This is a genomic window from Desulfovibrio sp. Huiquan2017, from assembly GCF_017351175.1.
In the GTDB taxonomy this organism is placed as follows: domain Bacteria; phylum Desulfobacterota; class Desulfovibrionia; order Desulfovibrionales; family Desulfovibrionaceae; genus Pseudodesulfovibrio.
On sequence record NZ_JAFMPN010000020.1, the window covers coordinates 1 to 87,316 of the forward strand.

The window sequence follows — 87,316 nt, forward strand, 5'->3', positions numbered from 1 at the left end:
CTCCGGGCCACTGAGCTGACGGCCCTGTCTTTGTTTGCGGAGAGCGTACCACGGGTTTTTCGGCCCAAATGGGCGAAACACGGAGTTGTCGTTCAACAACGACTTCATGTCGGCAAAATGCAGACAGCCGTCGCCCAAAAACAGGCTAGGTGCGGTCGATTGTGCTTGACAGGTTTTCAGGCGTGTATTTAGCCGCGCTGGCTAGCGTTCAAAGTAAACTCATAATCGACCATCCGTTACCCGAAGCAAATCCGAGCTGTTTGAAATAACTTTCTATGAGATTGAATATGGCGAAATGCGTGTTGCCGTGGCCCATACGATTAACATTAGATGTGGGCCAGCTTTCGGGGGGGGGGGCAGGTCAATGCCTCTTCACTCTTGCGAGTAAGCCGTTCATGTTGAGTCATGGCTGTTCTGACTTCTTTCTTCACGGATTGTTTGGGGCAGGTGTTGATTGATTGTAAGCACGGTTCACCTCTGTCAAAAGAGAAGGGGAAGCGTAAGCTTTATGTCTGCCTGCTGAGGAAACTCAGAAAACGAAAAATGCCGATCATTGCTGATCGGCACTTTTGTTAACGATTGGCGGAAGCGTACAGGACCCTGTAGCCGTAGTGTGCTGGAGGTCTGCTTATCGCTTCGCCATCATTGACGATTTGTCCTGTTCTCTGTTCGTGTCGTCGTGGTCATCATGACTCGGGATCGTCCGCTTTTCAAGTGAGGATATGGATTCTGGACGATGTCCTGGAACCATGGCTCTTGATTCTTGCCTTTGTGCACCTGCGCAGCCCAAGAGCCGTGCCCCTTTTCCGGAAAAATACAGGTCGCCGAAATCGTCCAGCTTCTGCCAGACTCTCGCTGTGCCACTGCGGAAGCCATGGCCCATGCGCTATTCTCGCAAAAAAGCGAACCGGCGAAATCCGTAGGTGAATCGTCGGTAGTTTGCCGGTGTCAGCCTAGGCTACAGCAGCCCCGCCGCCTTCCTGTCTTCGAGATATTCCTTGATTGCCTCGACATGATCTGCGTCGAGGATGCCGAACCAGTCTTGCAGGTGGGTGATCTTGTTCTTGAGCTCCTGCTTGTCGGACAGACTTTTCTTCATCTTGTTGATGTCCTTGAACGATGTCGTGGGGCTGGAGCTTGCCAGCTTATCACGCAGCGCGTTCATCTGGCTGTCGATACTGCCGAGGACCAACTCCTTGGCTCCTGCCAGTGTCTCAGGGCCGACCTCGTAGTCAATCACTGGAGCCAACGGCGCATGATTGCGGCCCAAGATGCCCCATCGGTTAGTGAGCTTCATCCATGCCTCCCGGAACCCGTGGTAGCTGCCGGAACTCTCTTCCTTGCTCATGTAGCGGGAGAGCTTCTCCATGTCCTTCGAGATCGCTTTCACCGTCGTCGCGAACTGGGCATTCTTGGGATCGACGCCAACAACTCGACACCATGTGGGGTGGAGCCAGTTCCAGAAGTCCTCGCAAGTTGTCTGATCGCCCAGCGAGCCGACTAGATGGAAGTGTGGCTTCCCTGTCTGCTCTTGTGGCTCGATCCTCCATACCCACCAGCATTGCGGGTGCTTGCGGCTCATTTCTCGGCGAAGGTTGTCGAGGTGCCGTTTCCATGTCTCAGGCTGTTCGCTGACAGAGTCCGTGTAGGTGAGCGTCACCAGCAGTTCCGGCTGGGCGGTGAGATCATTGATCGCCTTGATGAGCTTGTTCCGGCTCCTCTTCTTGAACCCTCCCATCTGCTTGGAGGGAGCTGTAGGGGGTTGTGTGCTGGTGGTGGGATTCCCCGTCTTCGTGCGGCGTTGTCGAGGGGTGACACCTGTCACGCTCCGGAATCCAAGGCGCAAGATGAAGGGGGAAGAGGTGGGGAGATTCGTGTTCGATGTGGGCTTGTTGCCTCTCAGGCGTTGGTGTCAGTGGGTTGCCGATATACAGCACATATACCTAGACAAGGGGGAAGTTTGTAGCGCACCCGAGGACGATGAGCAATATCCGATCACTACAGATGCTCGCTTTCCTGTGCCTCAGGGGGTGACAGAACAGGTCAGAATTTCACGGAAAAGTGAGCCTCTCAAAATTTTTGCATAGCTCCCTGAGAGGGTCACTTACAGGTTACTTCGCGGAGGGGGAGTCGATGGTCTTCGGCTAGGACTTCGAAGGCCGCTTGTGGGCTTTGTGGAGTTGCGGCATTCGAGTCTTGAGAAACGACGTCAGTGTCGGAGGCGTGACCTCGAAGTAACGGGCAAGAGCAGCCCTCGTCATCCCCTTGCCGAGGAGCTCTTCGATTTCCTTCTCCTTGCCGTCCAGCTTGGACTTGCCGAGGGAGCCTGCGGGCCTGCCCAGCGTCTTCCCATCGGCCTTCGCAGCCTCAAGCCCCATCTTGGTGCGTTCGCTGATCAGGTCTCGCTCAATCTCGGCAAGGACACCGAACATCGCGATCTGAATCTTGGCTGTGGTGTCGTGATTGCCGTTGAACTTCATGCCGTTCTTGATGGCGATGAAGGTCACATCCTTTTCCCTCAAGGCATCGATGGTCAACACGATCTGGGAGAGAGAGCGGCCAAGCCGAGACAGTTCGGAGACAATGAGCGTGTCTCCGGATTCGAGCTCTTCGAGGAGCTCGTCTAGTCTGCGTTCTTTCGTCGACTTGCGGCTACTGGCTTCGAGACGGAACCAGTGGTCAATCTTGATGCCTTCCTTGTCGGCGTAACGGCGGATTTCCAACTCCTGATTCTGGTGATCCTGCTTGGCGGTGGAGACTCGAATGTAGGCGAAGACATGGGGCATATGGACCTCGGCAGTGAAGGTGAAGACGGAAACGTCACGGAGTGATTTTTCTTGACCATTTACGAAGAAATAAGTCAACCGTTTTCTACTTCATTATATGATGAGAAAAACGATCGTTTTCTTCTCCCGTTGTGATGTCCTTTTTACTCCCTATTTGCTTGACAGATGGCGTCAGTCCGGCAATATGTCACACAAATAAAGGAGCACACGATGGCTGCTTTCCCTGAGATACTGTTTGACTTTGCATTCTTTCCCCGATTCGACGAGAACATAGATCAACTTTCGGAATTGGCCGAAACGGAGGATTGGGGTTATCAGAACACAGAGTCTGATTACGCCTTGCCAGTGCTGAGGAACTATGTCCGGTTCACCTATGCCCGGCTTGCGGAAGAGGGCAAGATTGAAATTACAGATGATGGTGCGAAGGCTGTATTCAATTCTGGTCTCGTTACAGAGACTCAGGAGCCGATATACGCCATGTTTGTACCCAATGAAATTGAGGGGCGACAGCCGTGGTTTTTCTCAGGATGGTATAGAAGAGGCGAGTACGATCTGACGGATTTTGCCAAGCTTCCCGACATGGCGAATTACTACGATAATCCTCATCTGTTAGTTATGGATGTTCAAAAAGAGCTCCGCCCCAACCTCGAGCATATAATCGCAGACAACAAAGAGCGTTTCCCAGCCCCATTTAATGCTATGGACAACTACATGCTTCAAACCTTTTTGAAAGGGGCAATCGATAACGCAATCGAAAGGGTCCGCCGAAACTACAAAGCCGCAATCCCTCAATTCCATAGAGGACAGGTTCAACTGCTGTTGCCGCTGTGTATTTCTGAGCCCTCCAGAGCTGATCTGGCCTTAGTGGTAAATGATCATGGTGATTTCTACCGGGCTGCGACCTGCCTAACTTTGGACATGGCATACAATAACGCCCGACAGCTTGCGCGTCCGGACAGAGACTGGTTGCAACCGTAAAAATGGCGGTGGCCCCTCGAATCATGATCAGTGTTTTTTGACCTGCAAAGAACGTGTCAGGTGCTTTATGTCGAGGTCGAATTCCACCTTCAACATCAGCTCCTCGTACCTGATCCTCTCCGTGTAGTGGCTGGCGTAGTAGTCGCCCGACATCGACTGCGGACGGTTGCCCAAGCTGTTGGCGTGGCCGACAGTCTCTTCGATCATGCCGATATCCACTCGGGCTTGCTTCGCGGCATCGATGAACGTGTTGCGGAAGCTGTGGAAGTCCTTCTTGAATCCGGCCCTCGGCGGCTGGATATCCAGTTTTCCCTTGAACCTGTCGTTGAACCACTGTGAGACGACCTTCCCGTATTTTCCCTGCCTCGGCTTGATTTCAGGGAAGACTCGGTCGTGTCCTGCCTTGTGCACTCGCTCGACGAAGGCTGGGAAGTCCAGTTCATCCGTCAACACTGGATGCAGGGGAACAGTTCTGATCGCGTTGGCGTTTTTTACCCGTGATGAGTCGTCCTCGTCATCAGGCCTGATTCGGATGCACCAGAGGTCGTCGGCCTTGTAGAGGTCGTCGCATCGCAGTTGGGCCAACTCGGACTGTCTCGCGCCGGTGTAGAGTGCCAGCGGGACCATCCAGAACTGGTACGGCGAGCGGAAGGAGTCGTTCACATACTGCGGGGCGGCGAACATCTTGCGCAAATCCTCGATGGTGTATGCCTCGTGTGTGGAGTGCTGCGGCTTTCCCTTAGGAAGGCGTTTGCCGTCTGCGAAGTTGGTCGTCATATATCCTTGGTTGATGGCCCACCGGAAGAAACGGCCCATGACGCCGATCTTGTCGTTGACGGTGCGGGCTGACACGGCTTTCTCGTGGTCAAGTTTGGCTACTTCCACGGCGGACATATCGGGATGCCGCTTTGTGTAGTTGGGCGGAAGCGATTTCAGAACATCAATATAGTCCCGCATGCAACGGTGGTCGATTTCGTGAACGGTTTCTACGTCCGCGATCTCTATGAACTCTCTGATCGTGAAGTCGTACTTTATCTTCGTTTCACGCGTGATATCGGTCGCGTTGATAAAGTCGTCGATGAGGTCTGTGACAGGGGCGGTATCGATCTGCGCCGCTGCTGTAAATGCTGGGGCAGGGGGTGAAACCACTGGAGTCATCTGAGATGGGGGGGCGTGAAAGGTGGACTCAGGAAAAAGTCTGCCGAGATATTCCTGTTCCGCAATGACATCGCCCTCGGCTCGGAGTTTGCCGACATGGGCGAACTGGACCAGCACCTTGTGCATTTGTCGGGCCACGAGATTGTATTCGAGTGAGTCCACCGGGAGCGGTTCCAAGCCGCACATGGATCGATATTCATCGACGAAGCACTGGATACCCTTGTTGTCCGCTGCCTGCATGGACTGCGTGACCTTATCGAGGAAGAATCGAGCCAGCTCGGCCTCGGCGATGGCCGGTCCAGCCGTGGGAGGGAGAAGCGAGTCTTCAGGGGGTGTCGGTTTGGATGACGCCGGAGCGGCTCTGAGCGCATCATCCATGTCGATGAGATATTTCAGGTAGGTGCGCAGAGTCTGCTGCAATGCCTGCGGGTCCATTACGTCGCTCTCCTTTGCCTTGTGAAGGAAGTTCCGGGTCGCAGAGGCTAACTGCCCTGCCTTACGCTTGGCAAGGCGTTTACGGCCCGTTTTCAGGCTGATTTTGATGATCTTCTTCCCGATGGTCGGTTGCAGCGGTTCCGGGATGAAGTAGCGAAAGTGGTAGGTCGTTCCTTGGAGCGTCAGGTAGTCGCTCATGATGGCCTCGCACTAGGTCGATTTGACGTCGGATCGTCCTAAAACCGTCCTAGTTTGTGTCGCGAGAACAGGGTGTTAGGTGGCCTGAAAGGGAAAAGGCCTGCATAACAGGCCCTTGTGATCGATTGGCGGAAGCGTACAGGAGTCGAACCTGCCCGTGACATCACTGCCACACATTGGTTTTGAAGACCAAGCGACACACCGGTGCCGAAACGCTTCCGTGAGTTTTTCGCGTAGGCACGCCGTCTGCTTCGTTGCTGCGGCGATTTCAGATCCGTGCGTATTTGGAATACGCGGCGGCCCTGAAATCCCTTTGCGCCTCGCATCCGACGCGCCTACGCGAAAAAATCGCTCTTGCGCGTCGTTTGCTGTGACGCCAGGGGGAGCGGGGCCTTTGCGTATCGGGATACGCGGCAGTCGCTTCCCCCTCTGCGGGCGGCTCGGAGGGCACTCGGTTGCGCCCCGTCTCCGGGCCGGACAGACGGATGCCTACCGGAACCAGACCCCTATCAAGTTTGGTCCAGGTGGACAAGGGACTTGTGTTTGGGCGGGGTCTTACACCGGCTCAGGGAAACGGCGGCGGAGGGGGCGGCGGCAGGCGGAAGATGCCGAAGGGCTTTTCGCGGTTGCGCTTGATCAACTCGTCGAGTTCCTCCTGCTGGCCTTCGGTCAGGTGCCGCTTCACCTGTTCGATGCCCTCGGCAACGATCACCTCGGCCTTGGGCCGGAGTTCGGCGTGTACGGTTTCGAGCCGATCCAGGGTGGCGGCCACCTCGGCGCGCACGGCCCGGGTCGCCTCGTCGGTCAGGTGCAGCTCGGCCGACAGGGTGGAGGTCAGCCGTTCGGTGACTTCCGCCCTGAACGCCTCGCGGTTTGGGGGCGGAGCCAAACGGTGCCTGATAAACAGTCCGGTTCCGGCCACGCCGGACAAGGCCCCCGCCAGGAACACCGTCAGGAACGCGGTCCAGATCTTCCATCGTGTCATGGTCCGCTCCTTATATGCCGAGGCCGGGCATGCCGAAATGGAGCGCCTGGCTGCTCAGGACCGACAAGATTTGCGAGGGCAGGTCATGGAGAACCCAGAAGGCGGTCAGCAGGCTTACCCCGGACACGGCAGCGGCCGCCAGGGTGAAGCGGGGAGCCAGCCGGTCCAGGTTCACCTTCATGGCCGAGGCGTGCAGACGGGCCCCGTCGCGCAGCACCGCGTCGTGCCAGGATTGATCCGGCCGCCAGGCCGGGCGGGCCGCGTGGACGCGGCAGAGCAGGGTGTGAAAGGTCTCGGTGGTGGTTTTACGCTTCATGCTCCTCTCCTTGGATGCCGTAGCGTTTGAGAAAGCCCTTGAGTTTCCGTTTGGCCCGGAAGGCGCGCACCTTGACGTTGGGTACGCTGATGCCGAGCATCTCCGCCGTCTCCCTGACCGGCCGTTCCTCCAGATAACTCAAGGTCAAAACCATGCGGTCGAGCGGCGAGAGCCGGTTCAGGACCGCATCCAGTATTTCGCCCAGTTCCCGCCGCCGGGCCAGGGTTTCGAACGCCTCGGTGGAGGATGTGGCCAGGGCCATGTCCAGCCAGCGTTGTCCGTCCTCGCTCAGGTCGCACACCGGAGCTTCCCTGTTCCGGTATTCCCTGCGCCAGTAATCCTTGCAGCAGCGCAGGGTCACGGTGGTCAGCCAGTTGCGGAACGGCTTGATCGGCCGGTACCCCGGCAGCCCCTTGTAAGCCCGGATGAACGCCTCGTGGGCCACCTCGGCCACCTGGGCGGGGGGCACATGCGCGGCCACCAGCCGCGAGACGTGGCCCTCGTGCCGCCTGAGCAGGAGCGCGAAGGCGTCCCGGTCGCCATCGAGAATGCGCTCGATGACCTTTGCGTCGTCCTGGTGTACGGGCATTCGACTCTTTTATCGTTGAGATGCCATCAATGTCCGCAGCATGCCTTATGCGGCGCATCGCCACAAGTGGACCGCGCCCGGGGTTCCGTTACGGGCCGCGCACAAGTGCGGCCCCCGGTGAATTGATACTGCCTGGGGCGGCCCCCGGTGCCTCGTGCCTTCGGGATCGGCGGATCGGAACAGCGAGGTTCCCGGCCAGGGGAAGGCGCTCTGTGTCGGCGTCGGCCCGCCTGAAAACCCATGCGGCGGGAAACGCGCCGCCCACAGTGGTAACATCGCGGTCCGCCCGGTGGCGGTTACATGAATTTTTGCGGACCCGAAAAATGCGCTCCCAGCGGGTTGCCCGCCCGGCGGGGCTGGGCTACCCTGGCCTTCCGCCGGAGAGTGGTCCCGGTGCAACCAAGGAGTTCCGATATGGCAAAGACCTACGTGACGGCTGTGATCATGGCCCGGGAAGGGTGCGAGACGAGGCTGGAAGAGGAACTGCGCAAGGTGGTGGACGCGGTTCGCGCCGAGCCCGGCTGCCTGCGCTACGACCTGCACCGTTCGGGGTATGGCAACGCCTTCCTCTTCTACGAAATATGGGAGAGCCCCGCGCATCTGGAGGCCCATGGCCGCACCCCGCACATGGCCGCCATGCACGAGGCTACCGCCGACCTGACGGCCTGTCCGGCCGAGGTCAACCTCTGGGAAGCTGTCGATGCGGGATAAGTCCGTCTTGTTTGGATAGAGTATGCCTATGCGATCTTGCTGATGAATACTGTATAACAATTTATCGGCATTCCCCTATTGCTATAGGATTCCGGTATTGGTGGAAAAGTCCTGCATGAACCTCAAGGAGCTGGAGTACGGCATGCGCACACTGAAATTCGCGGGCGTCTTGGCGGCCTTGGCCGTCGCGGTCTGCCTGGCGGCGGGCTCGGCCCGGGCCGAGGAGAAAAAACTGACCATGTACGTGGCCTACGGCGGGCCCGAGATCATCGCCCAACAGTTCGAGGCGGCCACCGGGATCAAGGTGGAGTTTTTGACCATGTCGTCGGGCGAGGTGCTCACCCGGCTGCGGGCCGAGAAGGCCAACCCCGGCGCGGACGTCTGGTTCGGCGGCGGGTCCGACGCCTTCATTCAGGCCAAGAAGGAAGGGCTGACCGCGCCGTTCAAGGCCCCCAACGCGAGCCGGGTGGACAACGCCTTCAAGGACCCGGATGGCTACTGGACCGGCGTTTCTCTTGTGGTGGTCGGCTTTCTGGCCAACAAGGACCGGCTGGCGGGCAAGGGGCTCGCGGTGCCCGCGACCTGGGATGAACTGGCTTCACCCGACTATCGCGACGAGGTCTCGGCCTCCAATCTGAACACCTCGGGCACGGCCTACACCACGGTCTCGGGCATTCTCCAGATCAAGGGGGAAAAGGCCGGCTGGCCATTCCTGGACAAGCTCTACGCCAATATTCCCTTCCTGACCAAGAGCGGCTCGGCCCCGGGCAAGATGGCTCTTTCCGGCGAATTCGCCGTGGGCATCGCTCCGGATCCGCACATTTTGGCCAACAAGAACCCCGGCGCGCCGCTGGCCGTGATCTATCCGTCCGACGGCGTCTTGGCCTGGCCGTCGCCGGTGTCGATCATCGCGGGCGCCAAGCACCCGGAAAACGCCCGGAAGTTTGTGGACTGGTGCCTGAGCCCCGAGGGCCAGAAGGTCCTCATGCAGGCCTCGCCCCGTGTGCCGACCACGGATGTGGAGCCTCTGCCCGGCGTGCCCCGGCTGTCCGACCTCAATCTGGTGGCCTACGACATCCTCCATTGGGGTAACGAACGCGAACGGGTGGTCGCCGAGTTCAACAAGCGGTTTCCCAAATACCAATAGCCCGGCATGACGGGCCTTCGGCGATCCGCCGGGGGCCCGTCTTCGCCGTTGTGGAGGGTTGACCCGGGCATGCCCGCGCTGAGCGCCGTTTTTCCCCGCAACAGGGGATACCTGATCTCCTGCGCGGTCTTTGCCGCGCTCCTTCTGCTGGTGGGCTATCCTGCCTTGGCCGTGCTGGTCGAGAGCGTGCGCCCGGGCGGGGAGTGGGGGCTTTCCGCTTATGCCCGGCTGTGGACCGGCCCGCGCCTGGGGGCCCTCGTGGGATCGAGCTTGGGCGTGGCCCTGGCCGGGTCGCTGCTCGCCTCGCTCATGGGCGGGGCGCTGGCCGTGGTGGCGTCCAAGACCAACGCGCCGTTCAGGAAATTCATGGGGGCGACGGCATTGTTGCCCATCATCCTGCCCGGCTTCGTCACCTCCATCGCCTACATCTTTCTCTTTGGACGCAACGGGCTGGTCACGTATCGTTGGCTGCACATATCCTGGGACGTGTACAGTTGGAAGAGCGTGTTGGCGCTTCAGACCGTGGATCAGACCACCACGGCCTTTCTCTTGTCCCTGGCGGCCCTGCGCCATATCGACCCCACCCTGGAGGAAGCCGCCGCCAACCTGGGGGCAGGGCCGTGGCGCGTGCTGCGGACCATCACCCTCGCCCTGGCCTCGCCGCTGGGCGCGGCCGCCTTCCTGCTCAACTTCATGCACTCCATGTCCGATTTCGGCACCCCGCTGGTGGTCGGCGGTCCCTTCGACACCCTGGCCTCGGCTTCCTATACCCAGCTTATCGGGCGCTACGACGCGGCCTCGGCCTCGGCCTTGAACGTGATTTTGCTGGGATTCTGCCTGCTGGCCTACTCGGGCTACGGCGCGCTCGAATCGCGTTTCGGCCGTGATCGGGTCATGGACCAGTCCCGGCCTGTGGTCAAACTCGATCTGGGCTGGCCGGGCTGGGCGGTCTGGTTCGTCTGCCTGCTCTTTTCCCTGTTCATGCTGGCCCTGCTCGGGGCTGTGCTTTTGGCCGCCTTCACCCGCAATGCCGGGAGCGGCTTCGCGCCCACCCTCATGTATTTCGAGACCGTGTTCACGCGCGGCTTCACCAGCGCCCGGAACACCCTGGTCTTTTCCCTGGCCGTGGGGGCGCTGTCCGCCCTGGGCGGGCAGGTGCTCGCCTACCTGATAAAAAGGGTGCGCATTCCCGGTGCGCGCACGCTGGACGTCCTGGCCACCCTGCCTTTCGCCGTGCCCGGCACCTTCATCGGCGTGGGCTACGCCCTGGCCTTCAACCGGCCGCCGTTCATCCTGACCGGCACCTGGGCCATCGTGGTCCTCAACCTGGTGGTTCGCAAGCTGCCCATGGGGCTGCGCGCCGGGGCCTCGGTCCTGGCCCGCCAGGACCGCGCCCAGGAGGAGGCCTCCCTCTGCCTGGGGGCGTCACGCACGCGGACCTTTCTCCGGGTGGTCCTGCCTTCGGTGCGCGGGGCCATGCTGGCGGGCGGCCTGTACGCCTTCGTCACCTCGGTCCAGGCCTTGGGGTCCATCATCTTCATCATCACTCCGGGCACGCGGCTGTTGTCCGTGGACGTGTTCGAAGCCGTGGTCCGGGGCGAAGTGGGACAAGCGGCCGCCTTTTCCACCATCATGCTGGCCATGGCGGGCGCGGGTGCGGCGCTCATCGTCCTGGCCTCAACCCGAAACAGGAAACGCCATGCGCTTGACGACCGACTCCCGTTCCCCGGCCGGGGCTGACATTGAACTGGCCGGAGTGACCAAGGCCTATGCCGGGACCCCGGCGGTGGCCGACCTGACCGTGCGCCTCGCGTCCGGCGAACTGTGCTGCCTGCTTGGCCCGTCCGGGTGCGGCAAATCCACCGCTCTGCGCCTTATCGCCGGACTGGAGCGGCCGGACGGCGGGACCGTGCGCATCAACGGGCGCGACATGCGTGGTTTGCCTCCGCAAAAACGCAACATCGGCTTCGTTTTTCAGAGCTACGCCCTGTTCCCGCACATGGATGTGTTCGACAATGTGGCCTACGGGCTGCGCAGCCGGGGCGGCATGGACGGGACGGCGGTCCGTGGGGCGGCCCTGGACGCCTTGTCCATGGTCCGCCTGGACGGCCATGCGGGTCGCCGGGTGCATGAGCTTTCAGGCGGGGAGCAGCAGCGGGTGGCCCTGGCCCGCGCCCTGGTCACCGGGCCGGGCGCGCTCCTGCTCGACGAGCCCTTTTCCAACCTGGACGCCCGGCTGCGCGAGGCCATGCGTTTTGAACTGGCCGAATTGCGGCGCAGGCTCGGCATCACCACGGTCTTCGTCACCCACGACAAGGAGGAGGCCTTCGCCCTGGCCGACCGCATCGTGCTCATGCGCGACGGGCGGCTGGAGCAGGAGGGCGCTCCCGAGGAGCTTTACCGGCACCCGGCCTCGGCTTTCGCCGCCAGATTCCTGGGCAGCGCCAACTGCTTTGTCGGGGACGGGGAAATCCGGCGTATGGAGCGGGTGTTCGGCCCTCTGGATAGGGACGCGAGCCGCTCCCTGGTGGTCCTGCGCCCGGAGCGGGTCCGACCGGAACCGGATGGGAACGGCCCTTTCGAGGTGGCCGAAGCCCTGTTCATGGGCTCCTACGTGCGCTATCTCCTGCGCTTTGCCGAGGACCCGGAGGTCCCGCTCGTGGAGGCCCATTGTCCGGCCTTCGAACCGCGCCTTAGACCGGGTGCGCGGGGGGGCGTGCGCCTGCTTCCGGAAACGCCCTGATCCGGTCCGGGATAACGCCCGCCTTTGCAACGATTGGGTGACGGTCCGCGCCATTGCTTCAGCCTCGGCGTTGATCACCTGTGAATTGGGGCTGTTGCCATGCAGCGGCCGGAACCAGTTCGACACACTCTCCTCACGGCCTGTCCCTTTCCCAAAACGAACCACATGTGCTATGGTTGCCGGTATCAGTATTGTTTCGCCCGTGGGATCGCGGACGGACGCCGACGTGGTCCGCAACCGGATCGACAGGCAATACAACCCGGCCCGCATGGCAGGCGTTTCAAGCGGAGGACAAGAAGATGGGCACACAGAATACGAACACGAACGAACCGGACTATCAACGCCCCGAAGAGGTTTTCGAGGCCCTGCATAGCGGCCCGCAGGGGCTGGACGCCGCCGAGGCCGCCAGGCGACTGGCGAAATTCGGCCCCAATGCCCTGGAGGAGCACAGGGTCAGCCCCCTGATGCAATTCCTCGGCTATTTCTGGGGACCCATTCCCTGGATGATCGAGGTGGCCGCCATCCTCTCTCTGGCCGTGCGCCATTGGGCGGATTTTGTCATTATTCTGGCCCTGCTGGTCTTCAACGCGGTGGTCGGTTTCTGGCAGGAGTATCAGGCGGGCAACGCCGTGGACGCCCTCAGGAGCAAGCTGGCCCTCAAGGGGCGGGTGCTGCGCGATGGCGAATGGCGGAGCGTGGATGCCCGCGATCTCGTGCCCGGCGACGTCATCCGCCTGCGCATGGGCGACATCATCCCGGCCGACTGCCGTTTGGTGGACGGCGATTTTCTCAGCGTGGACCAGTCCGCCCTGACCGGCGAGTCCCTGCCCGTGCAAAAGGGCGTGGGCAACCTGGCCTATTCCGGGGCCGTGGCCCGGCAAGGCGAGATGGAGGCCGTTGTCACGGCCACGGGCGGGGAGACCTTTTTCGGCAAGACCGCCCGGCTGGTGTCCGACGCCAAGGCGGTCTCGCATTTCCAGAAAGCGGTCATCCGCATCGGCGACTACCTGATCTTTCTCAGCCTGGCCCTGGTGGCCGTGCTCATCGTGGTTCAGCTCTTTCGGGGTACCCCGTTTCTCGAACTGGTCCAGTTCGCCCTGATCCTGACCGTGGCCTCCATCCCGGTGGCCATGCCCGCCGTGCTCTCCGTGACCATGGCTGTGGGCGCCCTGGCCCTGTCCAGGGACAAGGCCATCGTCTCCCGCCTGGAGTCCATCGAGGAGATGGCGGGCATGGATATCCTCTGTTCGGACAAGACCGGGACCCTGACCCAGAACAAGCTCAAGCTCGGCGAGCCCGTGGTCTTCGCGGCCGAGGACAAGGCCGATCTCATCCTGGCCGGAAGCCTGGCGTCCAAGGCCGAGAACGAGGACGCCATCGACATCGCGGTCATGGACGGGCTCGGGGACAAGGCCGTCCTGTCCGGCTATGTCCAGGATAAGTTCGTGCCCTTCGACCCGGTGGGCAAGCGTACCGAAGCCGAGATCAAGGGGCCGGACGGCAGAGAATTCAAGGTCAGCAAGGGCGCGCTCCAGGTCATCCTGGATCTGTCCTGGGTGGACGACGCCATCCGTTCCCGGGCCGAGGAAGCCTCCGAGGAATTTGCGGCCAAGGGGTACCGGACCATTGGCGTGGCCCGCAGCGACGAGGACGGGCAGTGGCGCTTTTTGGGCATCCTGCCGTTGTTCGATCCGCCGCGCGAGGATTCGCGGGAGACCATCGAACAAGCCGGGAAACACGGCATCGAGGTCAAGATGGTCACCGGCGACAATCTGGCCATCGCCAGGGAGATTTCGGGCCAGTTGAACCTGGGCAAGAATATCTCCGTGGCCGGGCAGTGGCTCAAAGCCGACGGGAATGCGGACGGCGCGGACAAGAATGCCGCCGCGGAAGTGGAGAAGGCCGACGGTTTCGCCCAGGTCTTCCCGGAGCACAAGTACAACATCGTCAAGCTGCTGCAGTCGCACGATCACATCGTGGGCATGACCGGCGACGGGGTCAACGACGCGCCCGCCCTGAAGCAGGCCGACATGGGCATCGCCGTGAGCGGCGCCACGGACGCCGCGCGCATGGCCGCCGACCTGGTTCTGACCGCGCCGGGTATCTCGGTGATCATTCACGCGGTGGAGGAGGCCCGGCGTATCTTCGAGCGCATGGACAGCTACGCCATCTATCGCATCACCGAGACTATCCGCATCATGATCTTCGTGGTCCTGGCCATGATCGCCTTCAATTTCTACCCCATCACGGCCATCATGATCATCTTGCTGGCCTTTTTGAACGACGTGCCGATCATCACCATCGCCTACGACCGCACCTGGCTCGATCCCAATCCGGTCCGCTGGGACATGCACCGGGTCCTGTCCGTCTCGCTGGCCATGGGTCTGACCGGGGTCTTCGGCAGCTTCCTGATGCTCTACCTCGGACTGAGTTGGCTGCACCTGTCCATCGCCGAGGTTCAGACCTACATCTTCCTGAAGATGGCCGTATCCGGTCACCTGACCCTGTTCGTCTCGCGCAGCCGAGGGCACTTCTGGAAGCCGCCGTATCCCGCGCCGGTGATGGTCTGGTCCGCCGTGGGCACCAAGCTTTTGGGGACCTTCCTGGCCGCCTGGGGCTTCGGCCTCATCGCCCCCATCGGTTGGGGAGCCATCGGCCTGGTTTGGGCCTATTCCCTGGTCTGGGCTTTCCTGACCGACTACGTCAAGGTGTTCATCTACCGCCACACGGGCGAGGGTTCGGCGCGAAACCGGACCTTCCTCTGCCGGGTGCGCGAGTCCCTGCATCCGGGGTCGTGCCGGGGCGGCGTCCGCTGAGCCGCGACGAATCAAAGTGAGCATCGCTGGCGGGCGGCGGTTGGACTATGGACATGGTGCGGATGTACTGCACGCCCGCGGTGTGCCGGGGCGGATGATGTGGATGTGCCGGAGAATTCAAGGGGGAAGCAACGCGCCGCGACAGGTTAAGGCGGCGTCTATCTCCGCATTCCGTGGAGCGCGTTGTTCAATGCGCGAGAGGATGGAAGGGGCCCGCAGGATGCGCCTGCGGGCCCCTTCGCTTTATTGGCGTTGGAAGTGGGTTACTTGGCCTGGCCGCTGACGTCTTCGTAAGGACCGAAGCCGCGATCCAAGGGAATGGTGAGGTTCTTGCCGCCGCCCAGGGACAGCTTGTTGAAATGGACGACCTTGTAGTTCTGGTTCTCATAGGTGCGCATGTACAGGGCCTTGCGCGCCAGATCGTAGACGGTGGTCCATTGGGTGTAGTCGAATTCCGGCTTCCCATCGGCGCCTATGCCCCGGGAGATACCTTTGGAGATGGCGAAGCCGGCGATGAGGTTCATGCCCAGGGATACGGCCTCGTCGGCGTTGGCCGGCTGATTCACGGCGTTGACCAGATAGGCCGCGCGGACGAAGCGGGACGGCGGAGTGAAGTCGCCGGGGAGCCCGAGCATGCCCGTTCCCTCTCCCAGAGGGCTCAGCGAATAATCGCCGAGCTTGGTGGAAGCCACGTTGTCCGGGTGCAAGTTGATGAACTGGCGCAGATGCGTCAGATGCCAGTCGAAGGAGGGCGAGTTGGTGAGGACGCCCACCGGGTTGTCCTGGATGGTTACCTTGCCGTTGATGGACTCGATGACGACGCCTTTGCCTGTGGCGTCCATGACGTACCAATGGGCCAGGGGGGTCGTGTGAAGAGCCGCGACTTCCACGCCTGCGACCGCGATCTTGGGCAGGGCGGCCTTGACCTCGTCCACGGTGGAGAAATTCGTCAACAGCCATGCCACCATGTACGTTTGGGCCACGGTATGGGGATATTCAGCGGCCTTCACGTCGGGGAAACGGGTCTCTCCCGTGACCATCCAGAATCCGCCCGCATACAGGCCCTGTTCGTTCATGCCCTCGATGGGGAGCGGCATATTCCAGGCGGTAGGGCCGACAAAGCCGTATTTGGCGGTCCAGCGCAAGCCTTTGTTTTGGCCGGGGGCGTCCGAAACCCACTTCATTCCATGCGGGGAAACTATCAGCGATGACTGGATGTCGCTGCCGAACTCCATGGAGCGGGTCCAAATTACGGAACCGTCCTCGGCGATCACGCGCATGCCCGTGCAGGCGGACGCCAAAGCCGGAAGGGCGAACAGCCCTGCGGTGAAGAAAAGGAAAAGATAAAGAAGTTTACTGTGAAAGGACATTGGTGACCTCCGGTAGTGTGTTGCGTGCTGGTGTGGTCATAATTCTACTTGTTAGCTATTCTACTCGCAGGGGGGAGTCTGTCAACGGGAGTGTCCTTTAGAGGACGCTCCAATCAACTGTTCGATTCGTCAAGCCCCCCGGTCGTGGACACAGCGAGCACGCCGCCAAAACTCATTCGGACGATGCGCCAAGGAAGCATGGCGGCAAGTGATGAATCGGGAATGCCCGGATTTCGGCTTTGCTTAAAAATATTTAATGAATCAAAAGTGTTGTCAATACACATGCCGTTCCATCCTGTCGTGCCGTCGAAATGGATACCAATCGTTAACCGCTTCTTAACCTCCCGTGCTGTTATAGGTGTCCATTGAGAACACCGCCAAGGATCCACCGGTCTTTCGCGCCGCATAATCAAACAATTTAGGGAGAAGACAAAACGATGCGCATCAAGACCTCTTGGTTGTCGCTGATTTTGGCCTTGACCGCCCTGTTCGCCTTTTCCGGGTGCAACAACGATGAACAGGTCCAGGCCCATACGGCACAGCCGCATATGCCCAAGGTTGATATCCTCACTGTGAAGGCTACTCCGTTCAATAAAATAATGCAGCTGCCCGGCCGCATATCCGCAGTCAGAAATGCCGAGGTCAGAGCCCGCGTGGCCGGCATCCTGATCAGCCGAGACTTCGAGGAAGGCAGCTTCGTCAAGAAGGGGCAGGTCCTCTTCCACATAGATCCGGCCTCGTTCCTGGCGAACCAGGCCCAGGCCAAAGCCGATCTGGCCAAGGCGGAAGCCAATCTGGCCGACTACGAGGCCACCTTGAACCGCTACGCCCCCTTGCTCACAGCCAAGGTCATCAGCCAGCAGGACTATGATACCGCCGCCGCCAACTACAAGGTCGCCAAGGCGGAAAAGGAAGCCGCCGAGGCGGCAGTCAGGACCTCCAGCCTGGACCTGAGCTACGCCACCGTGGAAGCGCCTATCTCCGGGAAAATCGGCGCCGCCTTTGTCACGGAAGGTGCCCTGGTCGGCAAGAACGAGGCCACCGCCCTGGCCAAGATTCAACAGCTCGATCCCATTTACGCCGACATCAACCAGCCCGTGGCCCAGTATCTCCAGGTCCGGGCGGCCATGAATGCGAACAAGGGCGCAGGCAAGGAGCCCGAGGTTTCGGTGCTCATCGACAACGTGGACTACACCGAAAAGGGCCGTCTGCTTTTCTCGGACGTGTCCGTGGATGAAAAGACCGGTCAGGTCTCCCTGCGGTGCGAATTCCCCAACAGTGACGGCATGCTTTTACCCGGATTGTTCGTCCGCATACAGATCAAGCTGCCTGAGGATGGAACGACCATCTATATTCCCCAGCGCGCGGTATCCATGTCCCAGGTCGGCGGTTCCACCGTCTTCGTGCTGGATGAGAAGAATACGGTCCAGTTGCGCTCGATCAAGACCGGCGAAATGCGGGGCGACCTCTGGCAGATCCTCGACGGCCTGGAGCCGGGCGAACGCGTGATCGTCAACGGGGCCAATAAGGTCAAACCGGGCATGACTCTTGATCCGGGCCAGGGCGCTGCGGACAAGGTCGCCGCGCAGTAGACGGCTCGTTTCCGCCCCTAACACCAATCAGGTATCATACATGTCAGAATTTTTTATTAACAGACCCAACTTTGCTTGGGTCGTGGCCATATTCATCTCCCTGGCCGGCCTTCTGGCCCTGCCGTCTATGTCCATGGAGAAATTCCCGGCCGTCGCGCCGCCGCAAATCGCCATCAAACTGGTCTACCCGGGCGCCTCGGCAACGACCCTCAATGACACGGTCGTCAGTCAGATCGAGGAGGAGTTGAACGGTGCCAAGGGTATGCTGTACTACGAGTCGGTCAGCTACTCCAACGGCACGGCCGAGATCACGGTCACCTTCAAGCCCGGGACCGATCCCGACTTCGCCCAGGTCGATGTGCAGAACCGGCTTTCCAACGCCGAATCGAGCCTGCCCGATGCCGTTCTGGATCAAGGTATCGAGGTCGAGCAGACCAGCGCGGGTTTTTTGATGGTCTACGCCATGGTCTACGACGAGGCCAAAGGTCAGGATCCGCAGGTCCTGGCCGATCTCATGGCCCGCAACGTCAACAATGAGGTTCGCCGTATCGAGGGCGTGGGCAAGGTCCAGTTCTTTGCCGCGGAAAGCGCCATGCGCGTCTGGGTGAATCCTCAGAAGCTGCTCAGCTACGACCTGTCCATCAGCGACGTGAACCAGGCCATCCGGGCCCAGAACGTCCAGGTCCCGGCGGGCAGTTTCGGCTCCAGGCCCGGCAATGCGGATCAGGAGCTGGCGGCCACCCTGCTTGTCCAGGGAATGCTGCAGACCCCGGAGGAGTTCGGCCGTATCGTGTTGCGCGCCGACGTGGACGGCTCCGTTGTCCATCTGTCCGACGTGGCCCGCATTGAAGTCGGTCCGGAATCCTATAATACCCAGGCTCGTATCAACGGCATGGAAACCGCAGCGGCGGCCGTTCAGTTGGCCCCGGGCGGGAACGCCCTGGGGACGGTGGAGCGTGTACGGGCAAAGCTCGATGAAATCCAGCAGACCCTCCCCGAGGGGGTCAAGCTGATCGTGCCGCTGGACACGGCCAAGTTCGTGGATGTGGCCATTGAGAAGGTGGTCCATACGCTGTTCGAGGCCATGATCCTGGTCTTCCTGGTCATGTTTCTGTTTTTGCAGAACTTCCGCTATACGCTGGTTCCGTCCATTGTCGTGCCCGTCTGCCTGCTGGGCACCTTCGGGGTCATGTACGCCCTGGGCTTTTCCATCAACATGATGACTATGTTCGGCATGGTGCTGGCCATCGGCATCCTGGTCGACGACGCCATCGTGGTGGTGGAAAACGTGGAGCGCATCATGTCGACGGAGGGACTGTCTCCCAAGGAAGCCACCAGCAAGGCCATGAAGCAGATTTCCGGGGCCGTTGTCGGCATCACCCTGGTGTTGTCCGCCGTGTTCTTTCCCCTGGGCTTTATGAGCGGATCGGTCGGCGTCATCTATCGTCAGTTTGCTGTTTCCGTGGCCGTCTCCATTCTCATTTCCGGGTTCCTGGCCCTGACCATGACCCCGGCCCTGTGCGCCACGCTGCTCAAGCCCGTGGCCAAGGGAAGCCATGAAACCAAAGAGGGATTTTTCGGCTGGTTCAATCGCCGTTTCGACAGGCTCGGCAAGGCGTATCAGGGCCTGACCGGTCGCCTTGTGGCCCGAACCGGGCGCGTGATGCTCATCTATCTGGTTATTCTGGCAGGCCTTGGCTACACGTATATGCGCCTGCCGTCCGGCTTCGTCCCGGAAGAGGATCAAGGATACATGGTTTGCAGCATGCAACTTCCCCCCGGCGCCACCTATCCCCGGACCCTGACCCAGATCAAGAAGGTGGAGCAGTTCTTCAAGGACACACCTGCCGTGGAGTACGGTTTTACCGTTCTGGGATTCAGTTTCTCCGGGCAAGGGCAGAATGCGGCAGCCGCCTTCCCCATGTTCAGGGACTGGTCCGAGCGCGGCGACGGCGAATCCGCAACGGATCTCATTCTCAAGGCGAACATGGCCTTTTCCGGTCTGGACGACGGCTTCGCCTTCGCCGTGAACCCGGCCCCCATCGACGGCCTGGGCAATACCGGCGGCTTCTCCCTCCGTCTGGAGGACAGGGGCGGCGTGGGCAGGGCTGTGCTGGGGCAGGCTGCGGGCATGATCCTGCAACAGGCCAACGCCTCGCCAATTTTGGCCTACGCCCGATTGGACGGCCTGCCCGACGCGCCCCAGCTGCGCGTGGACATCGACCGGGAAAAGGCCGAGACGCTGGGCGTCAGTTTCAGCGACATCAAAACGGTTCTGGCCAGTGCCTTCGGCTCCAGTACGATCAACGATTTCGCCAATAGGAGCCGGATGCAGAGCGTCGTGGTCCAGGCCGACGCCAAATACCGGCGCAGCCCGGAGAGCCTCAATGAACTCTACGTCCCCAACTCCGCAGGCGATCAGGTGCCTCTGACTTCGGTGATCAACACCAAGTGGGAACCCGGTCCGGTGCAGATGGTCCGCTACAACGGCTATGAGAGCTTCAGGCTCACCGGCGACGCGGCTCCGGGACACAGTTCCGGCGAAGTCATGGCCGAGATGGAGCGCATCATGCGGCAACTGCCTAAAGGGGTCGGTTACGAGTGGACCGAGTTGTCTTATCAGGAACAGCAATCCGGCTCCCAGGCCCCGATGCTCTTCTCCCTGGCCTTGCTTGTGGTCTTCCTGCTGCTGGTGGCCCTGTACGAGAGTTGGGCCATTCCGCTGTCGGTCATGCTTATCGTGCCCATCGGCGCCCTGGGCTCCGTGCTTATGGTTACCGTGCTGGGCATGAGCAACGACGTCTACTTCAAGGTGGGTCTGATCACGATCATCGGCCTGGCGGCCAAGAACGCGATCCTGATCGTGGAGTTCGCCAAGGATCTCCACGCCACGGGAGTCGGACTCATGGATTCCGCCATCCAGGCGGCGGGATTACGCTTCCGTCCGATCCTCATGACTTCCATGGCCTTTATCCTGGGCGTCATTCCGTTGGCCGTCGCCACCGGGGCGGGAGCCGCTAGCCAGAGGGCCATCGGCACGGGTGTTATCGGCGGCATGCTGAGCGCCTCGGTGCTCGGCATCGTGTTCGCACCGGTTTTCTTTGTGGGGGTCTTGTCCCTGGTCGGACGGCTCCGCGGCAAGAAGACGCAGACACCGACCAACGGGCCGTCCGAATAGGTTTGTCAAACCGGCTTCGGCGGGATATTGTCCCGCCGGAGCCATATGATGTCGCGCTACCGAGAGAGACGCCATGAACATATATGCCTTGTTGGTGGAAGACGATCTTGATCTTGCCGCCTCGCTCATAGAATACCTTGAACTGGAAGGCGTCACCTGCGACCATGCCGCCAACGGGACCCATGGCCTCCAGCTCGCACGGGAATACAAATACGACGTCATCATGCTCGATCGCATGCTTCCCAAGCTCGACGGCCTGAGCCTGTGCGCCCGCCTGAGGCGAGACGGGCTGGATGTGCCCGTGCTGATGGTCACCGCCAGGGATACCCTGGATGACAAGATCGAGGGCTTTGAAGCCGGGTCGGACGATTACCTGGTCAAGCCCTTTGCCCTCAAGGAGTTGCTGCTCCGCGTCCAGGCCTTGGCAAAACGCCGGAGCAGCCAACCCAGACGGTACGTGGTCGGCGATCTGATTGTGGATACGGAACAACACCATGCCACCCGGGCCGGTGTGCGATTGGCTCTTTCGCCCAAGGAATGGGCCTTGCTCGAATACATGGCCAAGATGAGCCCGAATATCGTCTTGCGGGACGAGATGCAGCGGGCCGTTTGGGGCGAAGCCCTGCCCGAGAGCAACAGCCTCAAGGTGCATATGCACAAGTTGCGGCTAAAGGTGGATAAGCCCTTTTCCTATCCCCTCATCAAGACCATCCCGGGCGTGGGATTCGTCCTGAAGGAACCGAGTGCAGTGTAAGCGGAGTTTCAAGAAATCGATCACAGCCTACTTTGTGATCACCTGCGCGGTGTTGGTGGTCGGGTACACTTTTTTCCTGAGCCAGTACCTGACCCGCGGCTTCTCTCTCTTCGTGGAGTTTCGTCTGGAGGAAGTAGCCGGGAATTATCTGCACACGCTTGCCGAGGCCCCCGACACGCCGCTGCCGGTTGAAGGACCTATCAAAGGCTATGGGGGGTACGACGACCTGCCCGCCGACATCCGTGCGGCCTTGACCCTTGAGCAGCTCATGAAAGAGCGCTTCTTCTACGTTCACCAAGGCAACATGCATTACAAAACCCTCACGGTCGAAAGGCCGGACGGGAAATACGTCTACCTGGTTTTCGCCACCACCGAAAGCCAGATCAGCGTGGAGTGGGCGCGCCGTTTCGATTTCTATTACTTCTACACTCCGGTCGTGGCCGGTCTGCTGTCCATCGCGGCGGTCCTGTTCCTGGCTTTTCGCATGTTCAAGGTCATCGCCCGGCCGGTGGAGGAACTGCACGAATGGGCCATCGGCCTGTCGCCGGACAATCTGGACAAGGGGCCGTTGCGATTCAAATATGACGAATTGAACAATCTTGCCGAGCTGATTCTCGACACATCCCGGCGGTTGGTTGCCGGGGTGGAGCGGGAAAAACGATTCCAGAAATACACCAGCCATGAGCTGCGTACCCCCATCGCCATCATCCAAAACAATCTGGAACTGCAGGAGAGGCTGGGCATAGCCGAGGACAACCGCTATCGCACCTCGCACGCCCGCATGGTCAAGGCCGTGCGCAATATGCGCAACCTGACCACCTCCCTGCTGTGGCTCTCGCGAGATTCGGATAGTCCCTTGCCCGTCGAGGACATCAAGATTGACGAATTCATCCGTGAGATCATCGAAGAGAACGTGTATTTGCTGGAAGGGAAGGACATCTCCCTGAAAATCGATCTCACCCCGGTGTCGATCCGATGCCCCCGGACGCTCGCCCATATCATCCTGGTCAATCTCGTCCGCAACGCCTTCCAGCATGCCTCCGAAGGCGTCATTGAGATCAGGGCGGATTCGTCACAGTTCGAAGTTTCCAATCAGGTCAACACGCCGGAATCGCCAGCCGACGACGGCATTAACGGCTATGGCCTGGGACTTCAACTATGTGTCCAGTTGGTGAAGAAGATAGGTTGGAGCATCGAGGTCATGGAGGAGGGCAGGCGTTTTGTTGTGCGCGGGGACACCCGTGGGTAGAGGCCCGGACGCCCCCCCGCCGTATCCGGTTTGAACTTCCGTAGGCATTTCAGGCCACCAATTGATGTCGATAGCGGCACAATGAGCAACAAGGTGTATCGTCCTTGTCCTATGTCTCCTCGTAAACGGCGAGGAATACCATTCTCTTTTCATGGTCGGACGTTCGGCTTTGGGAACAGCAGGTCCTGTGTTGAAGACGATGATATCCCGACTGCTTTTCTGGAGAGTGCCGGAACTCGAAACCGCCATCCCTCTCGCCGCCGCCTGCATGATCGCGGCGCAAGCAAAATCGTCGGGGCAAGACGCTTTTCCCATGAACGGCTCCATCAGACACAATCGCCTGCACGGCTTCCTGCATGACATACGGCGATACTCGGGATGGACATCCTGTTTTGCGTCATTTTTGCCGGTATTTTTCGGCCGTTGACCGCTCAGCATGAATCCATATGACCTTTCGACGGGGTCGGCCTCCGTGCGCAAGACTTCGGCACTCAACCTAGTTTGCTTCAGACTGGCGAAGCCCCCCGCATCTGCATCCTCCTCTAGTCGTGTTTCTGCCGCTGCCCACCGCGGGCGATGGCCAAGGTCCGCTTTCAACCAAAAGCCGCCCGAGCGGTTTTTCGCAGCAGTTTAGGCGTCGGTGGCCCCGGCTCCGGGCATGCGCAGCGGGTCGGGGTGATCAGGAGTCGTGGAGCGAGACGGATATTACGTGAGTGGCTAATCGGAAACGGTATGGCCGAGACGGGCGGACAGTCGTCTCGCGGACTCTGTAAGCAGTTTGACGGCATCGTCAGGCCGGGTGCCCCGTTCGTTTTCGAAACCGATCAGAAGGACGGCGGCGACGATCATGTTCCGCCCGTCGAAAACCGGGCAAGCCAGAGCTTTGGCCCCGGGAATGGCCTGGTTTTGCTCGGAGCGGACCGCGACCCCCTGTTCGGCGACATCGCGCAACTTGTCCTCGAAGCTTCGACGCGCGTCGGCGTCGTCTCCCAATTCCTTTCGCACCAGGTGCGCATAAGCGGTCTCGGGCAGGTGGGCGGCGAAGCATTTGCCCGCCGCGCTGGAGGTGATCGGCGCGTAGAACCCCACGCGCATGGCCACGGCCACCGGCCGGGGGTTTTCGAGGAAACGCACAATGAGCGGCCCCTGCGCCGTCCACAGGGCAAGGGCGGCCGCTTCGCCGCTTTCAACGCGCAGCCGGTGCAGTTCGGACTCGCAAAAAGCCACTAAATCCATGTGCCCGAGTATCCCCAAGCCCAGCTCCAACAGCTTCGGGCCGGAGCTGTAGCAGCCGGAAGCGTCCTGTTCGATCACTCCCAGGCGGACGAAGCTCGTCAGGTATTTGTGCAGCTTGCTTTTCCCAATCCCCAAGCTTTCCGCCGCCTCTCCCAAGGGGACGGGCCTGCCGATCTTTAGAAACGCCTCAAGCAGTTCGAACGCGAACTCCACGGATTGGATGCCCTGAGATTTTTTATCCATAATTACAGCCTGTTATTTGTGCTGGTACAATGCGTTGTCAACAAGGAATACCTGTTTTCCTTTGACGCGGCAAGACACCAATGAGGAATCTCATTTAAATTTGAGAAACACCTTGACAGAAAATAATCCACATTGATAAACGTGATTCACTAATTTGAAACATGAGGCCTTTCACCCCACAACCTTTTCAAGGAGTCCGTCATGCCATCGCAATTGCTCCTAGCCGGTTTGGCGCTGTTGCCGATAGCGATCATCGCCGTCTTTCTCGTCGGCCTTCGCTGGCCCGCAAGGCGCGTCATGCCCCTTGCGTTCATCTCCGTCGCATTGTCCGCAGCGTTTGTCTGGAAGATCCCCTGGCTTCTGCTCGCCGCGCAGACCGTGGATGGCGTCTTCACGGCGGTCGGCATATTGTACATAGTTTTCGGAGCCCTCGTCCTTCTCAATACGCTGAAGGAGGATGGGGCGCTGAGCGTTATCCGATCCACGTTCACTAACGTTTCCACGGACAGGCGCATCCAAGCCATCATCATCTTGTGGCTCTTCGGCGCTTTCTTGGAGGGGGCGGCAGGTTTCGGCTCCACCGGAGCGGTCATCGGGCCGCTTTTTCTCGGCATCGGCTTCCCGCCCATGGCCGCTGCGATGCTCTGCATGATCTTTCAGAGCACATCCGTTTCCTTCGGGGCGGTGGGAACGCCCATCCTGATCGGTATTTCGGTCGGTCTCGGGCAGGGCCATCTTCCCGATATCGCGACCAATGGTCTGTCGTGGTCCGCCTACATCAATGGTCTCGGCCTGCGTGTGGCGGCCATCCACGGTGTGATCTCCGTGTTCGTTCCGTTGATCATGGTTTCGATGATGACCCGGTTTTTCGGCAGCGAACGGTCCTTTCTGCCCGGACTCCGCGCATGGAAATTCGCTTTGTTCGGCGGCGTCTGCCTGGCCGTTCCCTATTATTTGACCGCCCGCTTCCTCGGCCCCGAGTTCCCGGACGTCCTGGGCGGCATGCTCGGACTTATCCCGGCCACCATCGCGGCCAGGAAGGGTTGGTTCCTGCCCTCGGACGGTGGATGGGATTTCCCCGACCGTTCGACCTGGGACGCCCGATGGGAAGGCACCATGAAGGTGGACGAGGAGATCCCTTCCAGCTCGATGTCCCCGTTCAGGGCTTGGCTTCCCTACGTGGTCATGGCGGCGATCCTCTTCCTCAGCCGGGTCGATGCCTTGCCCCTCAAGCAGTGGCTGCTCGTCCTGACCGTGAAGACCGCCCCGTTGTTCGGGACCAAGGTGGCCTCGGCTCTCCAGCTCGGCTATCTGCCGGGGACCATCTTCATTCTGGCCGCATTCATTGCGCTGTTCGTTCACAGAGCGCCTCTGCGCGCGGTCGGCGTCGCGTCGAAATCCGCCTTCTCCATTGTCGTGGGAGCGTCCACCGCGCTGCTGGTCGCCGTCCCGATGGTGAAGATATTCATCGGCAGCGGGGCCGGGCTTGAAAGCCTTCCGGCCATGCCCAACGTCCTGGCCCAGGTCTTTGCGGACAGCCTCGGCTCCATCTGGCCGGTCATGTCCGCCGTCATCGGCGCCATGGGCGCGTTCATCGGGGGAAGCAACACCCTCAGCAACATGATGTTCAGCCTGTTCCAATACAAGGTTGCCGTAATCAGCCACCTCAACCCGGAATGGATCGTCGCGGTTCAGGGCGTCGGCGCTGCGGCGGGCAACATGATCTGTGTGCACAACGTCATCATGGCCTCGGCGGCCGTCGGCCTGCTGGGCCGGGAGGGGGACATTATCCGGAAGACCATCTTTCCGGCCGTCTACTACATCCTTGGAGCGGGAGCCGCAGGCTACATCATGACGCAGGGCTGGGGATTCAATTTCGGCACCATCTACGTCCTGGCGGTCGCGGCGGCCGTCCTCTCGGCCATATACGCGGCGGGCAAGGCGCAACGAATCCATGAAAAACGCTAAAGGAAAGAAAATGAGTAAAACAAAAATGCGATACCTAGGCTGGTCCAACATCCTCATTCAGGGCGAGGGGGGCGACCTCGTTTTCGACCCCTTTTTCCGGAAGATGTACGGAGCCAACTGGGCCGATCTTAACGATTACGACAAGGTCCGGGTCATATGCATCTCGCATGGGCACCATGAGCATTACCTGGATTCGCCCATCATTGCGAAAAAAACGGGGGCGAAGATCGTCTCCAGCGCGGAGGTCTGCGATCACCTGCGCAAGCACCACGGCATCCCGAACGAGCAACTCGTTCCGGTCCTGCCCTTTGAAGAGGTTGAACTGAGCGGGTTCCGCATCGTGCCGTTCGACTGGCACCACCGCCCGATTAACTACATGAACTTCTTTAAGGGGAGCGTGACCGCCGCGTTCAACTTCGTTTCCAACAACCTTCTGCGCTCCCCCTGGCGGGCCAGGTACTACGGCTTCGTGGTCAAGACGCCGCAGGGCGAGAGCCTGCTCAACCTGACCGAGGGGATGAATCCGCTTTTCTCCGACGGCGAGATCGATGTGCTCAAGCAGCGCTTCGCCCCCGATGTCCTCATTGGGGGACACCAGTTGGTCTACGAAGGGGATGTGGCCCGCTGCGTCCAGAAAAGCGGGGTCGGGCGATGCGTCCTGTATCACCCCCACGAGAAACTCTTCGGTCAGATGAAAATCCCGTCAACCCCCGTCGGAAAGGTCGAGGAAGTCGTCAGGGCAGCCGCTCCGGACGTCGAGATCAAGTTCCCGGCCCCGATGGAATCCTTTGAAATCTAAACGCAGGAGACAACAGAAATGAAGACCCAGATCACCACCGGCAACGCACCTTCGGCCATCGGTCCCTTTTCCCAGGGCATTCGGGCGGGAGAAACCGTCTACATCTCCGGTCAGCTGCCCATCTCTCCCGAAACCGGGAGCATGTGCGAAGGCTCGATCGGCGATTGTACCCGCCAATGCCTGAAGAACCTCGAAGGCATCGTCACGGAGGCGGGCGGCACGCTTGCGGACGTCGTCAAGGTTACCGTCTTTCTGACGGACATGGCCGATTTCGGCGCTGTCAACGAAGTCTACGCCGAGTTCTTTCCCTCGCCGGCTCCCGCGCGCAGCGCCTTTGCCGTTGCGAAGCTGCCGCTGAACGGGCGGATCGAGATCGAAGCCATCGCCCTGATCCCCCGGAAATAGGCATTCCCACCCCCAACTTGCGGCCCGTATGCCTCCACGGGCCGCACCCCTTCCTCCCCCCGGCGTTTTCGAAGCGCCGAAAAAGCCGCCTCCGGGCGGCCCTTTTGCGTGTGGCGTACGGTCCGTCCGTTGGAGGAATTATTGATAGTTGACCGTAAAGGTGATGAGGACTGGCCCTGGAAAAGGAGCGAGAGTTCGATTGCCCCGCCCCGGGCTCGATCGCCTGCCGGGCGTTCGCGCTGTTCCTCGACGCGGTTGATTTGGCCCCACATTCCATGGAACCGATGCGCCAGGAAGCTGGTCCCGGAAAAACGACATTTTCGGGTGACACATGAAAAGAAAAGGCCTTACGCGGCGTGCGTAAGGCCTTGTATTTCCTTGGCGTCCCCAAGGGGATTTGAACCCCTGTTAACGGCGTGAAAGGCCGTAAACAATCAACCGGAAGGTCGCTTACTTCCGTTATTTCAATGGGTTGAAAACGCCATATTTACCACAAAAACCATAGTTGCCGCTGAAAATGACACTTGGGTGACACGCAAAATTTGCCGGAAGGAGAAGCGGGAGGAATTGGTGCTCGCCCAATCGTTCGGTGTTCGACTCAGAAATAGTACACGCACCGGAGTTCGCCCCTGGCTGCGTTGAGCTTGTTGCCGAACTCGGTGTCGGAGGAACCGAGCGGCAGGATGAGCCGGGGCCTCAATTCGAAGTTGGACGTGAGCATGTAGGACGCTTCGGGGTTGAGGGAGAGGCTTCGGTCCCCGAGGTTCATGATGACGGTCGCCGTTGTCGTCAGATAGAGGATGTTGAAAGGCTCCTTTTGGGAGACTCGGAAATACAGGTAGTCCTGCCCGACGCTGCTCCGGTTGTAATCGGACGATACCTTTTTGCTTTTGTTCAGGTCGGCGGCGTTCCCCGTGGCCTGATAGGTGTCGTAGGCCGTGTGCACGTAATCGTAGTAGGTTTTCAGTTGCGAGGCGGTATACCCCTCTCCGTTGTGATAGTATTCAAGGAGATAGGTCGTCTCGTCCTCGGTCAGGTAGCGTGCGCCCAGGAGGAAGCTCCAGGCGTCGTGTTCGTGGATGCTGCTGGTCCCGTCACTATTGAAAACAGTCTGCTCATGGCCCAACCGGACCGCCGTTTCGCCGTGGATGGCGAAATTGTCGGTGATATTCGTGGCGAAGTCGATGCCGAGGGACGTATCGTAATGGTCGCCGCCCATGGCCATGACGTCTAGGTCCACATCGGCCAGCAGGAAGTAGAGTTTGCTCCCGTAGAGAACGCTTTCGTCCGTTGCCAGCCCCGTGTTCACCCGCTCCCATACGGGGACGACCACCGGGGTGAACGCCAATGTCTGCAACGGGCCGTCGAAGCTGAAGATCGCATCGGCGACGCCCATGACGTAGCCCTCGCGGCTCTGGTCCGGGTCGTCCACATCCTTCGGACGGCTGGCGAAGCTCACGGGGTTCCAAGCATATCCCTTGCCCCATTTGAGGACCTTTTTCCCGGCCTCCAGCGTGAACCGGGGGTCCGGCCTCCAGGAGGCCACGCCTTCCTCGAGCATGACTTGACCGGCCCAATGCTTGTCTTCCTTGAAAAAGCGTTCCGACGGCTCGTCAGGCTCGCTGGCCGCCGACAGGGGCAACTGGCTCCACCCGACGTCGGCACGTGGACGGGCATAGAATCCGAACGTCTCGTATTTCAGGGACATTTCGGGCTTGATCTGGAACAGCATGTCCGCCTGGAGTTCGTCCTTCGGGGAATCGAAGAAGCGTTGCTCGTACACCGCAGAATTCCTATTCATAAGACGTTCGTACATCCGAAGCTCGGCCTGCCCCCAGAACTCGAAGAGCTTTTCTTCCATCGCGGGAATATCAAAATCCGCATCGTACAGGGGCTCATCCTGGGCAAGGGCCGAAGCCGAGGCAGCCAGGATGAGCGCCAAGCAGAAGAACGGCCCGAGCCATGTACCGGCTTTCATCATTCTGCTTCCCGCCATCACTGACGAAGGGTTTCTATCCGCGGCAGGTAGTTGAGGGTGAAGACTTCATCCGAGAAGTCCCTGGCCTTCATCCGGGCGAAGATCATCACCGAGAGGTACCCCTTGTGGAGCGGGCTGTCCGTCTCGACAATGGCCGGGCGGACGAATCCGTCGCCGAAGTCGGTCATCTTCTTGAAATGCAGGGTTTTGATCAGCATCCCGGACGCCGCGAGACACTTGATCTCCGTCGGAACCAACCGGTCCTTGGCCACCAGCATCTCCAGCCTGTCATAGGCAACCTCGTTGGTCTTCGCCTTCAGGCGAAGCAAATAGGCGTCACCGCTTTCCTCCAAGGATTCGGGCGTATATTCGGCACTATAGTCTAGGCGCATGATATCGGCATTGTTGAAGATGCCACCCGTCACCGATTGGAGGCTGGTTATCCTGACCGGTTTGGCCACGCTCGGAATGTGGAGCCACATGTTGTCGCCTAGGCGCAAGGTCCCGCGCCCCTTGTCGCTGGAAGGCTCCAGGAAGACGGAGGCCACCATGTCCTGGCCTTTCTTGATGGTGTAGAGGACATATTCCCTTTTGCTCCCGTCCGGCTCGATGTTGATGAGCTTGCGGTAGGATTCGTAGCTGACCGGGGCCAGGTTGCGGTCCACGGCCAGGAGCACTTCCCCTGCATCCATGGCGGAAGCCTGATTGCCGCCGCCAAAAACAAGGCAGACGGCAGCAACGAACAGGACATATTTCAAAGAGTACATGTGCGGTATCCTCATGCGGTTATACGTGGCCGAGCGCATCGACGGGTTCCATCCGGCTTGCCTTCCACGCGGGTTGCAGCGCCGCCAGGGCGGAGGCCACCAGGACGATGGCCGACAGGAAGAGCATTTCGCCGGGGTTGATGTCCGGACGCACGATTAGGTTATCCATCCGCCCGAAGGAGAAGGCCACTCCAGCCGCCTTGAAGGCCAGCAGACCGCCCACGCCCAGGATCAGGCCGAGCGCCGTCCCCAGCACGCCCAGGAGCACGCCCTCGGCCACGAAAAGCGACATGATCGTTCCGGGGGAGGTTCCCATGGCGGCGATGGTCCCGATTTCCCGCACACGCTCGAAGACCGACATCAGCATCACGTTGAGCACGCTGATGAGGACGATGGCGACCATGACGATCTTCACCGTGACCAGCATCAGGTCGATCATGTTCGCGATATTGGAGAACGGCGACAGCTTGTCCCAGGTGTGCAGCTCGAAGGCGGGCTGCCCCTTCTTGTTCGTGAATCCGCCAAGCGTTGCCGTGAGCGACCCGGCGATGGACTTCAGCTTGTTGAAGCTGGAAACCCTGACCACGATCTCGGTGACCTCGCCCGGTTCGGTGCGCAGGAGGCTGCGGGCGTCCTCGATGTGCATGTAGGCGTCTTTTCCGCCCGGTCCCATGAGGTCTTCGATGATTCCGGCAAGCTGAAATTCCATGCCGTTTACCGAGCCGTCCTTGTTGGTGGCGACCAGCACCACGGAGTCGCCGGGCTTCATCCCCAGGCTCTTGGCCACCTTTTCGGGAATGACGACCTGACCCTTTTCGAGCAGGTCTTCGCCGGAGCCGGGGGCTCCCTGCTTCATCCTGCCGGCCAATGCCGTGCAGACGGCCATTTCCCGTTTCGGGTCGATGGCCGAAAGCCTGACGTTGGTGCTTTCCATATAGTTGCTGAGGACCGCGCCGAGCTTCAGCCTGGGCGCATACGCCTCCACGCCGGGGGTGGCGTCGAGGGTTTCCGCGATTTTCTTGTACGCCTGCCCCTTCATGTTCAGGTTGAGGGGCATGGTGTCGATGGATGAAAAATAGCCTTTGCGATGGATTTGCATGTGCCCGATAACCGAATCCGTGATGATGCCGATCATCATGGACTTGAACGATCCGGCGAGGCCCGAGAACATGACCACCATGCACACGCCGATGACGATGAGCAGGGAAGTGAGGGCGGTACGCCGTTTGTAGCGCGCCAGATTGCGCAGGGCGATCTTGAATATGTTAAGCATGGTCGTTGCCTCCCTGGATAAGCGGATTTCCGGCAAGCAGCCTGCCGTCCTCAATGCCGTGCACCACATCGGCGTGTTCGACGATGCGCGGGTCGTGGGTGGAGAAGACGAAGGTGGTCCCGTAGGTGTCCCGCATCTTTTTCATCAGATCGATGATCTTGTGGGCCGTATCATGGTCGAGGTTGGCGGTGGGCTCATCCGCCAGCACCACCTCCGGGTTGGTCACCAGCGCCCGGGCCACGGCCACGCGCTGTTTCTGTCCGCCCGAAATCTGGTCCGGCCGCTTGTCCTTCTGGTCCGTCATGCCGACGGCCTCCAGAACGGCCATCACGCGTTCCCGCCGTTCGCTCGCCGAAGTCCTGGTGATCATGAGCAGAGGGTACTCTATGTTCTCATACACGCTCAGGACCGGGATGAGATTGAACGACTGGAAGATGAAGCCGAGATGCTTGCCGCGAAAATTCGCCGCCTCCTTCTTGCCCAGTGTGTCCACCCTGGCGCCGGTCACCCGGACCTCCCCGGACGACGGCTTGTCCATGCAGCCGATGATGTTCAGCAGCGTGGTCTTGCCGCTGCCCGAAGGCCCGACGAACGTGACGAGTTTCCCTTTCTCGATAGAGACGGTGACCTGTTTCAGGGCTTCGGTTTCGACCTCCCCCGTCAGGTATTTTTTCGAAATGCCGTTCAGTTCGATCAGCGACATGGTTTTCTCCTGTATGCATGGCCCAAGGGCATTCCCCGGCCATGCCGTTAATCCCGTTCCGGTTTTCCTCCGGTCATTATCCCAAATCCGGGCCTGCGGCCTCCGTAATCCCGAATCGCCTGGATCAACCCGGAAAACTGATCCGGCCGCAACACGCTTTTCTCATGGAGCAGGAGACGAAGAACCTCGTCTTTCATGTCGCCCTGGTTCGCAAGAATCTTTTGCTGAATGACTCGGATCACCTCTTCATCGGCAACGGGTTTGTCCAGCAACTCAAGCAACTGCTTTCGCAACTGCATCGTTTCCCGGCGGATGCGGTCGGTGTTGGTCTTGAAGGCCAAGGCATAGGGCTCCAGTGCCTTCCATTGTTCGGGAGTCACCTGCACGCCTTCATACCTCGCTGCAAAAAACTGGTCACCAGAAGGGCGGGACTTTTCCAGCGGTGTCTGATTCTGCCCGGAAAAATGCTGCATCCCCCAGAACAGGATGAAAGCGACGTTCAATCCTACCGACAGGGCCAGCAAAGACCGCTTCAAATAATGCATGGTTTACAACCTCCCCCCGTCGCTGAATCCGGCCAGCACTGCGGCTTCGATCGACCCGCCGGGAGCGGCGCTCAGGGACGCGAAGACCGTTTTCTCCGTCTGCATCATAGTCCGTTCCGAAACCGGATTGCCGTGGCTGTTCCACCCGAGCAGGCCGCCCAGAAGCAGGCCTGCCGCCAAGGCTGACGCCGTGGCCGTCGACCCCAGCCACCTGCGGGCGATCACCCGGAAGCCTCCCTTTTTCGGGGTGTCGAAATACTCCCGCGAAGCCCGGGCCATGATCCGGTATCCCAGATCGCCCGGCATCTCCGGAATGCTCAGGGAAGCAAGAGGCGCATCCAATGCCTCCAACCCGGCAAGACGCTCCCGGCATGACGCACACCCGTCCAGATGACGTTCCATATCCCGCATCTCCCGTTCGGGCAGTTCCCCGTCCAGGTAGGCGGAAAGACGTGTATGGCAATTTCGGCAATGCATGTGTGTCGACCTCATTTCCATTAAACGATCCAAGTCCGGAAAACCCCCGGCTTAGACCGAAAAAAGTTCATCGTGATCCCAGTTTATCCCGCAAGGCCTCGCGTCCCCTGGACAGCAGCCGCTCGACGCCCTTCCGTGACGTTTCAAGAACAACGGCCATTTCATCATAACCGAGCCCTTCATAGTACCGAAGCACGACGGCCATGCGAGGCCTGGGAGGGAGAGCGTCCAATGCCCGGCGCACGCGGGCCGCGTTCTGGTTCATTATCAACGCCTCCTCCTGCCCGGGAGACGAATCGGCCAATTCCGGATAGTCGTCCGCCTGTTCCGTTTTTTTTCTTTTGGCATGATCCAGGCAGAGCCGGGAGATGATGACGTGGAAGAAGGTCTTGAAACGCGCGGTACGGCGATAGCGGCCAGACGCGCCGAGCAGCCTGATGAAGGCGGCCTGGACGATGTCTTCGGCATCGTTCCCGGAGCCGAGAAAACGGCAGGCAACGCCCCAGGCCCAGGACTGGTGGCGTCGGACGAGTTCCCCGAAGGCCTGCCGGTCCCCGTTGCCCGAGGCCTCCAACAGGACTTCGTCCGGGAGTTGCGATCGGGACCTATCAGGCAATCCACCGCCTCCGGATGTTTCGAAGGCTCGCCCAGAACAGCGCCGCACAGAACAGGCCGAGTACAGGCAAGTCCAGATACCATGGCAGAATGTGGCCGCCATGGACAGCACCATGCAGGACGTCGGCCCCGTAAGTCAGGGGCAGTACGTAGGACACGGGCTGGAGCAGGGCGGGCAGCCTCTCGATGGGGAAGAAGAGCCCGCACAGGAAGATCATGGGAAAACGGAAGAAGTTGGAAAAGGTCTGCGCCTCGAACACCTCGCTGACGGCCACCGCGATGAACAGTCCCTGGAACGTGGAGGCCACCGCGATGAGGATCACTGCGGGGATGAACTGCGCCCAGGCGATCTGGGCGAGGTCGGTCAGGAACAGGGCCATGATCACGGGTACAAAGGCGTTGCACACGCCGAAAAAGATCGCCCCGCTCGTCTTGGCAAGCATCAGGAGCTCAAATGACATGGGTGCCAGCAACAGCCGTTCGAAGGAGCGGTTTTTCTTCTCGAAGGTCACCGTGACCGCGAGCATGGAGGTGGTGCCGAACAGGATGGAGATGGCCACCACGCCGGGGAGTAGCTGCGGAATGCTTTCCAGCCCGCTCCCGGAGCGGATGAAGAACATGGCTGTCCACGCCAGGGGGAAGATGATGCCCCAGCTCACGTTCGGCGGTTTCAGATAGTAGGTGCGCATGTCTTTTGCCAAGATATTCCAGAAGGCGATCAGCTTGTTCATTTCTTTCCCCCCTTCATCTCCTTCTCGTGATGCATGGCACCGGATTCTATGCCCGTTATCTGCACGAAAACATCCTCAAGCGAGAGGCGTATCCGACGCGCTTCCGTGACCGTGAATCCCTGTTCCTCGATTCGGCGCACCAACGGCCCCACATGCACGGGGGAGTCCGATTCCACACGGATCGACTGTTGCTCGGGGGGCGAGATAACCAGCGAGGGGAAGGCCTGGCTCAACCCTTCACGAACCTTTTCCGTCAAGGCCTCCTGGCAGGTGATTTCGAGGACATGCCGTCCTTGCAGGGGCTGGATCAGGTGTTCCACCGAGTCAACGCCGACGATGCGCCCGGCAACGATGAAGGCGATGCGGTCGCAGAGCCGTTCGGCCTCCTCGATGTAGTGGGTGGTCAGGAAGATGGTCGTCCCGGCCTGATGCAGGTCGGCCACGAGCTGGCGTATCTGGCGTCCGCTGGCCACGTCGATGCCCGTGGTGGGTTCGTCGAGGAACAGGATGTCCGGCCGGTGGATGATGCCCGCCGCGATGGTGAGCTTCCGCTTCATCCCCTTGGAGTACCCGCCGAACTTTCGGTCGGCAGCCTTGACGAGATCGAAATCGCGCAACAGCGCCTTTGCCCGTTCCCGGCGCTCGTCCTTCCGGATGCCATACAGCGATGCGCAGAAACACAGGTTCTCGAACCCGGTCAGCTCGGGGTAGAGGTTGCTCTCGTCGGGAACCACGCCGATCAGGTGCTGGGCGACCCTCGGGCTTTGGGTGCAATCGACGCCGCACAGTCGAATGTTCCCGGAATCCGGGCGGGCCAATCCGGTGAGCATGTTGATGGTCGTGGTCTTTCCAGCCCCGTTCGGCCCGAGAAATCCGAACAGCTCTCCCCGCTCCACGGCGAAGGATACGCCGTCCACGGCCTGCACTCCTTCAAACCGCTTGCTCAGGCCTTCGACCGCTATTGCTTCGTTCATCATCAGGATGGACCTCCCGAACCGATTCTTGTTTTGATCTGTTTCGGCGTATTCATCAAACCCCATAAAAACCCTGATGCAACAGCTTGGCGCACAATCCGAACAGGAGCAGGCTGAACAGGAGCCTGACCGTCCGGCCCGTCAGCCTGGTACTCATCAGCCTCGCTCCGGCCTGACCGCCGAGAAAGGCGACCACCGCCGCAGGTAACAGGAAATACCAATCGACCTCCCCCATGGATGCGTATCCCAGGAATCCGGTGAGCGAGGAGAAGCAGACGATGAAGGTGGATGAAGCTGCAGCCGTCTTGGTCGGAATTTTCAAGAAGAAGATAAGCAAGGGGACGATGAAGACCCCGCCTCCGATTCCCAGCAACCCGGCCATCAGGCCGATGACCGCGCCGATAATCGCCCCGCCGATAATTTTGGTTGTTCTTGCCCGCTCCACCGTCCGGTCGTCGCCCTTGGGCGAAAACAGCATGCGCACCGCCGCCAGAAAGAGAATGACGGCCACGATCATCAGGAACGGTTTCGTTTCGATCCGGGTGTTCAGGTAAGCGCCGATCGGCGCGGCCGCTGCGGAAAACAGGATCAGCGGGATCGAAAGGGAGAAATCGACCATCCCCTTTCGCGAATAGGCGTACGCCGCCGATCCCGCAGCCGTGAGGTTCAGGAACAGGGATGCGGCGGCCGCCTCGCCCTTCGCCATGCCCAGAAGCACGAACAGCGGCGAGAAGACAAGCCCGCCGCCGAGACCGACCATGGTCAGCAGGAGTGAGATGAAAAATACGCCTGCAAGCAAGACAACGGGTAGGCTCATATGCGGTCCTTGACGATGTGTTCAGGCGATTGTTCGCAGCTGGCCGGGGACTCCGAGCGCCCACCCTGGCTGGTGTATCGCTTCAATCTGTTGATCGGGAAAAGTCGAGTCGCGCCGGCTTCGGAATATCTGCGGGTCCCGAACGAATTGCTTCCCAGGCAATCTTTCGGCACGAGTTGCGGGTTTCTCCACAGGCTGTCTATTCATACCATTTCACAACAAATTTGGCATGCTGAACACCCCGTTCGCGAGGGACCGCAATTCCGTCATGGTCTGCCGGTTAATCCCGTAATGCACGAAATAGCCCTGCTTGTCCGCAACAACGAGGTCCGCATCCCTCAGGATGCGCAGGTTCTGGGATACGGCTGAAGGAGTGACGCCCAGCCTCTTCGCCAAGGCGTTTACGCACAAAGGGCCGCCTTTCAGCAGCTCCAGTATCCGTATGCGAGTGCCGACCGAGAGGACTTTGAACATACTGGCTTGTTTTTCAAAATTGACCATTGGTTCCTCGATGTGATAAAGAATCTATGCATATACTTATTTAAAAATGGTGTAAAGTCCACCATTCCCAACAATGGTCTCGCCGAGGTTTTTGTTCAACTTGGAATGGAAATAATCTATACTTAGGCAATGTCAAATAGAAGGAGTCTCTATACAAGTCTTGATCATTCTTTCCAGCAACGACCCGGAAGTGAAATGGAACACTGTCCGTTTCGGCAACTTCCTGTTGAATGAGGGCGAGGACGTCACGTTGTTCCTGAACGCCAGCGCCGTTGATTTGTATGCGGGCGATTCGGATACATTCCCGATCGCCGAACAGGCGAAGATGTTCGCCCTGAGTGAGGGCGTGCTGGTAGCCTGAGGGAAGTGCCTGAGCATCCACGGTGTGGATGAAAGCGAATACGTCAAGTTGTCCAGCCTGAAATTCCTGTATGCGGAAATGATAAAGGCAGACAGGATTCTCAACTACTAGATGAAATATAGAAGGAGCCTTGAAAAAGGCGTCGCCATGTTTCAGAAAATTCAGTTCCCTCACATTTTAAATGTGGTGGGCACTTAATTGCATCGTGTTCTACCGCAACAGGTTATACTACTTTTTGTTTGTCATCGCATAGATGTAATTCTTAAGCTCAATCTGAAAACTTAGATGACAACGGCAATCCGACTTTTGACCATCCTGGCACAGATGGTTCTCCGGGCATTTGTTGCATGCATTAATTTCTTCAAGAAGCCGCCGAATGTGATCGGGATCGTGGCTTTCGCCAATTTGCTTGAGAATGTCGTCAGCGTTTCTCTTTGTACACATAGCATCGCCTCCCGGGGAGAAACGGATTGCCGGTTTATATTGGTCAATATCCAAAAAAGTTTAGAATGTATTTGATCGCAGTAAACACCATGACGCCAGACAGCATCCACTTGATGGCCTTGGCTGGCACAAACTTTTGGCATCGAGCCCCAAGATACATCCCCGCCATTCCTCCCGCTCCGAACAGTATTCCCAACAGCCAGTCGGGAGCCACGGAAAGGTTTGGGTAGAAAGGTGCGATGGCTTGGTAAAAAGCGACGCCTGCAACCGATGTGACAAAGGTTCCCATCAGTGCGGCACCTGCGACGATATAGACTGGAAGCTCGAAAAAAGTAATAAAGAACGGGGCGATTATTGATCCCCCTCCTATCCCGTAAATCCCCCCCACTATGCCGACAATGAAACTGAGAAGAAAAATTCCCCAGAATGAAACGTCATAGGCTTCCCCGTAGAACGTGAACCCGAGTCGCTTTAGATTGAAACAAGTGACTGTCGTGGCGGGCGCGGGCGCCGCCCCCTTCGGACTAGTGTTTCGTTTGACCATTTCCCGAAAGCGTGCTTCGCTTTCCCTCTTGGCCCCGCCATTTGAGTTCCCCAGCACGTCCCTCACCATTTTAAACCCGATATATAGGAGCACACAGGCGGTAAACAGCTTGAAATGCTTCGGGTCCGGCAAATAATGCACCCTGACCATGGCGCCGATAAAGACACCTGGCAGCGTGCCGAGGACGACGATCCATGTCAGCGGCCACACCATTCGCCCCTCGCGCCAGTAACGATATACTCCGCTTGGGATGGCAACGACATTGAACACCTGGTTGGTGGCGCTGACGGATGGATTCGTATACCCGATGAAGGACATCTGAAACGGCAAGAGCAGAAAGGCACCGGAAACGCCGCCCATTGAGGTGAAAAAAGAAATGACGAACGCCACAAAAGGTGGAATCCAGAGCGCGACTTCGATATCAGCAGTTTGGAAGTACATGGAATCGACCGCCTTTTTGTGATAACATTTGTCAACAGTCACGGAAGTGTCTATATTCGTGACAGTAAAGTTTCGGCAAGTCAATACCAATGTGAGCGAGGTCGAATGATTATCGTCGGGCTTTCTTCAAGCTGCCATGGTATTTTCAGGGGCAAGCAGCAACTCTCAGCAATCAAAGGCTCTTAGTAATGACAGGTTTCAACCGAAGTGATGATGGACGGATTCTTTCCATTGCGGAAGGAGAGGAGTGCCTGAGCCACTCCCAACTGAATCGATTGGAGGATTCTTTCCGGGAGTGGGCTGGAAAATCAAAACGCGACGATGTTCGTTTGTCCAGACTAAGCGTTTTGCTCATTTTCCTTCTGGTCAGGTATACGGGCGCAAAGTTGAGCGAAGTATTATCGATCAACATACATACCGATCTCGATTGGGCTCGCCATCTGGTGATTTTTCGTTCGAATGGGAATGAGAGAGCGGAACCGAGGGAAGTTCATATTTCACGATCTCTTGCCGACGAGATCAGGGGGAAGATCGAAACCTTGAAATCTCACAAGGAGTCAGAAAGACTGCTTGATTTGGACCCTGGTTTTGTTCGGCGCAAATTTTATGAACGGGCTTTGGAATGTGGGTTTCCAAAGCGGCTGGGCGGTCCGGAAGCCATCCGCAAGGCGAGAGGCGTGGAGTTGATGCAAAGCAACATCCCCTTGCCCGCTGTGCAGATGATGCTGGGGCACTCCACCCCCAATCTCACCTCGTCCTATGTCGCGTTCTCCAAGGATGAAATTCAAGCTGTTGCTCAGCGTTTTCTGGAAAAGGAATCCGGCCGCAAAACAAGCGCACGAAATAGTTTTTTTGGAAAAGTGTCAGAAATCTTGAGGGGCGACATACAAACACGCGTCGTTATGGAAACCCTAGAAGGGAACTCCATCATCACCGTAATCACGAATGACAGTTTGGAGCGGCTTGGCTTGAGCTTAGGCAGATTGATCACAGCCGAGGTAAAGGCTCCGCTGGTAATCTTGCATGGCGGTGAAGCATCTCCGAAATGCAGCACGGAAAACAGACTCAGGGGAGTGGTGACCAGAATAACCAATGGAGAGGTCAACACGGAATATATCGTCAAGATTTCTGAAACAACTGAAATATGCGCCCTTGTCACTTCCTCCCCAAGCTCACCCTTTGAATTAAATGTTGGAGACTGTGCATGGGCATTGTTTAATTGTTCCGCCGTGGTGCTTCACGTTGACTGATGACCTCCTGCCGATGGTTTCCTCGATTTGTATTATACAAGACTACAAGGGCTTTTCTGGGAGCCACCCCTTGAAGTCTGCTTAAAATAAACTGGACTCTTAAGAGACGTTGCGCCGCACGTTGAATTGGCATTTGCGGGTAAAGACAAAAGGGACTCACTCTTCCCCTAGAATCCTGTCCCATGCCGCAATGTGGTTTCGGAAGCCGTACTCGACCATCTCGAATTTTCTGCCCAAATTTTTGGCTGCGACCCCAAGCGTCCCGGTGCCGGCAAAGGGATCAAGAATGGTGTCGCCTTCTTTGCTCAATGCGGTAACCAGAGTCTCAATTACCGACAATTTTTTTTGCGTTGGGTGAAGGGTCTTTTCGCCCTTCTTGGTTGACCATTCCTCATCGGGGTCAGGCATCATCCGTTCGTTCCCTGATGTTTTTCCAGCGACCACATAATTTTTATAGCGGCCTTCCTTGTCGAAATATGAATTTTCTGAGCACACATGCAGCCCGAGTTCGAAGCTCTCCTGAAACATCCCCTTGTTGGTGCCTCGTGAATCCGGTTTGCACCAGGCATATTTGCGCAACTTGGTAAAATAGCGGGAAAGCTCTCGATACCAATCGCCGAATTGGAAATCCGAGCAGAACACAAAGACATTGCCGCCAGGTTTCAGAACGCGATGGAATTGGTAGGCTAGAACGTCGATCCGAAGCTTTTTGCAATCCCAATCCTTGCCGGCGATACCGATCTCGAAAGGCGGGTCGGTGATTATGGCCTCGTACCGGTGGGAAGGACAATTCTCCAAAAAAAGGAACGCATCATCGTTGTGGATGTCGCCGTCTTCGGACGACGAGGTTACCCCCAGATGGTCTTGTTTCCGTAAATCAATCACGAATCACCTGCCACCGGCTTTCCATACGTCGGCTTTTGGTTTTCCAAGATGAATTCCCGCATTCGTTGAAGCGATTTTGAACTCAGCCCAGGGTTGAGAGCTTTGCGCCGCTTGGCTCGTTCTTTGGGATTTGCAATCGTGTGGCAACTGTTGGCGGCATTAGCCATTTCCGGGTCATTCTCCAGTATGCTCATCAGCGCTCTATACGTGTCGTTGTGCATGGTGACGAGAACGATTCGAACGAACTCCGGAACAGGAAGGTCATAGGCAAGGGAGAAGTCGAGTACCCGATCCAGTGGAATCGAAGCGTCCCCCTTTTCGATCTGGGATATGAACGAGCTGGAGCACCCCAATTTCTGGGCGACCCATCTGAGGGGCTTGTGCCGATTCTCCCGGACAATCTTCAGATAAAGCCCGACTTCTTCTTTCAACAATTGTTCCGGGGTCTTCACAGGGGTGAGGTCAACGTCGTCATCTTCGGCCATGGTTAATCAACCACCTTGTTAACAGTGTTAAGCAACTAGTTGTTTAACACTGTTAATAAATAAGTTGATAATCAGTAGCAAGGGATTTGTTGCTTTTTTGGGGTGGATGCGTGAGCAGGGACCTGAGGATATCCCTTGAGCCAGAGTCGAACCCGCCATCCCTCTCGCCGTCGCCTACGGTAATCACGACGCAAGCAAAGCCGTCGGGGCAAGGCCGCCCGGCTCGCCGGGTGCCCGAAGGGCCTGGCCTTGCTCCGGCGGCTGCTTGCGTCACGCTCGTGGAAAATCGGCGGGAGGGAAAGAAATCGTGCCGCCGGAGCTTGCGCGAAGGTTTCGTGGCGTCATATGGTAGGGCATATCCACCGGATAAATTGGTCACTAAAAGGAGGTATGACGCACCTAAGGCGCGTTCATAAGTTTTGACGAAGTCTAAACTGATGAACGCTTAAGTAGGCACTAACACGCCGTAACATCTAACACTTCGCTGCCGTTCATTTCCAAACGGCACACTTTCACATCCTAACGCCAGGCTGAAACACAGCACCCCGCCGGACAAACGACAGGTATCTAGAAATCTGCCGTTGTCGTAATTCCCCCACGGCCATCGCTTATGCGCAGGACAAATGAGCTTGCGTGGTGGCACCCCTTATTGAATGGATTCTCAGGATTTTTCCTTCTGTGGGAAATGGACATTGATTTGTTCCGTGTCGGTTGTTGTGTGGCGCATTCGCGCCATAGGCAGGTCATTTCCCGGCAAGCGGGGAAGGTCCGATCTGCTTTGTCCCGGGGCGCTGCCCCGAACTTCAGGAAGGAGATCCATATGAAATCCATCAGTCTGGTACTGGGCGCGAACAGGGCAACCCTGTCCGGCCCGCGCTCGAAACAGCACAGAATCCGGCAGAATGCCAAAGCCTTCGCAGGCCGGTTGCGTGAAGCCGGGTTTGGAGTCCGCAAATGGACCAACATTTCCAACAAGCATTTTGCGGCCGTGGCCGCCAAGATGAAAGAACAGGGCGTGGGTGACGGGCGCATAGCTGAAATTTTTTCGGCAGCCCGTCACCTGTGCGAAACTTACGGCAACACCCGCATCAGCCCGACCAACGACGTGTTCGGCGTGAAACGCGGGACCATTGCCAACGCCAACAGCAAGGCGGTTGCCCCTGAATTTGTCTTGGGGGCAATCGCCAAACTGGAAGCTGAATCCTCATATGAGCACGGTCCCCGGTGTGCCGCTCAGATCCGACTTCAGTACGAACTGGGGCTCCGACGAGAAGAATCGGCGAAAGTCGATCTGATCAACGATTGGGACAAGGAAGCCCGCACTCTTCACATCCAGTATGGCTCGAAGGGTGGGCGCCCTAGGACGCTGCACAATCTCTCCGATCGGCAGCAGGATGCTCTTGAGAGAGCTCTGCCATACGTCAGTCAATCCGACAGGCCGGGGATTCATAATCTCATGCCGAGCGGGATGGGCGACAAATGGCAGGAAAAGCTGTCCTACGCGGCTAGGCTTTGCGGCTTCACCAAGAAGGAAAGCGGGTGGACGCTGCACAGCAACCGTCATGAGCGGTTTCATCGCATGTACGTCGAGCACACGGGTTTCCAGCCGCCCAACCAGCACGAATCCGTGGAAGCCTTCCAAAAGACCGCGCGGGACACGGCTGGGGACGAATGGCCCCGGCTCGACGCCGAAGCCCGTGACGACATCGAAGTCACTGCAGGCCATTCCCCTGGCCGCCGTGACGTATCCGATGCCTACCTTGGCAGTTCCCGTTAGAAGAAGCCCCGCCCTTTTCGGTGGGGCTTCCCTTTTTGGGCGTGAGGTTACCTGAAGATGAATCGCCTGAGCGATTCATCTTCAGGTAACCGTCCTCCCCGCCCGTCGGCTTGTGGCCGATGGGCGGGGAGGACTTTCGCCCCTCATGAGCGACTCATCGAAAAAAGTGAAAATACCCTATCTCGATTCCTTGAGGTCAAAGGTGCCGGTGTGATCAGACTTAAGGGTTGGCTGGGAGTCCCGCAGCGGGACAGGTGTTTAACCCTTTGGTTTAGGTCGCATGTCGAACGCATTGAAGGTCAAGGATGTCGCCCGAATTCTGAATTGTTCGGAAAGCCTGGTCAGGACTCCGGCCATGCTTGCCGCGCTGGGGGCTTTTCGGATCGGTAAACGGGGCATCCGATTTCACCATGAGCTGCTCAAGGCGTACATCGCCAGGGGACAGCTCGGCCATGCAGAAAAGGCGCCAATCTCGGACGAAGGCGGAAGCCGGTCCGATTTGACGGATCGTCATGGCATTTGGTAACTTCAATGATGGTAAGCGACCTTTCCTGCAGGAGAAAATATGCCCTACAAGGAAGGAAAACGGTGGAGGGGTGTGGTGCGTTTCACCCCGACACATGGTCCGATCATCAGGCGCACGAAGTTCTTTGAAACCAAGAGACAGGCAGGGGATTGGGAAGGCGAAACCGTCAAGGCATTGAAGGTGGCCGACCAGAGAAACCCTGCCAAGGCCGATGTGATTGGCCGGGCTCTGACCGTGACGGAATGGGCGAATCGTTACCTCGATCACGTCGAGGCCACGATGTGCCGGAAGACCTACAACGAAAAACGGTTGGCTTTCCAGCGGCTGGGGGCTTTCCTCAGGGACGACCGGTCGCTGGTTGGGCGAATCAGTCTTCACGTGGCTCTGGAGCATCTGGCCATGGTCTCCAGGACGGTAACCGGGAATTCGGCGAACAAGGATCGCAAGAATCTCGCCGCTGCCTGGGTGTGGGGAATCAAGTACCTCAATCTGGACAGGGACAATCCCTTCCAGCATGTGGACAGGTTCCCCGAGGATCGCCACCCGCGCTACGTCCCGCCGCTGGACGATTTCCGCAAGGTGGTGCACCTGGCGGGACCTCGTCGTAGGCAACTGCTGTTGCTGGCCTTCCATACCGCGCCGCGCAGGAGCGAGCTTTGGAAACTCAAGTGGAGCGAGGTCGACTTCGGATCAGGGCTTGTCGGCTACTGGACAAGGAAGCGGCGAAGCGGAAACGCGGAATTCGATGAGCTCCCCATGTCCGCAGGGCTTCGAGCCAAGCTGGCCGAATGGAAGCTGGTGTCCGGCGCCGAGGATCTGGTCTTCGGCAATCGGTTCAACGGTCTTCTGGACCCGAACAATCGGTGGCTGAAGCGGTTGTGCGCCGAAGCCGGGGTGAAGCCGTTCGGCTTTCATGGCATCCGTCACCTGGCGGCCCGAGTGGCTATCGACAACGGTGCGACCATCATGGAAGTGAAGCATCTGCTTCGGCACAAGTCCATCGCCACGACCCAGCGCTACATCCTCCGGACGAAGAAGACCACCGGTGCCGTGGATGCCCTGGATGCAGCATTGGTCGATGCGGTCGGAGGCCGAGTCCGGAAAAATGACACTTGCGGGTGACACGTGGAAAGGAAAAGGCCTTACGCGGTGTGCGTAAGGCCTTGTATTTCCTTGGCGTCCCCAAGGGGATTTGAACCCCTGTTAACGGCGTGAAAGGCCGTCGTCCTGGACCAGGCTAGACGATGGGGACAGTGGGACGTGAGGTCCGTTTCGGCCGGGCGGACGCCCGGATGGCCGGTTTGTTCCTCTCGTGGAGTGGGCCTTCTGGCATAAATCGCCGCAGGGGGCAAGTCTTTTTGCGTAGACCGTCCGGCAGCGGAGGGGACAGACATTGGGATCTGGTGAATGCTACTTTTTTCACAAGAAAATCGGTTCGGCCAGGTGGTATTTTTGAATATCGACGAATATAATGTGAAATATGGAACGTTGTTAATATCATACCACTTCTTCGGTTATGAGTGCATGAAATGGTGTTACGCTTGCCGGAGTAAGCTCAGCCTTGGCTGCCGGGCTTTTCTGATATTAAATAGCGGGTAGCCGAACCTGGAAGAAGGCTGCCCAATTATCTGGAGAGCATAGACGATGAGCATCAAGTACAAAATCCTGTTGCCGACCCTCCCGCTGATTTTGTTGATCGGATGTGTTGGCTTTTTCCTGTTGACCGACAGGTTCGATGAAGTGCGGACCTCCTTTGCCGGTATGTTGGTGAGCAATGCCGCCAAGACCTTGGAGCAGAACACCGAGGAAGCCGCAGTCCGGGCCGAGGAGGAAGCGGCCTTGTTCAGCCGTCTGCCTGTGGTCGTCCGGGCTTTTTCCCTGGCGCATCAGGGAAACATGGCCGACGAGAGCGACCCTGTGGTGCAGAACGCCCGCGAGGCCCTGCGCACCGAACTCGCGCCTGCCCTGGAGGGCTACCGGGAGACGCTCGGTGAAAAGCTTCGTCTGCATTTCCATCTACCCAACGGGCGCAGCCTGGCGCGCATGTGGCGCGACAAGCAGGCCAAGCGCAACGGCAAATGGATGGACGTGTCCGACGACATCTCCAGCTTCCGCAAGACCGTCCTGGACGTGAACCGTGACGGCAAGCCCCGCCGGGGCATCGAGCCCGGACGCGGCGGCTTCGCCATTCGGGGAGTGGTGGCCGTCAAGGACGCGACGGGACGTCAGCTCGGCTCGGTGGAAGTGCTCAAGAGCTATGACGACGTTTTCAAGCTCTTCAAGGACGAGACGGGTAGCTTTTACACCCTGTTCATGAACGCCGATCTGCTTCCGACCACCACCAACCTCCAGGACTCCAAGAAGTACCCTCTGGTCGGCAAAGCGTTCGTCCGCGTGGCGGGCAAGGAAAATGCCGAACTGGCGGGCCGGATCACGGCCGATCGGCTGAGCAAGGCCGTGGACGGCCAATATGTGACCATCGAAGGGGATTACGCCGTGGCCTATCTGCCGGTCAAGGATTACCAGGGCAAGCCCATCGGCGTGATCACCCTGGCCCGCGATATCGCCGTGCAGAATGCGATCATCGATGGCGCGGTGGCCCTGGTCCTCATCCTTTTCGTCCTGGCCGTGCTCGTGCCGCTGCTATCCCTGTTCGGGGTCATGCGCTACGCCGTGTTCCGGCCCCTGGAGCGCATCCGCGACCTGGCCGAACAGGTCGCGCGTGGCAACCTGACCCAAAACGAGCCCGCGACCAGCCGTGACGAGATCGGCGCCATCCATCGCTCGGTCAGCCGCATTCCGGTCCATCTCTCCGCGCTCATCGACGATTGCGAGACCACTGCCCGCGAAGTCGCCCGGGGTGCGGTCCGGGCGCGCGGCGACGCCGCCAAGTACGAAGGGGCGTATGCGCAGCTCATCCAGAGCATGAACCGGGTGGCCGACACCTACACCGCCACCTTCGATTCCTTCCCGTTCCCGCTCTTCACCGTGGATCGGGGACACAGACTGCTCTTCGTCAACGAGCATGCCCGCAAGGCCGCCGACCGCAGCGAAGCCGAGTTGTTGGGTTCGAGGTGTAGCACCATGTTCAACACCAACATCTGCACGACCGAGAACTGCGTCTGCACCCGGGCCATGCAGGCCATGGAACGAGCCATGGGGTCGGCCCAGGGGACACTCGGTGAGTCCGGAGTGGACATACAGGGCTACGCCTGCCCGTTGTTCGACGAGCATCACCAGGTAGTGGGTGCCCTTGAAGTCATCGTGGACCAGACCGACATCCTGGGCTCGCAGCGCAAGATGCAGCTCGTGGCCGACAGGGCGGGTGAATTGTCCGAACGCATGACCTCCGCTTCCCGGCAACTCGCCGAGCGCGTGGAGGAATCCCGCACCGGGGCCGAGGAACAGAGTACCCGCGCCACGGAGACGGCTACGGCCATGGAGGAGATGAACGCCACCGTGCTCGAAGTGGCCCGCAATGCCAACGAGGCAGCCTTGAACGCGGAGCAGGCCGAGAGCCAGGCCCAGGGCGGGCACGAAGTGGTGGGCAAGGTGGTCGCCTCGGTCAACGAGGTCCGGGAGCTTGCGTCCCTGCTCCGGGACAACATGGGCGAGTTGGGAGCCCAGGCCGACGACATCGGCCGGGTCATGACCGTCATCAACGACATCGCCGACCAGACCAACTTGTTGGCGCTCAACGCGGCCATCGAGGCCGCCCGGGCGGGCGATGCCGGGCGCGGCTTCGCCGTGGTCGCCGACGAGGTCCGCAAGTTGGCCGAAAAAACCATGGTCGCCACCACCGAGGTGGGCAGCGCCATCGGGGCCATCCAGACCATGGCCCAGCGCAACGTCAGCGAGACCGACAAGGTCGCCCTCGTGGTTGAGACCTGCACTTCCCTGGCCGAGGACGCGGGCAAATCCCTGGCGGGAATCGTGGACTTCTCGCGAGACTCCGTGCGCCAGATCCAGGGCATCGCCGCTGCGGCCGAAGAACAGTCCGCCACCTCGGAGCAGATTACCCAGGCCACCGAGGACATGCACCGTATCTCCCAGAACACCAGCCGGGCCATGACCCAATCCGCCCAGGCCTGCCAGGAGTTGAGCACCATCGCCCACGACCTCGACAGCCTCATCAACGAACTCGCCTCCGCCTAGCCGAGGCCGGGGGGAGAGGGAAGGGGAAGCCCGTTATGGGGAACGTCCCTTTCCCTCTTCCCGGCCTCGGTTTCATACTTGATTTTCTTCAAGCCGGTTCAAGGGGCGCTGGTCCGCGTGACGGGTCTTGCGCGTGTACTCTCCAAGCTTCCTGTGGTATGAGCTGGCATATCGGAATCTTGCGAGGTCGGCACCATGGCATTGCGCGTTATAGAAGTCGTCACGCCCCGTTCGGATAAGGACGAGGTCAAGAAGTCTCTGGAAGAGCATCAGCCCGATGCGGGATACGTGTTCTGGGCTTCACCGCTGGATGACGAGGAATTCTTGTCCTTCCGCGTGATTCTGGATGTGGCCGAGACCGGCAACGTCCTGGACGAGTTGGAGGAACTCTTCGCCTGGACGGACAAGTACCGCATCGTGGTTTATCCTGCCGAGGCCACGCTGCCACGGTTGGACAAACTGACCCAGGAAGAGACGCGGGAGCACACCGCTTTTTCCGGGGAAGGTACGGATGGCGGCGGCTCCATCAGCCGCGAGGAACTTTACAACGACGTCCTGGACACGAGCCTGCTCTCCAAGCATTACGTCATGCTCGTGCTTTTTTCTTCTCTCGTGGGCATCATCGGACTGCTGCGCGGCAACGTGGCCATCATCATAGGGGCCATGGTCCTGGCTCCGCTGCTCGGGCCCAACGTGGGGCTGAGCCTGGCCACCACCCTGGGCGACGCCCGCCTCAGCCGCGAGGCCCTCAAGACCCTGGCCGTGGGCGTGGGGCTATGCTTCGCCCTGTCCGTCGGGGCCGGGCTGTTGCTGGGCGTGCCTGAGATGAACCGCGAGCTGGCCGCCCGCAGCGTGACCGCCTACTCCGACATCGTTCTGGCCATGGTCTCTGGTGCGGCGGGAATCATCACCGTCACCCTGGGCGTCCCCACTTCCCTGGTCGGGGTCATGGTCGCCCTGTCCCTGCTCCCCCCGCTCATCGCCTGCGGCCTGTTTCTGGGCGCGGAGCGTTTTTCTGAAGCGGGCGGTGCGAGTCTGCTTTTCGCCGTCAATATCATCTGCCTCAATCTGGCCGGAGTCGGCACCTTTCTGGTCCAGGGCATCCGCCCCTTGTCCTGGTGGGACAAGGAGAGGGCCAGGAAGGCCACCCTGCGCGCGGCCCTGGTCTGGACCCTGCTCCTGGCCGTGCTCGTCGGCCTGATGTTCCTCAGGGCGCATTAGGCCCCGAATGCCTTCAGGCGCTTTTCGGCTGGCGCCGATCAATTCTTCCGCATTTTGACATGGGCCGGCGGGCGGCCTATCGTCCCTCGCGCAAGTTGCATCCCGCAACCCAGCGATAACGCGGCTGAGAACCCCTCGGCCGTCTGAAGTGGAGGAAAACGGCATGAGTCTCCCGCTGTTCCCCCGGTCCGGGGACGCCCAAACGTGTCATCTCGCGGAGGCGATCACCAAGCCGAATATCGAGGTGGGGGAATACACCTATTATCACGACTTTGACGATCCTTCGCGGTTCCAGGACAGGAACGTGCTCTATCACTACCCCGTGAACGGGGATAAGCTGATCATCGGGAAGTTCTGCTCCATAGCCCACGGCGCCAAATTCCTGTTCAACGGCGGCAACCACAAGCAGGCCGCGTGCGTCAACTATCCCTTCGCCATCTTCGGTGAGTTGTGGGAGCACGCATTGCCCGTTACCGACAGTTGGGACAACAAGGGCGACATTGTTGTCGGAAACGATGTCTGGATAGGATTCGAAGCGCTGATCATGGCGGGGGTCACCATCGGCGACGGTGCGCGGATTGGCTCCCGGGCCATCGTGACGCGCGACGTGCCGCCCTATGCGGTAGTGGTCGGCGCGCCCGCAAGGCAGGTCAGGAAGCGGTTTCCGGATGAGGACATCGCGTTGCTGGAGAAGATTCGTTGGTGGGATTGGCCCACAGAACGCATACGGCGCGATATGGACCTGCTGATGGGCGATGTGACGGCATTGCGGCGGGCGCTTGGCGAGTACGAGTAGCGCCTTCACGATCCACCGGATGCGCCGCGGCGTGTCCCTTGCCCCGGGTGCGGGGACTCTTCGAGAGGAACCGGCGGGCACGGGTTGAATTCTCCGGTGCGGTCACGGGCCTGGACATGTCCGTTATCGCCTTCCTGTCCGGGATAGGGAAGGCGGCTGGATCTGTTGCGCAGGTGAGCGACCATTTTCGACCAAAGGCAAGGCGGCCAAAGTAGAGTTTTACGGTTCGAAACGACCGGGAAAAAGGCGGATCGGCATACTTGCCTCGTCGTCATCGAAGAATGCGACGCTCTCCCCTGAGAAGACATCGGACATGGCGTTGAACGCACAGGCGAATCCCATGCTTTCCAACGGGTTTCTCCGGACGGGAGGTTATGCGTGGCCCAACAAATTCCTCAGTACCTTGAGGATGTTCTTGGGTTGCAAGAGGATGCGAACGCCGCTTTTGGGCGTGCAGCGGACAATCTCCCGGACGTAGGCGAAGTAGCCCGCGTTGGACCGGTTGTTTTTGAGGATCTTGTAGGCGTTGTCCTTGCCCTTGCGGAAGGTATAGCGGGCGACCCAGTCCCGGACAAAGCTCTTGTCCACCTTGGCCTCCATCGCGCTCCCGGCGCGTAGCGGCGCGGAAAAGGTGATCGTGTCGTCCAGGAAGTCCGGAACGCTGATGGCGCTGCTGACGTTGCCGCCGTGTCGCCTGCGGACCATGGCCTCGCACGGGAGCGAGGCCGCGTGCCCGGTCAGCATCAGGCGCAGGAGGGATTCGAGGTCTGCGGAGATAATGTCGTGCTGGTAGAACCCGATGCGCACGGCGGTCTCGCGCCTGTACAGGGTTGAGCCGTGGAAGGGGAAATAGCCGCCTTCCAGCATGGCCTCGAAGGCCTCGGCGGCGGAATAGATCCGCTCCGGCCCGCTGTTCGCCTTGCTGGGCTTGAGCCGGTCTTCGGGCGAGCGGTCCACGAATACCCCGGAGATCATGACCACTTCAGGGTGCGCCTGCGCCAGCCGCACTGCCTGCTCGATGAAGGTCGGGTCCACGAAATAGTCGTCACCGTCCAGGTTGAGGACCCATTCCCCCCGTGCACGCTCGTAGAGCGTCTTCTGGTAATTGGCCACGCGCCCGAGGTTGGTCTCGTTGCGGCACACCCGGACCCTGGGAGTGTCCGCATAAGCGGCCAGGACCTCCCGGCAGGCTTCGTCGGTGGAGCGGTCGTCGGCGATGATGATTTCCAGGTTCGGATAAGTTTGCGCCAGGGCGGAATCCACGGCCTCGGGCAGGAAGTCCGGTTGGTTGTAGGTCGGAATCATGATGCTGACGAGGGGGCGTTCGTTGTTCATGGCTGTGGGAGGGTGCAGGGTTGCTGCCGTTTGCGTGGGGCTACTCGGTTGTCGGGGAAGTCTCGAGCCGTCCGAGCCGGGTGTTGATACGTTGCACGGCCGGTTTCAGCACATCTTCGGGCATGAGCCTGAGTAGACACTCGTGCGTCCACGCTCCGCCGTAGTTGGCAGGTCAGGGTGCGCTTGGGGCGGATGGACGAGGAGATGTTCTGCATCGGATTGCATGGTTCGGGCCGCGCTGTGCGCGGTCCGGAAACGGCTTCATGGTTGACCCGTCAGCGCGGGGCGGAGCGCCGTCCCAGAGCGGCCGCGCCGGTGTTCCAGAGCACGCGCCACGCCGGATACCGCCGTAGACGGTGGTTGTAATGTCGCAGGAATCGGGTGGCGTCGGGTTCTTCACCCGCCAGGAGCAGGGACCGCATGGTCCGCGATTCGTCGTCCTCCAGTTTGAGATGCTCGATTTCCGGTCGGTTCAGGATTTCTCTGGCGGTTTCCTGGAACCGTTGCCGGTCCTCGGGGCTCCCCCAGGTCGCGGCCCAGGCACACGCCCCGGCAATGGTCGGGAAGTCCCAACGGGGAAAGCGGTAGGCCAGGATATCGTGGTGCCCGGTATCGTACAGGCAGCGCATAATGGCCGCATGTGCCTGCATGTCGTGGAACATCTCCCTCAGGTTGCGCCGTCCCTGCAGGGAACCGCGGTGCCGCCGGTATTTGATCAGTGGTGCGGTGCCCACGGTAATTCGTTTCGAATGGGCCAGGGCGTACAGCAGGAAGACTTTGTCGTCATGGCCGATGAACGGCTCGAAGCGCAGCCCCGCGTCCTCGACGAGCGCCCGGCTGAACGCCCAAGAGGCGAAGTGCTGTCCGCACCAGAGTTCCCGCGTTTGCGCGAAGACGGCGTCTTCAAGCGGCGGATCGGGAAGAAACTCGTTCATGACCTTTTCGCGGCCGTTCTTGAGGGAGATGCGCAGACCACGGACCATGTCGGCGTTGCCCGAGGTGTTCGTCGCGGCCAGCTTTTCCAGGCCGCCCGGGATGAGCAGGTCGTCCTGGTCCAGAAAGACGAGGTAGTCGCCCGAGGCGTGGTCGAGCGCCGTGTTGCGCGCGGCGAACGGGCCGCCGTGGCTGGTTTTGTGGCGGAAGAGGCGGATGCGGGAGTCCGCCTGCATATGGCGTTCGACGATTCGGGCGGATCCGTCCGTGGAGCAGTCGTCCACGACGAGGATTTCCAGGTCCCGGCACGATTGATCCAGGGCGGACCTTAGGGTCGCATCCAGGAACCCGGCCCCGTTGAAGACCGGAATGATGATGGAAAACAGGGGGGCCAACATAAGGTGAGTATATTATCCTCTACAACTGGGGATGTAAACAAATCGGACTGCGTGAATAAATCCCGTGATCCCAGATTGTCGTCCTGCTCTGCGCCGGAGCTGGATGCCGTGCCGCGTCTACTCTTCCGAGGCGATCAGGCGCGCTTCGCCTTCGGACAGGGCCTCGCTGAACTGCATGTTGTACAGCCGCTGGTACAGGGCGCAACTCTCCAAGAGTTCCCGATGGTTGCCCATGCCGACGATCTCGCCCTTCTGCATGACCACGATCCGGTCCGCGTTGAGCACGGTGGACAGGCGGTGCGCGATGACGATGCTGGTTCGCCCCTGCATCAGGTTTTCCAAGGCCTTCTGTACGATGCGCTCGGCCTGGGTGTCCAGGGCGCTGGTGGCTTCGTCGAGAATCAGCAGGGCCGGGTTCTTGATCAGGGCCCGGGCGATGGTGATGCGCTGCTTCTGCCCCCCGGAGAGCTTGATGCCGCGTTCGCCGCAGTTGGTGTCGTACCCGTCCGGCAGCCCCTCGATGAAATCGTGGGCAAAGGCCGCCTTGGCCGCCTCGACGATCTGTTCGTCGCTCACGTCGTCGAAGCCGTACCCGATGTTCTCCCGAATGGTCAGGTTGAACAAGGTGGGCTCTTGGGAGACGATGCCTATGGAGCGGCGCAGCATGCCCAGATCGTATTCCTGGATGGGCACGCCGTTGAACCGAATCTGGCCGCTGTCCACGTCATAGAAGCGGGGCAGCAGGTTGGCCATGGTGGTCTTGCCCGAGCCACTGGGGCCGACCAAGGCAATGCGTTCGTTTTGGCGGATGGTCAGTTGCAGCTTCTTGATCGCGGGTTCGTTGCCCGTGGGGTAGGTGAAGACGATATCGTCCAACTCGATGGCCTTCAGGGGCAGGGTCAGCTCTCGGTCGCCGCCACTCTCCGGGATGACCTCCGGGGAGTCCAGCAAGCCGAAGACGCGCTCGGCACTGGCCAGGGATCCCTGCATGGTCTTGTTGGCCTCGTTCAGCTTCTTGATCGGTTCATAGAGCATGATCATGGCCGTGACAAAGGAGAAGAAGGTGCCGGGCGTGGATATGCCCTTGAGCACCTGCAGGCCGCCGTACCAGAGCACGCCGCTGATGGCCACGCCTCCGGCCAACTCCATGATGCGAGTGGATATTTCGCTGGCCAGGACTTGTTTCTTGGAGAGGCGGACGATGCCGTGGCTTTCCTTTTGGAACTGCTTGTATTCCTTGTCTTCCGTGTGGAAGGCCTTGATCAGCTTTACGCAACTCAGGCATTGCTGGACCACGGAGTTGATGTCCGCGCCCTGGACTTGCAGGCGGCGTCCGAGCTTGCGCAGGCGCTTGCCAAAGCGGATTACGGGTACGATGCAAACGGGCAGAACCACCAGGGCGATGAGCGCGAGCTTCCAATCCTGATACAGGACCACGCCTGCCAGCGAGACGCAAGTGATCAGTTCGCGCACGCCCATGACAATGGTTGGCACGCTTTCGCGGATGCCTGCCACGTCGCCCAGGATGCGTGACATAAGCATGCCCACCTGGCTTTCCTCGAAAAAGCGCATGGGCAGCAGCAGGATTCGTTCGAACATCTCGTTGCGCAGGCGTTCGAGCACCAACAGGCCGGTGATGTTCATCAGATAGACCTGTAGGAAACGGAAGACCGATTTGATGACGATGACGCCCAGGAAAGCCAGGGGGACGAGTATCAGGGCGACCTCGTCCTTCTGAACGAAAATATTGTCCATGGCGGGCTTGACCAGGTAGGCGGTGGCCGCGTTGGTGCTGGACACGACCACGGCGGAGAGCATCCCGATGGCCACCTTCCATTTATGCGGGGTGAAATAGGAAAAACAGCGTTTTATCAGGTGGCGGTTGCTGATTTTCGGAATTATCTTGAGATTGTATTGCGACAAAAAATGCTCCTAAATAACTGTCGTTGCAACTCGGGGAGACGGTTTCGTGTGGAGGCGGGCCGCTTTAGTCCCGACGAACCGGGCCGGACGTATTTGTGCTTCCGTAAAACGACCGAGCGGATAATACCCGTTTCTCCATCCGCCGTCACCTGTGTGTGGGCTGATGATTTTCCCGTGGGTACGGCCTGGCTGTGGGGTTGTCAAATCAAACGGCATATTTTCCGCGTACCCTATACGGAGCGGCCGATGGTCTCGGACGGTGCGCGACGCCAAGGCGGCGCTTCTAGCCGTTAAGGCGTTGGTGGGCACTTCCTCCAAAACACCCAACGTTGCAGCAAATAGCTGACGGGGGCGACGATTGCGGCAGTGAGCAGCGGGGCGGCAATGGACGTTATTTCCAGATGATCGCAGAGGGTCCCAATGCCGTAGCTGATGGCCGCACCTATGCTCGAGACGAAGAGAAAGTGCGCGTATTGCCGCAGGGAATGGGTTCGGACCTTGAAAACAAAATACGAAGCCACGAAGAATGAAAAGATGTTGGCGGCGAGAAAGGCCAGCACATTGGAAAGCGCGATGGGGAGAAAACGGACGAGCAGGGAGAAGACCACGATGTGAACGGCCGTGTTGGCGAGGCCTGCAACGAGAAAGCGCAGGAACTGTTGCTTGTCTTTGGTGAGGGAACGCATCTGCACGGAACGATGGATGGCTATTCTTCCATGTTGTCGTGAATCTCGGAGATGATATAGAGAGGCCGACGTTTGGATTCGATGTAAATTCTACCGATGTATTCGCCCAACGTGCCCAGGGCCAGCAACTGCATCCCTGCGAAAAAGGCGATGGCGGTCATCAGGGAGGCGTAACCCTGAACCGGGTCGCCGAGGAGCAGATACCGGATGACGACGTATATGGCGAAGAAGAAGGCCAGTGTCGAGACTACTCCCCCGCAGATGGTCGCTATGCGCAGGGGGAGGTTGGAAAAGGAGATCAGGCCGCCGACGGCCAGGCCGAGCAGTTTGAGGGGAGTCCACTTGCTGCCCCCGGCGTGGCGTTCCGGGCGGTCGAAATATATCTCGGTCGTGGAGAAACCGGGCCACGTAAGCAACCCTTTCATGAATCGGTTGCGTTCGGGCATCCTGCGGATGACATCAACCACCGCTTTGTCCATGAGCCGGAAGTCGCCGGAGTTTTCCGGAATCTTGGATTCGCTGATCAGGTTGAAGACCTTGTAGAACAAGCCCGCAGTGATTCGTTTGCTTTTGGTGTCGTGCTCGCGGTTTTTGCGTACGGCAAAGACCACGTCAAAGCCCTTGCGCCATTCCGCGAGCATCTGGACGATCAGTGTCGGAGGCTCCTGCAGGTCGGCATCGACCGGGATGACGACGTCGCCGGTGCACATATCCAGGCCCGCCGAAAGGGCCACTTCCTTGCCGAAGTTGCGGGAGAATTTGAATGCCCGGATATAGGGTTCCTCCCGTTGGCAGAGGGCATCGAAAGTCCCGTCCGAACTCCCGTCGTCTATGCAGACGACCTCCAGGGGGGATGCGATGTCCTTTTGGATTTTGGAAATTTCCTGGAACAGAGCGTCCAGCCCGTCGCGTTCGTTGAACATGGGGATGACCAGACTGACCAATCCTGGTTGTCGGCGGTTCCGGGGAGGGGTGCAGATCACGCCTACCATAGTTGATGCGGTCATACGATTGTCTCGTTTCATGTTGTTCGGGCATTGTCGGCGCCGACTGCGGAGGGAGTCCTTGCGGCTCCCCGTCCGCACGGGGGCGTTGCGGCCGGGATGAGGGCACAGGTCTTTACTTTTATATATTTCAATGGGCTCGTCTACAACAAGATTCGTCTCATCGGCTTTGGCTGTTTCGTTGTTTGTATATTGGCCAAGGCACACGCGGAACGGAAACCCCAGGCGTGGGGAATGGTCATCAATTCGCGTACGTGGTGGCCCGGCCATAAAGATTTTGCATATGAAACATGATGCTGCTACGACGTGCTGGACGAGGGGCGTGTGCAGGTCGCGCACAACGGCGGATTCAAGGCAAACAGAGCGGGCATGCCGGAAAAATGAACAAAAGAATACTCGGGGTGAACATCCTCTTGTTCGCCTATTTTCTGGTGCTCAATTTCTTCCAGCCCTTGGTGTCGGACGACCTCTGCCGGGGCGCGGCGGCTGCGCTCTGGAACCATACCATCTGGGAGCATCTCGTTAGTGATTACATGAACTGGACAGGCCGCATGACGGCCCAGCTGTTGGCATATGTCTTCCTGAACGCGCCGCTGGAGGGCTACCTCATTCCGTTGTTTAACGTCGTCAACAGTTTCGCCCTGGCGGTATTCATATTCAAGACGTTCAGGATTTCTACGATCAACAGTCCGAAACTGTCCGCCAGTCCCCGGTTCTACGTGTTTTATGCCGCCGTGATGCTCCTGGCTCTCTATGCGACGAGGTTCTTGGCCAGCGCCCTGTGGAAGACGGGCGGGTTGCAGTATCTATGGGGACTTTCGATACTGGTCAGCGTTGCGTACAGCCTGTTGCGGGCAAGGAGCGAGAGCAACGGCAAGGCTGTATTGTTCTTCGCTGTTGGCCTGTTCATAGGCAATTACAACGAAATATATTTTTCCTCCATACTCATCGTTGCCTTCGCATACGCATTGTACGCCACGCTGTCCGGAACCGCCCGAAATGCCCTGTCCAAGTCAGTGTATTCGTTCCTTTTTGGAGACCTCATCGGCGGCTGTGTACTGATCGCTGCGCCGGGTAATTACGTCCGGCTTGGAACGGTCGCCCATGGCGGGGTTTCCTTTTGGGAGAAGACGGTAATGCTGGGCAGGAATCTTTCGCACAATCAATACCTGATCTATCTATTCGTTGTGTTTGTCCTCTTTTGCGTCTTGAGCTTGCGTTGCTGCGGAGGGGAAAGGAAGAAGACGCAATTGGCCGCTGCCATTGGCGCCGCAACGCTTGTTCTTCTGTATGTACAGCTTCTTCCCATCGCGCATTATGATTTCGACAACCGCATGTTCATGTTCTGGACGACCGTGGCGATCGCGCTTATCGTCTCAACGTGCGTGCAGACCGGCAGAATCGAAGCGTTTTTCACCCGGTACGGGAATGCCGTCTTGTGCGTGTCTATCGGGCTGATTGTTCCTTTCGTATTGTCCACTGTGCATAATTATCATGATGAATCCGTATATAGCGCGAAAAATATGGAGATAATCAATGCAGCCAGGGAGCGGGGTGCCGGAACAGTGATTCTCCCGAGGCGCGGGGAGCGTGACGCCATGTTCCGCCACGGCTATTTTGGCGGGTTGTCCCAGGACAAGAATTTCTGGGCCAACAAATGCGCCGCCTCCTATTTCGGAGTTGGGGCAATAGCCATAGCCGATGATGATCGGCGTTGATTCGGTTCGATGGGGGGAGATCCCTCGAGGGATACCGTGGTCGATTCTCGGGTGGTCACGGCCATTTGTCTTTTGCTCTCCCGCAGTGTACCTGGCCTTTCCTGTCGAGATAATCTGACGGATATGGAATCGACTGGAAGCGATTCGCATCGCCGAAATCGCTTTCGCTCCTCCTGTCTTTCCTGACAACTCTGGCGGTCACGTTCGTGGTCGCTGTCAGATGGCCCCGGCTGGCGAATTTATTCGGCCAGACCCGGCTGCCTCTCCATCGTTTTTTTGCGGTCTTCGCCGTGACCTCGTTCGTCAGTTTCATTTTGCCCAAGGACTGGGGGGATGTCGGTGGGCGACTGGTCTGGTCGAAACAGCGGGCCGATCACAGCTATGCGGCGGCCGGGACAGCACTGTTTTGGGACAAAGTCATGGACGCCACCGTGCTTTTCCCTATTCTGCCGGCCTGTCTCGTCTATTTTTCCCTATGGACAGGTCTTGACCGCAAGCCTAGTGGTGGCAATTGTCTCCTGGGGGGGGCGGCCATATTCTGGTTCGCTTCGGCAAGAGCTGTTCAGGTCATGCCGTACACGCTCAATTGGGGCCTTGGACTCGCCTCGAAGCTGCCGTTTCTGAGAAATCGCGTCCGGCCCGTGGACCTGCCTTCCCTAGATCGGACCGCATGCGTCAAGTTGTTCGGCATGACTTGTCTGAAGCCTGTTATCCTGGCGGTTCAATATCTCGGATTCGCCTATGCCCCGGGACTGCATTTCTCGGTGACCACCATATTCTTCGCCACGCCAGTTTCCCAGTTGGCCTTCGTGTTTTCCTTTACTGCTGGTGGGTTGGGGGTGTTGGAAGCCGGTTGGTTTGCGGCCCTTTCGCTGGCGGGCGTCAGTAATCCCGATATAGGTCTGTTTCTCCTGGGCCAGCGGGTTTATTCCATCGCATGCATGGGTGTCTTGGCAGCGGCTACCCTTCTCTGTTCCCTTGCCTGGAAGGCTTTGAAAGAGGGGCACAGGTAGTGAATATCTGTCCGTTGTGATGACAGCGGTGTATTCTGGCTTAGCCTTGCAAGCGTCCACAAAAAAATAAATGATAATTGATGGTGTGCCTGGTGGGAAGTGGTGCGAACGGGTTCAGCGCAAGCATCTGCTCACGCTGGTGATGCTCTATGCGGCCGTCGCCTTTTGGGGGAGGCTCCTGAAAGGCGTATACGACAATTCGGACATTTGCGACTACATGCGGATCGGGCTGAATTTTTAGGATGTCGGCTTCAAGGCTTTTACCGCATTCTGGCTGGAGGAATTGTCAAAATTACAGGCATCCATGAGCCACACATCATTTCGCTCATGCTGAGTTTGCCGTGTCTGTTCGGCATCACGCTATTCTTTCCCATGATCGTCGAACACTACACAGACAGTGTTTGGGCTACGTTCGTGAGCTTGTTCCTGTGTGCCACGTCTGCCTTTGCCGGAGCTTTAGTCCGTCCACTGTCCGAGGCACCGTTTTGTCTTCTGGTGACCGCTGCTGTTTGTTTGACCGTCGTCAGAAAAGTCCGTCCGTTGTATGTGGGCCTCTTTCTTGGCGCGATTTTCTGGTTTCGAAACCAGATTCTCGTCTTTTTACCCCTTTGGTCGTTGCTGTTTGAGAGCTCAAGGAGGCTGAAACGGTATATTCGAAACGGCTTCCTACTGGGTATCGGTTTCATCGTCGGGCCGTTGGTCTATATTTTTGCGCAAGGTTGGTTTTATTTTTCTATACATAAAAAAGACAATCTGGCCCAATTTGATTGGCTTGCAGTCTTTTCCGATCAATTGTTGGTACTCAGCGAACAGAATGCCATTGCCATCTATCTGCTGGCAATTGCGTCCATCGCCTGTAAATCTGTTCGTTGCAACGCGGCCCGGAGCCTATGTCGTCTTTTTCTTTCTCAGTGTCTGTCTGCTGACCATCGTTGTGAGAAATGAAATATTGCCATGACTGAAAAGACATGGCCGCAAGGGTGTGGTGGGTCCCATTCTTCTTGTTCTTGCTGTTTTTCTGGTCAGGAACGCCGCGTTGAATCGTATCGCAAAGTATGTGGTGATGCCTTCGCAGATCGAGAGGAAGTTGTCCCGGTGGAAGCTTGATCGTCGGTATGTCTTTGACAAGATCGAACCTGATGCTAGCGACGGCATGCCCTTGCCGCCCGACCAGGGCACTGCGCCGCAAGCTTTACAGTCCTAGACCTGGATGGTAGCTTATTTTGTTTAGGTAAGAACTATCAAAAGCAATCGACAGGCGGCGTTTGATGTCGGCATGACCTATTCTGGCGGCTTCGCCCGAAAAAGGCTTGGTCGGCGCTGTGCCTGAGGGGGGAGGGGGCATTCCCGCTGCATATTGGGAAACACGTTATGCCGAAGACGGGACGTCCGGCCTTGGATCGTATGGGGATTTGGCGGATTTCAAAGCTTGGGTACTAAATGATTTCATTCGCGAAAACGGGATCAAAACCGTTGGCGAATTCGGGTGTGGCGACGGGAACCAGGCGAGCCTTTTTAGAGTCCCCCAATATTGTGGTTATGACATTAACAAATCAGCCATCAAGGTGTGCAGGCAAAGAGACACGGCGTCCAACACGATTTTCAAGCACATTGGAAAGCACCGGGGTGAAATTTATTGACTTTTCCTTTCCCTTGACGTGCTCTAGCATTTGGTGGAGGACAGTGCTTTTGCGGAGTACATGGCTCAGCTGTTTCCCTCGTTGAGTCGGTTTATCTGTATTTATTCAAGTGAGTTCGACTCAGTAGATGAAACCCCGCAGGTCAATCACCACTGTTTTTTCGTTGGGTAGCCGAACACGCGCCGGGGGGGACATTGACCGCGATCGTCCCCAATGAATACAAGGAAATTTCGTTTGCGAATTTCTTTTTTTATGAAAAGACGAGTTGATGGAAACGGCCCGGTTGAGAATGAAAAAACGGTCTGAGGGCGACGAGTGAAACGATCCGTATTGGTTTTTGTGGGGACACGGCCGGAGGCCGTGAAGATGGCTCCGGTGGTATTTGCCCTGCGCGAGCGGGGGGAGCGGTTCAGGACATTGCTCGTCTCCACGGGGCAGCATCGGGAGATGCTCACGCAGACCCTTGGCGATTTCGGGCTGGCCCCGGATATAGACCTCGACCTGATGGTTCGGAATCAGAGCCTGGCACAGCTTTCCTCCAATCTCTTTCGGGCGGTCGATGAGGTCTTGGAACGGGAGCGTCCGGCCATGGTCCTCGTCCAGGGCGACACCACGACCGTCATGGTCGTCTCCCTGTGCGCGTTTTATCGCGGAATCCCGTGCGGACATGTCGAGGCCGGGCTGCGCAGCCACAACATGCATGCGCCCTTTCCCGAAGAGTTGAACCGGTGCATTGCCGGGTTGACCGCGTCATTGCACTTCGCGCCCACGCAACGGGCCGTCGACACCCTGTCTGCCGAGGGCGTCCCGGCGGAGAGCATCCATCTGACGGGCAATACCGGAATCGACGCGCTTCTCTGGACTGCGGCGCGGCTTCGCTCCGCCCCGCCAGAGCTTTCCGAGGACGTCCGCACCGTTTTGGACAGCGGCCGTCGTTTTGTGCTCGTCACCGGGCACAGGCGCGAGAATTTCGGGCAGGGATTTCAATCCATCTGCCGCGCCCTGCGGGAGTTGGCCGCTAAGTATCCGGACGTGTTTTTTCTCTATCCCGTGCATCTCAATCCGAACGTGCGCGAGGTCGTGTATGCGGAACTCGCCGATTGCGTGAACATTGTGCTCACCAAGCCGCTGGCCTACCGGCAGTTCGTTTTCGTTATGCAGGCCGCCCACTGCCTGCTCACCGACTCCGGCGGCGTCCAGGAGGAGGCCCCTTCGCTCGGAAAGCCGGTCCTGGTCATGCGCGAGGTCACAGAGCGTCCCGAGGGCGTGGACGCGGGTTGCAGCCGCCTGGTGGGAACGGATACGGACGATATCATTGCCGGTGTCAGCGAATTGCTGGATAACGTCAACGGGAGTTACGAACGCATGGGCGGGACGCAGAACCCCTATGGGGACGGGCTGGCCGCCGGGCGTATCGCTGCGGTCGTGAACGGCTGTCTGGGTGACGGGGAGGATGCCCCGTGCGCATAGGCATCGTTTCCACGTGGTTCGAACGCGGGGCGGCCTATGTCTCCCGCCAGTATAGAGACCTCCTGCGCAGGCAAGACAACGAGGTCTTCATCTACGCCCGGGGCGGCGAGCGCTATGCCATTGGCGACCCCGAATGGGACACGCCGGATGTGACCTGGGGGGCGGCGGCGCCCGTGAAGGTGGTCACCCCCATCCACAAGCGGGAATTTTTGCGTTGGATTGCCGACAATCGCCTGGACACCGTACTCTTCAATGAACAGTGGTGGCTGCCCCCGGTGGTGTGGGCGCGTGAGGCCGGTTGCAAGACCATCGGCTATGTCGACTATTACACCGAAAGGACCGTGGAGCGGTTTGCCGCCTACGACGGCCTGATCTGCAACACCAGACGGCACCACAGCGTGTTTTCCTGGCACCCCTCCTGCCTCTATCTTCCCTGGGGAACGGACGTTTCGCTGTTTCGCCCGCTCGAGGACGGCGTCCGGAGCGAAAAAGGGCCGGTGTTCTTTCTTTCGGCGGGACTCAATCCCGCCCGCAAAGGGGCCGATCTCGCCCTTCGCGCTTTTGCCCGTCTTACCGGCGAGGCCTTCTTCGTGCTCCATATCCAAAGCGGGGCGTTCGACACGATTCCGGATGTGCGCTCTCTTGCGGATGAGCTGGTGCAGCAGGGCAGGTTAAAGATTTACGATCAGGAGGTCCCCGCGCCGGGGCTTTATCATCTGGGCGATGTCTACGTGTACCCGTCGCGCCTGGACGGCATAGGCCTGACGCAGGCCGAAGCGCTGGCCTGCGGTCTGCCCCTGATCGTTCCGGACAACCCGCCCATGAACGAATTCATTACCCCGGAATCCGGTCTTGCCGTGCCGGTGGATAGGCTCTGGGCCAGGTGGGATGGCTATTACTGGCCCCAGTGTTTGGCCAGCGTCGATGGACTGCAAGTGGCCATGCAGGCGTTTGTCGACGATTTCGCCTCCCTTGCCCAACGCCAGAGGCAGGCCCGCGCCTACGCTGAAGAGCACCTGGATTGGTACAAGAACGGCGCGGGGCTCAATGATTGGCTCGCTTCCCTCAAAAGCCATGAAATCCCGGCTGGGATGTTGCGGGACATCCGCAGGGAGGAGCGAAAAGCGCCTGCTTCGAATTGCGCCCTCCTGAAGCGGTCCACCACATTGTCCCGCCTGCTCAAGCTGAAACGGAACAAGTAGCCGCCGCGGCCCAGGCTAGGATTCCACACCAATCACAGGAAACAAGCGGTACCTTTCAGCATGACCGATACGAAGAAGACACACGGAACGGATGCCCAGGCCCTGGACGGAAACCGTCCTTCCATCGACATTGTCTACTTCACGTTCAACCGGATCGCCTACACACGCCAGACGCTTCCTGCGCTGATAGAAAACGCGCAGGTGCCGTTTGCGCTGACCATCATCGACAACGGGTCCACGGACGGGACCATAGAATATCTGCATGAGATGCGGGCGGCATATCCGGACACGATTCGGGATATCGTACTCAACACGGAGAATAAGGGCCTTGCCGGGCCTACCAACGACTTCTGGATGGGGTCGTCCGCCGAGTTTGTCGGCAAGGTGGACAACGATACCCTGGTCCCAGCGGGCTGGCTGCGGCGAATGCTTGAAGCGCACAAGAAATCCGACAAGCTGGGCGTGATCGGCGGATACCATTTCAATCTGGGATACGTGGACCAGGACGCTCTCGAACGCCGCTCCGTCCGGGAGAACGGGGTCCGGCTGGTCCCGGATGCCTTCATCGGCGGTTGCTGCTATCTGATGCGCAGGAGTGTGCAGGTGCGCCACGGCTTCATGGGCGTAACCCCGGGGCGGAAGACCTCGGGTTGGACCGAATACCAGAAGGGGCTGGTCAAGAAGGGCTATGTGAACGGCTACCTCTTTCCGCTGCTGCTCGTCGAGCACTTCGACGACCCGTTGAGCAAGTACAATTTGGCCTTTACCGATCACCTGGAAACGTCACGGATATCCATGGGCGAAAAGGGCATCCCGGACCGTGAAGAGCAGCTCCACTGGTACGCGCAGGATGCGAAGAGGGTCGAGGCCGGGACTTCCCTGCGGGAGCTGGGCCTTCCGGTCCTGCTGGATGCCTCCGTGGATCTGACGGCTTCCCTGGCCTGGAAGTACGCTACCCTGCGGCTGAAAATAAAGAAGGATCTCAGAACGCTGCGTTCGTTCTTCCGCAAGCGACGTAAGTGATGCTCGGGGAAGGGCGTCAGATCCGAGCTGTGTGGACGCTCTGGCCGAAAAGCAGGATCCTTTTCTTCGAGTCGCTCCAAGCCACGCCCGCCAGCGGGATACCGAAAACGGTCAGGTTGGTCTTTCGGTAGGACGTCATGTACTTTTTGCGCTTCTCCACGATTTTGATCAAGCCGAGAATATTCATCTTGACTGTGGTGATGATCTTGTCGGGCGTTCCCGGGGCCATTTCCGAAAAGAATTCCCTGAAAAGTTCTTGATGATTGAGCCAGACCCGTAAGTTGGTCGTGTTCTCCGTGAACCGGTCGCCGTTGTCGTAGGCCGCGATCAGGTGCCCGTCGTCCGCGTGCTGGCGGTAGAAGAAGAGATGTCGGTCGATCCTGTGAAATTTCCTGTCGTTCTCCGTGAAATGCAGCCAGAAGTCATAGTCTTCCAGGGCGTGCAGGCGTTCGTCGTAGCCACCGATGCGTTCCCAGTCCGCTTTTCGGTAGAAGGCGGAGACGTGCACGCAGTTGCCGGCCAGCATCCGTTCCTTCGAATACTCGGGCAGCTCCCATTCCCAGGACTCCCCGTCCCGGAACCGTTTGCATCGGGCGTAGACCACGGCGACCGCAGGGTCCTCCCTGAACACGTCCATAGCCAGTTTGCAGTACTCGGGGTCGATGAGATCGTCCGCGTCCAGCGGCAGGATAAATTCGCCCCTGGCCCGTTCGATGGCGAAATTCCTGGCGTGGGACGGCCCTTGGTTGGTTTTGAGCGCGTGGACCTTCATGTTGTCATGTCCCTGCGCCAGAGTTTCCAGGGCGGCCACGGAGTCGTCCGTGGAGCAATCGTCGACACAGATGAGCTCGATGTTGCCGTAGGTTTGGTCGAGCACGGATTGAACCGATTCGGCGAGGTGTTTCTCCGCGTTGTACACGGGCATGACGACGCTGACGAGCGACTTGTCGGCTGTGTTCATGTGAGTGTCCTTGATCCCCTGGAGACTTGTTCAGGACGCGCATGCGCCCGTGTCGTACTTCTGGCCCGTCGCCCGATTCGTATTAGTCCCTGGGCACGGCATAGAGCACGGTGTCCCCGAAAAAGTAGGTGTAGTGGCGCAGGTAGAATTTGTAGTCTACCCGCATTTCGTTCAATATCGCCGGAATTCGGACCATGTCGTCGGCCAGGTGGTAAATGGAAATGGCCAGCCTGGGCGAGAATCGCTCAATGGTCTCCCGGCAGCCGAGCAGGGCGTTCTGTTCGGCCCCCTCGATGTCCATCTTGATGAAATCCACGCGGTCCAGGCCGTTGTTTTGGACAAAGGCGTCCAGGGTGATGGTCTCGATGTGTTGGGTGGCCTCGGCGTCGCCATCCTCCAGGGCCGTCAACCGGCTTCCGCTTTCGGATATTTCGGCTCCCCCCGTTTCATTCCAGAGCCCGAACGGGGCGACCTCGACATTGGCCCAATCGGATGCTTTGCAACGCTGCTCGATGCTCGCCCGGCTGGCGTCCATGGGCTCGAAGACATAAATTTTCCCATTGACCCCCGTCCGCTGACGGAAGATCTGGGCCGTGTCGCCACATTCCCCGCCGCCGTCGATAACCACGTCGCCCTCGCGCACGCACGCGCCGCATTCCGGGAGATGGTACTGCCCCAGCGCCAGCAGCGTCAGGTTGAAGACGGGCAGCCCGGTGGCCGCGGCCTTGTCCTTGTTCTCCTCGCGCACGCGCATGAACTTCTCCCTGGTAACCGGGGCCGGAAAGACCGAGTCGGCCAGGCCTTGGAGGTAGGGTGCGGCGTACCGATGCCGGACGTACCAATCGAAGGTCCTGCGGGACTCCTCGTCTTCGAGCAGGGCGTAGGTGCGGTCAAATCCCTCGGGATCGGCGACGATCCGTTCATGGGTCGCCATCAGCATGGAGTGGGCCCAGAGGTGCGGCAGAAGCTCATCCTGGATGGTCTGGATATACTCCCGGCTCTGCACGCCGTAGCCGCGTTTCTTCAGCCAGCGGTTCGCCAACCGCGCGAAGTAGTTCTGCAGCCTATCCGGGGGCCGCAGACCGGCGTTCTCCCAATCGAATTGGAGACAGGTCCTGGACGCGGAAGCAATCAGTTCTCGGGTGTGTGAGGGGGATGTCATGATGTTTTTTGGGTCATCCGGGTATAGACGTTGATGAAAGGGGCCCGCAACAGACGCAGCAGGTTCTTGGGCCGGAGCAGAATTTTCAAGCTTACACGCGGAGAAATCCTGGCCACAGCAGTCAGATAAACGAAATAGTCCCGCCAGTTGTGTCGTGACTTGATCAACTCCCGTGCAGGCCGTCGCGCTTGGTCGTAGAGGTATCCGTCGAACCATTGCTTCCAAAAGGCGACCGGGACCTTGGACAGCGGATTGGAGCGCATGGTCCGGGGCGCTTCCACGGCCTTGAGGTTGTCCATCATCTGTTTCACGGTCAGATTGAGGCTGGCATTTCCACCGTGGTTGCGCCACACGGCGCCCCATACGGGAATGGTCCCCAGATCTCCACAGGCCATGAGCCGTAGAAGCGATTCGCTGTCCGCAGACGTGATGTCATAGCGATAGAAATCGAGGGCCAGGGCGGTTTTGCGGTGGTAGACCGTGGTTGGGTGGCAACAGTAGTAGGTTTCGTCGCCGAGTGCCCGGTACGCCTGTTCGGGGGGCAAAATCACGTCCCAGGAAAGGGGGGTGTCGTTTTTCAACAGTTCCCGCCCCGTCCCCGCTTCTTCCAGGCAGCGGCAGGATACCATGACCAGGCCCGGATGCCCGGCCACCAGAGACATCGCCTTTTCAATGAACGTGGGGTCGTGGAAATAGTCGTCTCCATCCAGGTTGACGACCCACTCTCCGTTTGTTCTTTCATATAATGTGGTGCGGTAGTTGGCGACTCTGCCAAGGTTTGTTTCGTTTCTGTAGATCGTCACGTTGGGGAGCGGCGCATACCGATTCAAAATCTCGGCCACCCGGGGGTCCGGGGAAGCGTCATCTGAGACGACGATCTCCAGGGAAGGGTAAGTCTGGGCAAGGGCGCTTTCAATGGCCGCTTCCAGATACTGCTTCTGATTGTAAGTGGGGATCATTACGCTGACAAGCGGGGAGCGTGTATCGTTGTTCATGTTGTTTTTCTGTATTTGGAAAGAGGGCGTCTCGCGAATTTCTGAATCGGGGCTACTATCACCATTCGAATGATATCCTATTCCCGAAAAAGTCGTCACAATCCGGGAGCCCGAAACCTACCACCGCACATGGTCGGATACTTCCGATCAAGACGCATTGATTACCGGCAATTACCCGCTCGAACTGTGCCCCTAGGCTATTTTAAATTTTATAGGTCTTCCGGAATGGCGTCAAGGACGGTTGTTTCGCCATTGCTAGTCAGTTCGCGGCCCTTCCGCCGTCTTTTCTGGGGGGGGGGCGACTTATGCGGGAGTGAGCTAAACCCTCTCCATACGCGCTATTCAAAATGAGCGCATAAGTGGCTCCGTAAAGTGTGTTGTAAGTCTGTGCCATAGGGGCCCTGGCCGATGCGCCCGGAAGCTGATCCCAGAAAAAATGACATTTTTGGGGGATACATGAAAAGAAAAAGGCCTTACGCAATTTGCGTAAGGCCTTGTATTTCCTTGGCGTCCCCAAGGGGATTTGAACCCCTGTTAACGGCGTGAAAGGCCGTAAACAATCAACCGGAAGGTCGCTTACCTATGTTATTTCAATGGGTTAAAATGCCATATTCACCACAAAAATCATAGTTTCCGCTGAAAATGACACTTGGGTGACACGTGGATTGGCATAATTTTCTGTTTTGAGGTGATAGGCTGCATGGTTTTCATCGGGACTATCAAGTGCCGCAATCAAGTGATGCCGGGTTCCAGGGCTCATGATGTCTTACTGCGCTGAGATGCTCTTGGGATGAAAGGAGGGTTCAATCAGAAATAATACTTCAAGCTGAATCCACCGTAGTTGTTGATAGAGCCGAACTCGCTTCTGGGTTCCGGAGTAAAGGAGACCGTCCCGTCGCGTAGGCCCGGCCCGGTGTTAATCCCTACAAAAACCTGCAATTGGGTGTTGTCGCTCAACGAAATGTCCAGTTCCGGGCGGATCAGTGCAGATTGGTCCTTGAGATTCCAAATACCCAGGACCTGCACTGTGACCAGGGGGTGGATTTCATAGGAAGGGCGGACGAGAAGGTATTGCTGCCCAGCCAGCGAGGTCATCCCCTCCTGCATGGAGGCGGAGGACAAGGCGTCGGCATACCTGTCTGGAGAACCCGCCCCCGCACCGTTGTAGAGATATTCGGCGAGCAGTTCCAGGCCGTTGTCAAAGCGATACCAGGCCTCGACCCCGGCAATGGGGAAGGAGTCGTACAGGTCGCCGGGTTCCTCGGCCCGTTTCCGTCCCCGGTACTGGACGAACTCGGCCTTCAGCCCCACTCCGTGGACGTCCCCCGCAATGCCCGTCCCGGCCATGTCGCGGCTGCGCAGACGACCGGCGATGCCGAGCATATCCACTCCAGCCACGTTGTACGAGCCGGTGGCCAGGTACGAGTTGTTAGCGTCGCCGTCCCCCATCACAAAGGTTCCGCCCACTTGTCCGCCCAGCCCGAAGTAGTGCGTCGCACGAACCGCATCGACGCCGGAACGAGTATCCGTGTCCAGGGCGTCCGGCGAAAAGGGCTGCACCACATCCAGGGGGGAGACGAGGGCCATCCGACCGAATCCCACCGCCTGGCGCCCCAGGGATAATTCGTTGTCTTCGCCATGTAGAGAAAACATGAGCCGGTCCACTTCGGCTGCATCCTCCTGGTGTCGGCCGTTCTTCAGTGTGGCATCCATGTCCAGGCGACGGTTGGCGTTCAGGGTGCGGTAGCGAGAAATCTTCTGGTCGATGGCGGAATCCGAGAGCATCAACTCGTTCTTGATGGCGACTTCGTAGTCGAAGGATTCGTCGGGAGCACTTTTAAGATAGGCCCGTTGCTCGTTGTACGAATAGAATCCGGCTCCTGAATTCATCGCCGAAGGCTGGATGCTGACGTTGGTGGATTTGAGAAAACCGCCGACGGAGACGTCGCTCCAATCCCAGGCCCACGCCGAAGAGGGCATGGTCAGCATCCATCCCATGAAGAGAAGGACCCGCCATGACCATCCCGACCGCAACCGGATCACCTGTGGGCCTCCGTGTCGCTGAACAGTATGCCGTCCTTCAGTTCGACCACCCGCCGAGCATATTCTATGACCAGGGGGTCGTGTGAACTGAAGACGAACGTGGTCTTCCTGGTCTCATTGAGCTTGACCATGATCTCAAGGAGATTCCGGCTGGTCTTGGTATCGAGGTTGGCGGTTGGTTCATCCGCAATGATCAGCGCCGGGGACGCGGCCATTGCCCGGATAATGGCCACCCGCTGCTGTTGTCCACCCGAGAGATCGTTGGGCCTTCGGTGCAGAAGGTGCTCCATGTGCAGCTCGGCGAAGAGTTCGCGCACCTTGTTGCGACGCTTCTTTTCGGGGACCCCTTGTAGCAACAGGATGAACTCGGCGTTCTCCTCGGCCGTCAAAACGGGAATGAGGTTGTAGGCCTGAAAAATGAAGCCGATGGAATACAGCCGGAAGTCGGCTAGCTCGTTGTCCGGCATCTTCTCGAGCGGTTTGCCGTGCACCGCAACCGAACCGCTTGAAGGGCGATCAAGCCCCCCCATGAGGTTCAGCGCCGTGGTCTTCCCGCTGCCGGAAGGTCCAGACAGAACCGTGAATTCCCCCTGTCGAATGGTCAGGTCGAGATCCGTCAAAGCGGCCGTTTTCAGGCTGCCTTTGACATATATCTTTGATGTTCGCCTACATTCTATCAGTGCCATACAAACCTCAATCCAGAGTCGAAGTTCACATCAATCAGTTGTGGCGCAATGCGGCCACGGGGGTTACCCGCGAGGCCTTGAACGCCGGGTACAGTGACGCGATCAGACAGAGAACGACCATGAAAACAGAGACCCGGGCCATCCAGGGGACATCCCATCTCGCATACAGCAGGGCTGAAAAAATAACTCCGCCGAACTCCAGGTTCGCGGGAATGAAATAGCGCAGGTCGAATCCGTAAATAGTAAGATACCAGGTGGCCAGGGAAGCCAATGCGGAACCGGCCAGAGCGGCCGCCGCACCAAGCACCAGAGCCTCGGCGAGGATCATGCGCCGGATCAGAGACCCGGACGCGCCGAGGCCCCGGATCATCCCGAACTCTTTCAGCCGTTCCATGACCGACATGAGCAGTGTGTTGGTCACGCCGAAGGTCACGATCAACAGCAGAATCGTGGACAGGACGATACCCCCGGCGTAGTCCCACCGTATGGCACTGTACAGGTTGGGCATGGTGGTCTCCCAGGCTGCGGCCGTCAGTTCCGGGTGCTGGGCCAGCGTGTCGTCCACCAGCGGCATGACGGTCCCTTGCGAATCGGCCTCATCGAGAACTAGGGACAGCTCGTTTACCTGTCCCGGCGTTCCCGACATCCCGGTTGCGGCAGCCCTGGAAACCATGACAAGCGACTGATCCACATCTCTGATGCCGGAACGGATGATGCCTCGGACCTTGAACCGCTCGCTGACCATCTCCCCATTTTGGGACTGAACCGTGACGATCAGGGGACGGCCGATACCGATCTTTAATTCCTTGACGAGTCGTTCACCCACAAGGGCGCTTCGTTCTTTCCAGCCGTCGGCAAAAACCTCCGTCGGGATGTCTTTCAAGAAAGGATTGCTCGCCGCCTCCACGCCAATGTCGGTACCCACCAGGCTGATTCTGCGGCTGCCCCAGCCGGTCTGCGCCAATCCCGTCATGTGAAGCCGCGGTATGACCGTCTTCACCCCGGGGAGCGCGGCAATGCGAGCCGTCAAATCTCCCGGTTCAAAGACAAGACCGGGCGCACGCTGCTCCAGGTAGCCCTTCCGCATGACGGCGATATGCCCCGTCCCGGAGCGCACGCCGCATTCAACCATGTAGGAATACACGCCGGTGGTGAAGTTGTGGTAGACCTGCACCAGCGCCAGACTCAGGCTTATGCCGAGAAAGGTGATCAGGGTGCGCAGCCTGTTGCGGCAGAGGTTCCGTATCGCCAGCTTGAAGGACAGCATCCTACTCTCCCCGAATTACTTCGACCGGCGTCAGTTTCGCCGCCTTGTTCGCGGGGACGAATCCGGCCACGGGACAGACTATGAGCAGGCATAGGGCTGCCAGGATCTGGCCTGCCGGATGGATTACGGCATGGATTCTGGGCATGATGGTTCCGCCTCCATAGGTTATGGGGGCGACCGAGCCCGAGAGATCTATGCCCACGCCGGACAGGAACCAATTGAACAAGAAACCCAGGATGATGCCGAAGGCCACGGCGACGCAGCCCATGAAGAGGCTTTCCAGAAGGACCATGACCCGGATGTTCCAGGGGCGCACTCCGAGGGCCATGATGACGCCGAACTCCCTGGAGCGCTCCATGACCGACATGTAAAAGGTGTTGAACACGCAGAGCGCGGCCGTCAGATACATGATGGCCATGATGATCCCGTTGGTCACGTGGCTGATGACGATGGCGTCCCTGATCTCCGGCAGGAAAGAACGCCAGTCCATTGCCTCCAGGCCGTTGGGCAGGCGCTCGGCGATCAACCCCCTGGAGTGCGAAACGTCCAGCGGGTGCCTGACGCTTACGGCCAGTTCGTGGATTTCGCCCGGCAACACCAGCAGACCTTGAAGCCATTTGAGATCAACCAGCACGAGCGCGTTGTCGTTTCGGGTGTTGCCGGTAGCGAAGACCCCTTTGATTTCAAGAAGATCGTTCCCGATGGAGCCGTCCGCGGCCTGGGTCACGAAGACAAGGCTGTCTCCGGGGGCCGCGCCCAGGCTATCGGCCAAGCCTTTGCCGATCAACGCGCCGTTGGCTGACCCGTCGAAGCCGTTCCCGGCCACAAGGTGGGCCTGGAGCGAGGTCACGGCCGCCTCTTTGTCCGGCCGGATTCCCAACACCTCCACCGAGGAGGTTTGCCTTTCATGGGAAAGTAGTCCGAAACAGCGCAGCCGGGGGGAGACGCCCCGTACTTCGGGCAAGCGCTTCAGTCCTTCCACATCAACGGTCGATTCCCCGAAGTGGGTATAAAAATCCCCGGCGTCCTTGTAACCCTTACCGGAAATCACGATATGCCCATGGTATTGATCGGTGGCGGATGTGAGCATGTCACTCATCTTGCCCGCCGACACCCCCATGGCCACCATGAGCATGGAACTGGCCATGATCATGGTGGAAACAGTGAGCAGTGACCTGCGTTTGTTGCGCGCGATGTTCCGAACGGCCATTTGCGCCAGCAAGTGGAATGTGACGCGGTAGGAGTTTGTGTGCGAAGTCGCGGAAGGCCGTGCGAAGTGACTGGACATGTCGTCGGGGAACTCTGCCGGTTACCGTTTTTTCAGGTTGCGCAGAGAGAAGAAGCTTTCTTTCAGCGGTATGTCGAAGTCTATGGAGTCGTAGTGGAGCACGGTCTTTTCACCGGGCTTGTCTTCGGGGAGCACGATCATATCCATGGGCAGAGTGTGCCCATCCACCTGTCTGACGTCGTCGAATCCGATGGTCCTGACCTTGTCGCCCAGATCGTCGAAGTATTCGATTTCCAGCGGGACGTCGTCCGGCTTTCGTATGGTGTAGATGATTTTTCCCCAGATCACGGCCGCATCGGCCTTGGGAGTGCACAGCACTTTCCTGTAGTCGTCGGTTTCCTCCATGAGGGTCAGATCGTAATCCAGGTCCACGTGGTTGGCCTTGACCAGGTCGTCGTTGGAAATGTGGCTGCCCATCCAGGACGCCCCCAGCATGGAGGGCGGTATCTTGATGACCCTGTCCACCCGGGACAGGTAGTTCCAGACCTCCCGGTCCGACTTGAGGGTGGCCACCCCCTTTTCCTTGGCCGGAGCCGAGATCCGGGTCAGACTGTACTTTCTGCCGAGGGACCAGCCTTCCATGGAGATGGTCCGGGACCATTGCTCGGTGACGATGTGCATGGTCGCCAGCACATGGGAGGAGTCGCCGTTGTATTGCTGCTCGACATTCCGCACGAGGGCCTGAAGGTCGGCAGCCGACGCGGTGGGCGTCGGCAGCATGGCGCAGAGACAGATCGCCACCATGCAATAGGTCAAAATCAAATTATTTTTCATAGGTACTCAGTACTTCGAACGCAAACCGGTCAAGAATATCCGGGTTTATGGGCTCTCCGCTGATGGAAATGGTAAGCGTGTGCCCACCGGTCTTTTCCTGCATGAATAAGAGTTGTGATTCAACTATCTTGTTCGGCATGCATTCATGGGGGCCTACGGCTACGACACCGTCGATTTCGCCCAGGCGGAAGCTTTCTGCCGGGGAACCCAGACTCAGCACAGCCTCGCCGATGAGTTCCGGGCTGAGATAGGGAACGGCGGCCTTGATGACCTTGTCCACGGCATGCGGTTTGTGCCATCCGAGTTTCCGTCCTACGGCCCGGTAGAGACGGTTGATGATGTAGGTCTTGATGGTTTTTGAAATTCGCGCGCCGGAGCGGCTGTCTCCCGGAAGCACCCGGTCTTCGGCAAAGCGTTGCAGCTCGTTGTCCGTACAGTAGGCGAGCCACTCGTTGAACGGGGCCAGTATACACCGAAGGCCTCGGCTCTCAAGTTCATCAATGACGTGGCCGTTGGCACAGGAATCGAGACGCATGTATATTTCACCGACGACCGCTATGGTCGGAATGGCGGCGTTTGCATCCTTGATCGTGGCGAATTCATCGGCAGCGGCGCGCAGCAGCGTCTCAAGACCGAAGACATCCCTGAACAGTCCCCATGCTGCCTTGCCCGACGTTGCCGGAATCGTATTTTCCAACAGGGCCAGCATCCGGGCATAGTATTGGTCGTATATACGTTGGGCCTCTCCGGGGACGGTTTCCACGGGGCGCACGTCATGCAGCGCCCTGAGCAGTACGTCCGTGGCCGTGAAGCACGCCATGGCCCGCAGCTGAAAATCCAGGGGAACCCCGGCGAAATAGTTTTCGTCGGACGGCGAAACGATGCGTATGCGGCTTTGAAGACCGGACCCGTCGAGGATCATCCGCTGCAACAGGTTGTACACGCCGAAACGACAGGGGCCGTTGGCCGAAGGCATGAGGTAGGCAAAGCGCTGCCCCGGGGATTGTCGGATACGCTCCAGTACGCTGCCGAGCGTCACGGTCATGGGGGCGCACTCCTTGCCGGACGTGTGCTGCTGTCCCAGACGGAACGATTCCTTGGAGGATGGGGGCAGGGCCTCGGCGCGAACGCCGTAGGCCCGCAGCAATGCGGCGATGCCCTCGGCGGCAGAGCCCATGCGGGGCACCAGGAGAATCTCGTTTTCCTCGGCGGCCTCCAGGACGGTCATCGGGTCCGGCCTAAGGTCCGCGATGCTCCGCTGGCGATCCTTCCCGGACTTGGGTTGTCTTCCGTCACCCTCCACACAATAGAGGAACGCTTCCAGCCTCGTTTTGGTCCCGGCATCTCCGGTGTGCCCGTCTGTTTCGATGATGGCGAATGGCTTGTGCCCCATCAAATATTCGAAAAAATGGAGTGAAAAGCTGTCCGGGCCGCAGGAGTAATTGGTGCAGTAGACCGCATATTGCCCCTGAGTCCGCGCTATCTGGTAGGCGGCCCGAAGAATGAGTTGCGACGACCCCCAGTATATCTCGGGGAAGCAGGGGATGGAGTCGGAAACGGGGTAGCAGTCGACGGGGATGGACAATGCTCCCTGTTCTCGGAGCAGCGACGGCACGTTGGAGTTCAGCCGGTCGTTATGGATGGTATAGTTCCGTCCGACCACCACCACGGCGGGCAGATCCTTTTCCCGAGCGAACGCCAGGGCCCTTTGTCCCATCTCCCTGCAGCGATCGTCAAATTCCCGCTGCATCCGGCAGCCTGCTGCATACGCCGTCTCCCACTTCGCCTCCATCCCAAGCTCCCGGGCAATGCGTCGAACACTTGCCCGGAATCTGCCGGAATCCAGATTGTCCGGCCCGAAGTCTATTCGCGAAATGAGCAACTGCGGCCCCCCACTCTGCCGCAAAGCGGTCCGCACAAGGTCCGGGCTCGCTTGCATGATGGGGCAGGTCACCGAGTGCAATTCGTCCTTCTGGCGGGGCAACTCTCGAACGCGCGGCAGGAAGAGATAGTCCGGGGCGGCCTCTTCCAACAGCTCTCTCACCACCCCCATGTACAGCGTCATGGGAGCGCAGAACGGCACGCTGGCCCCTTCTATCCCGCGCTTCAACGTGCTGCTCCGCCCGCTGGAAACCACCTTGGGATTCAACCCAAGCCCGGCAAAAAAGGACAGGAAAAAGGGAAGCTGTCCCTTGATCGCGAATTCTTCGACCAGGGCGATGGTTTTCCCCGCACCGGCAGCCGTCTTTTTTTCATACTCCCGAATCAGTTCCCGCCGTTCACGGAACGGGTCCGGGGCATTGTCCGGCAGCCCGCCGCCATGAGTGCCGGAGCTGTACATGGAGCACCCACCGCCCCATAAAAATCGTTTCTTTTCACCCCCGACCAGCGTCTGTATGCGGTCGATCCGGCATTTGTTCCCGGCCCCGCCGCACCCTTTGTTCGAGGTGCAGACAAACGTGTCCTTGGCGAGGACCCGGGCATCGAGAAAAGCCCTGAGATCAAGATTGTTTTCACTCGGCAGATCCCGCTGGGCAATCAGTGCGATGCCGAGGGCCCCCATGGTCCCGGGATTGGGCGGGACTACCACGTCACGCCCTGTCTGTCGGGCAATGGCGGCGGCCAAGGCGTCGGAATTGAACGGCATTCCCTGACAGAAAATGCATTCACCCACCGATCGGCTGCCCTTGACTCGATTCAGATAGTTCTGGGCGATGGAATCGTATAACCCGGCTATGATGACCTGCTGTGGGACTTTTTCGGCCACGGCGTCAGCAATGACTTCGGCCATGAACACCGAGCAGTGCTGACCAAGGGAAACGCCGTATTCCGCCTGCAGGGCCACATCGTTCATCTGAACGACATCCGCTATCCCCTCGAAACAGCGCCCCTGTTCGGCCAGGAATGACCCGGTTCCGGCACTGCACGCCTCATTCATGGCCGCATCAATGATGTTGCCGTTTTCCAGTCGAGAATATTTGGCATCCTGGCCGCCGATTTCGAAAATGGTATCAACCCTTGGGTCGTAGTAGAGCGCGCCCTCTGCATGGGCGGCGATCTCGTTCAGGACCAGTACGGGGTTCACGCCGAAACAGGTTCGTAACAAGGAACCGACGATTTCCCGGCCCGAGCCGGTGACACCTATGCCGCAGACCGTATGTTTTCCGCCTGTGTCTCCAAGGTATCGTTCAACCAGCCGCTGTGCGGCATCCACTGGATCGCCCTTCGTATCCAGGTAGGTTTCCCATACCGGCACACGGGACACGGCATCGATCCCCACGGCCTTTGAACCGGTGGAGCCGATATCGAAGCCCAAAACAACCCGGAAAATCCCGTCGGGAAAGGCCGTCTCCGGCAGCGGAAGTCTGTGAACCAGAGGGAGCCCATCTCGAAGGGGAGGGGTCGTGTCAAAGGTGCGTTTGCGAATATTTTCAGCCACCAGCGAAGGAGTCTCCACAAGGCTGCCTCGCTCCATGGCGATCAGGGCTGCGCCCATCGCTTCCAGGTACCGCGCAGAATCTTCGGGCGTTTCCAGGAGTTCCATTCCCCTGGACAGCAGGAATCGCCTAAAATGGCTGTGTACCCGCGGGGCCAGAGACACTCCCCCGGTGAGCATGACGCGGGAAGGGGACAGACCCGGTTTGACCAGAGCCTGCACGTTTTCGCAAACAGCATCATACAGGCCGGCGACAATAGCTTCGCGGTCCTCGCCCTTGTTGGCGAGGTGCGTCATGTCGGTCTTCAGGATAACCGGACAACGTCCGGACAGGGGCAGGGCGACAGCGACCTCGCGGCAAAGTTCGCTGGCTTCTTTCACCGTCAGGCCGAAACGCCCGACCAACTGGCTTAGGAAACTGCCGGTTCCCTGGGAACAGCGGGAATTCTCGCGGAGGATGTCCTTTCCGTTCTCATGGAGTTCCAGGACGGAAAAGCCCTGGCTTCCCAGCGAAACAATAGTGCCGGGCATGAGTTCGGGATGCACATGGCGAACGCCTCGGGCCAGTGCCGCTTTAGTCGGTATGCGCAGACAGTTCAGGCTTCGGCTCAATCGGCCGGTGGCGGCTATGGGACAGTCGGCACTCCATTCGAGTTCGTCCAGCAGACGGGGAAGCAGCTCGAGAGGCTGATTTCGGTGATTGACACATCGACGGGAGAGAATGTGTATCCCGCTGTCGTCTTTGAGAATGACAACAAGCTTGATATATTCCGAACCAATATCGATACCCCAGGCTTTTCCTGGTTTGATGTCATTCATACAAAACTCGATGGGGATATTAACCTGGCCTTCGCCTTGTGGTGGGATCAAAAAGGAGAATGGATATTTTTCTATAGATATAAAGTCATAATTGCCAGAATGTGATTGTTTCGTAACATCATTGATTATAAAAACAAACCTTATTCTTTGCAACCTTTCAATGCCGTGCGGAACGAGGCGGTTTGAGCGTCCTGAAATGTCCTGATTTGTCTCTGTCCTCCCCCTTTTCAGCTTCCGCATCTCCGTGCTTCACACTGCAACGTGGATTTGGAAACAGTGTGCAACCACCATAATTTACTTGTTGAATCTCGCGGTTGCGCCCCAAGATTCCCCGTTACGGTTGAGAGATAATGGGTGGTGCCGAGCTGCCGGATTTTCATTCATTTCATGAAGTCCTGTGTGGGGAGACGTGTCTATTTCGCCTTTTGGGGTCTAACTCTCTCCTTCGGGATCTGAGGTGTTTTGGGATGGGATGTATGAGCAATGATCAGGGCATATCCCTTGAGCCGGAGTCGAAACCGCCATCCATCTCGCCGTCGCCTGCGTAGATGACGACGCAAGCGAAGCCGTCGGGGCAAGGCCGGCCGGCAAAGACGGACGCCCCAAGGGCCTGGCCTTGCCCCTGCTGCTGCTTGCATTATGCTCGCGGAAAAATCGGCGGGAGGAGCAAAAACCGCCCCGCCGGAGCTTGCACGAAGGTTCTGCGGCGTCGTATGGTGGGGCATATCCGCCGGATAAATCGGTCACCAGAAGGAGGTAAAACGCACCCAAGGCGCGTTCATAAGTTTTGACGGCAGTCTAAACTGATGAACGCTTAAGTAGGCATTAACATGCCGTAAGACCTAACACTTCGCTGCCGTTCATTTCCAAACGGCACGCTTTCACATCCAAACGCCAGGCTGAAGCACAGCAATCTGGATCGGGACAATCCCTTTCAGCATGTGGACAGGTTTCCCGAGGATCGCCATCCGCGATACGTCCTGCCGTTGGACGACTTCCGCAAGACGGTGGGCTTGGCCGGGCCTCGTCGTTGGCAACGGCTGTTGCCGGCCTTCCATACCGCGCCGCGCAGGAGCGAGCTTTGGAAACTCAAGTGGAGCGAGGTCGACTTCGGTTCCGGGCTTGTCGGCTACTGGACAAGGAAGCGGCGAAGCGGAAGCGCGGAATTCGACGAGCTCCCCATGTCCGCAGGGCTTCGCGCCAAACTGGCCGAATGGAAGCTGGTGTCTGGCTCCGAGGACCTGGTCTTCGGCAGCCGGTTCAACGGCCTTCTGGACCCGAACAATCGGTGGCTGAAGCGGTTGTGCGCCGAAGCCGGGGTGAAGCCGTTCGGCTTTCACGGCATCCGTCATCTGGCTGCTTGAGTGGCCATCGACAACGGTGCGACCATCATGGAAGTGAAGCACCTGCTCAGGCACAAGTCCATCGCCACGACCCAGCGCTACATCCTCCGGACGAAGAAGACCACCGGGGCCGTGGATGCCCTGGACGCGGCCTTGGCCGATGCGGTCAGAGGCCGAGCCCGGGAAAATGACACTTGCGGGTGACACGTGGAAAGGAAAAGGCCTTACGCGGTGTGCGTAAGGCCTTGTATTTCCTTGGCGTCCCCAAGGGGATTTGAACCCCTGTTAACGGCGTGAAAGGCCGTCGTCCTGGACCAGGCTAGACGATGGGGACAGTAAGTTGGCTGGGCTGCAAGGACTCGAACCTTGATTAACGGAGCCAGAACCCGTCGTCCTGCCAATTGAACGACAGCCCAGCAGCGAGAAGATGATTTAAGGGGTGAGCCTCTTTATGTCAACTTCTTTTTTGCGGAATTTACACGGCGCGGGCGAGCCGGCGGGTGCGCTTCTTCAGTTTGGTGATCTGACGGCGCAGACGATCACGCTGGGCGCGGACTTCGGTCTCGGCCTTCTGGGCGCGCAGGGCGCGGATCTGCCGCTTGATCTCGTGGATTTGCTTCTTGTAAGGGGAGGTCTGCTCCTCTTCGACAATGCCGAAGACGTCCTTGATTTCCTGGACCAGCACATCCTTTTCCTTGCCGGAAGCGCCGGAGATCATGGGGAGCTTGTCGATGCACAGGGCACGCAACTCCTTGGCGGTCATCTTTTCCAGCGGCTTGGTCAGGCCAAGCTCGTCAAAGGAAATTTCTTTTACTTCTTCGCTCATGGTGTACTCCTTAAAAAAATACCTGAAGCGGAATTTGGTTACGAGTCGTCAAACATACGCTGGTATGCCCGGTAGCACCTGCCAACAGGAGAATCCGGGTCCAACTGCTTATTCAAGCTGCCTAACTTCTCAGGTTTTTTAAGTTTCCTCGGAGGCTTAGGGGCCTCCGGCCGGATCTCTCCGTCCAAAGGAACTCTGCCGTTTAGCAGTTCGAAGACTACTTTGTCAAAGACTTCCTGGCCTAAAAAACCATTGACCTTTTCCAGGATTATGGGCCCGAGGTAATGGGCCTCCTGCATGACGATGGGGTCGCCCGCAGCCAGGACCAGCTTGCCGCCGCGATGCCCCAGGGGGCGGGCCATGGCGGCCATGTCCCCGAGCAGTTCGTCCCATTCCCGCCACAGTTGGACCAGGCGGCGGCCGCCTGTGCGGTCCAGGCCGTCCAGGAAGCGGGGCAGGGCGTCGCTCACGCTCTGCGCCTTGTTCCTGCGTTTGGGCCGGTCCGTGGTGCGTCGATAGGCCATGCTCATATCCCCGAGCCCTTGGGCGTCAGCTTGATGGTCACGATGGACGGCGTGAGCACGTAGGCCTCGCCGCTGCGTTCCTGTTCGTCCACTTCCCGAGCTGTTTCCGAGGCCACACCTTTGGGATCGCCACCTTTGAGAATCCCCGAGATGAGCCCGTCGCGGATAGCGCGGTCCGGTTTGAACTCCCGGCGCACCACGACCTCCTCCTGTTCGTAGCCTTCCTTGACGATGGTCAGGAGATGATCGGCCCGCCGGTCCAGGCGGACCGCGCAGGGTGTGGAGCCGCAGGCCTTCTCACCGTCGGCGTACACGGTCGCACCCACCGGGTTCGTGGATACGGGAATCTTCTGTTTGGGCACGCCGCAGCCGAAGGCGGCGAGCAGGCAGAAGAGGGCGACGGCGGCGGCGATCGTGCGGGCCATATCCGTCCCTAGATGCACGTGCGCGCGCGGTAGTTGACCAGGATGGCCGGGCAGCCCGGCGAGAGCGCTACCTGGATGGTGGTGGACCCCACCGAGGGCTTGGCATGGTCCTCGCTGGAAGAGTACTGGGCCATGATGACCACGTCCGCCTCTTGCCAGCGGGCCTGCTTGAGGATTTCCACGTAAGGCACTCCTTCCCAGCAGTGGAACTCATGGTCGATGCCGTCCAGCGCATGGGCGTAGCGGCACTGCATGCGGTTCACGGCCTTGTCGATGAAGACCTGCATGGACTGCATGTAGTATTCGGGGTTGGGCGTGACCTGCCCGACGTCGAGAACGTGGAAGATGTCCAGGTGCGCGTCGAAAGCGGAGGCCATCTGCACTGCATAGCACAGGGCCGAGTCCGAGGGCGTGGAAAAGTCCGTGGCCATGACGATGCGTTTGATGGTCGGCTCCTCGGGCATGGGGTTGGTCACCACCATGACCGGGCAGAACACGTTGGCGCAGACTTTGTGGATGGTCGTGTCCACCACCCCCCACATGCGGTCGGGCCGGTGCGCGGGCCGGGTGTGGTGGCCCATGACGATCAGGTCCACGGCTTCGGCGTGGATGATTCGGAGCATCTCCTCGTGGGGCACGCCCGAGGTCACCCGGATGGAATGCCTGATGCCCGAGAGGTCGTCCTTGAAGTAGGCCGCGATCCTGGCCTCGGCCGAAGCCAGCAGCCTGTCCCGGTCCGCCGGATCGTCAAAGGCGCACCATGCGTCCTGTTCCATGGGCAGGGTGTGGAACAAAATCACTTCCGCATTGCGTGAACGGGCCAGGTCAAAGGCCGCTTTGGGCGCGGTCAGCTTGTCCATCTGCGGTGTCGCCGCCAACAAAATTTTCTTGAACATGTTCTGCTCCTTGTCCGGCCGGTGGGATCCAGACAGCGCTCCGCCAACCGGCTTGGCGAATGTCCTACATTAGTATCGCAAAAATTCTTCAGCCTCCGCAACCATAATCCAATCTCTCCGGTCTGTGTGAAAAAAGATCGGGAAACGAGTATGTTGGAAGCCGGCCATGCGCATCGGAGGCGCTTGGGCCCGTCCGGAGAAGAAAAGAGCCCCGCGCAAGCGGAGCTCTTGAACGCTTTCGCGGCAGGAACCGAAGGCTATTCGGAAGATTGGCCGTCCGTCTTCCCAGCGCCTTCAAGGAGTTTGATCGCTTCGAGTCCGGCTTCCACGGGATTGACGTGGACGCCGACGCTGGTCTTGGTGCTGGTGGTGGTTTTGGTGAACGAACCGTCGTTGTGCTGCGAAGTGGAGGAGTGGCTGCTGCCCCATTTCTTGTCGGTGCCCACGGTGGGCGCGGCCACGGCGGCGCCTTCGAGCGCGGCCTCGGCCTCCTTGCCCGGGTCCTGGGCCACGGCGTCGCCCAGAGTGGCGGGCTCGGTGGTCGCAATACCGCTCTTCTGTTCCTGCAATCGAGCCTGGTCCTCGGGGGCGAGTTGGTCGCTGGAGATGACGATGGGCGCGTTTCCGTCGGCCTGGGCCATGGGTTGGGCGGGTTGCGCATGGACAGGCTGAAGCCGGACCACCACCGAGGCGGGGGAGAGTACGTAGGCGTCACCGGATTCTTCTTGGACCCCGACGTTCATGAGGGCGTTGGCCACGGCTCCCTCGGTGTTGGCCCCGTTGGAGCTCTGCCACAGGCCGCTTTGGGCGGCGCCGCGGGTCACGCCCGCAGTGTCGTATTTACGCGTGATCTGCACGTCTACCTGGCGATACCCCTCCTTTTGAAGGGTCAGGATGTGCGGTTGGGTTTTTTCCAGGGTGACATTGCACGGCGTGGTACCGACGGCCTGTCCGTCCGCGAGAACCTGCGCCCCGCCGGGGTTGGAGCTGACCGGGATGTTTTGGGTGGCGGCCGAGCAGGCTGACAGAACGAGGCAGGCTAAAAGAATGAGCGGGTACGACGGTTTCATGGGCACTCCTTCCAAGGTTATTTGCTGCCCTATACGCGTGCAGGATTTCTTGTTCAATAAAATAGTTGATACCCTCTGTCCAGACGGACCGCAACAGCGCGGAGGAAACACCCTGATGAAGCCAGGACCTTGACGCGGTTCATGCGATTATTTGAAATGCTCATATAGGGTGAACACGGCCATGAGCACGGGAATCAAAACGCTGCCCAGGATCATGGCCAGGGATTTGAATTCGCAAGGCCATTCGCTGGATTCGGCCAACTCCTTGCGCAGTTGCAGTATGCTGTTGGCAAGCCGTACGTTTTCATATGAAGCGTTTTGATCCGCGGCCTTCAGTGCCTGGTCCAGCTTTTGTCCCAGTCCCCGCAGCTTTTTGTTTTTTTCTTTAACCATGAGTTTGTGCAGGTTGTACTGGGGGACCACGAACATGGCCACGATGACCAGGCTGAACAACCCCGCCACCGACAAAGACAACGTATCGGGCCGGGCGAAGAATAAACAGACGATGACGATGGTGTAGATGACCCCCTGGATGAACGCCGCATGCCAGAGGGCCTTGCCTGCTGCGCATACGCTGCCTGCGGGGCCGAGGATGTTCTCAAATGGTTCCTGCACGTGGATGGCTTCGGTTTTGGCGACCTCCGCGCCGAGGTGCCATGTCAGCCCTGTCATTCCGTAAAGACACCACAATATGGCTCCTGACATGAACATGAGGGGGATCATGCTCATTTTGAAGGTTAACTGCGAGTAACTCCATAGCTCCGGCGGCGTGTGCGTCAAGTATAGGTAACGCAGGGGCGGCACCAACCCCTTGGCCCGTTCTAGGCGCAGGCTGTGCAATTGGTCAGACTTCGCGGCAAGCCCCGACGCACCCGTTTCAAGGGAATCGTCGCCATTTGAAGGCGATGGGGCCAGCGGTTGTTGATTGGAGAATAGTCGGTCCCATCTTGGGTCAACCGCATTTCGCTGTTCCTGGGGATAGAGGCTGAGGTCCTCGTCCTGGGTCGCGGGTGGGGGATGCGGGGCGTAGTTTTCCTGGGGGGTCTGGGTGAGCACGCGGTAAATATCCCGCCGGTTCTCCTCGTTGGACAGCCTGACAACCTTGCCCAACGGAAGTTGAATCCAACCCCAGGTTTGCGAGCCCTTTTCAAGTCCATCCCAAACCTTGCCGACATTGACGGTGATCCGGTCCCGGACTTTGGCGCGGTGGATAATGTTGTTGGATGGGGTTGGGTAGATCTGTTGTCCCAGGATCATGGGATAGAAGATGAGCAGGAAGAAGAAACCTCCAAGGACCATCCATCGATTGGAGAACGCATGCTTTAAGCGGTCTTCGTATTTCTTGGCGTTGGTCGGGTCTGACGTGTCGAATGTTATGCAGATGTTCTCGACGGCTTTTTTCGACTCCCGCGAATAAAAGATGATGAGAATGGCCAGGGTACCGGGAAGCAGGGAGTAGACGATGTTGATGGCGAAACGGCCGGCCTCCTCTCCGCACAGGATCATGGTGGAGACCCGGCTGACGACGAAGAAGACGCTGAGTATCACCCACACGCGGTAGACGTGAACTTCGGAGCCCAGGAAATTGCTGATCCCTTCGGGGAATGTGGTGATGGTCACGGGCTGGCAACGGGCGGTTTGTTCGGGATTCGTTTGTCTGTCTGCATGTTCATGTGCCATGATTTTCCTCATTCTGTTGATCTATAAAAAATATAGATTGAACTATTACTATTTGAATAAATAAGTCAAGGCGGTGGTAAATAAACCGGCTTGACCGGTCGGCCCTTCTTATGTAGGTAAGAGTTGTTCCGTATATCAAGATATCCTGATATAGAGTAAATTAAATGGAAATAATTAAATATTGCAAAGCATTATCGGATGAAACCAGGGCGCGTCTGGTCAATGTCCTGCTGGAATACGAGCTCAATGTGGGTGAAATCGTCCAGGTTATGGAGATGGGACAGTCGCGGATTTCCCGGCATCTCAAGATCCTGTCGGAGTCCGGGCTGGTGCATGTGCGCCGTGAAGGGCTGTGGGCCTTTTACCGGGCCAGCGAGGACGGACCGGGCCGGGCGTTTCTGAATGGCGTGCGCGAACTGATGTCTGGAGAGCCCGAGCTGAAGCGGGACCGCAACCGGGCTGAGAAGGTCATCCTGGAGCGCACGGCGGCCACCCGCCAGTTCTTTGACGACATCGCGCCCGAGTGGGACCGCATGACCGCCGAGGTCCTGGGCGACCTGGATTTGGGCCGCGAGATCCAGACCCGGCTGCCCGCGTGCGAATGCGCCGCCGACATCGGCTGCGGTACCGGCGACATGCTGGCCATTCTGTCCCGTTCGTCCCATTCGGTCATCGGTGTGGACAATTCGCCCAAGATGCTGGAGCTGGCCGAGGAACGGTTCTCCGGCAACGGAAGCATGTCCTTGCGCATCGGCGAGATGACCCATCTGCCCCTGCGCGATTGGGAGGCGGACTGTACGGTCATGTCCCTGGTCCTGCACCATCTGGCCATGCCGCTGGACGCCATCCGTGAGGCGGGCCGGGTACTCAAAATCGGCGGGCGGCTGATCATCGCCGAGTTCGACCAGCATCAGAACGAGCTCATGCGGTCGGAATACGGCGACCGTCGGCTCGGCATTCCCCGCGAAAGCATGTGCAATTGGTTGAAGGAGGCGCGTTTTGATATCCGCTCCATCACGGAATTCAAGGTCAACATGGGCCTCGTCGTGGTTCTGTACGAGGCCGAAAAACGATAATAACCCCATAGTTGGAGGAAATTATGTCTAAAAACGTTATGCCGGTCGATCCCGGTTGCGAGTTCAAGGTGGCCGATCTTTCCCAGGCCGAGTGGGGCCGCATGGAAATGCAGCTCTCCGAGCGCGAGATGCCGGGCCTCATGGCCATCATCGAGCAGTACGGCAAGGAAAAGCCGCTCAAGGGATTCAAGGTCACGGGCTCCCTGCACATGACCATCCAGACCGCCATGCTCATCAAGTGCCTGTACGAGCTGGGCGCGGACATCCGCTGGGCGTCCTGCAACATCTTTTCCACCCAGGACCACGCCGCCGCAGCCATCGCCGAGTCCGGCATGGCCAAGGTCTTCGCCTGGAAGGGGGAGAGCCTTGAGGAATACTGGTGGTGCACCGAGCAGGCCCTGACCTGGCCCGACGGCTCCGGGCCTGACCTCATCGTGGACGACGGCGGCGACGCCACCCTGCTTATCCATCAGGGCGTCAAGGTCGAGGCCGATCCGTCCCTGGCCGACAAAGAGTATGACGTCCAAGAATTCCAGATCATCATGGACCGTCTGGCCGTCTCCGTGAAGGCCAATCCGACCAAGTGGACCGGCATCGCCAAGAAGGTGCGCGGCGTGTCCGAAGAGACGACCACCGGCGTGCATCGCCTTTACGAGATGCAGCGTGCGGGCGAACTCCTGTTTCCGGCCATCAACGTCAACGACTCGGTGACCAAGTCCAAGTTCGACAACCTGTACGGCTGCCGAGAGTCCCTGGCCGACGGCATCAAGCGCGCCACCGACGTCATGGTTGCGGGCAAGGTCGTGGTCGTGGTCGGCTACGGCGACGTGGGCAAGGGCTGCGCCCAGTCCATGCGCGGTTTCGGCGCCCGCGTCCTGATCACCGAGATCGACCCCATTTGCGCCCTCCAGGCCGCCATGGAAGGCTACGAAGTGACCACCATGGACGACGCCGCTTCCCGGGGCGATATCTTCGTCACCTGCACCGGCAACTACCATGTGGTCACCGGCAAGCACATGGAGGCCATGAAGGACGAGGCCATCCTGTGCAACATCGGCCACTTCGACTCCGAGATCGAGATGGTCTATCTGGAAAAGACCCCGGGCTGCACCAAGAAGACCGTCAAGCCCCAGGTGGACAAGTGGACCCTGCTGTCCGGCCGGTCCATCATCATCCTGGCCGAAGGCCGTCTGGTCAACCTCGGCTGCGCCACCGGCCACCCGAGCTTCGTCATGTCCAACTCCTTCACCAACCAGGCGTTGGCCCAGATCGACCTGGCCAAGAACGATTACGAGCCCAAGGTCATGATCCTGCCCAAAAAGCTCGATGAGGAAGTCGCCCGCCTCCACCTGGCTCGTCTCGGCGTCAAGCTCGAAACGCTGACCAAGGCGCAGGCTGATTACATCGGGGTTGACGTCAACGGCCCGTTCAAGCCGGATCATTACCGCTATTAGTCGAAAGACATCGGCGATGGTACATGGGGAGCCCTGACGGGCTCCCTTTTTTAATGCCTTTCGTCCGCCCGGTTTCCGGTGCCGCGCGCCCGCTCCTCTTTCCCCGGTGGCTTTCGTCCCCGCGAGGACGAAAGCGCTGCGGTGAAATCCGCCAGAAAGTGCGCGGCCGACCACTCTCGAAGGCGTGAATCCGTGCGGGCTCGGGGGAGAGCCGCCGTTGATCCGGATTCGCCGACAGAACTGCTCCGGGGGAGGGCGAAGGCGCCGCGGCCGGTGTGGGGGAGGGGCTTTTCTTATGCGGCCCCATGTCAAGGACTCCCGTAT

76 protein-coding genes and 6 tRNA genes are annotated in these 87,316 nt (G+C 59.1%); 32 read left to right on the top strand and 50 right to left on the bottom strand.

Annotated features, from left to right (window positions below; genetic code table 11):
* Positions 1–958: 958 nt before the first annotated feature.
* Positions 959–1,825: a rolling circle replication-associated protein gene (locus J0909_RS16100; protein ID WP_207264425.1), complete on the bottom strand. Its 867-nt coding sequence runs from the start codon at positions 1,823–1,825 to the stop codon at positions 959–961.
* Positions 1,826–2,144: 319 nt separating this feature from the next.
* A complete protein-coding gene (locus tag J0909_RS16105) occupies positions 2,145–2,864 on the bottom strand; it encodes a recombinase family protein (RefSeq protein WP_207264426.1) in 720 nt (239 codons plus the stop codon).
* Between the two features lie 132 nt (positions 2,865–2,996).
* On the opposite strand from J0909_RS16105, the gene J0909_RS16110 reads away from it, so the two are divergent.
* A complete protein-coding gene (locus J0909_RS16110) occupies positions 2,997–3,764 on the top strand; it encodes a DUF3825 domain-containing protein (protein WP_207264428.1) in 768 nt (255 codons plus the stop codon).
* A gap of 27 nt (positions 3,765–3,791) precedes the next feature.
* Here J0909_RS16110 and J0909_RS16115 read toward each other — a convergent pair whose 3' ends face one another.
* From J0909_RS16115 to J0909_RS16135, 5 genes are all read right to left on the bottom strand, one after another.
* Positions 3,792–5,555: a DUF6538 domain-containing protein gene (locus J0909_RS16115; RefSeq protein ID WP_207264430.1), complete on the bottom strand. Its 1,764-nt coding sequence runs from the start codon at positions 5,553–5,555 to the stop codon at positions 3,792–3,794.
* A 126-nt stretch (positions 5,556–5,681) separates the two neighbouring features.
* Positions 5,682–5,775: transfer RNA gene (locus J0909_RS16120), tRNA-Sec, on the bottom strand.
* A 345-nt stretch (positions 5,776–6,120) separates the two neighbouring features.
* Positions 6,121–6,540, bottom strand: a complete 420-nt coding sequence (locus J0909_RS16125) for a hypothetical protein (protein ID WP_207264431.1) — start codon at positions 6,538–6,540, stop codon at positions 6,121–6,123.
* Between the two features lie 10 nt (positions 6,541–6,550).
* The gene (locus tag J0909_RS16130) at positions 6,551–6,856 is read right to left on the bottom strand and encodes a hypothetical protein (protein ID WP_207264432.1); all 306 of its coding nucleotides are present in this window, start codon (positions 6,854–6,856) and stop codon (positions 6,551–6,553) included.
* Complete coding sequence (locus tag J0909_RS16135; protein ID WP_207264434.1) at positions 6,846–7,445, bottom strand: RNA polymerase sigma factor; 600 nt, start codon at positions 7,443–7,445, stop codon at positions 6,846–6,848. Before J0909_RS16135 ends, J0909_RS16130 begins: the two co-directional genes overlap by 11 nt.
* Positions 7,446–7,859: 414 nt before the next feature.
* On the opposite strand from J0909_RS16135, the gene J0909_RS16140 reads away from it, so the two are divergent.
* The 5 genes from J0909_RS16140 (at position 7,860) to J0909_RS16160 (ending at position 14,862) form a co-directional block, all read left to right on the top strand.
* Positions 7,860–8,156: a putative quinol monooxygenase gene (locus J0909_RS16140; RefSeq protein WP_207264435.1), complete on the top strand. Its 297-nt coding sequence runs from the start codon at positions 7,860–7,862 to the stop codon at positions 8,154–8,156.
* A gap of 115 nt (positions 8,157–8,271) precedes the next feature.
* Positions 8,272–9,303 carry an ABC transporter substrate-binding protein gene (locus tag J0909_RS16145; RefSeq protein WP_207264438.1) on the top strand — a complete coding sequence of 344 codons (1,032 nt, stop codon included), beginning with the start codon at positions 8,272–8,274 and terminating at the stop codon, positions 9,301–9,303.
* 69 nt (positions 9,304–9,372) lie between these two features.
* Complete coding sequence (locus J0909_RS16150) at positions 9,373–11,043, top strand: ABC transporter permease (RefSeq protein ID WP_207264441.1); 1,671 nt, start codon at positions 9,373–9,375, stop codon at positions 11,041–11,043.
* Positions 11,003–12,046, top strand: a complete 1,044-nt coding sequence (locus tag J0909_RS16155; protein WP_207264444.1) for an ABC transporter ATP-binding protein — start codon at positions 11,003–11,005, stop codon at positions 12,044–12,046. Before J0909_RS16150 ends, J0909_RS16155 begins: the two co-directional genes overlap by 41 nt.
* Positions 12,047–12,345: 299 nt before the next feature.
* Entirely contained in the window at positions 12,346–14,862 is a 2,517-nt protein-coding gene (locus J0909_RS16160) for a plasma-membrane proton-efflux P-type ATPase (RefSeq protein WP_207264447.1), read from the top strand.
* A 263-nt stretch (positions 14,863–15,125) separates the two neighbouring features.
* Here J0909_RS16160 and J0909_RS16165 read toward each other — a convergent pair whose 3' ends face one another.
* Together J0909_RS16165 and J0909_RS16170 are read right to left on the bottom strand one after the other, a co-directional pair.
* Positions 15,126–16,232, bottom strand: coding sequence for a linear amide C-N hydrolase (locus tag J0909_RS16165; protein WP_207264449.1), 1,107 nt, complete (start codon positions 16,230–16,232; stop codon positions 15,126–15,128).
* 113 nt (positions 16,233–16,345) lie between these two features.
* The gene (locus J0909_RS16170; RefSeq protein WP_207264452.1) at positions 16,346–16,516 is read right to left on the bottom strand and encodes a hypothetical protein; all 171 of its coding nucleotides are present in this window, start codon (positions 16,514–16,516) and stop codon (positions 16,346–16,348) included.
* Positions 16,517–16,669: 153 nt separating this feature from the next.
* Here J0909_RS16170 and J0909_RS16175 point away from each other — a divergent pair, with 153 nt between their 5' ends.
* The 4 genes from J0909_RS16175 to J0909_RS18600 all read left to right on the top strand — a co-directional run bounded on the left by J0909_RS16175 (position 16,670) and on the right by J0909_RS18600 (position 23,005).
* Positions 16,670–17,824, top strand: a complete 1,155-nt coding sequence (locus J0909_RS16175) for an efflux RND transporter periplasmic adaptor subunit (protein ID WP_207264455.1) — start codon at positions 16,670–16,672, stop codon at positions 17,822–17,824.
* Positions 17,825–17,864: 40 nt separating this feature from the next.
* Complete coding sequence (locus tag J0909_RS16180; protein ID WP_207264458.1) at positions 17,865–21,002, top strand: multidrug efflux RND transporter permease subunit; 3,138 nt, start codon at positions 17,865–17,867, stop codon at positions 21,000–21,002.
* A 73-nt stretch (positions 21,003–21,075) separates the two neighbouring features.
* Positions 21,076–21,756 (top strand): response regulator transcription factor, encoded by a 681-nt coding sequence (locus tag J0909_RS16185; RefSeq protein WP_207264460.1) that lies wholly within the window; start codon positions 21,076–21,078, stop codon positions 21,754–21,756.
* Positions 21,746–23,005: a sensor histidine kinase gene (locus tag J0909_RS18600; RefSeq protein WP_207264462.1), complete on the top strand. Its 1,260-nt coding sequence runs from the start codon at positions 21,746–21,748 to the stop codon at positions 23,003–23,005. Before J0909_RS16185 ends, J0909_RS18600 begins: the two co-directional genes overlap by 11 nt.
* 717 nt (positions 23,006–23,722) lie before the next feature.
* Here the strand turns inward: J0909_RS18600 and J0909_RS16195 are convergent.
* Positions 23,723–24,484 carry an IclR family transcriptional regulator gene (locus J0909_RS16195; protein WP_207264465.1) on the bottom strand — a complete coding sequence of 254 codons (762 nt, stop codon included), beginning with the start codon at positions 24,482–24,484 and terminating at the stop codon, positions 23,723–23,725.
* A gap of 201 nt (positions 24,485–24,685) precedes the next feature.
* Between J0909_RS16195 and J0909_RS16200 the strand changes: the two genes are divergently transcribed.
* From J0909_RS16200 to J0909_RS16210, 3 genes are read left to right on the top strand one after another with little or no spacing between them, the layout of a single operon-like run.
* Positions 24,686–26,452, top strand: coding sequence for an L-lactate permease (locus tag J0909_RS16200; protein ID WP_207264467.1), 1,767 nt, complete (start codon positions 24,686–24,688; stop codon positions 26,450–26,452).
* A 10-nt stretch (positions 26,453–26,462) separates the two neighbouring features.
* Positions 26,463–27,251 carry an MBL fold metallo-hydrolase gene (locus J0909_RS16205; RefSeq protein ID WP_207264470.1) on the top strand — a complete coding sequence of 263 codons (789 nt, stop codon included), beginning with the start codon at positions 26,463–26,465 and terminating at the stop codon, positions 27,249–27,251.
* An 18-nt stretch (positions 27,252–27,269) separates the two neighbouring features.
* Positions 27,270–27,656 carry a RidA family protein gene (locus J0909_RS16210; protein ID WP_207264473.1) on the top strand — a complete coding sequence of 129 codons (387 nt, stop codon included), beginning with the start codon at positions 27,270–27,272 and terminating at the stop codon, positions 27,654–27,656.
* A 379-nt stretch (positions 27,657–28,035) separates the two neighbouring features.
* Here J0909_RS16210 and J0909_RS16215 read toward each other — a convergent pair.
* The 12 genes from J0909_RS16215 to J0909_RS16270 all read right to left on the bottom strand — a co-directional run bounded on the left by J0909_RS16215 (position 28,036) and on the right by J0909_RS16270 (position 37,037).
* Positions 28,036–28,110 (bottom strand) — tRNA-Glu (locus tag J0909_RS16215).
* Between the two features lie 144 nt (positions 28,111–28,254).
* Complete coding sequence (locus tag J0909_RS16220) at positions 28,255–29,637, bottom strand: hypothetical protein (protein ID WP_207264476.1); 1,383 nt, start codon at positions 29,635–29,637, stop codon at positions 28,255–28,257.
* Between the two features lie 14 nt (positions 29,638–29,651).
* The gene (locus J0909_RS16225; protein WP_207264479.1) at positions 29,652–30,401 is read right to left on the bottom strand and encodes an outer membrane lipoprotein-sorting protein; all 750 of its coding nucleotides are present in this window, start codon (positions 30,399–30,401) and stop codon (positions 29,652–29,654) included.
* A gap of 19 nt (positions 30,402–30,420) precedes the next feature.
* Entirely contained in the window at positions 30,421–31,674 is a 1,254-nt protein-coding gene (locus J0909_RS16230) for an ABC transporter permease (RefSeq protein WP_207264498.1), read from the bottom strand.
* Complete coding sequence (locus J0909_RS16235) at positions 31,667–32,377, bottom strand: ABC transporter ATP-binding protein (RefSeq protein WP_207264500.1); 711 nt, start codon at positions 32,375–32,377, stop codon at positions 31,667–31,669. Before J0909_RS16235 ends, J0909_RS16230 begins: the two co-directional genes overlap by 8 nt.
* A 47-nt stretch (positions 32,378–32,424) precedes the next feature.
* A complete protein-coding gene (locus J0909_RS16240) occupies positions 32,425–32,922 on the bottom strand; it encodes a periplasmic heavy metal sensor (protein WP_207264502.1) in 498 nt (165 codons plus the stop codon).
* A 3-nt stretch (positions 32,923–32,925) separates the two neighbouring features.
* Positions 32,926–33,420, bottom strand: coding sequence for an anti-sigma factor family protein (locus J0909_RS16245; RefSeq protein ID WP_353616788.1), 495 nt, complete (start codon positions 33,418–33,420; stop codon positions 32,926–32,928).
* 46 nt (positions 33,421–33,466) lie between these two features.
* Positions 33,467–34,015, bottom strand: a complete 549-nt coding sequence (locus J0909_RS16250; protein WP_207264506.1) for an RNA polymerase sigma factor — start codon at positions 34,013–34,015, stop codon at positions 33,467–33,469.
* On the bottom strand, positions 34,008–34,745 hold the full coding sequence (locus J0909_RS16255) for an ABC transporter permease (protein ID WP_207264509.1): 738 nt from the start codon (positions 34,743–34,745) through the stop codon (positions 34,008–34,010). Before J0909_RS16255 ends, J0909_RS16250 begins: the two co-directional genes overlap by 8 nt.
* Positions 34,742–35,722 carry an ABC transporter ATP-binding protein gene (locus J0909_RS16260; RefSeq protein WP_207264512.1) on the bottom strand — a complete coding sequence of 327 codons (981 nt, stop codon included), beginning with the start codon at positions 35,720–35,722 and terminating at the stop codon, positions 34,742–34,744. Before J0909_RS16260 ends, J0909_RS16255 begins: the two co-directional genes overlap by 4 nt.
* Positions 35,723–35,774: 52 nt before the next feature.
* The gene (locus tag J0909_RS16265; protein WP_207264515.1) at positions 35,775–36,536 is read right to left on the bottom strand and encodes a sulfite exporter TauE/SafE family protein; all 762 of its coding nucleotides are present in this window, start codon (positions 36,534–36,536) and stop codon (positions 35,775–35,777) included.
* 213 nt (positions 36,537–36,749) lie between these two features.
* Positions 36,750–37,037: an ArsR/SmtB family transcription factor gene (locus J0909_RS16270; protein ID WP_207264518.1), complete on the bottom strand. Its 288-nt coding sequence runs from the start codon at positions 37,035–37,037 to the stop codon at positions 36,750–36,752.
* A gap of 151 nt (positions 37,038–37,188) precedes the next feature.
* Here J0909_RS16270 and J0909_RS18455 point away from each other — a divergent pair, with 151 nt between their 5' ends.
* Complete coding sequence (locus tag J0909_RS18455) at positions 37,189–37,509, top strand: DsrE family protein (RefSeq protein WP_338670205.1); 321 nt, start codon at positions 37,189–37,191, stop codon at positions 37,507–37,509.
* Between the two features lie 376 nt (positions 37,510–37,885).
* On the opposite strand, the gene J0909_RS16280 is transcribed toward J0909_RS18455, so the two are convergent.
* Entirely contained in the window at positions 37,886–38,827 is a 942-nt protein-coding gene (locus J0909_RS16280) for a sulfite exporter TauE/SafE family protein (protein WP_207264520.1), read from the bottom strand.
* 188 nt (positions 38,828–39,015) lie between these two features.
* Here J0909_RS16280 and J0909_RS16285 point away from each other — a divergent pair, with 188 nt between their 5' ends.
* The gene (locus tag J0909_RS16285) at positions 39,016–40,077 is read left to right on the top strand and encodes a TOBE domain-containing protein (RefSeq protein ID WP_207264522.1); all 1,062 of its coding nucleotides are present in this window, start codon (positions 39,016–39,018) and stop codon (positions 40,075–40,077) included.
* 156 nt (positions 40,078–40,233) lie between these two features.
* On the opposite strand, the gene J0909_RS16290 is transcribed toward J0909_RS16285, so the two are convergent.
* Both J0909_RS16290 and J0909_RS16295 read right to left on the bottom strand, forming a co-directional pair.
* The gene (locus J0909_RS16290) at positions 40,234–40,962 is read right to left on the bottom strand and encodes a DNA-methyltransferase (protein WP_207264523.1); all 729 of its coding nucleotides are present in this window, start codon (positions 40,960–40,962) and stop codon (positions 40,234–40,236) included.
* On the bottom strand, positions 40,959–41,447 hold the full coding sequence (locus tag J0909_RS16295) for a helix-turn-helix domain-containing protein (protein ID WP_207264524.1): 489 nt from the start codon (positions 41,445–41,447) through the stop codon (positions 40,959–40,961). The genes J0909_RS16290 and J0909_RS16295 overlap by 4 nt, the downstream gene beginning before the upstream one ends.
* An 820-nt stretch (positions 41,448–42,267) precedes the next feature.
* Here J0909_RS16295 and J0909_RS16300 point away from each other — a divergent pair.
* From J0909_RS16300 to J0909_RS16310, 3 genes are all read left to right on the top strand, one after another.
* Positions 42,268–43,224, top strand: coding sequence for an integrase domain-containing protein (locus J0909_RS16300; protein WP_207264525.1), 957 nt, complete (start codon positions 42,268–42,270; stop codon positions 43,222–43,224).
* 280 nt (positions 43,225–43,504) lie between these two features.
* Positions 43,505–43,750, top strand: coding sequence for a helix-turn-helix domain-containing protein (locus J0909_RS16305; RefSeq protein ID WP_207264526.1), 246 nt, complete (start codon positions 43,505–43,507; stop codon positions 43,748–43,750).
* Positions 43,751–43,789: 39 nt separating this feature from the next.
* A complete protein-coding gene (locus J0909_RS16310; protein ID WP_207264527.1) occupies positions 43,790–44,872 on the top strand; it encodes a tyrosine-type recombinase/integrase in 1,083 nt (360 codons plus the stop codon).
* Between the two features lie 52 nt (positions 44,873–44,924).
* On the opposite strand, the gene J0909_RS16315 is transcribed toward J0909_RS16310, so the two are convergent.
* Positions 44,925–45,002 (bottom strand) — tRNA-Glu (locus tag J0909_RS16315).
* A gap of 392 nt (positions 45,003–45,394) precedes the next feature.
* Here J0909_RS16315 and J0909_RS16320 point away from each other — a divergent pair.
* From J0909_RS16320 to J0909_RS16330, 3 genes are all read left to right on the top strand, one after another.
* On the top strand, positions 45,395–47,905 hold the full coding sequence (locus tag J0909_RS16320) for a methyl-accepting chemotaxis protein (protein WP_207264529.1): 2,511 nt from the start codon (positions 45,395–45,397) through the stop codon (positions 47,903–47,905).
* A gap of 195 nt (positions 47,906–48,100) precedes the next feature.
* Positions 48,101–49,126 (top strand): TIGR00341 family protein, encoded by a 1,026-nt coding sequence (locus J0909_RS16325; protein ID WP_207264531.1) that lies wholly within the window; start codon positions 48,101–48,103, stop codon positions 49,124–49,126.
* A 163-nt stretch (positions 49,127–49,289) separates the two neighbouring features.
* Positions 49,290–49,922 (top strand): CatB-related O-acetyltransferase, encoded by a 633-nt coding sequence (locus tag J0909_RS16330; RefSeq protein WP_207264532.1) that lies wholly within the window; start codon positions 49,290–49,292, stop codon positions 49,920–49,922.
* Between the two features lie 372 nt (positions 49,923–50,294).
* On the opposite strand, the gene J0909_RS16335 is transcribed toward J0909_RS16330, so the two are convergent.
* From J0909_RS16335 to J0909_RS16355, 5 genes are all read right to left on the bottom strand, one after another.
* Positions 50,295–51,257: a glycosyltransferase family 2 protein gene (locus J0909_RS16335; protein ID WP_207264534.1), complete on the bottom strand. Its 963-nt coding sequence runs from the start codon at positions 51,255–51,257 to the stop codon at positions 50,295–50,297.
* 275 nt (positions 51,258–51,532) lie between these two features.
* Positions 51,533–52,588 (bottom strand): glycosyltransferase family 2 protein, encoded by a 1,056-nt coding sequence (locus tag J0909_RS16340; RefSeq protein WP_207264536.1) that lies wholly within the window; start codon positions 52,586–52,588, stop codon positions 51,533–51,535.
* Between the two features lie 117 nt (positions 52,589–52,705).
* Positions 52,706–54,511 carry an ABC transporter ATP-binding protein gene (locus tag J0909_RS16345; RefSeq protein WP_286182092.1) on the bottom strand — a complete coding sequence of 602 codons (1,806 nt, stop codon included), beginning with the start codon at positions 54,509–54,511 and terminating at the stop codon, positions 52,706–52,708.
* Between the two features lie 290 nt (positions 54,512–54,801).
* Entirely contained in the window at positions 54,802–55,197 is a 396-nt protein-coding gene (locus J0909_RS16350) for a GtrA family protein (protein ID WP_207264538.1), read from the bottom strand.
* A 20-nt stretch (positions 55,198–55,217) separates the two neighbouring features.
* Positions 55,218–56,204 (bottom strand): glycosyltransferase family 2 protein, encoded by a 987-nt coding sequence (locus J0909_RS16355; RefSeq protein WP_207264539.1) that lies wholly within the window; start codon positions 56,202–56,204, stop codon positions 55,218–55,220.
* A 287-nt stretch (positions 56,205–56,491) separates the two neighbouring features.
* Between J0909_RS16355 and J0909_RS16360 the strand changes: the two genes are divergently transcribed.
* From J0909_RS16360 to J0909_RS16385, 6 genes are all read left to right on the top strand, one after another.
* The gene (locus J0909_RS16360) at positions 56,492–57,919 is read left to right on the top strand and encodes a DUF6056 family protein (protein WP_207264541.1); all 1,428 of its coding nucleotides are present in this window, start codon (positions 56,492–56,494) and stop codon (positions 57,917–57,919) included.
* A gap of 173 nt (positions 57,920–58,092) precedes the next feature.
* Complete coding sequence (locus J0909_RS16365; protein ID WP_286182097.1) at positions 58,093–58,932, top strand: lysylphosphatidylglycerol synthase domain-containing protein; 840 nt, start codon at positions 58,093–58,095, stop codon at positions 58,930–58,932.
* A 102-nt stretch (positions 58,933–59,034) separates the two neighbouring features.
* The gene (locus J0909_RS16370) at positions 59,035–59,877 is read left to right on the top strand and encodes a hypothetical protein (RefSeq protein ID WP_207264545.1); all 843 of its coding nucleotides are present in this window, start codon (positions 59,035–59,037) and stop codon (positions 59,875–59,877) included.
* A 1,010-nt stretch (positions 59,878–60,887) separates the two neighbouring features.
* Entirely contained in the window at positions 60,888–62,042 is a 1,155-nt protein-coding gene (gene wecB / locus J0909_RS16375; protein WP_207264547.1) for a non-hydrolyzing UDP-N-acetylglucosamine 2-epimerase, read from the top strand.
* Positions 62,033–63,244 carry a glycosyltransferase family 4 protein gene (locus J0909_RS16380; protein ID WP_207264549.1) on the top strand — a complete coding sequence of 404 codons (1,212 nt, stop codon included), beginning with the start codon at positions 62,033–62,035 and terminating at the stop codon, positions 63,242–63,244. The genes wecB and J0909_RS16380 overlap by 10 nt, the downstream gene beginning before the upstream one ends.
* Before the next feature lie 60 nt (positions 63,245–63,304).
* Positions 63,305–64,267, top strand: coding sequence for a glycosyltransferase family 2 protein (locus J0909_RS16385; RefSeq protein ID WP_207264551.1), 963 nt, complete (start codon positions 63,305–63,307; stop codon positions 64,265–64,267).
* Between the two features lie 16 nt (positions 64,268–64,283).
* Here the strand turns inward: J0909_RS16385 and J0909_RS16390 are convergent, their stop codons facing one another.
* The 9 genes from J0909_RS16390 to J0909_RS16430 all read right to left on the bottom strand — a co-directional run bounded on the left by J0909_RS16390 (position 64,284) and on the right by J0909_RS16430 (position 72,534).
* On the bottom strand, positions 64,284–65,228 hold the full coding sequence (locus J0909_RS16390; protein WP_207264552.1) for a glycosyltransferase family 2 protein: 945 nt from the start codon (positions 65,226–65,228) through the stop codon (positions 64,284–64,286).
* 82 nt (positions 65,229–65,310) lie between these two features.
* Entirely contained in the window at positions 65,311–66,390 is a 1,080-nt protein-coding gene (locus J0909_RS16395) for an FkbM family methyltransferase (RefSeq protein WP_207264555.1), read from the bottom strand.
* On the bottom strand, positions 66,387–67,385 hold the full coding sequence (locus tag J0909_RS16400; RefSeq protein WP_207264557.1) for a glycosyltransferase family 2 protein: 999 nt from the start codon (positions 67,383–67,385) through the stop codon (positions 66,387–66,389). Before J0909_RS16400 ends, J0909_RS16395 begins: the two co-directional genes overlap by 4 nt.
* A gap of 505 nt (positions 67,386–67,890) precedes the next feature.
* Positions 67,891–67,974: transfer RNA gene (locus J0909_RS16405), tRNA-Glu, on the bottom strand.
* A 9-nt stretch (positions 67,975–67,983) separates the two neighbouring features.
* Positions 67,984–68,145 (bottom strand): hypothetical protein, encoded by a 162-nt coding sequence (locus J0909_RS16410; protein WP_207264559.1) that lies wholly within the window; start codon positions 68,143–68,145, stop codon positions 67,984–67,986.
* Positions 68,146–68,192: 47 nt separating this feature from the next.
* The gene (locus J0909_RS16415; protein ID WP_207264560.1) at positions 68,193–69,383 is read right to left on the bottom strand and encodes a hypothetical protein; all 1,191 of its coding nucleotides are present in this window, start codon (positions 69,381–69,383) and stop codon (positions 68,193–68,195) included.
* 41 nt (positions 69,384–69,424) lie between these two features.
* Complete coding sequence (locus tag J0909_RS16420; protein WP_207264561.1) at positions 69,425–70,114, bottom strand: ABC transporter ATP-binding protein; 690 nt, start codon at positions 70,112–70,114, stop codon at positions 69,425–69,427.
* 34 nt (positions 70,115–70,148) lie between these two features.
* Positions 70,149–71,381, bottom strand: coding sequence for an ABC transporter permease (locus J0909_RS16425; RefSeq protein WP_207264562.1), 1,233 nt, complete (start codon positions 71,379–71,381; stop codon positions 70,149–70,151).
* 1 nt (position 71,382) lies between these two features.
* Positions 71,383–72,534 carry an ABC transporter permease gene (locus J0909_RS16430; RefSeq protein WP_353616790.1) on the bottom strand — a complete coding sequence of 384 codons (1,152 nt, stop codon included), beginning with the start codon at positions 72,532–72,534 and terminating at the stop codon, positions 71,383–71,385.
* Between J0909_RS16430 and J0909_RS18460 the strand changes: the two genes are divergently transcribed.
* Positions 72,470–72,622: a hypothetical protein gene (locus J0909_RS18460; protein WP_286182102.1), complete on the top strand. Its 153-nt coding sequence runs from the start codon at positions 72,470–72,472 to the stop codon at positions 72,620–72,622. The genes J0909_RS16430 and J0909_RS18460 overlap by 65 nt on opposite strands.
* Positions 72,623–72,690: 68 nt before the next feature.
* Here the strand turns inward: J0909_RS18460 and J0909_RS16435 are convergent, their stop codons facing one another.
* On the bottom strand, positions 72,691–73,443 hold the full coding sequence (locus J0909_RS16435; RefSeq protein WP_207264564.1) for an outer membrane lipoprotein-sorting protein: 753 nt from the start codon (positions 73,441–73,443) through the stop codon (positions 72,691–72,693).
* Complete coding sequence (locus tag J0909_RS16440) at positions 73,433–77,938, bottom strand: acyl-CoA dehydratase activase-related protein (RefSeq protein ID WP_207264565.1); 4,506 nt, start codon at positions 77,936–77,938, stop codon at positions 73,433–73,435. The genes J0909_RS16435 and J0909_RS16440 overlap by 11 nt, the downstream gene beginning before the upstream one ends.
* Before the next feature lie 701 nt (positions 77,939–78,639).
* Between J0909_RS16440 and J0909_RS18465 the strand changes: the two genes are divergently transcribed.
* Positions 78,640–79,062 carry a tyrosine-type recombinase/integrase gene (locus J0909_RS18465; RefSeq protein WP_353616789.1) on the top strand — a complete coding sequence of 141 codons (423 nt, stop codon included), beginning with the start codon at positions 78,640–78,642 and terminating at the stop codon, positions 79,060–79,062.
* The gene (locus tag J0909_RS18470) at positions 79,063–79,245 is read left to right on the top strand and encodes a hypothetical protein (protein ID WP_286182093.1); all 183 of its coding nucleotides are present in this window, start codon (positions 79,063–79,065) and stop codon (positions 79,243–79,245) included.
* A 52-nt stretch (positions 79,246–79,297) separates the two neighbouring features.
* On the opposite strand, the gene J0909_RS16450 is transcribed toward J0909_RS18470, so the two are convergent.
* The 8 genes from J0909_RS16450 to J0909_RS16485 form a co-directional block, all read right to left on the bottom strand.
* Positions 79,298–79,375 (bottom strand) — tRNA-Glu (locus J0909_RS16450).
* A gap of 7 nt (positions 79,376–79,382) precedes the next feature.
* Positions 79,383–79,457: transfer RNA gene (locus J0909_RS16455), tRNA-Gln, on the bottom strand.
* A gap of 59 nt (positions 79,458–79,516) precedes the next feature.
* Entirely contained in the window at positions 79,517–79,867 is a 351-nt protein-coding gene (locus J0909_RS16460) for an Atg14 domain-containing protein (RefSeq protein WP_207264566.1), read from the bottom strand.
* Between the two features lie 38 nt (positions 79,868–79,905).
* A complete protein-coding gene (locus J0909_RS16465) occupies positions 79,906–80,391 on the bottom strand; it encodes a DciA family protein (RefSeq protein WP_286182094.1) in 486 nt (161 codons plus the stop codon).
* A gap of 2 nt (positions 80,392–80,393) precedes the next feature.
* Entirely contained in the window at positions 80,394–80,816 is a 423-nt protein-coding gene (locus J0909_RS16470) for a PEGA domain-containing protein (protein ID WP_207264570.1), read from the bottom strand.
* A gap of 8 nt (positions 80,817–80,824) precedes the next feature.
* A complete protein-coding gene (locus J0909_RS16475) occupies positions 80,825–81,712 on the bottom strand; it encodes a universal stress protein (RefSeq protein WP_207264572.1) in 888 nt (295 codons plus the stop codon).
* Between the two features lie 257 nt (positions 81,713–81,969).
* Positions 81,970–82,782: a PEGA domain-containing protein gene (locus J0909_RS16480; RefSeq protein ID WP_207264573.1), complete on the bottom strand. Its 813-nt coding sequence runs from the start codon at positions 82,780–82,782 to the stop codon at positions 81,970–81,972.
* A 147-nt stretch (positions 82,783–82,929) separates the two neighbouring features.
* A complete protein-coding gene (locus tag J0909_RS16485; protein ID WP_207264575.1) occupies positions 82,930–84,474 on the bottom strand; it encodes a hypothetical protein in 1,545 nt (514 codons plus the stop codon).
* A gap of 152 nt (positions 84,475–84,626) precedes the next feature.
* On the opposite strand from J0909_RS16485, the gene J0909_RS16490 reads away from it, so the two are divergent.
* Positions 84,627–85,538, top strand: coding sequence for an ArsR/SmtB family transcription factor (locus tag J0909_RS16490; protein WP_207264576.1), 912 nt, complete (start codon positions 84,627–84,629; stop codon positions 85,536–85,538).
* A 23-nt stretch (positions 85,539–85,561) separates the two neighbouring features.
* A complete protein-coding gene (gene ahcY, locus J0909_RS16495) occupies positions 85,562–86,992 on the top strand; it encodes an adenosylhomocysteinase (protein WP_207264578.1) in 1,431 nt (476 codons plus the stop codon).
* Positions 86,993–87,316: the final 324 nt, after the last annotated feature.

Coding starts and splice junctions, on each gene's coding strand:
- J0909_RS16110 (WP_207264428.1), top strand. CDS start 2,997: ATGGCTGCTTTCCCTGAGATACTGTTTGACTTTGCATTCTTTCCCCGA.
- J0909_RS16115 (WP_207264430.1), bottom strand. CDS start 5,555: ATGAGCGACTACCTGACGCTCCAAGGAACGACCTACCACTTTCGCTAC.
- J0909_RS16125 (WP_207264431.1), bottom strand. CDS start 6,540: ATGACACGATGGAAGATCTGGACCGCGTTCCTGACGGTGTTCCTGGCG.
- J0909_RS16130 (WP_207264432.1), bottom strand. CDS start 6,856: ATGAAGCGTAAAACCACCACCGAGACCTTTCACACCCTGCTCTGCCGC.
- J0909_RS16135 (WP_207264434.1), bottom strand. CDS start 7,445: ATGCCCGTACACCAGGACGACGCAAAGGTCATCGAGCGCATTCTCGAT.
- J0909_RS16140 (WP_207264435.1), top strand. CDS start 7,860: ATGGCAAAGACCTACGTGACGGCTGTGATCATGGCCCGGGAAGGGTGC.
- J0909_RS16145 (WP_207264438.1), top strand. CDS start 8,272: ATGAACCTCAAGGAGCTGGAGTACGGCATGCGCACACTGAAATTCGCG.
- J0909_RS16150 (WP_207264441.1), top strand. CDS start 9,373: ATGCCCGCGCTGAGCGCCGTTTTTCCCCGCAACAGGGGATACCTGATC.
- J0909_RS16155 (WP_207264444.1), top strand. CDS start 11,003: ATGCGCTTGACGACCGACTCCCGTTCCCCGGCCGGGGCTGACATTGAA.
- J0909_RS16160 (WP_207264447.1), top strand. CDS start 12,346: ATGGGCACACAGAATACGAACACGAACGAACCGGACTATCAACGCCCC.
- J0909_RS16165 (WP_207264449.1), bottom strand. CDS start 16,232: ATGTCCTTTCACAGTAAACTTCTTTATCTTTTCCTTTTCTTCACCGCA.
- J0909_RS16170 (WP_207264452.1), bottom strand. CDS start 16,516: ATGTGTATTGACAACACTTTTGATTCATTAAATATTTTTAAGCAAAGC.
- J0909_RS16175 (WP_207264455.1), top strand. CDS start 16,670: ATGCGCATCAAGACCTCTTGGTTGTCGCTGATTTTGGCCTTGACCGCC.
- J0909_RS16180 (WP_207264458.1), top strand. CDS start 17,865: ATGTCAGAATTTTTTATTAACAGACCCAACTTTGCTTGGGTCGTGGCC.
- J0909_RS16185 (WP_207264460.1), top strand. CDS start 21,076: ATGAACATATATGCCTTGTTGGTGGAAGACGATCTTGATCTTGCCGCC.
- J0909_RS16195 (WP_207264465.1), bottom strand. CDS start 24,484: ATGGATAAAAAATCTCAGGGCATCCAATCCGTGGAGTTCGCGTTCGAA.
- J0909_RS16200 (WP_207264467.1), top strand. CDS start 24,686: ATGCCATCGCAATTGCTCCTAGCCGGTTTGGCGCTGTTGCCGATAGCG.
- J0909_RS16205 (WP_207264470.1), top strand. CDS start 26,463: ATGAGTAAAACAAAAATGCGATACCTAGGCTGGTCCAACATCCTCATT.
- J0909_RS16210 (WP_207264473.1), top strand. CDS start 27,270: ATGAAGACCCAGATCACCACCGGCAACGCACCTTCGGCCATCGGTCCC.
- J0909_RS16220 (WP_207264476.1), bottom strand. CDS start 29,637: ATGATGAAAGCCGGTACATGGCTCGGGCCGTTCTTCTGCTTGGCGCTC.
- J0909_RS16225 (WP_207264479.1), bottom strand. CDS start 30,401: ATGTACTCTTTGAAATATGTCCTGTTCGTTGCTGCCGTCTGCCTTGTT.
- J0909_RS16230 (WP_207264498.1), bottom strand. CDS start 31,674: ATGCTTAACATATTCAAGATCGCCCTGCGCAATCTGGCGCGCTACAAA.
- J0909_RS16235 (WP_207264500.1), bottom strand. CDS start 32,377: ATGTCGCTGATCGAACTGAACGGCATTTCGAAAAAATACCTGACGGGG.
- J0909_RS16240 (WP_207264502.1), bottom strand. CDS start 32,922: ATGCATTATTTGAAGCGGTCTTTGCTGGCCCTGTCGGTAGGATTGAAC.
- J0909_RS16245 (WP_353616788.1), bottom strand. CDS start 33,420: ATGGAAATGAGGTCGACACACATGCATTGCCGAAATTGCCATACACGT.
- J0909_RS16255 (WP_207264509.1), bottom strand. CDS start 34,745: ATGAACAAGCTGATCGCCTTCTGGAATATCTTGGCAAAAGACATGCGC.
- J0909_RS16260 (WP_207264512.1), bottom strand. CDS start 35,722: ATGATGAACGAAGCAATAGCGGTCGAAGGCCTGAGCAAGCGGTTTGAA.
- J0909_RS16265 (WP_207264515.1), bottom strand. CDS start 36,536: ATGAGCCTACCCGTTGTCTTGCTTGCAGGCGTATTTTTCATCTCACTC.
- J0909_RS16270 (WP_207264518.1), bottom strand. CDS start 37,037: ATGGTCAATTTTGAAAAACAAGCCAGTATGTTCAAAGTCCTCTCGGTC.
- J0909_RS16280 (WP_207264520.1), bottom strand. CDS start 38,827: ATGTACTTCCAAACTGCTGATATCGAAGTCGCGCTCTGGATTCCACCT.
- J0909_RS16285 (WP_207264522.1), top strand. CDS start 39,016: ATGACAGGTTTCAACCGAAGTGATGATGGACGGATTCTTTCCATTGCG.
- J0909_RS16295 (WP_207264524.1), bottom strand. CDS start 41,447: ATGGCCGAAGATGACGACGTTGACCTCACCCCTGTGAAGACCCCGGAA.
- J0909_RS16300 (WP_207264525.1), top strand. CDS start 42,268: ATGAAATCCATCAGTCTGGTACTGGGCGCGAACAGGGCAACCCTGTCC.
- J0909_RS16305 (WP_207264526.1), top strand. CDS start 43,505: ATGTCGAACGCATTGAAGGTCAAGGATGTCGCCCGAATTCTGAATTGT.
- J0909_RS16310 (WP_207264527.1), top strand. CDS start 43,790: ATGCCCTACAAGGAAGGAAAACGGTGGAGGGGTGTGGTGCGTTTCACC.
- J0909_RS16320 (WP_207264529.1), top strand. CDS start 45,395: ATGAGCATCAAGTACAAAATCCTGTTGCCGACCCTCCCGCTGATTTTG.
- J0909_RS16325 (WP_207264531.1), top strand. CDS start 48,101: ATGGCATTGCGCGTTATAGAAGTCGTCACGCCCCGTTCGGATAAGGAC.
- J0909_RS16330 (WP_207264532.1), top strand. CDS start 49,290: ATGAGTCTCCCGCTGTTCCCCCGGTCCGGGGACGCCCAAACGTGTCAT.
- J0909_RS16335 (WP_207264534.1), bottom strand. CDS start 51,257: ATGAACAACGAACGCCCCCTCGTCAGCATCATGATTCCGACCTACAAC.
- J0909_RS16340 (WP_207264536.1), bottom strand. CDS start 52,588: ATGTTGGCCCCCCTGTTTTCCATCATCATTCCGGTCTTCAACGGGGCC.
- J0909_RS16350 (WP_207264538.1), bottom strand. CDS start 55,197: ATGCGTTCCCTCACCAAAGACAAGCAACAGTTCCTGCGCTTTCTCGTT.
- J0909_RS16355 (WP_207264539.1), bottom strand. CDS start 56,204: ATGACCGCATCAACTATGGTAGGCGTGATCTGCACCCCTCCCCGGAAC.
- J0909_RS16360 (WP_207264541.1), top strand. CDS start 56,492: ATGATGCTGCTACGACGTGCTGGACGAGGGGCGTGTGCAGGTCGCGCA.
- J0909_RS16385 (WP_207264551.1), top strand. CDS start 63,305: ATGACCGATACGAAGAAGACACACGGAACGGATGCCCAGGCCCTGGAC.
- J0909_RS16390 (WP_207264552.1), bottom strand. CDS start 65,228: ATGAACACAGCCGACAAGTCGCTCGTCAGCGTCGTCATGCCCGTGTAC.
- J0909_RS16395 (WP_207264555.1), bottom strand. CDS start 66,390: ATGACATCCCCCTCACACACCCGAGAACTGATTGCTTCCGCGTCCAGG.
- J0909_RS16400 (WP_207264557.1), bottom strand. CDS start 67,385: ATGAACAACGATACACGCTCCCCGCTTGTCAGCGTAATGATCCCCACT.
- J0909_RS16410 (WP_207264559.1), bottom strand. CDS start 68,145: ATGAGCCCTGGAACCCGGCATCACTTGATTGCGGCACTTGATAGTCCC.
- J0909_RS16415 (WP_207264560.1), bottom strand. CDS start 69,383: ATGGGATGGATGCTGACCATGCCCTCTTCGGCGTGGGCCTGGGATTGG.
- J0909_RS16420 (WP_207264561.1), bottom strand. CDS start 70,114: ATGGCACTGATAGAATGTAGGCGAACATCAAAGATATATGTCAAAGGC.
- J0909_RS16425 (WP_207264562.1), bottom strand. CDS start 71,381: ATGCTGTCCTTCAAGCTGGCGATACGGAACCTCTGCCGCAACAGGCTG.
- J0909_RS18460 (WP_286182102.1), top strand. CDS start 72,470: ATGTCACTCATCTTGCCCGCCGACACCCCCATGGCCACCATGAGCATG.
- J0909_RS16430 (WP_353616790.1), bottom strand. CDS start 72,534: ATGATCATGGCCAGTTCCATGCTCATGGTGGCCATGGGGGTGTCGGCG.
- J0909_RS16435 (WP_207264564.1), bottom strand. CDS start 73,443: ATGAAAAATAATTTGATTTTGACCTATTGCATGGTGGCGATCTGTCTC.
- J0909_RS16440 (WP_207264565.1), bottom strand. CDS start 77,938: ATGCGGAAGCTGAAAAGGGGGAGGACAGAGACAAATCAGGACATTTCA.
- J0909_RS16460 (WP_207264566.1), bottom strand. CDS start 79,867: ATGAGCGAAGAAGTAAAAGAAATTTCCTTTGACGAGCTTGGCCTGACC.
- J0909_RS16465 (WP_286182094.1), bottom strand. CDS start 80,391: ATGGCCTATCGACGCACCACGGACCGGCCCAAACGCAGGAACAAGGCG.
- J0909_RS16470 (WP_207264570.1), bottom strand. CDS start 80,816: ATGGCCCGCACGATCGCCGCCGCCGTCGCCCTCTTCTGCCTGCTCGCC.
- J0909_RS16475 (WP_207264572.1), bottom strand. CDS start 81,712: ATGTTCAAGAAAATTTTGTTGGCGGCGACACCGCAGATGGACAAGCTG.
- J0909_RS16480 (WP_207264573.1), bottom strand. CDS start 82,782: ATGAAACCGTCGTACCCGCTCATTCTTTTAGCCTGCCTCGTTCTGTCA.
- J0909_RS16485 (WP_207264575.1), bottom strand. CDS start 84,474: ATGAGGAAAATCATGGCACATGAACATGCAGACAGACAAACGAATCCC.
- J0909_RS16490 (WP_207264576.1), top strand. CDS start 84,627: ATGGAAATAATTAAATATTGCAAAGCATTATCGGATGAAACCAGGGCG.
- ahcY (WP_207264578.1), top strand. CDS start 85,562: ATGTCTAAAAACGTTATGCCGGTCGATCCCGGTTGCGAGTTCAAGGTG.